This window comes from Runella sp. CRIBMP (assembly GCF_009905605.1).
GTDB lineage: Bacteria > Bacteroidota > Bacteroidia > Cytophagales > Spirosomataceae > Runella.
This window is the reverse complement of sequence record NZ_JAAAKZ010000006.1, coordinates 172,536-253,325: the sequence shown is the minus strand read 5'-3', so window position 1 is coordinate 253,325 and position 80,790 is coordinate 172,536. Positions and strand designations below refer to the sequence as shown.

General features: G+C 45.0%; 74 protein-coding genes, 1 tRNA gene and 1 other RNA gene (1 of these 76 cut by a window edge). 33 read left to right on the top strand and 43 right to left on the bottom strand.

Annotation, left to right across the window (positions count from 1 at the left end):
- Positions 1-257 precede the first annotated feature (257 nt).
- The 3 genes from GVN20_RS17620 (at position 258) to GVN20_RS17610 (ending at position 2,132) form a co-directional block, all read left to right on the top strand.
- Positions 258-629 (top strand): hypothetical protein, encoded by a 372-nt coding sequence (locus GVN20_RS17620; RefSeq protein ID WP_166559591.1) that lies wholly within the window; start codon positions 258-260, stop codon positions 627-629.
- A gap of 783 nt (positions 630-1,412) precedes the next feature.
- On the top strand, positions 1,413-1,745 hold the full coding sequence (locus GVN20_RS17615; protein WP_166559590.1) for a hypothetical protein: 333 nt from the start codon (positions 1,413-1,415) through the stop codon (positions 1,743-1,745).
- A 9-nt stretch (positions 1,746-1,754) separates the two neighbouring features.
- Positions 1,755-2,132 carry a VOC family protein gene (locus GVN20_RS17610; RefSeq protein WP_166559589.1) on the top strand — a complete coding sequence of 126 codons (378 nt, stop codon included), beginning with the start codon at positions 1,755-1,757 and terminating at the stop codon, positions 2,130-2,132.
- Positions 2,133-2,553: 421 nt separating this feature from the next.
- On the opposite strand, the gene GVN20_RS17605 is transcribed toward GVN20_RS17610, so the two are convergent.
- The 5 genes from GVN20_RS17605 to GVN20_RS17585 form a co-directional block, all read right to left on the bottom strand.
- Positions 2,554-3,006 carry a hypothetical protein gene (locus GVN20_RS17605; RefSeq protein ID WP_166559588.1) on the bottom strand — a complete coding sequence of 151 codons (453 nt, stop codon included), beginning with the start codon at positions 3,004-3,006 and terminating at the stop codon, positions 2,554-2,556.
- Between the two features lie 131 nt (positions 3,007-3,137).
- A tRNA-Arg gene (locus GVN20_RS17600) sits at positions 3,138-3,211 on the bottom strand.
- A 156-nt stretch (positions 3,212-3,367) separates the two neighbouring features.
- Positions 3,368-4,129 (bottom strand): MBL fold metallo-hydrolase, encoded by a 762-nt coding sequence (locus tag GVN20_RS17595; protein ID WP_166559587.1) that lies wholly within the window; start codon positions 4,127-4,129, stop codon positions 3,368-3,370.
- An 80-nt stretch (positions 4,130-4,209) separates the two neighbouring features.
- Positions 4,210-4,587, bottom strand: a complete 378-nt coding sequence (locus GVN20_RS17590; protein ID WP_013931087.1) for a response regulator — start codon at positions 4,585-4,587, stop codon at positions 4,210-4,212.
- A gap of 202 nt (positions 4,588-4,789) precedes the next feature.
- Positions 4,790-8,056, bottom strand: coding sequence for a carboxypeptidase regulatory-like domain-containing protein (locus GVN20_RS17585; RefSeq protein ID WP_229599100.1), 3,267 nt, complete (start codon positions 8,054-8,056; stop codon positions 4,790-4,792).
- A 434-nt stretch (positions 8,057-8,490) separates the two neighbouring features.
- On the opposite strand from GVN20_RS17585, the gene rsmI reads away from it, so the two are divergent.
- From rsmI to GVN20_RS17570, 3 genes are read left to right on the top strand one after another with little or no spacing between them, the layout of a single operon-like run.
- Positions 8,491-9,165 (top strand): 16S rRNA (cytidine(1402)-2'-O)-methyltransferase, encoded by a 675-nt coding sequence (gene rsmI, locus GVN20_RS17580; RefSeq protein ID WP_166559585.1) that lies wholly within the window; start codon positions 8,491-8,493, stop codon positions 9,163-9,165.
- The gene (locus GVN20_RS17575) at positions 9,131-10,483 is read left to right on the top strand and encodes a DUF4105 domain-containing protein (protein ID WP_166559584.1); all 1,353 of its coding nucleotides are present in this window, start codon (positions 9,131-9,133) and stop codon (positions 10,481-10,483) included. Before rsmI ends, GVN20_RS17575 begins: the two co-directional genes overlap by 35 nt.
- 29 nt (positions 10,484-10,512) lie before the next feature.
- Positions 10,513-11,361, top strand: coding sequence for an inositol monophosphatase family protein (locus GVN20_RS17570; protein ID WP_166559583.1), 849 nt, complete (start codon positions 10,513-10,515; stop codon positions 11,359-11,361).
- Positions 11,362-11,593: 232 nt separating this feature from the next.
- On the opposite strand, the gene katG is transcribed toward GVN20_RS17570, so the two are convergent.
- Complete coding sequence (gene katG / locus GVN20_RS17565; RefSeq protein ID WP_166559582.1) at positions 11,594-13,828, bottom strand: catalase/peroxidase HPI; 2,235 nt, start codon at positions 13,826-13,828, stop codon at positions 11,594-11,596.
- Between the two features lie 557 nt (positions 13,829-14,385).
- On the opposite strand from katG, the gene GVN20_RS17560 reads away from it, so the two are divergent.
- The 4 genes from GVN20_RS17560 to GVN20_RS17545 all read left to right on the top strand — a co-directional run bounded on the left by GVN20_RS17560 (position 14,386) and on the right by GVN20_RS17545 (position 17,467).
- Positions 14,386-14,838 (top strand): hydrogenase, encoded by a 453-nt coding sequence (locus tag GVN20_RS17560; RefSeq protein ID WP_166559581.1) that lies wholly within the window; start codon positions 14,386-14,388, stop codon positions 14,836-14,838.
- 210 nt (positions 14,839-15,048) lie between these two features.
- Positions 15,049-15,945, top strand: a complete 897-nt coding sequence (locus tag GVN20_RS17555) for an NmrA family NAD(P)-binding protein (protein ID WP_166559580.1) — start codon at positions 15,049-15,051, stop codon at positions 15,943-15,945.
- Positions 15,946-16,019: 74 nt separating this feature from the next.
- Entirely contained in the window at positions 16,020-16,748 is a 729-nt protein-coding gene (locus GVN20_RS17550; protein WP_166559579.1) for a carbon-nitrogen hydrolase family protein, read from the top strand.
- 74 nt (positions 16,749-16,822) lie between these two features.
- The gene (locus tag GVN20_RS17545; protein ID WP_166559578.1) at positions 16,823-17,467 is read left to right on the top strand and encodes an SDR family oxidoreductase; all 645 of its coding nucleotides are present in this window, start codon (positions 16,823-16,825) and stop codon (positions 17,465-17,467) included.
- A gap of 480 nt (positions 17,468-17,947) precedes the next feature.
- Here the strand turns inward: GVN20_RS17545 and GVN20_RS17540 are convergent, their stop codons facing one another.
- Positions 17,948-18,496, bottom strand: coding sequence for a GNAT family N-acetyltransferase (locus GVN20_RS17540; protein WP_229599099.1), 549 nt, complete (start codon positions 18,494-18,496; stop codon positions 17,948-17,950).
- A 77-nt stretch (positions 18,497-18,573) separates the two neighbouring features.
- Here GVN20_RS17540 and GVN20_RS17535 point away from each other — a divergent pair, with 77 nt between their 5' ends.
- The gene (locus tag GVN20_RS17535; RefSeq protein ID WP_166559577.1) at positions 18,574-19,224 is read left to right on the top strand and encodes a VOC family protein; all 651 of its coding nucleotides are present in this window, start codon (positions 18,574-18,576) and stop codon (positions 19,222-19,224) included.
- Between the two features lie 102 nt (positions 19,225-19,326).
- Complete coding sequence (locus GVN20_RS17530; RefSeq protein ID WP_166559576.1) at positions 19,327-19,977, top strand: Crp/Fnr family transcriptional regulator; 651 nt, start codon at positions 19,327-19,329, stop codon at positions 19,975-19,977.
- Between the two features lie 130 nt (positions 19,978-20,107).
- Here the strand turns inward: GVN20_RS17530 and GVN20_RS17525 are convergent, their stop codons facing one another.
- From GVN20_RS17525 to tsaB, 4 genes are all read right to left on the bottom strand, one after another.
- A complete protein-coding gene (locus GVN20_RS17525; RefSeq protein WP_166559575.1) occupies positions 20,108-21,166 on the bottom strand; it encodes a methyltransferase in 1,059 nt (352 codons plus the stop codon).
- Between the two features lie 195 nt (positions 21,167-21,361).
- Positions 21,362-21,735: a transfer-messenger RNA gene (gene ssrA / locus GVN20_RS17520) on the bottom strand.
- Positions 21,736-21,868: 133 nt separating this feature from the next.
- Positions 21,869-22,972, bottom strand: coding sequence for a PQQ-binding-like beta-propeller repeat protein (locus GVN20_RS17515; protein WP_166559574.1), 1,104 nt, complete (start codon positions 22,970-22,972; stop codon positions 21,869-21,871).
- 77 nt (positions 22,973-23,049) lie between these two features.
- Entirely contained in the window at positions 23,050-23,745 is a 696-nt protein-coding gene (tsaB, locus tag GVN20_RS17510) for a tRNA (adenosine(37)-N6)-threonylcarbamoyltransferase complex dimerization subunit type 1 TsaB (protein WP_310586828.1), read from the bottom strand.
- 142 nt (positions 23,746-23,887) lie between these two features.
- On the opposite strand from tsaB, the gene murC reads away from it, so the two are divergent.
- From murC to GVN20_RS17495, 3 genes are all read left to right on the top strand, one after another.
- On the top strand, positions 23,888-25,252 hold the full coding sequence (gene murC / locus GVN20_RS17505; protein WP_166559572.1) for a UDP-N-acetylmuramate--L-alanine ligase: 1,365 nt from the start codon (positions 23,888-23,890) through the stop codon (positions 25,250-25,252).
- Positions 25,253-25,352: 100 nt separating this feature from the next.
- On the top strand, positions 25,353-26,393 hold the full coding sequence (locus tag GVN20_RS17500; protein WP_166559571.1) for a hypothetical protein: 1,041 nt from the start codon (positions 25,353-25,355) through the stop codon (positions 26,391-26,393).
- Between the two features lie 99 nt (positions 26,394-26,492).
- Positions 26,493-27,350 carry a TIGR01459 family HAD-type hydrolase gene (locus tag GVN20_RS17495; protein WP_166559570.1) on the top strand — a complete coding sequence of 286 codons (858 nt, stop codon included), beginning with the start codon at positions 26,493-26,495 and terminating at the stop codon, positions 27,348-27,350.
- A gap of 22 nt (positions 27,351-27,372) precedes the next feature.
- On the opposite strand, the gene GVN20_RS17490 is transcribed toward GVN20_RS17495, so the two are convergent.
- Complete coding sequence (locus tag GVN20_RS17490; RefSeq protein WP_166559569.1) at positions 27,373-29,115, bottom strand: sialate O-acetylesterase; 1,743 nt, start codon at positions 29,113-29,115, stop codon at positions 27,373-27,375.
- A gap of 582 nt (positions 29,116-29,697) precedes the next feature.
- Here GVN20_RS17490 and GVN20_RS17485 point away from each other — a divergent pair.
- Together GVN20_RS17485 and pgmB are read left to right on the top strand one after the other, a co-directional pair.
- Positions 29,698-30,576 carry a PIG-L family deacetylase gene (locus tag GVN20_RS17485; RefSeq protein WP_166559568.1) on the top strand — a complete coding sequence of 293 codons (879 nt, stop codon included), beginning with the start codon at positions 29,698-29,700 and terminating at the stop codon, positions 30,574-30,576.
- Between the two features lie 90 nt (positions 30,577-30,666).
- Positions 30,667-31,329: a beta-phosphoglucomutase gene (gene pgmB / locus GVN20_RS17480; protein WP_166559567.1), complete on the top strand. Its 663-nt coding sequence runs from the start codon at positions 30,667-30,669 to the stop codon at positions 31,327-31,329.
- A gap of 198 nt (positions 31,330-31,527) precedes the next feature.
- On the opposite strand, the gene GVN20_RS17475 is transcribed toward pgmB, so the two are convergent.
- A complete protein-coding gene (locus GVN20_RS17475) occupies positions 31,528-33,123 on the bottom strand; it encodes a peptide chain release factor 3 (protein ID WP_166559566.1) in 1,596 nt (531 codons plus the stop codon).
- Between the two features lie 51 nt (positions 33,124-33,174).
- Entirely contained in the window at positions 33,175-34,881 is a 1,707-nt protein-coding gene (locus tag GVN20_RS17470) for a hypothetical protein (protein ID WP_166559565.1), read from the bottom strand.
- A 56-nt stretch (positions 34,882-34,937) separates the two neighbouring features.
- On the opposite strand from GVN20_RS17470, the gene GVN20_RS17465 reads away from it, so the two are divergent.
- Both GVN20_RS17465 and GVN20_RS17460 read left to right on the top strand, forming a co-directional pair.
- On the top strand, positions 34,938-35,438 hold the full coding sequence (locus GVN20_RS17465) for a histidine phosphatase family protein (protein ID WP_166559564.1): 501 nt from the start codon (positions 34,938-34,940) through the stop codon (positions 35,436-35,438).
- Between the two features lie 37 nt (positions 35,439-35,475).
- A complete protein-coding gene (locus GVN20_RS17460; RefSeq protein ID WP_166559563.1) occupies positions 35,476-35,658 on the top strand; it encodes a hypothetical protein in 183 nt (60 codons plus the stop codon).
- Here the strand turns inward: GVN20_RS17460 and GVN20_RS17455 are convergent.
- Positions 35,655-36,827: an aminotransferase class V-fold PLP-dependent enzyme gene (locus GVN20_RS17455; RefSeq protein ID WP_166559562.1), complete on the bottom strand. Its 1,173-nt coding sequence runs from the start codon at positions 36,825-36,827 to the stop codon at positions 35,655-35,657. The two genes, GVN20_RS17460 and GVN20_RS17455, sit on opposite strands and share 4 nt — an antisense overlap.
- A gap of 164 nt (positions 36,828-36,991) precedes the next feature.
- Between GVN20_RS17455 and GVN20_RS17450 the strand changes: the two genes are divergently transcribed.
- Positions 36,992-37,531 carry a hypothetical protein gene (locus GVN20_RS17450; RefSeq protein WP_166559561.1) on the top strand — a complete coding sequence of 180 codons (540 nt, stop codon included), beginning with the start codon at positions 36,992-36,994 and terminating at the stop codon, positions 37,529-37,531.
- Between the two features lie 93 nt (positions 37,532-37,624).
- On the opposite strand, the gene xerD is transcribed toward GVN20_RS17450, so the two are convergent.
- Entirely contained in the window at positions 37,625-38,518 is an 894-nt protein-coding gene (xerD, locus tag GVN20_RS17445; RefSeq protein WP_166559605.1) for a site-specific tyrosine recombinase XerD, read from the bottom strand.
- A 479-nt stretch (positions 38,519-38,997) separates the two neighbouring features.
- Between xerD and GVN20_RS17440 the strand changes: the two genes are divergently transcribed.
- Entirely contained in the window at positions 38,998-39,798 is an 801-nt protein-coding gene (locus tag GVN20_RS17440) for a hypothetical protein (protein ID WP_166559560.1), read from the top strand.
- Positions 39,799-39,962: 164 nt separating this feature from the next.
- A complete protein-coding gene (locus GVN20_RS17435; RefSeq protein WP_166559559.1) occupies positions 39,963-40,268 on the top strand; it encodes a hypothetical protein in 306 nt (101 codons plus the stop codon).
- A 45-nt stretch (positions 40,269-40,313) separates the two neighbouring features.
- Here GVN20_RS17435 and eat read toward each other — a convergent pair whose 3' ends face one another.
- Positions 40,314-41,639 (bottom strand): ethanolamine permease, encoded by a 1,326-nt coding sequence (gene eat / locus GVN20_RS17430; RefSeq protein WP_166559558.1) that lies wholly within the window; start codon positions 41,637-41,639, stop codon positions 40,314-40,316.
- A 92-nt stretch (positions 41,640-41,731) separates the two neighbouring features.
- On the bottom strand, positions 41,732-42,691 hold the full coding sequence (locus GVN20_RS17425) for a VWA domain-containing protein (protein WP_166559557.1): 960 nt from the start codon (positions 42,689-42,691) through the stop codon (positions 41,732-41,734).
- 84 nt (positions 42,692-42,775) lie between these two features.
- Here GVN20_RS17425 and GVN20_RS17420 point away from each other — a divergent pair, with 84 nt between their 5' ends.
- Positions 42,776-43,738 carry an L-threonylcarbamoyladenylate synthase gene (locus GVN20_RS17420; protein ID WP_166559556.1) on the top strand — a complete coding sequence of 321 codons (963 nt, stop codon included), beginning with the start codon at positions 42,776-42,778 and terminating at the stop codon, positions 43,736-43,738.
- Positions 43,739-43,785: 47 nt separating this feature from the next.
- Positions 43,786-44,586 carry a sterol desaturase family protein gene (locus GVN20_RS17415; protein ID WP_166559555.1) on the top strand — a complete coding sequence of 267 codons (801 nt, stop codon included), beginning with the start codon at positions 43,786-43,788 and terminating at the stop codon, positions 44,584-44,586.
- A gap of 60 nt (positions 44,587-44,646) precedes the next feature.
- On the opposite strand, the gene glpK is transcribed toward GVN20_RS17415, so the two are convergent.
- Entirely contained in the window at positions 44,647-46,146 is a 1,500-nt protein-coding gene (gene glpK, locus GVN20_RS17410) for a glycerol kinase GlpK (RefSeq protein ID WP_166559554.1), read from the bottom strand.
- A gap of 17 nt (positions 46,147-46,163) precedes the next feature.
- Positions 46,164-47,498: a glycosyltransferase family 39 protein gene (locus tag GVN20_RS17405; protein WP_166559553.1), complete on the bottom strand. Its 1,335-nt coding sequence runs from the start codon at positions 47,496-47,498 to the stop codon at positions 46,164-46,166.
- Positions 47,499-47,662: 164 nt separating this feature from the next.
- Here GVN20_RS17405 and GVN20_RS17400 point away from each other — a divergent pair, with 164 nt between their 5' ends.
- The gene (locus GVN20_RS17400; RefSeq protein WP_166559552.1) at positions 47,663-49,144 is read left to right on the top strand and encodes an arginine decarboxylase; all 1,482 of its coding nucleotides are present in this window, start codon (positions 47,663-47,665) and stop codon (positions 49,142-49,144) included.
- 201 nt (positions 49,145-49,345) lie between these two features.
- On the opposite strand, the gene GVN20_RS17395 is transcribed toward GVN20_RS17400, so the two are convergent.
- A complete protein-coding gene (locus tag GVN20_RS17395) occupies positions 49,346-49,864 on the bottom strand; it encodes an HAD-IIIA family hydrolase (protein ID WP_166559551.1) in 519 nt (172 codons plus the stop codon).
- Between the two features lie 239 nt (positions 49,865-50,103).
- Here GVN20_RS17395 and GVN20_RS17390 point away from each other — a divergent pair, with 239 nt between their 5' ends.
- Positions 50,104-50,568, top strand: a complete 465-nt coding sequence (locus GVN20_RS17390; RefSeq protein ID WP_114066308.1) for an Lrp/AsnC family transcriptional regulator — start codon at positions 50,104-50,106, stop codon at positions 50,566-50,568.
- Between the two features lie 137 nt (positions 50,569-50,705).
- Positions 50,706-51,485, top strand: coding sequence for a hypothetical protein (locus tag GVN20_RS17385; RefSeq protein WP_166559550.1), 780 nt, complete (start codon positions 50,706-50,708; stop codon positions 51,483-51,485).
- A gap of 52 nt (positions 51,486-51,537) precedes the next feature.
- Here GVN20_RS17385 and GVN20_RS17380 read toward each other — a convergent pair whose 3' ends face one another.
- From GVN20_RS17380 to nadA, 8 genes are all read right to left on the bottom strand, one after another.
- Positions 51,538-54,165, bottom strand: coding sequence for a valine--tRNA ligase (locus GVN20_RS17380; RefSeq protein WP_166559549.1), 2,628 nt, complete (start codon positions 54,163-54,165; stop codon positions 51,538-51,540).
- 404 nt (positions 54,166-54,569) lie between these two features.
- Positions 54,570-55,655 (bottom strand): complex I subunit 1 family protein, encoded by a 1,086-nt coding sequence (locus tag GVN20_RS17375; protein WP_166559548.1) that lies wholly within the window; start codon positions 55,653-55,655, stop codon positions 54,570-54,572.
- A gap of 129 nt (positions 55,656-55,784) precedes the next feature.
- Positions 55,785-56,621 (bottom strand): 1,4-dihydroxy-2-naphthoyl-CoA synthase, encoded by an 837-nt coding sequence (locus GVN20_RS17370; protein WP_166559547.1) that lies wholly within the window; start codon positions 56,619-56,621, stop codon positions 55,785-55,787.
- Between the two features lie 21 nt (positions 56,622-56,642).
- On the bottom strand, positions 56,643-56,861 hold the full coding sequence (locus tag GVN20_RS29710; protein ID WP_229599098.1) for a hypothetical protein: 219 nt from the start codon (positions 56,859-56,861) through the stop codon (positions 56,643-56,645).
- Positions 56,828-57,160 (bottom strand): hypothetical protein, encoded by a 333-nt coding sequence (locus GVN20_RS29705; RefSeq protein WP_229599097.1) that lies wholly within the window; start codon positions 57,158-57,160, stop codon positions 56,828-56,830. The genes GVN20_RS29710 and GVN20_RS29705 overlap by 34 nt, the downstream gene beginning before the upstream one ends.
- Positions 57,161-57,171: 11 nt before the next feature.
- Positions 57,172-57,381 carry a membrane protein insertion efficiency factor YidD gene (gene yidD, locus GVN20_RS17360; protein WP_114066314.1) on the bottom strand — a complete coding sequence of 70 codons (210 nt, stop codon included), beginning with the start codon at positions 57,379-57,381 and terminating at the stop codon, positions 57,172-57,174.
- A gap of 65 nt (positions 57,382-57,446) precedes the next feature.
- Positions 57,447-58,343, bottom strand: coding sequence for a sugar phosphate nucleotidyltransferase (locus tag GVN20_RS17355; protein WP_166559546.1), 897 nt, complete (start codon positions 58,341-58,343; stop codon positions 57,447-57,449).
- A gap of 261 nt (positions 58,344-58,604) precedes the next feature.
- The gene (nadA, locus tag GVN20_RS17350; RefSeq protein WP_166559545.1) at positions 58,605-59,603 is read right to left on the bottom strand and encodes a quinolinate synthase NadA; all 999 of its coding nucleotides are present in this window, start codon (positions 59,601-59,603) and stop codon (positions 58,605-58,607) included.
- A 131-nt stretch (positions 59,604-59,734) separates the two neighbouring features.
- Between nadA and GVN20_RS17345 the strand changes: the two genes are divergently transcribed.
- Positions 59,735-60,166 (top strand): hypothetical protein, encoded by a 432-nt coding sequence (locus GVN20_RS17345; RefSeq protein ID WP_166559544.1) that lies wholly within the window; start codon positions 59,735-59,737, stop codon positions 60,164-60,166.
- Positions 60,167-60,235: 69 nt separating this feature from the next.
- Here the strand turns inward: GVN20_RS17345 and GVN20_RS17340 are convergent, their stop codons facing one another.
- The 5 genes from GVN20_RS17340 to GVN20_RS17320 all read right to left on the bottom strand — a co-directional run bounded on the left by GVN20_RS17340 (position 60,236) and on the right by GVN20_RS17320 (position 65,955).
- Entirely contained in the window at positions 60,236-61,141 is a 906-nt protein-coding gene (locus GVN20_RS17340) for a prohibitin family protein (protein ID WP_166559543.1), read from the bottom strand.
- A 122-nt stretch (positions 61,142-61,263) separates the two neighbouring features.
- Positions 61,264-62,577 (bottom strand): NAD(P)/FAD-dependent oxidoreductase, encoded by a 1,314-nt coding sequence (locus GVN20_RS17335; RefSeq protein ID WP_166559542.1) that lies wholly within the window; start codon positions 62,575-62,577, stop codon positions 61,264-61,266.
- A gap of 86 nt (positions 62,578-62,663) precedes the next feature.
- On the bottom strand, positions 62,664-63,797 hold the full coding sequence (locus tag GVN20_RS17330; protein WP_409033840.1) for a 5-(carboxyamino)imidazole ribonucleotide synthase: 1,134 nt from the start codon (positions 63,795-63,797) through the stop codon (positions 62,664-62,666).
- Between the two features lie 182 nt (positions 63,798-63,979).
- Positions 63,980-64,210, bottom strand: a complete 231-nt coding sequence (locus GVN20_RS17325; protein ID WP_166559541.1) for a hypothetical protein — start codon at positions 64,208-64,210, stop codon at positions 63,980-63,982.
- An 86-nt stretch (positions 64,211-64,296) separates the two neighbouring features.
- On the bottom strand, positions 64,297-65,955 hold the full coding sequence (locus GVN20_RS17320; RefSeq protein ID WP_166559540.1) for an SBBP repeat-containing protein: 1,659 nt from the start codon (positions 65,953-65,955) through the stop codon (positions 64,297-64,299).
- A 210-nt stretch (positions 65,956-66,165) separates the two neighbouring features.
- Between GVN20_RS17320 and GVN20_RS29590 the strand changes: the two genes are divergently transcribed.
- Entirely contained in the window at positions 66,166-66,726 is a 561-nt protein-coding gene (locus GVN20_RS29590; protein ID WP_206023299.1) for a collagen-like protein, read from the top strand.
- Between the two features lie 21 nt (positions 66,727-66,747).
- Here the strand turns inward: GVN20_RS29590 and GVN20_RS17310 are convergent, their stop codons facing one another.
- The 5 genes from GVN20_RS17310 to GVN20_RS17290 all read right to left on the bottom strand — a co-directional run bounded on the left by GVN20_RS17310 (position 66,748) and on the right by GVN20_RS17290 (position 72,465).
- On the bottom strand, positions 66,748-67,992 hold the full coding sequence (locus GVN20_RS17310; protein WP_166559539.1) for a hypothetical protein: 1,245 nt from the start codon (positions 67,990-67,992) through the stop codon (positions 66,748-66,750).
- A gap of 37 nt (positions 67,993-68,029) precedes the next feature.
- Positions 68,030-68,686 carry a hypothetical protein gene (locus tag GVN20_RS17305; RefSeq protein WP_166559538.1) on the bottom strand — a complete coding sequence of 219 codons (657 nt, stop codon included), beginning with the start codon at positions 68,684-68,686 and terminating at the stop codon, positions 68,030-68,032.
- Between the two features lie 14 nt (positions 68,687-68,700).
- The gene (locus GVN20_RS17300) at positions 68,701-69,750 is read right to left on the bottom strand and encodes a C1 family peptidase (protein ID WP_166559537.1); all 1,050 of its coding nucleotides are present in this window, start codon (positions 69,748-69,750) and stop codon (positions 68,701-68,703) included.
- A gap of 224 nt (positions 69,751-69,974) precedes the next feature.
- Complete coding sequence (locus tag GVN20_RS17295) at positions 69,975-70,619, bottom strand: response regulator transcription factor (protein WP_166559536.1); 645 nt, start codon at positions 70,617-70,619, stop codon at positions 69,975-69,977.
- Between the two features lie 55 nt (positions 70,620-70,674).
- Positions 70,675-72,465, bottom strand: a complete 1,791-nt coding sequence (locus GVN20_RS17290) for a 7TM diverse intracellular signaling domain-containing protein (protein WP_166559535.1) — start codon at positions 72,463-72,465, stop codon at positions 70,675-70,677.
- A 140-nt stretch (positions 72,466-72,605) separates the two neighbouring features.
- On the opposite strand from GVN20_RS17290, the gene GVN20_RS17285 reads away from it, so the two are divergent.
- On the top strand, positions 72,606-73,370 hold the full coding sequence (locus GVN20_RS17285; protein ID WP_166559534.1) for an alpha/beta fold hydrolase: 765 nt from the start codon (positions 72,606-72,608) through the stop codon (positions 73,368-73,370).
- Entirely contained in the window at positions 73,367-74,065 is a 699-nt protein-coding gene (locus GVN20_RS17280) for an SAM-dependent methyltransferase (protein WP_166559533.1), read from the top strand. Before GVN20_RS17285 ends, GVN20_RS17280 begins: the two co-directional genes overlap by 4 nt.
- Positions 74,066-74,127: 62 nt before the next feature.
- Here the strand turns inward: GVN20_RS17280 and rho are convergent, their stop codons facing one another.
- Positions 74,128-75,948: a transcription termination factor Rho gene (gene rho / locus GVN20_RS17275; RefSeq protein ID WP_166559532.1), complete on the bottom strand. Its 1,821-nt coding sequence runs from the start codon at positions 75,946-75,948 to the stop codon at positions 74,128-74,130.
- A 433-nt stretch (positions 75,949-76,381) separates the two neighbouring features.
- Between rho and yidC the strand changes: the two genes are divergently transcribed.
- Complete coding sequence (yidC, locus tag GVN20_RS17270; protein WP_166559531.1) at positions 76,382-78,262, top strand: membrane protein insertase YidC; 1,881 nt, start codon at positions 76,382-76,384, stop codon at positions 78,260-78,262.
- A gap of 80 nt (positions 78,263-78,342) precedes the next feature.
- Here the strand turns inward: yidC and GVN20_RS17265 are convergent, their stop codons facing one another.
- Both GVN20_RS17265 and hisS read right to left on the bottom strand, forming a co-directional pair.
- Positions 78,343-78,930 (bottom strand): Uma2 family endonuclease, encoded by a 588-nt coding sequence (locus tag GVN20_RS17265; RefSeq protein WP_166559530.1) that lies wholly within the window; start codon positions 78,928-78,930, stop codon positions 78,343-78,345.
- Positions 78,931-78,942: 12 nt separating this feature from the next.
- Positions 78,943-80,304, bottom strand: a complete 1,362-nt coding sequence (gene hisS, locus GVN20_RS17260; protein ID WP_166559529.1) for a histidine--tRNA ligase — start codon at positions 80,302-80,304, stop codon at positions 78,943-78,945.
- A 192-nt stretch (positions 80,305-80,496) separates the two neighbouring features.
- Between hisS and GVN20_RS17255 the strand changes: the two genes are divergently transcribed.
- Positions 80,497-80,646: a hypothetical protein gene (locus GVN20_RS17255; RefSeq protein WP_013929369.1), complete on the top strand. Its 150-nt coding sequence runs from the start codon at positions 80,497-80,499 to the stop codon at positions 80,644-80,646.
- Here GVN20_RS17255 and GVN20_RS17250 read toward each other — a convergent pair.
- Positions 80,643-80,790, bottom strand: partial view of a hypothetical protein gene (locus GVN20_RS17250; RefSeq protein ID WP_206023298.1) — the 3' portion only. 161 nt of this gene lie beyond the right edge of the window; 148 of the gene's 309 nt are visible here — the last part of the coding sequence; its start codon lies beyond the right edge, outside the window; it ends in the stop codon at positions 80,643-80,645. The two genes, GVN20_RS17255 and GVN20_RS17250, sit on opposite strands and share 4 nt — an antisense overlap.

The following is an 80,790-nucleotide window of genomic DNA, read 5'->3' as shown; positions in this document are numbered from 1 at the left end:
ATTTTTATCGCTCTGAACTTATCCACACTTGGACTACTTTGCCATCATTCGGTGGCTCCCTTCTGCATCATTTTACATTTATAGCTATTTTCTGGAATTCACGTAGAAAAGTAGAATTTTTGTCTTTATTGAGCATAAAAACAGCGAAGGCACTTCAATGTTAAATATAAGGGCGGTTATCCTACGTTTTGAAGCTATATACTCAATTTTATTGCGTATATACAGATGTTAGCGGTCAATTTAGAAAAAGACAGCAAATGGACATATCAATATTTCTTGCTAGATTTTGGGGAGGCTTATTTATTCTTCTTGGTTTGTCATCTATTCTGGCAAACTTTTTGGGGCGAGTCATACAATACACGGCAGACCGGACAATAACAATTTCTACTGGATACATAACTCTGCTATTGGGGCTAGCAACAGTTTCTGCTCATAACTTATGGCTAAAAGACTGGAGAGTTACAATAACAATATTGGGCTGGATGACTTTATTGAAAGGGATTGAAAAGGTTGTGCGGCCTGGGCGTGTGAATGAAATTGCACAAAAGTTCGAGCGGCTTCAAAAATTTTGGGGATTTATTATTCTATTGATTGGTGTTTGGTTTCTTTGGAATAGCTACAGCCAATAAGTTTGAAAACCATATAAAATTTGCATTGACTATAAAACGAACACTAATAGTTTATAATAAAGAAAGAAAGAAAGAAAGAAACAATAAACTACTGCTAATACTGGTTTTGCGTTAGTGGGCGGACAGTGTAAATAGAAACATCTGAGCAATTAACAAACGTTGGTGAAGGCAGACAGTTTACGGTTTAAAAAGCTTAACAACGCAAGGCTCGAAACCGTCAGTCTATGATAAAACTAGTTATGAAGTGAAAGTCTAAATTTTTAATAGTTAATTATCAGTATTTTATAAATCATAAATTGTGATAAAATTGAGTTTTTTCACAGACTGGCGTAAGTGATTAAAGTATATGTTCAGTTTTCAGCAAACGAAAATGGGGTTATTAATAGTGTTAAAGTTATGAAAGGTTATGACACAAATTTTGACAAAGAAGTAATTAGAGTAGTTAAATCAATTCCCGAAAAGGACGTATTTTATAGACACGAAAAGCTTGAAAGAAGAAATTAAAATCTGCCAATAATTTTTAGCAACGACAATAGAAGAAAGTATAATAAATGAGCGACAGAGACGATGGACGAAGAAGCCCAGCCCATAACAGCACCTACCCAAAAGGAGGGGTTTGGTTTTCCAAAGTCAGTTTAGTGGTTAATCAACCATTAGTTTTTCAAATCAAGTTTTGTGGTAAAAGCCCCGCCCTTTGGGTAGCTGCAAAGCGTTAGCGGGCATGCTATAACAAAAACTCATTAGTATAAATAAAATTTGTATTAGAATTAAATATCAAAAAATATGAGTACAACAGAATCTCTATGGTTTGAGGTAGCTATTGTAAGTATTATTTATGCTTTAGGAAACATACTTATGGGACATTTCGAGGAACAAACATCAAAGACTCTTAGAGTTGGAAAATACCTATTGACACTTCTATTGGTTTGTTGTATTTCTATTTACTTCGGCAGAACAGCATCAATGATACTTTTATCACTTTTTATCGTTCCTCTTATATATGTTCACGGGTATTATTTGCCAAAGAAAAAAGGCATCAATGGTTGGACAGGAGAACCGAAAAGCAAATACTATGAATTTCGCAAGTGGGACAAAGACATATTCTCAAAAAAATGAATTATATAAATGAATCTAAACCAAATAACAATACCGTCAATAGACTTAACAAAAGCTATCGCCTTTTATAAATTAATGGGACTTAATCTCATTGTAGAATCACTCCCACATTATGCGAGATTTCAATGTATTGAAGGTAATTCAACTTTTTCAATTCATTTTGCTGAAGAACTTCCCAAAGGCAATGGAGTTTGGGTATATTTTGAATGCGAAAATCTTGACAAGTATGTTGATGAACTCATAAGAAAAGGAATTGTATTTGACGAGATGCCTAATGACAAAAGTTGGTTATGGAGAGAAGCTAGATTGAAAGACCCCGACCATAATCAGCTAATTTTATATTATGCAGGTGAAAACAGGCTAAACCCACCTTGGAGATTGAAATGATAACCGAAAAAAAAACCGAAGAAGCAGAAGCAACCGCGCTTCATTGCAGGAAATTGAAAACACCCTTGTAAAACTGACGGCCATGTATGTCAAAGCATACAACCACGCTGCCGACACCTGTAATTTACTGGAGTTGGATGATTCCCATGCCGCGTTGTTGGATGATAGCTCACGAAGGATGATAAAATCAATGTTAAGGCAACTATCAGTTACTTACCCCTGAATTGTCCAAAATATGAGACGTCAACCGAAACACATTTCTGTTATCATTCAAAGAATATTACAGGAAATTGTTAACAGATGATTTTGAAACTGTTAACAACTTTTAAACAAAAAACCCCTCAAAATTCGCAATTTGAGGGGTTTTTTGTTGTTTTCGTGGACGCAAACAGTATTTGTATGTAAAATAACAATAAGTGTGTTACTTTTTTACTACAGTGAAAGCTTTCACTGTTTCTTTCACCGGATCTAAAAGACCGAACTTTAAACCAACTTGGTCTCCTTCTACTACCTCGTATAATAGATAGCAATTTTTAGTGTTTGGGATTGAAACACAACCTAAAAGCATAGGAGGAGGTGGCACCTCTCCAAAATCACATGAACATTTATCCCTATTACTGGCTTTGTAGCTTACTGCTCTATGCGAAATTTCTTTGATGGTATTTGCAAAAGTAGTGGCCGTAATTTTAAGACCTTGGCTTTTGTCATTTTCTAACATCCATTCACCTATCAGTAATTTTTTTAACTCAGCGACTGATACTTTCTTTTGGTCAAAAGATAATTCATCACCTGGGGGCGGTGGCCCTTGAGCAAAACCAGGCTGAAAAATAAATAGGCTAAAAAGGGAAACCAAGAGGAGAAAAGAAATTTTCATGAGGTTTAATTTAGATACTTTTGTTTATTTTATTTTTATAGTGTTGCTAACCTATTCAAGGTACCTGTTCATAACATTTAAAGCAAAAAACCCGCAAATCAGCGTGATTTGCGGGTTTTTGGGATTTTTTGTGGACGCGTAGGGATTCGAACCCCAAACCTCCTGATCCGTAGTCAGGTGCTCTATCCAATTGAGCTACGCATCCGATTCTTTATATTTTCCGTTGTTTTGGGACTGCAAAGGTAGCTGTTTAAATTTCAATTCCAAACGAAAAATGTGTAAAAGTTTCAAATAATTTGCTTCTATACTGAAAATCAATCGGTTTCGGATTGAAAAAATTTGCACTTTTATTTTTGCTTTGCTACAATCTCAATTTTAAGCCATCGTATCCCAGTCGCACCGTGGGCGGCAGCTCCTTTTCTACGTCGCCGTGTTTGCCCATTTTATGACTGACGTGCGTAAAATAGGTCATTTTGGGTTGCAGCCTTTCCACCATGCCCAATGCCTGCTCAAGTGAATAGTGAGAAATATGTTGATCTCGCTGTAAGGCTCCCAGCACCAGCACGTCCAATCCTTTCAATTTGTGTTGTTCAGACTCCGCAATATGATTTACGTCGGTCACGTACGCGAAGTTGTTTACCCGAAAGCCAAAAACGGGGAGTTTATGGTGTAGCACGTCAATAGGGGTAAAAGTGACGCCTTTGACCTCAAAAGGGTTATTGCTAATTTCGTGTAGTTGGAGGCGGGGAATGCCCGGGTAACGGTGTTCAGCAAAAACGTACTCAAATTCGCGGTGAATTTGCTCCAGTACTTCCGCCCGTCCATATACGGGCATATCACGCTGCTGAAGGAAATTAAACGCACGGACGTCGTCCAGCCCTGCGGTGTGGTCTTTGTGCTGATGCGTGAAGAGTACGGCATCCAATTGACTGATACCTTCCCTCAACATCTGTTGACGAAAGTCCGGGCCAGTATCAACGACAAAGTGATGGCCGCTTACTGCCAAGTGTATCGAAACCCGCAGCCGTTTGTCGCGGTAGTCCAATGAGCGACATACATCGCAACTACAGCCAATCAGCGGTACGCCCGAAGAAGTTCCGGTACCTAGGAGTGTGACAATCATTTTTAAGAAGTGAGGAGCGAGAAGTCAGGAGCGAGTGATGATTTTTATTCATTCTCGCTTCTCACTTCTCGCTTCTGCTATTACTCTTCCGTTAATTCATTTACAATCTCCACGAGGCGGTCAAAGTTGAGTGGTTTTACCAACACATCGTTGAAGCCTGCGGCCTTAAATTCTTCTTCTGAGTAGTTTTTGGCATTGCCCGTGATTGCCACAACCGGCAAGTTTGATTTTTTCTTATCGCCGAGCGCTCGGATGGCTTTTACGCACTCCATGCCATCCATGATGGGCATGTTGATATCGAGCAAAACGATGTCAAAATCTTCTTTGTCTACAATTTGCATTACTTGCTCACCGTTTTTGACGGCTGTAATTTCATAATTTTGAAATTCCAAAATCTTACGGGCTAAGTTTTGGATTACGGAACTATCCTCAGCGATGAGAACGCGCTTTTGCGACATAATGTATTAAGTTTTGGTGGTTTACTGTTTTCCTTGCAAAAGAACAAAGAAAAGCGACACTAAGAAACAGAAAAATTAGAAACAGAAAAACTGAAAAATTCAAAAGGGAGCTTTTTTTTTATTATCCGACGAATTTGGCTCTTTTTCACAAAAAATCCCACGTTTTAGGCGTGGGATTTTTTGATGATAAAAACGGCGATTGCTAGTTGAAAATGTAGCGAATCCCGAACTGACCTTGCCATACGTTGTTTACGTTGATGCTCTTCACAAAAGCATCACGCAACAAGATAGTTTCGCCATTTACAGATTGCGTAGCCATACGATAGGTTGGAACGCCCGTTGCACTGATAGACGCCATTGTCAATGGGTTGGTGGTAGTAGTTGTTTCAGCTACACCCCAGGCATTGTTAATGAGGTTACCTACGTTTAGCACGTCAAAACGCAGGCGGATGATGTTTTTCTTTCCTTTTGCGCCCACCGACACATAAAAATCTTGCTCAACGGTAAAGTCAAAACGAGTCAACCAAGGTACAGTGGCACCGTTACGTTCTGCATATTGACCGCGACGTGATTTCAAATAAGGGTCGTTTTCGATGTAAGCATCAAACGCTGCCGCCTGTTGGTCGGGCGTGAAGGTCTTTCCACCCGCAGTCAAAGTAGCGAAAGTCAAATCGCTTCCTTTGTTAGGTACAAATATAAGGTCGTTGTTCTGACCGTCGCCGTTGATGTCACTTCCTGAAGTATATGAGATTTTGAATCCGCTGTTGGAAACCATACCCAACGTAAACATGGTAGAACCACCCAATTTACCGCCGTAATTCAAACGGTAGTTGAGGTATCCTACAAAACGGTGACGCAAGTCGTTGTCAGACCATGATGGAGTCAAGAAGTTTTGACCCGCAACCGTTGGGATGTTGGCCAATACCGTACTCGCTACTGATTGAATATCTTTCGCTAACGAGTAAGTATAGCCTAACATACCGCTCAAGCCTTTGGTAGCTGTTTTTTCTAATTTAGCCGTGAAAGAGTACGAATAACCTTCTTTCGTGTTGGTCAGGATAAACGCGTTGGTGTTTGCGGAGTTGATAAAACGAGCAGGGTTTACGGCGGCTCCTGACAATCCTGAACCAGGGAAACGACCGCGCGTATCTGGACCGCTCAAAGTTCGGTTGGGACCGTTTAAGTTACCATCAATGTAGCGAAGTGCCTGAATATTCTTGTTGTAGATACCTTCTAATGTTCCGATTAATCCCCAAGGCAATTTTTGGTCAATTGCCAAGTTAGACTTCCAAATGACTGGGTTTTTCAAACCGTCTACCGAGGCGTTGATTACGTACGCAGGCAGTTTAGTGATGTCAGTTGTAGCAGGCTTATAACGAGTAGGATCCAACGTAAACGGATAAGCAGTAGTGTTGGTAAAGTTTAATACTGCGGTGTTTACCCCGTTGTTACCCAATTGGTTTGAGACCAATACTTGCGGAATGCGTGACACGAAAATACCCGTTCCACCTCTGATTTGGGTCGTTCTGTCACCTTTCACATCCAAGTTAAAGCCGATACGTGGCGACACCAAAAGTTTGTTACTTGGAAAAGTACCTGTGCTTACTTTCAAGTCTTTCCCGTTTTCATCTTTGTACGTCAAACCCGCAACGACTGGGTTGTTGAAGTCCTTGGCTAAATCATCATTGTAATCAAACAGGTCAAAACGAACACCACCAGTAACTTTGAATTTGTCATTTACCTGAAACTCATCCTGTACATAAGCTGTGTAGGTGGATTGCTTCAAGGTCTGCAAAGGCTCAGCTCCGTTTGGCAACAACGAATAGCGGTAGTTAAAACGTGCAACTTGTACAGGAGAAGTAGTCAAGTTTGGATCAGCTTTATAGGCCAACGCGGCAGTTTTAAAGTCCGCAATAGAATTAAACACCCATACCCCGTTTGAAGAAGGGAAGAATACGTTGTTTGAAGTAAAGTGCTCATAGGCTAAACCTAGCGTCAAGGTATGTTTCCCTGCAAAGTAGCTCAAGTTATTGGTAAAGTTCAACGTTGAGTAGTTCAGCTTGTTATTGGGTGTAAAAGGGTCAAAACCCGTAGAAGTATAGGTACTTCCGTCTTTCAAAATGTCAATCGTTGGGAAGATTTCGTTCTTGTACTGACGATCTTCATTTTGTTTGTTATACGTAGCGATGAAGTTATTGGCAAATTTACCGCCAAAGTTTGAGTTCAGTTCAGCAACCAAAGAACGAGTATTATCAGCAATCAGATAACCCGTGTTTTCGGGCGAAAGCGCCAACGAAGAGTTCGTACGGTTACCGTTTCCTGCGGTGTTGCTACTGTTACTGTTGCTGATGATGGCCCCCGACTGTGAATTGTGGTGCGAGTAGCGCAACGTCAACTTGTGGTTGTTATTAATGTTGTAATCAAGACGAACCAATCCTTTGGTACTTTTAACTTCGTTGTTAAAGTTGTCGATAGCCCCTGATTCATAATTGAAGTTGGTCTTCATGAAATTGGCGAGATCGGTCAAATCATCGTAAGTAACGCGAGATACGTTACCCGCCGCACCCGCACGAGCCGCCACCCAAGTGGTAGCTGGTGTAGAGCTAGTGAAGTTTTCGAAGTTGGCGAAAATGAACAATTTATCTTTAATGATTGGCGCACCCACGCGGAAACCAAACGTTTTCTCGTTGATGTTCACCGTTGGCAAATCTCTTCCGTCCGCTTTTTTGCCGACTAAGTTGCTGCCTCTTGTAAGAAAGTAGGCCGAACCCGTTACTTCGTTTGTTCCTGAGCGAGTAACGGCGTTGATACCTGCACCCGCAAAACCTGACTGACGTACGTCAAAAGGTGCAATGTTGATTTGTACCTGCTCAATCGCATCCAATGATACGGCAGTAGTTCCAGTACGTCCACCTGCCTGAGCTGAAGAACCCAATCCAAAACCATTGTTAAACACTGCACCGTCGATGGTGAAGTTGTTAAGGCGGCTATCCTGACCCGCAAATGAGCGACCGTTGCTGTAAGCATTGTATTTGGTAATATCATCAATGGTACGACCGATGGTTGGCAAGCTGTTTACGGCGTTGAGGCCCAATGTTGTAGCCGCACCCGTACGTCCTGAAGAGAAAATATCCGAACGACCGCTGGTTACCACAATTTCCTGAATCTCTTTGCCATCTTCAACCAACGAGAAGTTTGCATCAGCAGAAGCACCTAAGTTTGCAACAATGTCTTCTTTAGATTGTTCTTTAAAGCCAACAAAAGTAACCGTAACTTTGTAGGGTCCACCTACCCGCACGGAGGGTAATACATAACGTCCTTTTTCATTGGTAACGGTTCCGTATTTTGTTCCAGAAGGTAAGTGAGTAGCTACGATGGTAGCGCCCGGAAGCTCTGCTCCTTTATCATCTTTTACAATACCCCGAATTGAAGAAGCCGTAACTTGGGCTTGTGCTGCTGGTAAAACCATAAAAAGAGAAGCAACGACTGCGAAAAGTGCAATTATTACCCTCTTCCTTTGTAAATGTTTAACATTCATAAATTTGGGAATTTTGGTTAGAATTGTGTTTGGTAAAATCAGTTGGTTGATGTCAAAAATCGCTGCAAAGAAACAAGAAAATTATGGGACAAACAAAAGCACTTTGGAAAGAAAATAGTACGTTAGCGGACCTAAATGCCTGATTTATTGGAATAATACATTTTTTTATCGTTTTTTTTCCAAATCCTTTGTTTAAATAATTGTTAACAACATTTTTGCCCCTATTTTGACCTTAAAATGGCTTTTTTGTCACAAAAAAGCAAAACATAAAGCCAAGTGTAAACCAATAAAACATATTTGTTAACACCTTGAAATCGTACAAATTGCCCTAATTCAATAAATGACGTCATAAATTAACATATACAGTGAATCCAAAACTTTATCTGGTCCCTACGCCCATCGGCAACTTAGAAGATATAACTCTGCGCGCCATCAATATGTTGAAAAGTGTAGATGTTATTTTGGCCGAAGACACCCGAACGTCGGGGCATTTGCTCAAACATTTGGGCATCAGCAAACCTTTGCAGAGCTATCATATCCATAACGAGCACCAAACAGTGCAGCGAATTATTCAACGCATTCTGAAAGGTGAAAACATGGCGCTGATTTCGGATGCGGGTACGCCAGCGGTATCTGACCCTGGTTTTTTACTGGTACGTGAATGCCTCAAAAACGGCATCGACATCGAATGTCTGCCCGGGCCTACGGCTTTTGTACCCGCCTTGGTCAATTCAGGACTGCCCACCGACCGCTTTACTTTTGAAGGTTTTTTGCCTCACAAAAAAGGCCGCCAAACGCGCCTTACTGAACTAAAAGAAGAAGAGCGCACGATGATTTTTTACGAATCGCCACACCGCCTGCTCAAATCGCTCCAACAGTTTGTGGAGTACTTCGGAGCCGACCGGCAAGCCTCCGTTTCCCGAGAATTAACAAAACTTTATGAAGAAACCATCCGTGGAACTTTAACAGAAATTATTGCTTATTTTGCCGAAAAAACAATCAAAGGTGAAATCGTTATTATCGTTGCAGGAAAACCATAAAACCATAGGGGCAGGTCCGGAGCGGCAGCCGATTGCGTCTGCCCAAGGCCTTGGGTCTGCCCATTTTACCCGTATATCTGCCCATTATCGTATGTTTAACAACTGCATTATCTCTGTTCTTGGGCATGTTGCTGTCCGAACAATCTCCTGTCTGATTATATTTTTCTTAACACTTTCTGCGGTATACTCTCCCCTCTTTGCCCAATCCCTGAGCAGGGATGCCAAAGTAAGCCTCATCACGGTCTCGCCAGGAGAAGAATTATACAGCAGCTTTGGCCACAATGCGCTTTGGGTTTCTGACCCCATGCAGGGCATCGACAAAGTCTATAATTATGGCACTTTTGATTTTAGAACCGAGGGGTTTTATATCAAGTTTATGCGCGGCACCCTTCCGTATCAGTTGTCGGTTTCGCCGATGTACTACACGATGTACGGCGCACAAGCCGAAAATCGTAGCGTAACGGAGCAGGTATTGAATCTTTCGCAAAACCAAAAACAAAAACTGTACGATTACTTGGAGAACAATTACCTTCCCCAAAATCGACAGTACGCTTATAAATTCTTTTACGACAACTGTGCAACGCGCCTGCGGGATGCGCTAAAAGCGGCCTGCGGGGATAGTTTAGTTTTCAGCCGTAACACTATTGAAAAAGAGGGTATGTTAAAAAGCTTTCGGTGGTGGATGAACAAGTATTTAGGGGAAAAACCTTGGGCAAAATTTGGAATGAATCTCGCCATTGGTTTGCCTTCCGATAGAAAGGCACTCGTTCAAGAAGAAATGTACTTGCCTGATAATTTGAAACTGCACATGGAATTAGCCACCATTGGCGGACAAAAAGCCGTCTTAGAACATAAAGGCTTATTCACCAAGACGCAGAAAGAAACAAATACCAACGCATGGGAGATGCTTTACAGCCCAATAACAATCTTCGCTCTTTTGGGAATTTTAATCCTTCTTTTTACCAACCTACAACAAAAAAAAGCAAAAGTAAACTTCCTATTTGACAAGATTTTCTTTGGCCTTATCGGTTTCGCTGGTTGGATTTTGTTACTACTATGGATTGCTACTGACCACGGAGTAACCGCTTGGAACGTAAATTTGCTATGGGTATTTCCCTTTCATTTGCCACTTATCTTTTTCCTCAAGCATCCCGTAGGAAAAAAGTTTGTTACGATAAGTCTAATTTCTGCTATCCTTGCGGTTGTTTTTTCTGTCCTCGACAATTTTCTAGTGGGAGATTCCGCTATTCCTTCGGGCGCAAGCGTTTTTATTATAAGTCTCATTGCACGCCTCAACTTTCTCCGCAAACGCGTTTAAGCCATCCTAATTTATCAATTACAAATACCATGAATCTCGAACTTATTACCCACCAAACCATAGAAATTGTCCGCGAAGCGGGAGCATTTATCAAACACGAAGCCGCCAAGTTTGACCGCTCGTTGACCGAGTACAAAGCCGCCAACAACCTGGTGTCGTACGTAGACAAAGAAACAGAAAAGCTGTTGGTGACGGGCCTACGCCAAATCTTGCCCGAAGCAGGTTTTATCACCGAAGAAGGCACCGCTGGCGAAGAATCAAATCCCGACGAGCTGTATTGGATCATTGACCCACTCGACGGCACAGCCAATTTCATCCATAGTTTGCCCGTGTATTGCGTCAGTGTGGGATTGGTAAAGAATAAAATTCCTATTGCGGGCGTCATCTATCATTTAGGAACCGAGGAGCTATTCTACGGTTGGCAAGGCGGCGGTGCGTGGACGGTCAACTTACGGTATATGCTTGGCGGATTACCGTTGGACAACGCTTTTCTCCAGGGTGCAACTCGCCTGAAAGTTTCGGCAGCCACCACCCTCGGCGACAGCCTATTGGCAACGGGATTCCCGTATTATAAGTTTGAAAAACAGGACCGATACCTCAAAGTGCTAGAAACGCTCATGCAAAGTTGCCACGGACTACGGCGTATGGGTGCAGCGGCCATTGACTTAGCCTACGTAGCGGCGGGTCGTTTTGAGGCCTTTTATGAGTACAATCTCAACTCTTGGGACATGGCCGCTGGTGCGCTCCTTATATTGGAAGCAGGCGGTCAAATTACCGATTTTTCGGGCGGTCAAGAATGGCTCTTTGGTGGCGATGTCATTGCGGGTTGTGCGGCTCAAGCCGAGCTTTTAGAAGTAATTAAAAAACATTGGGCCTAACAAGGTCAGACTTTCCAAGTTTTCCGAACACTTGGGAAATATCAATCTCTCCAAATTTTCCGAGCAATTTTAAAATAACCGCAAGAAATACCGCATTTTACAGAGACAACTATCAATTGTTATCATAAAAGACAGTCTCATCATTTCTTTAGACTTATCGAAAATAAAAGAGGTGGCTCGTTGCCGAGCCACCTCTTGGTAGGTATATAACATGGCACTGAAATCAGGCCAATTAGAAACGGTCGAGGTTCATCACCTTGTTCCACGCTGCCACAAAGTCCTTTACGAACTTCTCTTGCCCATCTCCGCATCCGTACACTTCCGCCAAGGCACGAAGCTCCGAATTTGAACCGAAAATCAGGTCAACTCGGGTGCCCGTCCACTTGAGTTCGCCAGTTGAGCGGTCACGGCCTTCAAACACGTCTTGGTGAGGTGAAGCCGCTTTCCATGTCGTACGTAAATCAAGTAGATTAACGAAGAAATCGTTGGAAAGTGTCTCTGGGCGCTTGGTAAACACTCCATGTTTAGAAAAACCGTAGTTGGTATTCAAAACACGCATACCACCCACAAGAACGGTCATTTCGGGTGCGGTCAGAGTCAACAATTGTGCTTTGTCAATCAACATTTCTTCGGCTGAAACCGTGTATTTGGTCTTAGCGTAGTTGCGGAAACCGTCGGCTTCTGGCTCAAGAACGGCGAATGATTCCACATCGGTTTGCTCTTGAGAGGCATCAGTACGTCCAGGTGTGAAAGGAACGGTCACGTCATAACCGGCCTTCTTTGCTGCATGCTCAACACCCGCACATCCACCCAACACGATCAAGTCAGCAAGAGATACCTGCTTACCACCCGACTGCGTGCTGTTGAATTCCTGCTGAATGCCCTTAAGTTTATCAAGTACATTCGTCAAAAGACCTGGGTGATTAACGTCCCAATCTTTCTGTGGAGCAAGGGCAATACGGGCACCGTTTGCGCCACCACGTTTGTCGGAGCCACGGAAAGTAGAAGCCGACGCCCAAGCAGTTGATACCAATTGAGACACCGACAGGCCCGAAGCAATAATGCTTGCTTTCAAGGCAGTGATGTCCTGCTCGTCAATCAGTTCGTGCGTAACGGCAGGAACGGGGTCTTGCCAAATCAGCTCTTCTGAAGGTACTTCTGGGCCGAGATAACGAGCGATAGGGCCCATATCGCGGTGAGTCAATTTAAACCATGCGCGGGCAAATGCGTCGGCAAACTGATCGGGGTTCTCATGGAAACGTCTTGAAATCGGTTCGTAAATAGGATCTACTCGCAAAGCGATGTCGGTCGTAAACATCATAGGCGCATGACGCTGCGCGGGGTCGTGGGCATCAGGCACGCTACCGAGGCCCGCCCCATTTTTGGGTGTCCACTGCTGCGCTCCAGCTGGGCTTTTGGTAAGTTCCCATTCAAATCCAAACAAGTTGTCGAAATAGTTGTTGTCCCATTGCGTTGGATTGGTGGTCCATGCGCCTTCCAAACCGCTAGTGATGGTGTAGACACCATTGCCGCTGCCGAAAGAGTTTTTCCAACCAAGGCTTTGCTCTTCAATGCCTGCTCCTGCGGGCTCGCGACCCACGTATTTGCCTGGGTCGGCCGCACCGTGGGCTTTACCGAAGGTGTGTCCACCCGCAATCAGCGCCACCGTTTCTTCGTCATTCATTGCCATGCGGCCAAACGTTTCGCGAATATCACGGGCCGCCGCCAGCGCATCAGGGGTGCCGTTAGGGCCTTCTGGATTTACGTAGATGAGCCCCATCTGAACGGCTGCAAGCGGGTTTTCCAATTCACGGTCGCCAGTATAGCGTTTGTCGCCCAACCACTCGGTTTCTGAACCCCAATAAATATCTTCTTCTGGTTCCCAAATATCCTCACGACCGCCTCCAAAACCAAAGGTCTTGAAGCCCATCGACTCAAGGGCACAGTTGCCAGTGAGAATCATCAAATCAGCCCACGAAATCTTTCTGCCGTATTTTTGTTTGATTGGCCACAGCAACAAGCGCGCCTTATCAAGGTTTCCATTATCGGGCCAGCTGTTTAGAGGGGCAAAGCGAAGGGTACCTGAACCTGCGCCGCCTCGTCCGTCAGCAATACGGTAGGTGCCAGCACTGTGCCACGCCATCCGAATAAAAAATGGACCGTAGTGACCGTAGTCGGCGGGCCACCAGTCCTGAGAGGTTGTCATGAGCTCAAAGATATCTTTCTTCACCGCAGCTAGGTCAAGGCTCTTGAACTCTTCAGCGTAGTTAAACGACTCACCCATTGGATTAGAAAGGGCAGAGTTTTGACGGAGGATGTTCAATTTTAGTTGATTTGGCCACCAGTCACGGTTGCTAGTACCACCGCCAGCGCTTGGCTTTTTCTTGGCAGTTCCATTGTGAAACGGACACTTGGCTTCCCCGTTAACATCGTAAGCTGATGTGCCTGAAGCTGTATTATTTTCCATTTTTCTTAATTAATAAAATGTTTAGTAAGTTAATTTGCAGTGATTTTTGGTTGCTTATCAGGTTGTGTATGCAGGGAGAGAATTTACAGAATAATGACACATTTGTGCCGACATCTACACTTAATTCTACATTTAACTTTTGGCTGAGCGCAATCTTTCATTTTTAGTAATTTGTTTTCAAAATTACACTAGAATATCAAATAAGTCAAATTGATTATTTTTATGACTATATAGTTTTTATCTATAATGTTACTCTTTCAAAGAAGAGCATTGCCCATTCTTTGTCATTATACCGCTGCTTGTCAAGCACTTACTCACTTGTTGTAATCCGTTTAAAAACGAAACTAACCATGTAACTATACGTACCCCCCAAAACACTTCCCACGAGAACGGACGAAATCGGAACCAATACAATAAGAAAGTAGACAAAACCATGTTTTCCATTTCTCAGGCTTTTGTTAAGGCAATAAAAGCTGTATTTTTAGGATGTATAATAGACCGCTAAAAATCTATTTATACGAGTGATTACTGTTTTACCTAAACCTAAATTTAATAAAATGGAAAATGTAAAATCACCAAACAAGCACGCCAATAAGTTGCTTTTTTATGGCGTTCTTTTATTCTTTTTTGGATTAGCGGCTGGTTTGTTCGTTCCGCTGATGGCCAACCCCCGAATGGGGCTAAGCACTCACCTTGAAGGCGTGATGAACGGCATTTTTTTGATAGTATTGGGGTTGATTTGGAACCGGGTGGCCCTACCTGACAAATGGCTCAAGATCACTTTTGGACTCACGCTCTACGGCACGTTTTCCAATTTTGCCGCGGTATTGTTTGCCGCCATTACTGGGGCTGGAAGGATGATGCCAATCGCCCTGGGCAAAGAGGGAACACCCATCCAAGAAGCCATTATTTCATTTTTGCTGGTCTCGGTTTCGTTGGCCATGCTAGCGGTCTGCGCGATTGTATTAGTGGGACTTAACAAACATATCAATGCGCAACTGAGTCACTAGTATAATGAGCCAATATAGCAACCATCAAGAAGACATCTCAAAACAAAAAAAAGTACCTTAACAATTCCCCTAAAAGATAGAAATGATTTAAAAGTTGTCGATGGGTCAAAGACGTATTTGGTTTTTGGCCCGTTGACGGCCTCCGCTGTGGAACCAACCTTCAAAAAAGTTGTTACTTTAAGTACCTTAATTTCTCACAAAAAACAAAACATGAAAAACGCTATCTTAATCGCCGGCGGTACTGGTAATCTCGGCGGAAAAATTATTAATGCATTACTCGAAAGAGGCGCGGAAGTCCGTATGGTGGTTCGGTCGGACAGCGACGCTACAAAATGGGCCACTTTTGAACAACGCGGCGTACAGGTTATTCCAGTAGATATGTCGAGCGTCGAAGAACTTACCAAGGCTTGTACAGGCGTATCCTGCGTGGTTTCGGCCTTGCAAGGCCTCCACGATGTGATTGTTGACACTCAAGCCCGATTGCTCGAAGCTGCAGTAGCGGCAGGTGTACCCCGTTTTATCCCTTCCGACTACGCCACCGACTTTACCAAAATCCCCGTTGGGGCCAACCGCAATTTTGATTTAAGACGCGAATTCCATACCCATATTGACAAAGCTCCGATTGCCGCAACGACGATTTTCAACGGTTGTTTTGCGGAGTTGTTGGCCTACAACATTCCTCCTCTTGATGCCAACAACAAAACCATTGGCTACTGGGGTGACGACATTGACTGGCACGTAGACTACTCTACCATGGACGACACCGCGGCTTACACCGCCGCCGCCGCCCTAGACGCCTCCACACCTCGTTACCTCAGAATCGCTAGTTTCCAAATAAGCCCTAAAGAATTGGTAACGCTGGCGAGTGAACTCACAAAATCGACGTTTAGTCTTGCCCCGATGGGTAGCCTCGACGGGCTGGCCGCTTACATTAAGAGCGAACGCGAAGCACATCCTGATGGAGAAAATGCACTTTATCCCGACTGGCAAAATGCCCAATACATGCACGGAATGTTTAGCGTTCACCACGATGCTCTCGACAATAACCGCTACCCAGATGTGACCTTTACGAGTGCGGCGCAATTCCTGGGTGCCATTCTTCATTAACCACACAAATCACCTTGTGAAATGCTGGATTTAGGGCATTTCACAAGGTGATGCCTTTCAAAACGCCAAATGGTATGAGAATTTGTGCAGTTCAGACTAAACCCGTCAAAGGCGACATCCCAAGAAATATTGAGATTCACAAAAAGTTAATCGCATTGGCGGTGGCCAACAGTGCCGACATCATTATCTTTCCAGAGCTTTCTTTAACGGGTTACGAACCTGAGCTGGCCAATGCCTTGGCCGCACCTATCGACACACCACAACTAGATGATTTTCAGAGCATCAGCGACGCGGCACATTGCACAATTGGCCTAGGAATGCCCGTCAAAAACGATTTGGGCATCAGCATCAGCATGATTTTGTTTCGGCCCCATACCCCACGCGGGGCATACTCCAAAAAGTATTTACACCCCGACGAAGAGCCTTTTTTTATCAGTGGACAAAGTAGCGTTGGTCTGATTGGTGCTCAATCTAATATTGCGCTTGCCATCTGTTATGAACTATCAATTCCTGCACATTCGGAAACGGCCTTAAAAAACGGTGCCGAAATCTACCTAGCAAGCGTGGCTAAGTCGGCAGCAGGAGTTGAAAAGGCCGCACAAACGTTGTCTGATATTGCCAGAAACCAATCAATGACAGTGCTCATGTCCAACTGCATAGGGTATTGCGATAATTTTGAAAGCGGCGGAAAAACCTCCGTTTGGACCGAGAAAGGCGTATTGATGGGGCAACTCGACGATAAAAGTGAGGGAATTTTGCTATATGATACCCAAACCAAAGAAGCCATTGCGCATTATCTATAATGAGGGTTCTCAATACTTAAAGCGATACGCTCAATTTGATTTTTTGACGATAAAACATCAAACTAAAAAAACCAATGACCAAGACAATTTTAATCATCGGGATGGGGCAAGGGCTTAGCTTAGGCATTGCCGAAAAATTCGGTAAAGAGGGCTATAAAGTAGGAATGGTGAGTCGAAGCCCAGAAAAACTGGCAGGTTTTAAAAATCATTTGCAAAGTTTGGGCATCACCTCTGCTTTTTCGGCCGCCGATGTAGCCGACACCGACCAATTGAAAAAGGCCATCACTGATATAAAGTCTCAGTTGGGCAGTATTTCTATTCTGCAATACAATGCCGTAGACTATCGAATAAAGCCCCTGATGGAAGAAACCGTAGAAGATTTGACAAACGGGTTCAAAATCAGCGTAGCCAATGCCTTAGCCGCTACCCAATTTTTGTTGGCCGATTTGAAGGAAAACAAAGGCGCTGTACTGCTCACGGGCGGCGGCTTGTCTATTCATCCAAGCCCCGCAGTGGCTTCTATTTCTTTGGGAAAAGCGGGCATCAGAAACCTTGCCCTACAATTGCACCAAGCCTTAAAATCCGACAATGTTTTTGTGGGTACGGTGACCGTAAGCGGGGCAATCAGCCCCAGCAGCCCCACCCATTCGCCCGAGATTCTGGCGCAGAAGTTTTGGGACTTAAACACCGATAGAAGCAAAGTAGAAATTATACATTGATTCAGAAAGCTTCATTGAAAAAAAGCAACGCTCCCGTATTCTATACAGAGTTAGGGAGCGCTGCTTTTTAATATACCCATCATACAAATTACATATTAGAACTATCCCCCTTTATTCTTGTTTGACACAAAACCTCAGGGGAGATTACCAATTATTTTAAACATTTTTGACAACAATATTGGAATATACTAAATAAATATTGAATGCATCATAATGCACTATTTGTCATAAACAAGCCTCTAAAACGACCGTTCGATAATTAAGTTTGGTAATTTTAACATATTGGTATAATATTGCAGCCTTAATTAACAATTTTGATTTTAAATCATTTCCAGAGTATATTATATTTTAGGTAGGTCTGCTGAATACAGACCAATATCTTGAAAATAATCCTAAAGCATCAAACTTATAGACTTTATAAGTACAATTTTTTCATAACGTTGAGTATAATAATAAAAGCACAGTGACCTTCGCTGTGCTTTATTTTTTATTATCTATGCTCACTGCTATTGATCTTTGTAATTCCCACCGCCACAGTTTTTCGTTGGCGATGTCGTCTATTTCTCCTTTTTTCAGAAACCCATTTTTAGTCAAAATACGCGTTGAGGCATTATCCATTGCCAATGTATAGGCTTTAATCACTTTTACGGAAGGGGCAGCAAAGGCGTTCATTACCAATGCATTTGCCAATTCCATCCCTAGGCCTTGGTTGCGGTAGGACTTGATAATTTCGTAGCCTATTTCCACGATTCCGTCGGCATCGGGTTTTCCCTTGTACCCGCAGCTTCCAATCAATACATTGTCTTTTTTATGGATAGACACATACGTCCACCAGCCCTGTTCATTTTCATTTGCTTTGATTTTTTGAAGGGCATATTTGAAGGGCCGCGTACCAAATTCGGTCCATTTTTCAGGCACCGAAACTTTCAGGTATTTTTCCAAGGCCGAATTTCCCTCAATCGCTGTTTCGAGAAATAGTTTATCGCAGGGAATAACCAGTAAATGTTTGGTTTCTATTTTTTGACTCATTTGCCCTTAAAAATTTATCTTTAGCGTTCCAAAAGGTATAAATTCAACCCCGCATCCATTTTAAAATTGCCGCAGAAATGACCATCAAAGAATTGACCTTGCTGTCCGACAATCTTGCAGAAACCAAACAATTTTATGCCCGAATTTTGGGATTACCCATTGTCAGCGAAAATACATCTGCCCTTTCTTTTGCCGCCGGCGCAACCCTCCTTTGTTTTGAACAATCTACAAACCTACGGCCACACTATCATTTTGCATTTAATATACCCTATACGTCGGTGATGGATGCATTCAGTCAAATGAGCAAGAAAGTTGAAATTTTGCCAATTTCGGAAAACTCCAAACTTGCCGACTTTGTCAATTGGAATGCAAAATCTTTCTATTTCTACGATAACAACGGCAATATACTCGAATTCATTGGCCGCAATGACCTTCCCGACAGGGATAAAATGGATTCCCCCTTTATTTTATCAGTGAGCGAAATCGGCCTGCCCGTGGAGAATGTAAAGGACGAATGTGAAAAATTGATTAATCAGCATCATTTGGGATATTTTGACAAACAACCTCCAAGCGACACCTTCAGCGTGATAGGAGAAGATACTGGACTACTGATTATCGTTCCTGTTGGCCGGAATTGGTATCCCACCGAAAATCATCCCTCCGAAGCCTTTAAAATAAAGGTTGTTATTCTCAATGCCGAACGAGAAACACCCCTCTTGTACGAGTAATAGAATTTTTACTACTATACCTTTCTAAATAAAAAAATCTTCATTTCAGCAATTGAATTTCCTTCAAATGTGTTGTAAACTCAATACGACCGAAAAACAAACATGAAAATAGACAATCAGACCTTAAAAACACAATTCGGAAACATATTTGAGGCAGGTTTGCTGAACGAATTGGCCGAGATTGGCAACTATATGGAAGTAGACGAAGGATACGTGCTTATGCGGCCTGGCGGGTATATTCGTACCATTCCTATTATTTTGAAAGGTTCGGTTAAGATTTCGCGGTCTGACCCCGACGGCCGCGAAGCGTTGCTGTATTATCTCGGCGGACTGGATTCGTGTGCCATGTCATTGACTTGCTGCCTAAACCGTCGGCAAAGTGAAATTACAGCCATAACCGACGAAAAAACCCATCTCATCACCATTCCTGTCGAAAAAGTAGAAGATTGGATGAACAAATATCCTTCGTGGAAACAATATGTATTTGCCACCTACCAAAAACGCTTTGACGATTTGCTGGGAGCCATTGACCAGATTGCCTTTCACAAGCTCGACGAGCGCCTTATCAACTTGCTCAAACGCAAGTCGAAGCAGTGCGGATGCAGCGTGTTTAACATCACCCACGAAGAACTTGCCAACGAGTTAGCCACCTCACGCGAGGTCATTTCTCGCCTTCTCAAACAACTCGAAAATCTGGGGCGCGTCAAACTCTCACGGAACAAAATTGAGTTGTTGGATGCCGTAACTGTATAATTTTAGCCCCTAATATTCCGTATTAATAAAAAAGGCAACCCAAAAACGGCCCGTAAAACACGAGGTCATTTTTGGGTTTCAACATTATTAAAGAGCATTGAAACGAAACACCACTCATCTTTACGGCACCCTATTTATCTTTTTTTGCCCAAATAAGCCCATAATCCATTTGTGTTTCAAAGCTCTCAGTAGAAGGAGTCAACCCAGCTTCTTGTAGCCATCCTCGGTACTCTCGACGGCTATACGCCCGACCTTTGGTCACCCAAAACAACTGCGCCGAATAATCCGTAACGGCCAATGGCCCGTCCAGTTCGTCGTTAAGAAAAGCGTCATGAATCCACAGTTCGCCTTCGGGTCGAAGGGCCGCCGCAAAGCGATGCGCCAATCGCTGACAAGTATCAGTCGGCCAGTCGTGAAACAGACTCGCCGCCAGTACAATATCAGTCTGTGGCAATGCATCCGTCAGCATATCACCCGGTTGAAACCTAATGCGCTCCCGAACCCCAGCAGCCCCAGCACGGCCGCTTTGGCAAAACTCATCGAGCAATTCAGCCGCCACCTCTAACACCGCCGGGCGGTCAAACACCGTAGCCGTAGCCTGCGTATTGACCAACAGCCACTCATAGCTAAAGTACCCCGTTCCACCCGCAATATCCAACAAATGCCCGTTGTGTTTGGGGAGTTTTGTGGCTACAATTGGCGCTAAACACTCCGCACGGCCCGCCAGCGCCAACGTCAACGCCCGAGCCGTGGTTGGATCATCCATCGGCGAGGGGCCAGCCCCTTCTTTTACGTATGCCGTACCACCAGCCTGTGATTGGCACGGACCGTCATTTTGGAGCCGTTCGGCCATTTCTACCACTCCAGAGTCATTCTTTTCCAACCCCAAATACTCCGTCAATGTGTGCCTTGCGCCTTGGGTAAGGTGTTGTCCAAGAGCCGTTAACTGAAGTTTTCCAGCGGCATTGTACGCCCACATGTCCATGGCACATAATGCAGGAAACAGAACCATGGCTGGGCGTTCCTTTAACCCAAGTTGTGCCTGCAAGTCAGATGGGGCAAGCGGGCCCGCACTGAGTGCTTCAAACGCACGGAGGTGATGAACTGCGGCAATGAGCAGGCGCGAACTGTACATGGCCCGGGCGTGTCGGGTAATGGGGGCAAGATCAGGATACTTGGAAATTGGCATAAGTGAGTTAGGTATCAAACTTCAAAAGTCAGAAGTAGGGAGAAATTACCAGTTTATTGATACGCCATTTCACCAAAAAGCCGTGACAGAACTAAGAGCGAAACTTTTCTGGGAACTACAACATATAAATATGTTTGGTATCAATTAAACTATCAAAAACGGAAAAAGCCGCCAAATCTTTCGATTTGGCGGCTTTTGTGGAGCCGGTGGGAGTCGAACCCACGTCCAGAACAAGGAAACCGTACGCCTTCTACACGCTTAGATTTGATTGAATTTTCGAGTGCCGGCAAGGTTCAAATCAGACCTCATCCTGCACCTTAGGTGTTGTGTCTCGCCGGGTATCAACACCATCAACCCGACCAGCCTCACGTTTCGACGCTCCTTGACCCAACCCGCAAGGCGGAGGTTGGAGGAACGATGGCTAAAGCTTAATCACTCCGGATTAGGCAGCCATAGCGTAGCTATATTCGCCAGCTATTGTTTATGCGTGTTTTTAACAGGACTCGCGCACACGTCCCGACGTGCTTATACGTATTGCCTCAACTCGCTGTCAAAACCATGGCGGCCCCAATAAAAGTTGACGCCCTACAACCGATGACTGTTTTTAGAAAAGCGTTTACTAAAACAACCATTTGAAATCAGGTTCTGGTGAAACACCCGCATTAGCTAAAAAAGTTCGCCCGTTGTCAAAATATTATGAGGCTATTGTTGGAGTCCACTGACGCTCGCACTGTAAGTCCCCCCTTTTGCGTTGAGAATCACGGGCGAAGAATAAATGCTACCTCCCGTTTGAAACTCCCATTTTTTAGCGCCAGTCTGAATATCTACGGCGTAGAGTTTTCGATCCAAACTACCGATGTACACCAAACTATCGGAAGCCACAGGCGAGGATTGGATGCGATTGCCCGTCCAAAACTCCCATTTTTTCGCGCCCGTTTTGGCATCCAGAGCGTATAGTTTATAATCATTACTGCCCGTGTACACCACACCGTTGGATACCACTGGCGATGAAAGCACGGGACCGTCGGTCCTAAACTCCCACTGTTTTGTGCCCGTTTTAGCATCCAGCGCGTAGACTTTACGGTCAAAACTGCCCACGAATACCGTTCCAGCAGCCACCGTAGGTGAGGAAGTTACTTCACCGCCCGTCGAAAATTGCCATTTTTTCACCCCCGTCAGTGCATCTACCGCGTACAGATTATAATCATTACTGCCCATGTAAACTATCCCATCGGCTACGGCGGGCGAAGAATCGACCCCCGTTCCGGTGGCGAACTCCCACACTTTCTCCCCCGTTTTGGCATCCAATGCGTAGATATTTGTGTAGCCGCCCACGTACACTTTGCCGTTGACCACCGTACAAGAAGATACGCTCAGCCCCTCGGCCGTAAACTCCCATTTTTTTGCGCCAGTCACGCCGTTAAGTGCGTATAATTTACTGGTAAAATTGGCGGTATTGCCCATACCAGCGTATACAGTGCCATCGGCAAAAAAAGGTGCGGAAGAAATTCGCATTCCAGCGGCAAACTCCCACGCTTTGGCCCCCGTCTGAATATCTAAGGTATAGACTTTCTCGTCTGAGCTTCCAACAAACACTAGCCCATTGCCTAGCACTGGCGACGAATGCACGGCGTCAGCGGCCGTAAAATCCCACAGTTTCATTCCCGTTTTGGAATTGATGGCGTAGAGTTTGTTGTCACTGCTTCCCACAAAAATCGCGTCAATGCCTTTGGGCATCGGGTCTTTTGTTTTAGAACAACTTGCCAATAGCACAAGGCCAAGGAGAGAGAGAATACTGTTTTTCATGAACCAATTCATCTGTTTTTAGAATGCAATCAAAACTTTGTTAACAACGGCAAATCACTTTAGATAGTACTTTTAAGTTAAATCAAACGCGTTTTTTTAGGAACGGTGGTCATAAATTCTTTCAAATAATACGGCTCAAAGGTTTCGACATCCTCAAATTTACTTTTCTCAAACAATTCAACTGCCAATTGTCCCACCGTTTTGGCCGAAGGATGCACCTCTACGGGGAGAAAAAAGGCATTGCCGTGGGCTTCCATGACGGGCTGACATTTGGCGGCACCATCGCCAAAAAACACGATTTTTTGGCGACGTAATAGCTCCGCGAACGACTCTCCATCCATAATTTTGGCCTGCGTAGGCTCAATGTAATTCAAGTCATAGTCAAAAACCGCGCAGTATACTTCCATGCGGCGGGCGTCGAGCATGGGACAAAAAAGCGTTTCTTCGTCAAAAAAACCGCTGACCTGGAGCGTCATCGCTTCGAGGGTATTGACAGCCAAAAGGGGCTTTTCCAGCGCAAAACACAGTCCTTTGGCCGTAGAAACGGCAATCCGTAACCCTGTGTAAGAACCTGGCCCTTTGGCTACGGCAATGGCATCGACGTCGGACAACACAAAGCCCGCATGTTCGACGGCATTTTGAATAAGCGTAGTCAGCATCCCCGACGAGGATTTTTCGGCCAAAAGGTCATAACTCGTAAGCAACTGACCGTTTTGGTGTAACGCAACCGAGCAGCCGCGTGTGGAAGTATCAATACTTAATAAAAGTGGCACGTTTTTGTTGGTATTGTGTGAAAAGTTTGATAGTTTGAATGATTGGCTGTTAATTTGTTTGCAAATACAACTCATTTACTCAAACTTTCCAAGTTCATCAACAGAAACATGGTAAGTTTTTCAAACCCCTATTTATAGAGAAATGCAGGTTCATTTTATTGCCATCGGCGGAAGCGTGATGCACAATTTAGCGATTGCTTTACATCATAAAGGATACCAAGTGACTGGCTCGGACGACGAAATATACGACCCCGCCCTCACCCGACTCCAAAACTTGGGTTTACTTCCTGCCGAGATGGGCTGGTTTTCCGAAAAAATCCACGCGGGACTCGATGCTGTCATTGTAGGAATGCACGCCCGTAAAGATAATCCTGAACTAGCCCGCGCCACGGAATTAGGCCTGCCACTCTATTCATATCCTGAATATATATTCCAACAAAGTCTTCATAAACAGCGTGTTGTGATTGCTGGAAGCCACGGCAAAACCACCATCACGTCGATGATTCTGCACGTGCTTCGTTTCAACAATCGCGTCTTTGATTATTTGGTAGGTGCCCAACTGGAAGGTTTTGACACGATGGTGAAGCTAACCGACAACGCCCCCGTGATTGTTATTGAAGGCGACGAATACCCCGCCTCTCCTACCGACCCCAACCCCAAGTTTTTGCATTATCACCCTCACATAGCGCTCATCAGCGGCATTGCGTGGGACCATTATAACGTTTTCCCGACCTGGGAAGTGTATGTAGAACAGTTTGAAAAACTTGCCGACTCGCTGCCAAAATCGGGGGTTTTGATTTTTGACGAAACCGATGATATGCTCGACGTCATCGGCAAAAACGAACGGCTGGATGTCCGTCCGGTTTCGTACGAGGCTCACCCCCACAAAATCAACAATGGACAAACCTTCCTCACTACCAACGATTATGGCGACGTGCCTTTGTTGGTTTTTGGGGAGCATAACATGAAAAATATCAGTGGAGCATTGGCGGTGTGTGAAGAACTTGGCCTGACTCAGGCGCAATTTTACCGAGCCATTCAGAATTTTAAGGGTGCGGCCAATCGCATGGAAACGTTGGCTAAAAATGACAAATCGGCCGCTTTCAAAGATTTTGCCCACGCTCCTTCCAAAGTAGAAGCCACCGCCAAAGCCGCCAAAGCGCAGTTTCCGAAACGAACCTTAGTAGCCTGCGTCGAGTTGCACACGTTCAGCAGTTTAAATAAAAATTTCATCGGCCAATACGCCCACCGACTCGATGATGCCGACGTGGCCGTGGTCTATTATAACCCTCATACGCTGGCCCACAAACGCCTCGATGCCATTGAACCCTCAGAAGTGAAAGCGGCTTTTCAGCGCGATGATTTGCAGGTTTTTACGAATAACGAAGCATTGCAACAGTTTTTGCTCGAACAAAAGTGGGAACAATCCAACTTGTTGATGATGAGTTCGGGAACCTTCGGTGGATTGAATCTGAAAGAACTCGCGGGTAAAATTATCAAGAATTAAACGTTTGTTAAGGGGGGCTTCCCCCTTAACTTCCTCCCCTACCCCTTCTCCTAGCGAGGATTCCATCAAAACTAACGCTATCTTTGTAAAAATTTTTACAATGCGTTTTTTAGATTATCCTTCCATCATCAGATTTGCGTGGGCCGATTTTGATTCCAGTCGCCCCATCGACCACATTGAAGACATAAGTGCCCGTGTTTCTACCAATCACGTATTCAGGGTAACCCTAGAAGGCGGCGACCGTGTCATTGCCAAACTCTCGTATTTCGGTAAGTTTGAGCACTTTAAAGAAGACCATCGCCTGATTCATACCCTGGCCAACAACCTGTTGTATCCGTTTGAAACGGTGCTGGCGAAGTCGCTGGTCAAAAACAACCAAGTGTACGTATACCGTCACCAACAGGAGGATATCGACGTTTGGGTGGTATTTTATAACCCCATCCGGGTCGCTGAAAAGCTTCCCCGCCGGTTAGAAGAGCACCACATCAGAAAGCTCGGCTCAGAGATTGCGCGGTTTCATTTGGCTTGCTCACGCGTGAGCACCGTCATGCCCAAGTCTTCCAAAACCCTACGTTCGGATATTCAGGATTTGCTCGACCTGCTAGATACCGAAACGGGCAGCTACGAACACCGAATGAACATCGAAGCCCTTCGTGTTCAGTGCAATCGTTTTCTGGAAAACCGTAAAACGATTGTTGCGGGGGCAATCGAAACCATCCCTGTGTTTTTGGATTGGAACATCGGCAATTTTTCGGTTACCAACAACTTAGAACTGTTCTCACGTTGGGATTACGACTGGTTCCGCATTAGTTATCGGGTCATGGACTTTTATTTTTTCAGTCGCGTTTGTTCCGATGCAGGAGACCGTACTGTGTTTTCGTATTGGATTAATCCCCTAGCCGAAGAGCGTTTTGGCTGGTTTTTGGAAGAATATCACAAAGTATTTCCGCTCACCCGGCGCGAAGTTCTTTTCTTGCCAGAAGCCTACCGTTTTTTCATTTTAAACTACGTAATCAAATACGGGCGCTATTTTTTCCATCGTACCTACGCTACCAAACTCCAAAGCGAAGCCTACAGTACGTATTTCCCGTCGATTGATACGTTTTCGGTAGAGCCTATTTTGGAACGATTGAAATTATAATAAACTAATACATTGGTTAAGAACCACATATATCCACTAATTAAACCTAAAAATAACGGCGACTGAAACCTTTCGCTCGTTTACCTAACATTTCACTGCATGTTAAATCTGGATAATTTTAAAGAAATAGCCGACAATTATCAAGTCTTTTTCTTCGATGCTTTTGGGGTGTTGAAAAACGCCCATGGATTGATTCCCAACATTGTTGATACTTTTTCCTATATACGACAGCAGCAAAAACAGTTTTATATACTCACCAACGACGCCTCGCGGAGCCCGCAACAATTGGCCGAATCTTATTGGAGGCTGGGACTGCACGATGTCACCGCCGACAGCATCATTTCTTCGGGAATGTTAGCGCGTGAGTATTTACAACTAAAGGTAAAACAAGGAACTGCCGTATATTTGGGCACCGAAGATTCGGCCCATTATATTGAAACAGCCGACTTAAGAACGCTTTCTATCTCCGATGTAGATTTAGACAATACCGCTGATATTAATGCCCTAGTGCTGCTCGACGACGAAGGTTTTGACTGGAACAACGACCTCAATAAAGCGGTCAATCTGCTGCGGAGACGTACGATTCCTGTCATTGTTGCCAACACCGACAATACTTACCCTACCTCAAAAACCCACGTAGCCATCGCGATTGGCGGCGTGGCCGATATGCTTGAAAACATTGTTGGAAAACAATTCATCCGTTTCGGTAAACCCGACGCTCAATTGTTCATGTTTGCCTATGAGCGAGTGGTGGCTCAAAACCCCACCATCGGCAAAAAAGACATTGTCATGGTGGGTGATACCCTCCGGACCGATATTTCGGGGGGCAATAAATTTGGGCTAGACACGGTGTTGGTACTCACGGGAAACATCCCAGCCGAAGACGCCGAAATTCGAATTAGAAGTACGGGCATTATCCCGACCTACGTGTGCGAGTCGGCGGTAATTTCAGTTTAAAAAAAACGAAATTTCTTGGGCTTTAATTGCTACAACCCACTCCCGCAACCGCCGTGAATATACTACCCTTTTCGGCTAAAAAGCCTGGCTGAAGAGTTACGGAGTTTTTAGCATCGTACGTAATATTGGCTCCCGCCCGAATGGCGTTAACCCCAATCAATGTATTTGAGGCTTTTATGGTGAGCGTTTGCCCCGAAACATAGGGTGAAGATAAAGTAGCCGTGGCTGGACAGGTACTGACCTGAATATTGGCCGCCACCGACGCACAGCTCCCGATACTACAAGTAGCGCTGTACGTAGTTGTTTGCGTGGGTGTCTGCGAAATACTGTACCCCGATTGCCCAGTAGACCAACTTACCGACCCCATACACCCCTGCGCGTATAACGTAACTGGTTGCCCTGCTACGACTGGTGAGGCACTGACCGTCAAAGAAGGAGAGGTCGGCCCCCCTCCAGGAACTGTTACTGATTGGGATAAAATAATATTGCCAAAATTGTCCTTTAAATATACCCGATAGGTACCCGCCCCAGGCGTTATTATCTGAGCATTTGAGAAGGCAGTAGAAATATCGTTGTTGCCACTCACCCAAAAATACGTGTATGCTCCCGCAGGAGCCATAACGGAATAGGTGCCTCCCGAACATCCTAAGGTCAGCGAAGGCGGAGCCATTGCCGCGTAAGGTGTGGCATTGGCAAAGAAATTATTATCAAGGTAAGTATTCCAGCTAGTAGCCATTTCAGAAATCCCCTGTGTACCATTCGTTACATTTTGAAGGTGTACTCCATCGGGACGAGGAATTAGAATAACATCAGTTTCAGGGCCCGCAAAAATTTTGTCCGTGGGGTTAAGGGTCAAATTTTGGCCCGCAATTACTTCAGAATCTGTAAACGGAGCACTTCCGTACTCCCAATAAGACACCCTGGAAATTACCCAAGGCAAGAGCACCTTATTGGAGTGGCTTCGCGAGCGACTGATGACGTGATTTAGGCTATCCCGGTATTCGGCGGCGGAGGTATTATCATTGGGGTCTGCATTTCTATTTTTTACCAAATCCGATTCTCCCTGATGCCAAAGCACCGCCCTGATACCAAACAACGAAGCATAGAAATTAAGCGCCTTCCTCAAGTAGTGATATGGAAAATTCGGATTGTTTGCATATTGGATTCCAATGTGTGGATGGGCGGCGGGGAGTCCGTCGGCACTGCGGCTCCAATTGCCAATAGATGAGCCACTTGCTGCCGCATTAAAAAACAACACAGGTACGTTAAAACGGCTCAGTAATGCATCTCCCAACTCCCCCCAAGCCCAAGAGGTAATGCCGTTGGGCGCAATATGAACTGCCTGATCGGTGCTATTTAGCGTGGAAATCTGCGGAAATGGCGGATACACATTTTGACAAGTACCATCGGGACATGGCAACAACCAATCGACATATTTGATTCGGGCATTTGCATCAACGGAGGCTTTATGCCCATGATTTTCAATCCCTTGCACATTGGACTGGCCTGCAATAACGAATACCTCACCCACTCCCACCCGCGACAAAGTGGCGGTACTAACTACATTATTAAACAAAATAGAACGTACTTCCAACGTATACCATCCTCCTGTCACTCCATTTAATGTGCCTTTGTAAATACCCGCCGCAGGAGCTGTATCAATGCTTGTCCAACCAACACCTGTTCCACCCGCTACGGCAATCAACCGCGCCTCAACGCGCTCTACTCCACCAGTATAACTCCCTGCAATTGAAATGGTGGCCATGTTAGAGGTATTCCTTTGAAAAACAGCCCCGTCGAACGGAAAGGTGATTGTAAGTTGCCCCTTAACCGAAGAACTTGCCGTTATCACCAGTAAAAAAAGCAGTATTGTAATTTTATTAGTTGAGGGTTGATAAGTAAACATTTAGTATGGTGTAATTTTTGCAGGGTAAGCACTCTTTGCCAGTGGCATAAATAATTCAAATCGCTACTTTTCATTTTAAAAAAAAGCAGTTCTATTTTTGGGCATTGCACCCTTTCTAAAAGACACGCCAAATCTACCACCTTCAAAAAATGTCGATGGAAAAAAGACAAATCTGAGAGAAGATTAAAGGAGGATAAAGGCTATCTCAGTAAAGGTTAGCCGAGGATATAAATTTATACCATATAAGATTTTTGTTGATTAAATGGGTATATTTATTTAATAATCAATGGAATAGAAAATATCTTAAGAAGTCTAAATATAGTTATTCCGCCCTAAAAAGGCAGTTTTATTATATTAAATTTTGCAAATAATTATCAAACGGTTCTAAGCACATGCCCAATAGTCAGCCTTAAATTCATCTTTTATTTTTCCTCCGAAACCATGAAATCATTACTTGTAACCCTCCAATTATTGTGTGCATTTAGTGGCTTTGCCCAAGGCCCCAAAGTGCTTATCGTCACGGCTCACCCCGACGATGAAACCATGTTTCCCGTTACAGTTTTTAAAATTACGCGTGAGCTCAAAGGAAGTGCCGACCTTGGCCTGATTACGGATGCTTCGGGTGGGTTTAACGGAATGTTGGCTTCGATGTATTATGGCATGAACATGCTCGATTCGGTAGTGGGCCGCAAGAACTTACCCCTTATACGTAAGAAAGAAATGATGGCCGCGGGCGAAATACTCGGAATCGGCAATTACTTCTTTTTTGACCAAATCGACGATTATTACAATCGCAACGAAAAACCGTATCTGCAAGGCAAAAACTGGGACATCAGCTACATAGAGCGCCGATTGGACGGGATTCTAGCCAAAGGACAATACGACTACATCTTTTGCATGGTCCCCCATGAAGGTCAACACGCCCATCATAAAGCCGCCTCGCTGAGCGCTTTACGGGCAGTGCAGCGCTACAAAGGCCCCAAACCGCCCATTGTGTTGGGCGGCCAGTCGGCCAACAAGGGGTATACGTTTACATTTTCTTCGCTGGACGGCTACCCAGAATCTACCATCAGCCCTGCCGCGCCCGTTTTTGAATTCGACCGTTCTTTTGGATTTGGGGAAGACAATAAGCATAGTTACATGATTGTAGCAGACTGGGTGAAGGCGTCGCACAAGTCCCAGAGCGGCGACATGAACCAATCCATGCACCGCGGAGAATTGGAAACATTCTGGTATTTTGCCCTTAATGGTGACCAAAGAATTGCGGAAGTAAAACAGCTATTTGAGACCCTCAAAAAAAGTGGATTTCCGACCAAATAGTCACTCTCTTAAATTTACTACGTACTAAATGCGAAGAAGTAAGGCCTTTCGGCGTATTTTTGCGCCTCACCAAACCTATGATACTCAGACATGGCCCAGCCAAAAGCATTTTTATTTGACCTCGACGGGGTCATTGTAGATACCGCCCACTTTCACTACCAAGCATGGCGACGATTGGCCAATGAAAAATTAGGGTTCGACATCTCGGAAGAATTTAACGAAAGCCTCAAAGGAGTGAGTCGTACCGAGTCGCTGGACCGTATTCTCGCCCACGGAAATGTGACGCTCTCTCCCGCTGAAAAAGAGAATTTGGCCACGCTCAAAAACGACTGGTATGTGGAGTTAATCAATAAGATGACCCCCGATGATATTTTGCCAGGTATTAACGCATTTCTAGAAAAAACACGTTTAGCAGGAATAAAAATCGGATTGGGTTCGGTGAGCAAAAACGCCAAACCGATTCTAGAACGTATCGGCATTCTCAGCGCTTTTGATGCCATCATCGACGGCACAAAAATAACCAAAGGCAAGCCCGACCCCGAAGTTTTTTTGAAAGGAGCGGAAGAATTAGGCGCCTCTCCCGACGAATGCGTCGTATTTGAAGACGCCGTAGCAGGTATCGAAGCAGGCAGAAGAGCTGGCATGAAAACCGTTGGAATAGGTCAACCAGATATTTTGACCGAAGCCGATGTAGTTTTAGCCAATCTAAACAATATGACAATTGAGGACTTACGAAAAGCCTTGCATTTTTAGGGGCAAAGGGGTTTTCTACCCACAAAAAAACACAGGATTTTTTTTGGAATAAATTGTTTTCTATCTATATTTGCACAACTAATAATGGTGTGGATATAGTCGGAAAGCTGTTCGAGGATTTCGAGCAGCTTTTTTTATTTTATCGCCCTCGGCTAAATGTCTCAAAATGATAAAAAGCGGGCAATTACCCGCTCTTCACTAATCTGCCATTACTTTAAATTCTGAAGTTGTGTGGAACTGAATATCGGGGTTGTTGTCCCGATTCATGCGCAACATCCATTCGGAGTCGGCCAGAAAAACGGGGTTGTCATCTTTATCGTACCCGATTTGTGTTCCTTTCAAACGAATAAATTCTTGAAGTTTTTTGGGGTCTTCGCTAGTTACCCAACAGGCCCTTGTCGTATTCATCTGCACCCAACGACATTTAGCGCCGTACTCATGCTCCAATCGGTACTGAATTACTTCAAATTGCAGTTCGCCTACCGTACCCACTACTTTCCGATTTCCAGGCTGTACCGTAAACAACTGCGCCACTCCTTCGTCGGTCAATTGCTGTACTCCTTTTTCCAATTGCTTGGATTTCATCGGGTCAAGATTAATTAACTCCTTGAAGATTTCGGGCGAGAAACTCGGAATACCCGCATATTGCAACTCCTCCCCTTCGGTGAGGGTATCGCCGATTTTGAAAGTACCCGTATCGTACAAACCAATTACATCTCCCGGAAATCCTTGATCAACCACCTCTTTTGCCGAAGCCATAAAACTATAGGGATTGGAAAAACGGACATTTTTCTCGAGGCGGGTATTTTTATAAAACTTACCCCGCTCAAAAATACCCGAACAAACCCGCAAAAACGCAATTCTGTCGCGGTGACGTGGGTCGATATTGGCGTGTATTTTGAAAATAAAACCCGTAAAATTCTTCTCATCGGGCTTTACGACGCGCACATTCGTTTGACGGGCAATAGGCAACGGCGAAATCTGGCAAAAAGCTTCCAACAATTCACGTACGCCAAAATTATTTACCGCACTCCCAAAAAACACAGGAGCCACTTTGCCCGACAGGTAATCTTCACGGTCGAATTGGTCGTATACCCCATCAATAAGTTCGACGTCTTCCCGCAATTGAGCGGCATCGCGCGCGCCTACTTTTGCATCCAATTCGTCAGAATCCAACTCCAGCAGCGCCACATCATCTTCTACTTTAGTTTTATTCACTTTGAAAAAATACATCTGTTTTTCCAGCAAGTGATAAACCCCTTTAAAAGTAGCACCGCCGTTGACGGGCCATGTCAACGGACGCACTTTCAGGTTTAGTTTTTGCTCCAACTCATCAAGCAAATCAAACGGATTTTGCCCTTCACGGTCCATTTTATTGATAAACACAATCACTGGGGTATCCCGCATACGGCATACTTCCATCAGCCGTTCGGTCTGTTCCTCCACGCCTTTTACACAGTCAATCACCAAGATAACCGAGTCTACCGCCGTAAGGGTACGGTAAGTATCTTCGGCAAAATCTTTGTGACCAGGGGTATCTAAGATATTGATAAGTAAGTTATTATACTCAAATGTCATCACCGATGTAGCCACCGAGATACCACGTTGTTTCTCGATTTCCATGAAGTCAGACGTAGCGGTCTTCTTGATTTTGTTTGACTTAACCGCGCCCGCCGTTTGAATGGCTCCTCCAAAAAGCAGGAGCTTTTCGGTCAAGGTCGTTTTTCCCGCATCGGGGTGACTGATAATGGCAAATGTGCGCCTTTTGGCTATTTCCTGTTGGATCGTACTCATTGTAATATTATTGGATATCGGACTTCCGAAAAAGGTTGCAAAGTTAACAGCTTATTTCTGAAAATCCTGAATTATAAGGCGTTGAGAAGTATAAACAAGGCGAGGTTTTTGGGGTTCGCTGAAGAGAAATCCCACTTGGTAGTTTCCTTCAGGGATATTATCTTGGTAAATCCAAGCTTCAAACCCTTCTTTAAAGTAGTTTCCTGTGCGTAAAAAAGACCTTCGTTCTCGGTTTGGCCGCTGTTTTACAGCCGTCACGTAGGTTGTAGAATCATTTTTAAGCACCATAAATAACGCATTTTGGGGTTTGTCTTGACTGACTGTCAATTGTTCATTCCTTACTTTATTGATGAGAATTCCGCCGTAGGCGGGTAAAGTATCAATGTCAACGCTTAAAGACACATTGGGCATGGTCAATGTATCGGCGCTGATTACGTTTACTTCATTCAGCACGGTGGTTGGAATCACGTAGATTCCTTTTTTTACTGCTTCATCAAAATATTGCTTGACCACCGTGTTTGTCATAGTCTCCAGCTTCCCCGTTACCCGACGATGTTGATGAAGCGAGAAAGCATCGGATAGGAGCGAATTTCGAAAATTAATTACATCAGGTGCGGCAAACATGTAAGTACTTACGGCAAAAAAGGCACCTACAACTGTCATTCCCCCCGTAAGTATTTTTTGACCTCTTTGGGATAAAATCAACAAAAACGTTACATAAAGTGCCACTACCGACATCACAGAATAAATCATGTAGCGCGCGGGGGTTTCGAGGGTATCTACGGCCCGCGCCGTTGCTACGCCCAACCCCGTAACGAGTAGCCAAGCTAGTAAGGCCAAAAGCGATAAATTGGCAGGTGTATCGGTAAAAACGGATAAAATCTTGCCTTTCGAAGCGTTATTCACTAATTTTTTGACGTATTCTACCGCCAACCAAAGCGCTAAGCCTATCAATGAAAGCGTAATTCCAACGCCCAAAACCGCCACTTCAGGCAGACGACCACGAAAGTAGGAAGCGCAGGAGCCAAAAAACGACACAATGGTTAAAGCGGAGTTTCTAAGGCTTTTTTCTTGACCTAAAGACCCAAACCCGAAGGGATAATACCAATAAAACAAAATAGTAGTTAAGATGCAGGCGGCCAACCAAAAAGTAGCTTTTTTGTACTGTGTTTGAAGCAGCGGAATGACCAATCCGACGTACATTCCAAAAAGGCCATTTCCGTTGGTATAGGTCAATAAATATCCTCCAATAATGGCCCCCGTAAACGCCCAATTGTTTTTTTTCGACAATAAAAAATAGGTCAATAATCCAATGGCAAATGAAGCAGTATATTGCCACAGTGCCGCCGCCCAAAAGATGTTCTCATGATACGCTGGCGTAAACAAAAACAGGGCCACTGGCAATGCATACCAAAATGGCAAACGGTTGATCGATAGTATCTTCCAAAAATACGCAAACAGGCCAATGACCAAGCCGCTTCCCGCCAAAATTAGCGTCCGATAGTTGGCTTCTCCCGTCAGTAAATAATCCAGCCAAAACACCAATTTGGCCGTAATCACACCGTGTCCGTTGTGTTTGTACTCCAATTCTTGCATAAAATGCAGGGCATTGGGAGCATTGATAAACTTAATGATGTATTCTAAATACGCATAATCATCAAAATAAGGGACATTTACCGCATTTTGGCCCACAAAACGATAAAATAAGAAGGCAATAATAAGTACTGTGAAAGCAGCAAAGACATTTAAAATTTTCATGCGTACGACACTTGGCGAGCCCGCAAAGATAGCTTATTTTTGCAAAAATGACTTCTATGAAACGTTATCTGTACATAGTCCGCCACGCCAAAGCGGAAGATAGTTCTTCATTCTTCGGGGATTTCGACCGCGAGCTTACTTCATCGGGCACCATTGACGCTGCCCGCATGGGGAAGTTTCTGGCCGACAAAGGCCTAAAACCCGACTTGTTGGTGAGCAGTTCGGCGGCTAGGGCATTTCAGACGGCCCGCATCATGGCCGAACAGCTGCATTACGAATATGAAGCCATCAAAACCACCCGCGACCTATACGACAACGGCCCTAAAGCCTACCTTGCTGCCGTCAATACCGCTCCAGAAAAATGTCGACACCTGATGGTGTTTGGCCATAACCCCGACATCACTTACTTTGCCGAATACCTTACCAATTATGACATCGGCTCCATGTCAAAAGGCTCGGTTGTCACCGTAGAATTTACCAATTTAGATTGGGAAGAAATTTCTTCCAGAACAGGAAAATTCATCAGCTACGACGCGCCAAAACACTTAAAACAATAGAACGCCTGTTTTCACTTTTGCCTTTGGCCACTCCCCAATGAACCGAAATCGTAAGATATTTATTATCGTCAGCGTAGTTTTTGTAGCCATTGTGGCTTTCTTTGCCATCGACATGGCAAGACGCACCACGGCACCGTGGAACAAGAAAAAACAGATTATCCGGGCGTTTGACGTAGCCGCGCCCAGTGACTCCATTGCGGTAGATACCACTCGTCGCTAGGTCAATACATTGGTCAACGCTTCTACCAAGGCATTCATGTCGGCGGCGGTATTGTACAAATGCGGCGACACCCTAATGCCCTGCCCACGCGCCGCTACAATTACTTTTCGTGCTTCCAATGCCTGCTGTACTTTCATAACATCCGTCGAAGCGGGTAGCCTGATTCCGACCAAATGATGCGCCCGCTCCGCTTCAGGCTCAAACCGCACGCCAAGGCTGGCTAGCTTTTGGACGGGTTGCTGCCAAAGTGATTGGCAATGCGCCTGTATCGATTCACAGCCCCAAGCTAATTTTTCGCGCAGTGCCACTTCCAGCATTGGCATTTGAATAAAATGTGAATGCTCTCCTACGTTGTACCGATACGCTTTGGGGCGGTAGTTTTCTTGGTATTCCGTGAGTTTATAAAACAAATTGCTCTCTTGGCGGGCCATCCAAGACTCTTCGAGGGGAATTCCTCCGTCAAAAAATTCGCCGAAATACGCCAGCCCCATTCCATAAGGCCCCATCAGCCATTTATAAGCGGCGCAGACTAGCATATCGGGTTTTACTTTCTGAACATCAAAATCAAGGGCACTCACCGACTGCGTACCGTCAATAGCAACGAGGGCATTGACCGCCCTTGCACGCTCGGCAATTTTTTCGATTTCGAACTTAATCCCGTATTGCCAATGCACGTGCGGCATTACCACCAAGGCCGTATCGTCATTGATGGCCTCCAGAATACGTGCATTCCACTCTTGCCCCACGGCTTCGGAATCTGGCATCGGCACGGTCACAATCGTTAAAGACAACTCTTTACAAACCCGCGACCAAGCGTACACATCGCTGGGGAACTCATCGCCCAACAATAGAATATGTTGACCAGCCCGCAGCCCCGGCTTACGGAATAGGTTGCGTGCCACCACCGCCATTGCATACGAAACCGACGGAATAATCGCAATGCGCTCTTTATCTTGGCTGTTTATCAGTTGGTCAAATAATTCCCGAACAACCCATGCTCGCTCAAAAAAATCATCAGGGCGGATTTGGTGAATCGACGGGCTGAACTGTTGAATGGCATCAATCCCCGCTTGTTCAACGGCTTTTGAAAAAGGGCCAAGAGTGGCACAATTGATGAAATGTATGCCTTCAGGGAGAGAAAAAAGAGATGAAGTGTTATTTTTCAACATGTCGTTTATGAATGTAATACACCTAAATATTAAGGCAAAAAGCCAAATATTGAGCCTAAAAATCAGCCTTTTACAACTATTTTATGTTTTTATTATAAAATAAATAAATTATGGCACAAAGTTTGATAACATGACTACTATAACTCATAAGTATATTTAAACGCATGGATATTATACTAGGCATTGGTTCACGAGTTCGTGATGCCGAATTTGGAGAAGGGGTAGTAATTAATGTAAAATCCAACGGTTATACCATTACATTCCTGCAGCACGGAGCCAAAGTTATTAAAATAAATGCACCGCTGGAAATAATCGAGGCCGTTGAATTAGACACCGATTTAGTGAGCCTGTTTGATGTTGAGCAAACATTAAACAAAGTACTCCAAAAGTGGATGGACGCCACCGAAACTGTGCCACTCGGCGACAAATGGAAGGGCGGAAAAATTATTTTAAAACCTGGGCGACACGACTTGGCGTCCAAAGAAATGACAATTGATAGCTTTTTTCACAAAATTGTAATGATTCGGGACCGCCTCAGGGTGCTCGAACAACGCGTGAATGCCAGCAATCTAAACGACGAAGAAAAAGTAAATATACAGCAGTATATCACCAAAATATACGGTTCTATGACATCCTTCAATCTGCTCTTCAAACATTCTGAGCACTATTTTGTAGGGGAAAAAACCACCAGTGATACTGCATAGAAGAATCTGAATCACGCTGCTTCAGCGATGATTTGAATATGGGGTAAAATAAAGGCGAAGATCGCGAGGGTCACTGACCTTCGCGACTTTTTTTTAGGCCCTTGGGTGGTATTTAGTGACCACTTCTCGCAGGTATTCACGGTCTAGGTGCGTATAAATCTCGGTCGTTGTAATGGATTCGTGCCCCAACATCTCCTGCACCGCCCGCAAATCCGCCCCGCCTTCAATCAGGTGCGTGGCAAAAGAATGACGAAAGGTGTGCGGGCTTACGGTTTTCTTTAGCCCTACCTCCTCCACTAAATTCTTGATAATCAGGAATATCATAACGCGCGTCAATTGCTTTCCGCGACGGTTTAAAAACACATAATCCTCATGGCCTTTTTGCACTTCCACCAAACTACGGATGTGCTCAATATACAATAAAGTATACTTGATGGCATCACTGCCAATGGGCACGAGTCGCGTTTTGCTTCCTTTGCCAATCACCCGCATAAAACCTGCATCAAAGTAACAATTGGTAATCTGTAAATTGACCAGTTCGGAAACCCGTAACCCTGAGCTGTACAAAACCTCCAACATGGCACGGTTGCGGGCTCCTTCGGCCGTAGAAACGTCGTTGGCCTCTAGAATCTGAATAATTTCGGGATAGGTAAGTACATCAGGAAGGCTACGAGACAAATGCGGCGACTCAATCAACTGGGTGGGGTCGACCTTTAATACATTTTCTAGCACCAAATAATTGAAAAATGCCTTGATACCCGAAAGCATCCGTGCCTGAGAATAGGCCACTAATCCCAAATCGTGCAGATACCCCAAGAAGCCCAGAATATCCAATTCTGTCATTTCTGTCAGGTCTTTACCTCCCAACAAATCCATGTATTCCGACAATTTGGTAGCGTCCCGGACGTATGCTTCCACTGAGTTATCGGCCAAGCCCCGTTCGAGCATCAGGTAGTCCTTAAAATGTTTGAGGTAAGAATCCCACATGTTAGATTGCAGCACAAGTCTTGGGCGTTAGATATAAAGTCTCCGTTAAAACCCTCGAATTTACTATCTATTGGGTTTAAAAAATGCCCTTAGTTAAAAAACAAAAAGCTGCCCGAAATTTCGAACAGCTTTCCGACGTTATCCACACCATTTCTATAAATTCAATTCAGTTTGAGCTGGAATTGAATTATGTTGCAATAATACTTAAATATCCATTAATCAAATATTAAAATTTTATTAAAAAAACAACAATATTCTAGCCTTTTTAAACTCTTTAAAGTAATACTATAACTATTTCAAGTTTACTTTTTTGAAAGCGAAAATTTTCCTGATTTCTATCATAAATCTATCCCATTCAGACCTACATTTCGGCATTTCATCTCACTTAATAATCAACTCATCGTTTTTTCACTTAGCCCCCTTATGTCAATTTAAGACATTTGATTCCAAATTATACAGCCACTTATTACCCATTAAAAATGGAAACATCTCAATACACCTACTTAAGAGCCCTAAGAGGGCTTTTGTTTTTTTGGATATTATTTTGTATGCACGGCTGCAATCGGCCGAACCTATTCGAAGAACCGCTGCCAGTCCAGAAACTCCCCAAACTAAACAATGTTGTTGCCTTCAATCGAAAGCACGAATTTTTTTATGATTCAAAAGATTTCGTCAATCGAATCAACATTATCAATAATTATCAAAGCGAAGACGAGTTTAGCACTTACTACACACTAACGTACAATTCTAGCGGCAGACTAGTGAAAGTCTTGGGGCAGGAAGAATCTGGCACCGTTAGAGAAACTAACTATTTTTACGACAAAACTTCGCTCGTCAAAACCGAGGAGTATTCCAATAAAATTCTCACAAGAACGACTGCGTTTACATTTAATCCCGACGGACAACTCGTAGAAAAAACCCGAAAAGTTGCCCAGCCCAACGACCAAGAACCCGAAACACTGAAGTATGTCTACGTTTATGACGCTCAAGGCAACCTAACTCAGGAAACCAGTTATAGCCCGGGGAAAACACCCGAAGATTGGACGGTTTATCAAACCGTGCTGTATCGTAAATACGACGATAAGCCCTACGTCGAACAGATGATGAAATACCCGCTTCTCCCACATGTAATCATGCATCGCAACAACCCCCAAGAAATTATTGTAAAAGGGGGCTGGTACTCCTACCTCATTACCAATGCCTATGAATACAACGACAAGGGTTGGCCAATCAAAAGGGTAATCGGTGGGACCGAAAAACTGCTTTTTAGCTATTATTGATTTCTGTTGGGGATTGATTTAAGTCATTTTAGAACCAAATGATAGCAATTCATGCCAAATGGTATTGACGAAATCCTTTTATATCTTGAACTTCACTTCGCAATTCGGCCAACCGCCGAAATTACAACAGCCAACACATTTCATTTATTGATTATTTTACAGCTATGAACATCAAAACAGTATCCATTGCCCTTCTGGTAGGTGCCCTCAGCCTGACGAGCACCCATGCCAAGAAAACCTCTCAACACACCTACTTTTGGGTAATTGAAAACGGAACGGAGACACAGCCGTTTAGCATTGTCCGCATTTATCGCGACGACAATCAACTTGTGTATGAAAAGCAACTTTCGAACGTAGAACTTGATATAAAAAAAGCAGGAACCCGGCGGAAACTCAACAAGATCCTGCGTGCCTATACCTCATGGGCCAAGCGGGTAAGTGAGTTGACATCCAAAGAGATTCCTGCTTAACGAAAGTTGGAAAAACCGAAAGTAACTGTCTCCTCAGCGAGGCGGTTACTTTTGGGTTTCGGTCTCTTCATTTCGATTAAATACTTTGTAAAGCACAAACGCCACCACCAGCGCTCCAATGTAATAACCCGTAAGCAACGGGTTGGAAACTGCCACCGCCACCAATGCTACTCCCGCGAGAATCAGGGCACAAAGCGGAACAAAAGGGTAAGCAGGCGACAAAAAAGGACGCTTTAGAGCAGGCTCTTTACGACGAAGCTGGATGACAGAAATAGAACCAAAGCAATACAAGGTCAGCGCCCCGAGCACCGACAAAATGATGATTTCGGCGGCGGTATTTGAAAACAATATCAAAATCCCCACTAACATATTGACCACCAAGGCATTGGTAGGAGTTTTAAATTTAGCATGAACTTTTCCGAGTACGCCCGGAAAATGCCTGATACGTCCCATTTCAAAAGTAGCTCTTCCAGCCGCCATCAACAATCCATGGAAAGAGGCTACCAGACCAAAAAGGCCAAAAACAATGACCGCAAAATACAGCGGATTGGCCTCCCCCACGAGACGCGCCAAAGCCAATGGCAACGGTGAATCAGACGTTGTACCGTCTGGTTTGTAGACAATGGCTTCCCCCCCCCCTACGCCAACGGAGCAAACAAACGTAAAGGCGCACAGCACCACCAACGTAAGCATGGCCGAACCAAAACCGCGAATGAGATCCCGCTGAGGGTTTCGGCTTTCTTCGGCGGCGTTGGCTAGGCCTTCAATGCCCAGAAAAAACCAGATAGAAAAAGGCAGAGCCGCCCAAACGCCCGCCCATCCATTGGGTAGCGCGTTGGCCGTAAGATTTTGAATTGAAATTTGGTTGTAGGTTGCCCCCGCAAACAAGATTAATCCCGCCACGGCCAAAAAAGTAATCAGCAACTCAAACGTAGCTGCCAACTGAACTCCCACGACATTCAGTAACGTAAAGAGCATATACGCACCCAACGCCGCGTAGGTTGGGGGCAATTCAGGAAAGAACAAATTAATGTGAGCCCCGATACCCACCGAAATCGCGGGCGGCGCCAATACAAATTCAAACACTTGGGCAATACCCGCCATAAACCCCCAATCCCGTCCTAAAGCCCGCGTGGCGTAATCAAACACACCGCCCGCTTTAGGTATAGCACACGATAGTTCGGCGTATCCTAACGTAAAACAAACGTACATAATGACCGACAATACCGTGGCTATGGCCATTCCTAAGGTACCCCCTTTCTCTAGTCCAAAGTTCCACCCGAAATACATTCCAGAAATAACGTAACCTACACCTAACCCCCAAAGTAAAGTAGGGGTAAGTGAACGATGCAAATTTTCATTTTGGGACATAAGAAATCTGTTAAGAGCGTAGAGTGGGTTATATAATAAGAGTGTGTAATGTTGTATAACGTGGATACTTAAAAAATGCCAAAAAGTTACGGTTAGACCTGAAAAGTGGTGACGGTGACCAATACGTCAAACGCAATCAACACCAATGCTGCTAGTAAAAAATACCTGTATTTATTACTGACTACGGCCACCTTCCGACTATCTATTAATCGACTTTCCACCGAATTTATCGCATTTACTACTTCTGGAATAGCATTAGATTGGTTGTTTATCTCAAAATACTTCCCGCCGGTGGTAGTGGCTAAGTCTCGCAGGTAAGCCGCGTTTAATTTGGTCGTCACTACCTGCCCGTTTTCATCTTTTATCCAATCCCCCTTTTGACGAATATGCCCCCCTGCGTTTGTGCCGACTCCTACGATAAACAGATTAAATCCAAACTGCCTAACGGAAGCCAAAGTTTTGCGCTCACAGTTTCCAAAATCTTCCCCGTCGGTCATCAACAAAATGATTTTTGACGTATTTGCCGATGGATTCTGGAGCAATTTCTGAATGCACAATTCCAGCGCACTGCAAATATCAGTACCAGTATTACTCACCTGCAACGTACTCAGCGATTGAGTAAATAACTCAAACGCATTGAGGTCAAACGTAAGGGGAACTTGCAAAAAAGCATCCGAAGAAAACACAATTAATCCAAAACGATTTTCAACCAACGAAGCACTGAGCCGTTGCAACTCAAACTTCACTTTTTCCAGTCGTGAGGGCTGAATATCGGTAGCGTCCATGGATTTAGAAACATCAACCAATACCATCACATCTTTTCCTTCCGCAATAATATCGCGTTCGGGCTCCCCGAAAAAAGGTCCCAACAACGCCACAATCAGCAATGCAAAATACGTAGTGCGCAGAAAAAATTTAATCACAACAGCCCGGGCCGTTGCCCCTAACGCCCTCGCAACCAAAAAAGTACGGCCAATGTAAAGTACATAGAGTACGAGAAACGTACCCATAAAAATGTATTCAACCGCGGTGAGTTCGTAGTTAAAATTCATAAAAAGGGTGAAATAATGGCCAAATTAACAAAAAAACCGTTGCAGAAGGAGGGTTAACGCTACACTATAGACTAATTTTGCAGCATGGCAACCATTGGAACCGATATTCTATCCGTTAAAAAACTCCTCAGCGCAGGAGAAGTAGTGGGCATTCCGACCGAAACAGTATATGGTTTGGCGGGCAACGCCTTCAACGACGATGCTGTTTTGAAGATTTTCAACGTGAAGAATCGCCCGCAATTTGACCCCCTTATTGTTCATACTGATTCCATTGCTCATGCCTCCACCTTTGTCCGTTCTTTTCCCCAAAAAGCAAAGCAACTGGCCGAGGCTTTTTGGCCGGGCCCGCTTACGTTGCTTTTACCCAAATCTGACACCGTTTCTGATTTGGTAACGTCTGGCCTCTCCACCGTTGCCGTCCGCATTCCCAACCACCCACTGACGCTGGAGTTGCTTGCCTCCCTTGATTTTCCGTTGGCCGCTCCAAGTGCCAATCCCTTTGGGTACATTAGCCCTACGTCGGCGCTGCACGTTGAAAACCAACTAGGAAAGAAAATCCCTTACATCCTCGACGGCGGTGAGAGCACGGTAGGCATTGAATCCACCATTGTAGGGTTTGAAGGAGAAGATGCCGTAGTGTATCGTCTGGGCGGGATTGCCGTAGAAGCCATTGAGGGCATAATCGGCCCTGTGCAAACCGTATCGCATTCTACTTCCAACCCCAAAGCGCCAGGGATGTTAAAAAGCCACTATTCTCCTAGAAAACCATTGGTTATCAATCATTTACCTGAAATATTACAACAATATTCACCCAACAAAATCGGAAGTCTGACATTTAATCATTTGGTGGATTCAATTCCCGCTGAAAACCAACGCGTTCTGTCTCCCGCCGCTGATTACCCCGAAGCTGCCAAACATCTTTTTGCGTACATGCGCCAGCTAGACAGCCTCCCAATTGAAGTGATATACGCGGAATTGCTCCCCGAAAAAGACTTGGGGCGTGCCATCAATGACCGCATTCGTCGGGCGGCGGTGAGGGAGGTATAAATCTTATTTGTATGAAACATAAACAGGCCAAAAGCAGTTAAAAACGCATGGATACCATTGATTTTACCCAACCATGGACTTTTGCCCAAACTGCTTTGTACTTTTTTTTGGGGATTTTCGGACGTTATGTACTCATTGCGGCCCTATTTCATTACCTTTTTAAAGTAAAATACGAGGCTTATTTTCAACCCCGCGAAGTAAACCAACGCCCCCGACGTCAAGGACAACATTGGCGAGAAATCGGTTTTTCGTTCATCACCGCTCTAATTTTTGCTTTTGTTGGTACCGGAATGGTGGTGGCTTGGCAAAAAGGGTACACCCAAATTTACACCGACTTCCATGAGAATTCCACCCTTTGGTTTATTGTCAGCATTCTGATTATTCTCTTTTGCCACGAAACCTACTATTATTGGCTTCACCGCTGGATGCACCACCCCAAAGTGTACAAATGGGTTCATAAAGCACACCACGACAGCATTACCACATCGGCCTGGACTTCATTTTCATTCCACCCGATAGAAAGCATTTTACAGGCGATTGTCCTGCCAGTATTGCTGTTTATTATTCCGCTTCATTACGTTGCGATTGGTATCATTTTATTGATTATGACCACCACCAGCGTTATCAATCATTTGAATACCGAACTCTATCCGCGCGATTTTCACCGTCATTGGTTTGGCAAATGGTGGATTGGCGCCACACATCACAGCCTACACCATTCTCAGTTTAAATACAATTACGGGCTATATTTTACCTTTTGGGACAAGTGGATTGGCACCGAAAGCCCAGATTTCAAGAAGTTGTTTGAGAAAAAAACGAGAAAGGAAGGGGAAAGTGTTAAAGTATAAGGGTGAAATATTGACTATTTTACCCTTATACTTTACACTTTCATTACACTCAGCACTTTTTCAATCTTCCCAGCCAAAAGAACGCTCTACGGCTTTGTGCCAACCTTTATATAATTTATCCCGTTGCGCATTTTCCATTTTAGGATTCCAAGTATGAGCTATTCCCCAATTCTGACGTAAATCGTCGAAGTTTTCCCAATAGCCTACCGCCAAACCAGCCGCATAAGCCGCCCCCAAAGCCGTGGTTTCGGTCACTGCTGGGCAAACGACGGGTACATTGAGCATATCGGCTTGAAACTGCATGAGGGTTTCGTTAGCCACCATCCCACCATCTACCCGCAATGATTTAAGCTCAATATCAGCGTCTTTCTCCATGGCGTTCATCACGTCGAGGGTTTGATAGGCCGTTGCTTCCAGTACCGCCCGTGCAATGTGGGCCTTGGTCACATAGCGCGTCAAGCCCGCAATTACTCCTCGAGCGTCGGCCTTCCAATAAGGCGCATATAATCCCGAAAATGCCGGCACAAAATACGCCCCACCATTATCTTCGACCGATTTTGCCAGTGTTTCTACGTCACTACTTTTTTCAATCATTCCCAAGTTATCACGTAGCCATTGAACCAACGCTCCCGCAATGGCAACGCTTCCTTCCAAAGCATAATTAACGGGTTGATTTCCAAATTTATACGCCACCGTCGTAAGCAATCCTTGCGTGGAAACTTTTAGTTCAGTGCCTGTATTGAGCAGCATAAAACAGCCCGTTCCGTAGGTGTTTTTGGCCTGCCCCGGCTCGAAGCAGGTTTGCCCAACCAATGCTGCGTGTTGGTCGCCTAAATCTCCCGCAATCGGCACATTGGGCAATACATCAAGTACCACGTTTCCGTACACTTCACTGCTGCTTTTGATGACCGGAAGCATCGCACTTGGAATGCCAAATGCAGCCAACATATCTGAATCCCAAGCCAACGTATGGAGGTTCATCAACTGCGTTCGGCTGGCATTGGTCACGTCGGTTACGTGCGTGCCGCCGTGTGGCCCACCCGTCAAATTCCAAATCAGGAAGGTATCCATGGTACCAAAGAGCGCCTCTCCTTTTTCGGCATCTTCGCGCAGGCCGGGTACATTATCCAACAACCATTTCAGTTTTAACCCACTGAAGTACGTGGCCAAAGGCAAGCCCGTTTGGGCACGAAAGCGGTCCTGTCCGCCATCTTGGGCAAAATGATTTACTAGGTCGCCCGTACGGGTATCCTGCCAAACTAGGGCATTGTAATAAGGTTTTCCAGTTTTTCGATTCCAAACGGCAGTAGTTTCGCGTTGGTTTGTAATCCCGACAGCGGCAATTTCGGTAGCCGAAATCGACCCATTGATGCGGGCCCCTGCAATTACTTCAAGCGTATTTTTCCAGATTTCTTCGGGGTTATGTTCCACCCAACCCGGCTGAGGATAAATTTGTTGGTGTTCTTTTTGACCCACTGAAATAATGTTTCCCTGTCGGTCAAAAATAATACAACGGGTACTCGTGGTACCCTGATCAATGGCAGCTACGTATTTAGACATTATTGGTGAAAGGTTTATTAAGCAATAAACTTAAACAAACTTTCAATACCGAAATAAATACTGTATAAAAATGCCAAACCTATCATACTAAACAATCCGATTCTGTACAAAAAGGCACTTCGCGTTTGCAAATAAGAAAGCCCCAAATAAAACATGGCCAATATACTGAAGAAGGATTGCAAAAACAGACGCCCCTGAAAACAAGACCACGCATCGTACCTAAAACCCGCCGTCAATACCAGGGCTACACTCACCACCAGAAGGCCAAGCCACGTACTTTTTTCGATATTTTCACGAAATTCTGTGACCGTCAACGAAGGTATTTTTGTTAAAAAAAGAACGGTTTGACGAATTAATAACCCCAAACCCAACAAAATAATCAACGTGGGAATCATCGCCACCAAGTAAATCAAACTGCCGATGTACCGAAAACGCGTTTTTACCCCCAAATTAAAATCATTTTCGAGGTCCGCGAATTTATACCAAAAGGTACTGTAGAAAAGAATGGGATAGACATGCAATAACTTTTCATCGCCATGATAAATGACTGGCGATTTCATCAAACGTACCAAATGAAATCCGTAGTAGCTTTTCGGACCAGTGTACATTTTTTGGTCACTCAACGGAAAAATATCCATGTTATGAACCACGGGTTTTCCTTCATAGTACCAATTTTCCGCAAATTTATACCCTCCTATTATACCAGTAATGAACCCCAAAATCATCAGCCGTAGCACTATCGTTTGCCATTTGATTTTAAAGTGCCAAAGCGTAAGGGCAATAGCCCCAAAAATGATGGGAACAAACGCCAAAAAAGTGCCTTTGGTTAAAAGCCCGATACCAAGGGCCAATGCCAACCAACGTTCGGTTTTGGGAGAGGGAGATTGAAAAAAGCGAGATAACAACCAAAAACACCACGTCCCGACCATAAACGCCAAACTGTCGTTGGTGACATATAAAGAAAAGGTAATGTAGGAATGCAGGAAAATGGCCAGTAAAAAACTTACATTGCGGGTCAAAACATGGCTAAAGTAATGTTTTGCCAACAAATACAGTACGTACAAATTCAAACACGACAAGATAACCGACAATAATTGAGTAACTTTCAAACTTGAGAGCGTATCAAAAGCAAAGAACGGCTGCGCCAACAAATAGTAAAGCGGCGGGTGCATAGCACAAAAAATCTCGCGGGTAAGCGGGAGCCGATGCTGAGTAGCAATAAAATTGATGACTTCGCCGTGTGCATCGGCGCCGTAAGCAGAAATAAAAAAATAGAGAAATACTCTCAACGCAATGCCAAACCAAAGCAAGAAGGTAAGCGCTCGTTCACGTTCAAAAAAAGAAATCAACATCCGAGAAATTATAAATTACACAAACTACCCTCTGTATCGGTCAACAAAAGTAAAGAATAATGGGAGGTTTTTTGCACTTTTTTCTTGCAAAAGCCGTTATTTTGGCAGACTTTCGCAGACTTTTTTTGTTTCACCAAACACACTTTTTATGCTTCTAAGGCAAAATGAAAAGTTCTTACACAAACCTAATTGAGCAGACGTTTGAATTCCCCACGCTGGAGTTTAACGTCCAAAACGACGAGCTGTCGTTTAACAATGTACCCCTTATGGACATTATACGCCAGTATGGTACACCGCTAAAAATCACTTATTTACCCAAAATCGGCGAGCATATCGGCAACGCCAAACAGTTTTTCAAAAACGCTTTTAAACGTTTCAATTACAAGGGTTCCTACACTTATTGTTATTGCACCAAGTCTTCTCATTTTAGTTTTGTTTTAGAAGAAGCGCTGAAGCACAACATCCACATCGAAACCTCGTCGGCGTTTGATATTCCCATTATTCGGAATCTCTACAAGGAGGGAAAAATTGCCAAAAGTACCTACATTATTTGCAACGGCTATAAACTACCAGGGTACCAAAAAGCCATCACGGAGCTTATCAATGAAGGCTTCAATGTAATGCCTGTATTGGATAACCTGCGCGAGATTGAATACTATGAACAAAATGTAACGGCCGAGTCGGTCAATTTTGGTATCCGAATCGCTACCGACGAAGAGCCTAATTTTGCCTTTTATACGTCACGTCTGGGAGTGCGCTACAGCGACATTAATGACCTTTATAAGGACAAAATACAGCAAAATCCGAAGTTTAAGCTTAAAATGCTTCACTTTTTTATCAATACAGGCATGAAAGATACCGCCTACTATTGGAGCGAACTGACGCGTTTTATGTTTAAATACTGCGAACTGAAAAAGATTTGCCCTGATTTGGACTCAATTGACATCGGCGGCGGGCTTCCCATTCAGACTTCGTTGCAGTTCAACTACGATTATCAGCAAATGATTGATGAAATCGTGGAAAACATCCAATGGATTTGTAACAAAAACAACGTTCCAGTACCGCATCTTTTTACGGAGTTTGGTAGCTACACCGTGGGCGAAAGCGGCGCGGTTATTTATCAAATCATCGACCAAAAACTCCAAAATGACAAGGAGATGTGGTACATGATTGACGGTTCGTTTATCACCCATTTGCCTGATTCATGGGGAATGAACCAAAAATACATCATGTTGGCGGTCAATAACTGGGACAATCCCTACCAAAAAGTAAACATTGGTGGTTTGACCTGCGACTCGCAAGATTTTTATAATACAGAAGCGCACAGCGCCGATTTATACCTTCCCGTTTTTGGACTTGATACCGAAGTACAGTACGTTGGGTTTTTCCACACAGGGGCGTATCAAGAGTCATTGGGAGGATACGGCGGTATTCAGCACTGTCTTATACCAGCGCCTCAGCATGTGCTCGTAGATCGCGACGAAAATGGCAACATTGTAACCAAACTCTTTGCTGGTCAACAAGATAGCGATAGCATGATGACAATTTTGGGATATACCAAAAATAACTCTGCGGCCAATGAACTTGAAGAGCAAAAAGCTACCGCGCTTGATTTGGAAGCTCAAACAGAATTAGCGCACAGTTAACAATAAAATCGGCACGATTTTCGTAATAAACACTTGATAGACACGCAGGCAACCCTCGGGTTGCCTGCGCAAATAATCAATCCATCATATGAAAAAGTTACTTACTCTTGCTTTACTAATGGTCGTACTTGCCGCTACAAGCTGCAACCGCAAAGGATACTGCCCCGCTTATGATAGCTCGGCAAAAACCGTCAAGAAAGCCTAATTAGCTTCAATAACCAATTGAGTGACATCTAAGAAATTAGATGCATAACTATCCCCAGCCGATTTCTCAGGTGCGGAGGTAAGGTGTATTGTGCGTACTCCGACGCGTTTTCCTGCCTGCATATCGCGGGAGCGGTCACCCACCATCCAAGAAGACATCACATCAATGTCGTATTTGGCAATTGCTTTTTCAAGCATAAGTGATTCGGGCTTGCGCATCAACGAACGGCTATCATAATCAGGATGATGTGAGCAGAAATATAAATCATCCAATAAATATCCACATTGCTCTTGGAAATACTGATGGCATTTCCATACCTCCTCTTTTGAGTACAGCCCTTTGGCAATACCCGCCTGATTGGTCACCACAATCAATAAATATCCCGCATCTTTCATTTTCTTTAGCCCTTCAACCACTCCTTCTGGGATAATCATTTCTTCTACTTGATACAGATATCCTTCCGTATCTTGATTCAGAACACCGTCACGGTCTAGAAATACACACTTTTTCTTCATTAGTCTAATCAATTCTGTCAAATTCAAATATAAAAATATTGGATGATTTTTTTGTAATTATTCGTGTTATTTTAATAAAAAAGTTTGTTTTTACGTTTTTGATTATTTTTCAAAAGTTATTTTTTCTTTGGTTTTATTGAATAAAATTAGCATTTTATTGTAAAATAATTCCACAAAGTCCTTACATTTGCAGTATATTATTTGTTTACGGCCTTTTTTATAAAAATTAAGCATTTCACATGAAATTAGACCAAATAGACCGCAAGGTTTTGGACATTTTGCAAGCTAACGCAAAAATTACCAATGCACAACTTTCGAAAGAAATTGGTCTTTCTCCGGCTCCTACCCTGGAACGGGTAAAGAAACTTGAACAGCATGGTATTATTCAAAGTTATCACGCACAGTTAGATCGCGAAAAAGTAGGGTTGGGCGTCACAACTTTTATCCAAGTATCTTTGACTGGTCACAAAAAAGATGTTACAGATTCGTTTGCCCGAAGAATAAACGAAATTCCCGAAATCATAGAGTGCCACCATATTACGGGTTCAGGAGACTTTTTATTGAAAGTGATTTCGAAAGACATCGCGTCTTACCAGAAATTATTATTGGAGTGCATCAATGAAATTGAGGAAGTAGCCAATACCCAAACCATGGTGATTCTTTCAACTTTCAAGGAAAGCAAGGTTTTACCAATCCCTTATTAATTTCCACTAAATTTTGTTGAAAAGAGGCGTGGCTTACGGTCACGCCTCTTTTCAATTTGAGTTTAGACCGCCGTTCGTCACATTTTGGTTGAGATTCAACAAAAGCCCCGCTATTTTGTTCCTCAAAAAACAATCCGATGACGTTCAAAGATTTCAATGTGCTTCTTATTCGCCTTTTTTTGGGCTACTTATTCACGTCTTCGGGATTATGTAAGCTCACCGAAGGGCATTTTGGTCAACTGATTGGCCCGCCCCTTCTCATTCAGCAACTTACCCCCCACGGTTTGCGTACATTTGGTTTTTTCATTGCTATTTCGCAAGTGATGGCGGGGGCTTTGGTCTTATCGCAACGCTACTCCGTACTGGGCCTGATTATGCTCATTCCCATGAATTTAGGCATATTGCTGGTGACCATTTCACAAAATTGGGCAGGTACGCCATACGTAGATGCGGTCTTTACGACGTTGAATATTTTCGCGCTTTTGTACGAATGGAATACGTTGAAATTCTTGCTTTTTCCTGAACAAACTTCCATTGAACTGCCGCTTCGAGTAAACCAACTTTTTCCAGGTACCAAATTTCCTCTCGTAATTATCGGTATTTTCGGAATTTCGTGCGTGTTGAGCAGATACCAAATCCTCGCAACCAGCGGGTTGGCTACCGTAGCGTATGCGTTGACTTTTTATAACGTTTTCAAAAGTCAGCGGTTTCCATTCTTTTATCGTTCCGTAATCATTCTGGCTCTTGTTTCCATTTTAGCAGTTACATGGATCGGCCTGTTGCACAAAACTATGCCATTCAACCCCTTCTTTCTTATTTCGATACCTATTATTGGAACTGCCTTGGCCTATTTTTCAACCTTGGCATGGATACTATTTTTTAAGAAGAATCTGCTTAAAGCCACAGAAGGCATATAAAACCACATTCGTTAGTTGGTCTCATATGCCTTGTCTGTGAGAAGAATAAATACTAAGCTTTCAGGCGCGTCAACGATTCCTGAATCGCGACAATTTTAGCTTCGGCATCGGCGAGTTTTTGGCGTTCTTTTTCGACCACATCCGCTTTGGCGTTTTGGACGAAACGTTCGTTAGACAGCTTTGCTTCTACCGATTTTTTGAAGCCTAAGCTGTATTCCAATTCCTTTTGGAGGTTTTCGATTTCGGCAGCTACGTCAAGTTCTCCCGCGAGATTCACAAAAAACTCATCGGCTTTCACCAAAAACGACATCCCATCAGCTTGGTCGGTCGCGTAGTTGATTTCTGAAATGTTGGCCAGTTTTACCAACAACCCTTCAAAAGGCTGGTATAGACCTTGATTTTCGGTCTTTATTGTCAAAGGCAATGCCGTTTTAGGGCTTATATTCTTGGTACTCCGCAGGTTACGGATGTTGGTCACAATCTCAAAGAAAATCTCAACGTTAGCCAAAAGCGCCGTATCAATTGCTCCAATCGTTGGGTATTCAGCCACACAAAGACTTTCTTTCTCCCCTCTTGGACGAATATCCTGCCAAATTTCTTCGGTGATAAACGGCATGAAAGGATGTGTCAGCGCCATGATGCGCTCAAAAAAGTCAATGGTTGCCTCGAAAGTATCTTTGTCAATGGGTTGGCCGTATTCGGGTTTAATCATCTCCAAATACTGCGAGCAGAAATCATCCCAAATCAATTTGTATACCGCATTTAGAGCGTCAGAAATACGGTATTTTGAGAATAGGTCAAGGACTTCCGTGACTGTTTGGTTGAGTTTTGACTCAAACCAATTGACCGCCAACTGTGCACTGAAAACTGGAGACTGTGGGCTGTACACTTCCCATCCTTTAACCAGACGAAATGCGTTCCAAATCTTATTACAGAAGTTGCGCCCCTGCTCACAGAGCTTTTCGTCAAACAGTAAATCATTGCCTGCGGGCGAGCTGAACAGCATTCCCGTGCGTACCCCGTCGGCACCATATTGTTCAATCAATGCCAACGGTTCAGGAGAATTCCCCAACGATTTTGACATTTTACGTCCTTTAGGGTCACGCACAATTCCCGTCAAGTAGACATTCCGGAAAGGCAATTCGCCTCTAAACTCATAACCCGCAATAATCATCCGCATGACCCAGAAAAACAGAATCTCAGGCGCTGTAACGAGGTCATTGGTAGGATAATAATAGTTGATGTCCTCGTTGTTAGTATCTTTGATACCGTCAAAAACCGAAATAGGCCAGAGCCACGAGCTAAACCACGTATCCACCACGTCGGGGTCTTGGGTCAGGTCGGCTTCGGTCAGGGCAAACAACTGCATTTCGTGCTGGGCTTTGCGAAGGGCTTCTCGTTTGTTTTTGGCCACAATCACGGTGCCGTCCGACAAATAATAGGCAGGAATCTGCTGCCCCCACCACAACTGCCGGCTGATGTTCCAATCGCGAATATTTTCAATCCAGATTCGATAGGTATTTTTAAACTTAGGCGGATGCAGCTGAATATTGTCATTCATCACGTTTTCGAGCGCGGGTTGACACAGCTCCTTCATCCGGACAAACCACTGCAACGACAAGCGTGGCTCAATGACGGCGTTTGTGCGCTCAGAGTGACCGACGTTGCTCTTGTAGTCTTCTATTTTCTCCAAGTTCCCCGACTCTTCAAGCAGTTTGATGATTTTTTTACGGGCTACAAAACGGTCTTCACCCACCAAAATCAGCGCTTTCTCGTTGAGTTTTCCTTCCTCGGTCAAAATATCGATGATTTCGAGCTTGTGTTTTACGCCCAAATCATAGTCATTTTGGTCGTGCGCAGGCGTCACTTTCAAGGCTCCCGTTCCAAAATCCATCGTCACGTATTCATCCGTGATAATCGGAATCTCGCGGTTAATGAGCGGAATAAGCGCTTTTTTACCGTGTAAATGCTTAAAACGCTCGTCGTCAGGGTGCACACAAATGGCGGAGTCGGCCATGATGGTTTCGGGGCGAACGGTTGCAATGATAATGTCCTCATTCTCTCCCACGATGGGATACCGCAGGTAGCACAGTTTCGTCATTACCTCTTTGGTGATGACTTCCTCATCGGAGACGGTGGTTTTGGCCTGTGGGTCCCAATTGACCATGCGATGACCACGATAAATGTAGCCTTTGTTGTACAGGTCAATAAAAGTGTCAATCACGGCATCATAAAGCGACGGCTCCATGGTAAACCGCGTGCGGTCCCAATCGCAAGAGGCGCCCAATTTGCGCAATTGCTTCAAGATAATGCCGCCGTATTTATCGGTCCATTCCCAAGCATATTTATAGAATTCTTCGCGGGTCAGGTCACTTTTCTGAATGCCTTGTTCTTTGAGCATCGCCACCACTTTGGCTTCGGTCGCAATCGAAGCGTGGTCGGTGCCCGGCACCCAACATGCCTCTTTGCCTTCCATGCGTGCCTTGCGGACGAGTACATCCTGAATGGTATTGTTGAGCATGTGGCCCATGTGCAACACCCCCGTCACATTGGGCGGCGGAATGACGATGGTGTAAGGCTCTTTGTCAGGATTCGGCTTGGAATTGAAATAGCGGTTTTCAATCCAATAACTGTACCATTTGTCTTCAATTTCACGCGGATTGTAGGTCTTCGAAATCATGTTTTAGTTGTATTGACTTTGGATGTCGGGTGGTATATACTAGGTAAAATATCCGTTATTACGGTCAAAAAATGTGTGCAAAGATAGGGAATTCTCTGTGAACCCGGTCACACAATGGCCTGGAATGCGGAGGAATAGACTTTCATTGTTTCTGAGTTGTTTGATAATTTGCATTAAAAAAAAAGCCCGACTCAGACGAGTCGGGCGATATATTTTTAGGGGTTAATAGCTACCTAAAATACGACGCTCCCGACTCGGACACAGCCCACCACACGAACGTTCGTGACTTTGACGGCAGGTATGTTGCTCAGCGTGAGGTACATCGTAATTTTGTTTATTTGCAAAAATAGGAAAAAGAGGATTGAATTATTTTATTTTGGGCTGAAAATATTCTTAAAAAAAATTTATACCATCAACAAACGCCAAATCCCGCAGAAAAGAAACAGAATCAATGCCACGGGAGTAAGCACTTTCCAACACAAAAACATGAGCTGGTCTACGCGCAAACGCGGGAACGTCCAACGAACCCACATCTGAATCAGAATGGCAAAACCTGCTTTAAAAATCAGCCAAAAAGCGCCCGTTACGTTGCCCCAAATGGTGCCAGGAGCGCCGCTTGTCCAGTCGGCAAGGCGCAGCGGGCCAATGTTGGGCAATGGAGTATTCCAACTTCCTAAAAACAAAATGGCCCCCAACAACGACACCAACAGCATCATGGCGTATTCTGACAAAAACAGCAGCGCCCACCGCATTCCCGAATACTCCGTGTGGAATCCTCCCACGAGTTCTGACTCTCCTTCGGGGATGTCAAAAGGGGCGCGGTTACATTCGGCCAATGTAGTGATAAAGAACACAATGTAGGCGACAATCAAAAAGGGACTTCTGACGATATTCCAACTAAAAAAACCGCCAACCCGCGTAATATCAACGCCCATTGATTTTAACCCAAACAGGTACGTTATCTCGTCAGAATAAATCCCTTGTTGATAACTTATGGTCTGCAAATCAAGGGTTTGGGCCGTCATCACTACGCACAGTATGACCAACCCCAGCGGGATTTCATACGAAATGATTTGAGCCACGGAACGAACCGCCCCAAAAAGGGCAAATTTGTTGTTGGAACCCCAGCCCGCCATCAAGATTCCAATTACATCCACGGAGATAATCGTCATCAAATAAAATATCCCGACCGAAGTGGTAGAACCCTGTAAATCAGGACTTAATGGAAGCACCGCATAACCCGCAAAAATAGCCGTAAAAATCACCAACGGGGCCAACAGAAACAGCTTTCGGTCGGCAGTGGCGGGAACGATGTCTTCTTTTTGCAGAAGTTTGAGCAAATCAGCGATGAGTTGCAGCAAGCCCCATTTCCCTACTTCCATCGGTCCCATACGGTCCTGAATAAAAGCGGAGACTTTACGTTCCAAATATACCCCCACCACCACGGAGGAAAGGGCCATTATCAAGAAGATCGGTAGCGTTACGGGCATGGGTACTCGCGAAAAATTTGCCCAAAACTACGCAAAAATCCCAAAAACTGGCAATTTGTCAATCTTTCAGACAAAGCCCATTGCACTTTTAGCATGTCTTTGGTATGTAGTGCCTTCGGCGAAGTTTTATTACGAGAATCGCTCAAACTTATCCCAGTTGGGTTTGCGTTTTTCGAGGAACGCATCACGCCCCTCTTGCGCCTCTTCGGTCATGTATCCCAAACGAGTGGCTTCTCCTGCAAACAATTGCTGCCCGACCAAGCCATCGTCGACGAGGTTGAAAGCAAATTTCAACATCCGAATCGCCATTGGGCTCTTTCCAAGAATTTCCTGCGCCCATTGAAAGGCCGTATCTTCCAGCTCTTCGTGCGGAACCACGGCGTTGACCATACCCATTTCGAAGGCTTCTTGGGCCGAATAACTACGTCCTAAAAAGAAAATTTCACGGGCACGTTTCTGGCCAATCATCCGCGCCAAATAGGCCGAACCGTATCCTGCGTCATAACTAGCAACGTCGGCATCGGTTTGTTTAAAAATTGCGTGTTCTTTGCTGGCTAACGTCAGGTCGCAGACAACGTGCAAGCTATGTCCACCACCTACCGCCCAACCTGGCACGACCGCAATCACGGGTTTGGTCATAAAACGGATTTGGCGTTGTACTTCCAAAATATTGAGGCGGTCGCGGCCATCTTCGGCGCGATAGCCACCTTTTTGACGGGCTTTTTGGTCTCCTCCTGAACAAAATGCCCAAATGCCATCTTTAGGCGATGGTCCCTCACCCGACAGCAACACCACCCCTATTTTGGGGTCGTGGGTAGCATCACCAAAGGCATCGAGGAGTTCGAAGGTAGTTTTGGGACGGAAGGCGTTGCGCACTTCAGGGCGATTAAACGCAATGCGAGCTACTCCGTCGCATTTTTTGTAAGTAATATCCGTATATTCTTTGGCCGTAATCCAGTTTAGCATAGCGATGGTTTTTTCTACAAATTATCGGTTTAAAAAATAGTTTCTAAATAAGTGCATCTTTGGGATTTCTACCGCTACGTATTTCTCAAAAATCACATCGCCCACCTGCGAGCGCAACGCGGAGATACCCACATCAATCCGGCTCAGCCCCTGCTCGGTCAGCAAAATATTATCAAAGGCCAACCCACCAATATCCGAAGGGCCTTTTAGGTCTCGGTGTACAAAGCCCGCTTGATGCAAAGCGCGGAGTTCATCCTCAAACACATCAAGCCATAGTTCGCGCATTTCCACTTCGTAGGTGCGGTAGTCCATGGGAGGAGGCGTTCCATCACCAACATTTCAGCTTGTAAGTCTTCGTTATAATCCAAACGGATAAACTTGACTATCAAATCATTCACTGTATTAGCAAACTTCATTTTTTCGGCTTCCGAGCCAATGTCCGAGCGGGTATCACCCGTAAACAGCTTGGCCACTTCCGTATCTGAAAGCACAATCACGGTGTTATTGGCACCCGACGAAAGTTTACGGGGGTATTTCATGGTTATCATTTTTATGGCACCGGATCATACCCATGCCCACCCCACGGGTGGCAACTTGCAATGCGCTTGAGTCCCAACCACCCACCTTTGAGCGCACCGTGTTTTTGAACGGCCTGAATCATGTAGTGCGAGCAAGTCGGGGTATAGCGGCACGAATTGGGCAGATACGGCGAAAGCGCCACCTGATAAGCCCGTACAATGAAGATGAGGATGGTTTTCATAGTTGGATTAAGTCCCTCTCCGATGCGGAGAGGGATTTAGGGCGGTCAGCCGCGCGGTGAGGATTTTACCACAATTGACTCGGATACTTCCCCTCCTCATGCAGCTTTTTCAATGCCGCCTGCACGGTGGGTTTATCTTCTGGATAGGTAACACCAAACCATTCAGAAGCATTAGGAATCACTTTAAGCTTACCTAAACCACTCTTAATCAAATGAGTAGCTACTACCGGAATATAAAACTCCGCTTTAGGTGCATTATAGTTATTGCGGGCATAATCAGAGAAAAGCGTCTGGGTAATGGGGAAAACAGACGGCTTAAAACCCCAAAAATTCATCGAAACGGGCGTTTCAGGACCAAGTTCGGTAAGCTCGCCGCTTTCTTCAAAATAGATTTTTCCTTCCTGCGGGAAGATTTTTGTGCGCTCAGTCACCACGTCCAAATAACCTTCATCATTGACTTCACACACCCCTCGCGAAACGGTGCCGTTTTCCGAAAGTGTCTTTTTTACTTGGTACGCAATTAGCGTATGCTCGCTGTCGTCTGCGCTGGTATTGAGGAAATCCGCCACGAGTTGAAAGGCTTCAAGGCCGTAAAAATCGTCGGCATTGATGATGGCAAAAGGCGTTTGGGTCTGTTCCCAGCCGCACAACATGGCGTGGCCTGTGCCCCAAGGTTTGGCGCGTTCGATTTCCCCTAATTCCACGGGCACGTAGCTTTGGAAACCCTGAATGGCGTAATCGTAGTCAATTTTCCCTTTGAGTTTGGGACCAAATACTTCTTCAAAATCAGCACGAAGTTCTTCACGAATAATAAAGACAACTTTGCCAAAACCAGCCCGAATGGCGTCGTAGAGAGAATAATCAATGATGGTTTCGCCGTTGGGGCCAAATTGGTCGAGTTGTTTTATTCCGCCGTAGCGGCTGCCCATGCCTGCGGCAAGTATTAAGAGGGTGGGTTTCATTTAAATGTGTAAATGTGAGAGTGAATGAGCCTAAGGCTTAATGCCATTTTTTTTACTTTGAATCTTTTTTAAGAGTTGTTTTGCAGGAATGGTTTTCATTCCCCCTTTAGCATCAGCAATTACATAAGCGAAATATAGCTTTTAAATGTTATCGACATTTACAAATTCCCAACTGTGAAGCATCTCAGGCAAAATTGTTGATACCGCAGTCGTCTTCGCTGCCCCGTTTGGCCCAGCAATGATGTATAAATCAGACATCCGCTACAGATTCTTGCTCATCTCCAGCATTCGATTGACTGATTCGTAGGCTTTCAGACGTACATCTTCTGGAACGGTGATTTCGGGTTGCTCGTACAGGAGCGCATTGTACAGTTTTTCGACCGTGTTCATTTTCATGTACGGACATTCACTGCACGCGCAAGTGTTGTTTTCGGTGGCGGGGGCGGGAATGATTTTCTTGCCCGTTCCTGCCGCTGCTTGTTTCATTTTGTGCAAAATTCCCGCTTCCGTGGCTACGATAAATTCATCGTGCGGTGTTTCAGCCACAAATTTCAGGATTGCGGTGGTTGAGCCTACAAAATCGGCCTGAAGCAAGATGTTGTCTTTGCATTCAGGGTGCGCTACGAGCAGGGCACTGGGATATTTTTCGCGCAGGGCTTTTAATTTGGCTTCCGAAATATCAACATGAACGATACAGGCACCGTCCCACAGCACCATATCACGGCCCGTTTTTTTGGATACATAACGACCTAAATTGGCGTCGGGGGCAAAGATAATTTTTTGGTCTTTGGGCAATTGCTCCACAATCTTGACGGCATTGGACGAGGTCACGATGATGTCTGATAATGCCTTGATTTCAGCCGAGCAGTTGATATAGGAAAGAACCAAATGATCGGGGTATTGCGCTTTGAAAGCCGCGAATTTATCAGCTGGGGCCGAGTCGGCCAACGAACAGCCCGCGTTCAGGTCAGGAATCACAACTTTTTTTTCAGGGCTGAGGATTTTGGCCGTTTCACCCATGAAATGAACGCCGCAAAAAACAATCATATCGGCAGGAGTAGCGGCGGCCTGCTGTGAAAGCCCGAGGCTATCGCCGATGTAGTCGGCCAAATCCTGAATGGCACCATCTACATAATAATGCGCCAAGATAACGGCATTTTTTTCTTTACGAAGCCGATTAATTTCCGCCACTAAATCTACTTCTGGCGCAACTGCTTCGCGCACGTATCCATATTTTTGTACTTGTTCAAGGATTTCCATTTTCGTCTGATATTTGGCCCAAACTTACGCAATTTGTTTTTTGATTTTAAGCAGATTTTTGGGTTTTTGGGTTGTTAGTCATAAGTTAATGACTACTTTGCTGATTATTTAACAAAACCACACCTCTAAAAATGCCTTGGGCAAAATATATTTCAGTTGTATTGGCAAGCATGGTCAAATTTGTAGCAGGCCCATTGGCAGGCCTGGCACTCAGCCTAAGTTGGTGGGAAACGGCCATTTGCACCGTTGTGGGCATGATGCTCAGCGTAGTTATATTTGTGTTTTTGGGCAGCGCCATTCAGCTATTAATGGCCCGCTATCGAAAGACCCAACCTCGCCTTTTCAGCAAGCGTTCACGGCTAGCCGTTAGGGTCTGGAAAAAATCGGGAATGACAGGCATTGCCTTGCTTACGCCTCTGCTTTTTACGCCCATCGGCGGCACGTTGATTGCAGTGTCGTTCAAAGTACCCCGTATGACTATCATTGCTCAGATGCTACTTTGGGGCACAATTTGGGGCGTTATTATGTCGTTTGGCCTTTATCAGTTTCGAAGTCTCGTCTAGCAATCGTATACCTGTCCGACGGTTCAAAACCGTCAGACAGGTACATACCGCATATTTTAGGACTTAGTATTATTTCTCACCCAATATCACGGGCACGTTGCCTTTCCCACCCATGATAATGACCTTGGCATTGGGCGACGCCGCCAATTCTTTTTGGGCCTTGATTTGCTCGTACTGCAACTGACGGTCGGTCAAACTTTCGGAGATAATGCGCTGATAATCGGAAATCCCCTGCGCCTCAACACGTTTACGTTCGGCTTCTTGCTTCTCTTTGCTCAACACAAACTGCATTTTCTGCGATTCCTGCTCGGCATTGATTTTGGACTCGATGGTTTTTTTGACCGATTCGGGCAGGTTGATATTCCGAATCAAGACGTTTTCCAGAAAAATTCCTCGGTTTTTAAATTCCTGTTCAATTTGCTTAGAAATACGCGCCTGAAACTCATCACGCTTGGTGGAATACAACGCCACTGCGTCATAATTAACGGCATTGTCGCGGATGCGCGTGCGGGTAATGGGACGAACGATTTTCTCAACGTAAGTAGGGCCAATCTCGCGGTAAATTTTAGGCGCCTCAGAGGGAATAACGCGGTAGAGAATCGTTAAATCTATTTCGACCTGAAGTCCGTCTGCCGTCAGAATACGGATAGCGTCATCGCCTGTTTTATCTCCCTCATCATGAACGGCCGACATGGTATAGTTTTGCGTCTTTGTATCCAACAATGTAACATCCACGAGCGGGTTTACAAAGTTTAATCCACTGCTCAAGACAGTATTACTTACCTTTCCAAACAAAGATTGAATCCCCACCGAACCCGCATCAACCTGCTTGATACATGACGTAAGAACCCCGAAAATAGCCAAGACAACACCCGCCACCTTGACAGGGCGGGAAAATTTGGCAAACGCCAACGATGGAGTATTGATCGCAAAGCCTGCTATGACCAAAATTACTCCGATAACAATCAGAAACATAATAGTTTGGGTTTAAAATTTATGCCACAAACGTACACGTTTTCTGGTCTGATTGTACACTATATTGAGGATAGGCTTTAGCGGGCCGGAGCTGGTAAAAAAGCAGGAAGAAAGGCAACTGTCTAAACAGTTTCTTTTACCACATCAGGTTCTTTCTCCTTTAAAATTTTAGGTTTAATAATCAACCGAAGGGATTGGTCGTAGGTAGCGTAATTCCAAAGCCAGTTGATAAAAATCAAAAGACGGTTTTTAACGCCAACAATCGAGATAAGGTGCACAAACATCCAAGTCAACCACGCAAAAAATCCCTGAAACTTCCAGAAAGGCAGGTCTACCACGGCAAGATTGCGGCCCACGGTCGCCATCGACCCTAGATCTTTGTAAACAAACGGTTTCATTTCCTGTCCCTTCAGCATCCGTACCAGATTTTTGGCGAGCAATTCGCCCTGCTGCATGGCCGGCTGCGCCAATTGGGGGTGCCCATTGGGATATTTTTCTTCGGTCATTAAGGCCAAGTCGCCCAACGCAAATATGTTTTTTGTGCCTTCAACCTGACTAAACTGGTTCACTTTTACCCGACCTCCCCGTACAATAGAAGCCACCGGAATACCCTCAATAGCGTTGGCCTTAACGCCCGCCGCCCAAATTAGGTTGTTGGTACGGATGCGGTCGCCCGTGTTGGTGGTGGCGTATTTTCCGTCAAAATCAATGATTCTAACGCCCAGACGCAGATTGACGCCCAAATCGGTCAAATACTGCTTGGCTTTTTTAGACGCTTGGTCCGACATCACTTCCAGTACTTCGGGCGATGATTCGTACAGGTAAATCTGCATCGAATCGAAGTTTAATTCGGGATAATCTTTCGGCAAAATATGCCGTTTCATTTCGGCCAATGTACCCGCCACTTCCACGCCCGTTGGCCCGCCACCCACAATCACCACGTTCATCAGGCCGTGACGTTCTTCAATGGTCTCCACACTGAGGGCATCCTCAAAATTTTGTAACATTCGGTTACGCAGCGCCAACGCCTCCGACACCGACTTCATGGGCATGGCATTTTCGATCATGTTTTTCATGCCAAAAAAGTTGGTATCTGCGCCCGTTGCCAATACCAAAAAGTCATATTCAACGGGTCCGAGTTTTGTTTCAATGACGTTGGATTCAGTATCAATTTTCACCACTTCCGTGACCCTGATATGAACGTTATGTTTCGATTGAAATACTTTACGCAGCGGGAAAGAAATAGAACTCGGCTCCAATCCCGCCATGGCTACTTGATAAAATAGCGGCTGAAATTGGTGGTAGTTGTTTTTATCTATCAATACAATCTGTAAATCAGAACGTTTTGAAAGCTCACGCGCCAGCACAAGCCCACCAAACCCCGCGCCTACAATGACGACGCGCTTGAGTTCAGTTTTTGGGAGATTAGGTGTCATTTTTAAATTGGCAGTTTATAGTCGGTATGTCGCGGCAAATGTGCCGAAATCTACATTTTAAACACATCCAATCCAACGTTGGTTCGTTATTTGGTTATCACTTTCAATGCCCCTCTCACCCATTCGGCTTTTTCTTTCAGCTTTGTCAAATCACTGTCCGTCACCGTGATGTGGCCCATTTTACGAAATGGCTTGGTAATTTTTTTGCCGTATAAAAAAGGAAATACACCGTGGGTAGCCAACAACGCCTCCATTCCTTCGTAATACGCGGGGCCAGTGTGACCTTCTTCGCCCAATAAATTGACCATAGCGGCAGGCGTGTATGCGGTAGTATCGCCCAACGGAAAGTCTAAAATAGCCCGCCAATGCTGCTCAAACTGCGACGTAAAATTGGCCCGAATAGTGTGGTGACCACTATTGTGTGGGCGCGGAGCCACTTCATTGATGAGCACTTGCCCGTCTTTGGTCAAAAACATCTCCACCGCCAAAAGTCCCACGATTCCGATGGCCTGTGCCGTTTTTTTTGCCAATTCTTGAGCTTGCTGTTCTATTTCAGGTGAAATATCGGCGGGTGCAAAAAGGTATTCGACCAGATTGGCTTCGGGATGAAACACCATTTCGACGGTGGGAAAAGTGGCTACTTCACTGCGCTCATTCCGGGCCACGATTACGGCCAATTCTTTGTCAAAATCAACGGCTTTTTCCAGTAGCCCTGGCGCATCAAACGCCTTGTCAAAATCAGCGGTCGATGCGATTCGCTGAACCCCTTTACCGTCGTAACCATCTTTCCCTAGTTTATGAAACGCGGGCAGGAAATCAGCATAATTGCGCACATCGGCTCGATTTTCAGTTAGCACAAAATCGGCCGTAGGCAGGCCATGTTCACGATAAAATTGCTTCTGTAAGCGTTTATCCTGAATCAATCGAATGACGTGCGGCTGCGGAAACACCTTTTTTCCTTCTCGTTCGAGCGCTTCCAAGGCTTCCACGTTTACTTTTTCAATTTCAATGGTCAGCACCTCCACGTCCTGCCCAAATTGATACACTGCGTCATAGTCTTGCAACGAGCCTTCGACAAACTCGGGCGCAATAGCCGCGCAGGGCGCATCGGCGGCATCTAAAATCTTGACGTTTAAATTCCAGTCTATCGCGGCTTGCAGCAGCATCAGGCCCAATTGCCCTCCACCTAAAACGCCTACTTTTTCTTTAATATCAAACACGTTAAGGATATGTAAAATTTAAAATAAAAAAATGCAAAACATCAACATAATCACCTATTAATCAAACGATTGCAATCAAATTTTAGAATTAACTCTTCGCAACGACAATTCGAATTTCACTTTCATATTTAGCCTTTTACATTAATTATTTTTCGGTTTATAATAGCCTGACAACGGCTCAATCAATCATCTAACTCATCGGGGTCGTTTACCTCAAACCACTCATAAATAGCTTCCTCGGCCATTTTCAGCGCGGCATCTAGGTCTTTTACTTTTTTAGGAGATTCAAAAACCGTCCCTGTTTCATCAATACAGCGTACTGTTGCTTCGGCTCCCTCCAATTTTCCAAACTCCACTTTTCCGTACGTTTCGGCCCAACGGTAGAGGTACGGGTAGGCTTTCATTAAACTCATTTTAGCTGATTTTTGGTTTGGGCGCAAAGATAAACAGATATGAACTGAAGAGAACAATTTTCGACAAAATCTGAACACTTCTACTGCTAAAAAAAAGCCCAAAAACCGCCCAATACGTTATTACTACCCGTGTTGAATGTTCCAAGTCCCAAAGGGGCTAAGCCTCGGTAAGTCCCCACTACATATAGATTACTGTTTGGGCCTAGTGCAATCCCGTAGCCATGATCATAGCTAGCGCCGCCCCCACGTTGCAGCCACTGCACCGTACCAGCGGAGTTATACTTGGCCGTAAACATATCCGTACTTTCTGGATCAGCCCCTGCTGCCACTAGCTCATTACTTCCCGTGGCAGTAGGCGTATTAAAATTAATCGTCCGTTTAAACTCTCCCGTTACGTAGATGTTTCCACTTCCATCCACTACAATCCCATACCCAGTATCATTTATTGCTCCTCCTGCTCGTCGGAGCAATTGTACGGCCCCTGATGAATTAAACTTCGCAACAAGTATATCTTGGTTCCCTGCACTTATCAACTCGTTGCTGCCAGAAGCCGAAGGGGTATTAAAATTGGCAGTTGTAGAAAACCCTCCCGTTACATAAACATTACCCGCTGCATCTAGGGCTACATCGGTACCCAAATCAAAACTTGACCCACCGCCCCGCCGAATCCACTGAACCGTACCACTCGTATTATATTTGACCAAAAATAAATCAGTTACACCACCAGACGCTGACACCAATTCAAGACTACCCGAAGCCGAGGGGGTATTAAAATTGGCAGTTGTTGCAAAATTTCCTGTTACGTAAACCACTCCCGTTGGATCTACAGCGATACCAGATCCAACTTCATTACTCGCGGTTCCTCCTCCCCGACGAATCCACTGAAGAGTACCAGAAGTATTGTACTTGGCCACAAGAATATCCCTATCCCCCGATCCGGCTGATATGAGTTGGTTGGTTCCAAAAGTGGAAGGCGTATTGAAATTGGCCGTACCCGTAAAATATCCCGTAATATACACGTTACCGTTTCCATCTACGGCAATATCATTTCCTTGGTCAGACCCCGTTCCTCCCCCCCTCCTAAGCCACTGAAGTGTACCCGCAGAATTGTATTTGGCGATGAAGATATCCAAATCCCCAGCTGATACCAACTCATTGCTTCCCGACGCCGAGGGAGTATTAAAATTCACAGTTGTCTGAAAACCACCGGTAATGTATACATTCCCGCTAGCATCAATGGTAAGGTGATTATCAAAATCATCAAAAGGCCCTCCCCCACGCCTCAGCCATTGCAACGTACCAGATGAATTGAATTTAGCGACAAATAGGTCATATCCTCCCGCCGATACTAGCGTAAATCCACCCGCGGAAAATGTACCTTTAAATCGGCCGGAGATGTATACATTGCCCGCTACGTCTACGGCGACGGAATAATTTTCTAATTGCTTCGTATTTATGGTTTCATAAATACCTGCTTCTCCGCGAGCGGTATCGGTGGCGCGGAGAATCAACCAATCGGTGCCGTTGTACATGCGCATTACGCCAAACGTAATATCATAGGCCAAATCGCCACCCTGCGGTGAAGGCAATGCCATAATCGCTTCATAACTAATACGCGGCACCGCTCCCGCTGGCGAGGGGCTGATACCGTTTGGCAAAATGGTTACATTTTGAGCTTGGACTTCCCGCACGCCAACGCCCAGTAGCATTAGCAGAATTGACAAAATAAGAATGTTCTTTTTCATTAGATTTATCTATAGTTTAGGATAAAATGGTTCTTCATTCATGGCAAACAGGATTGTATTATTTATGACAGGGTTTCTAAATATCTTTCAGAAATACTCGTTAATCTTGCAAAAATGATTTCATTGTATTTTCATATCCTCCACAAGACCTTCAGGATATGAATCACCCCAAAACACGGCTCCCTGAAGGTGGGAGTACTCTCTAACATTATGAAGACTCTAAGTTATTTATCACTTGCCGCCGTACTTTTTGTCTCGGCTTGCGCGGGGCCACAAGGTGATCCAGGGCCCGTTGGCCCACAAGGCCCCGTCGGACCTAAAGGCGACCCAGGAACGACAGGCGGAACGGCCTTCTATTCAACCAATTGGGTGGCGGTTTCCAAACAATCATTCATTACCAATTACAACAAAACAGAGCGTTATACCACCATTGGATTGCAAGGGGGCGCTATTCAGACGTACTTGACCCAAAAGACGATGGATGGCGGCATGGTGTTTCTTTATAACCGCACCGCTGCCAATAAAGCGTTTGTAAACGCAGTGCCGTGGGATACATATTTCAACGATGCCCACGTAACGTACTCCTTTGCCATGGAGCCTGGGCTCATTTCCGCTTTTATTTCTTTTTCCAAGGATGTTGACGTAAATCAATTCTTTGTCGACGAAGAGTTTCGGGCGGTTATTGTTCCGCCAGCCACGGGCGCGCGCCTAGGGCACGTCAATTGGAAAGATTATAATGAAGTGAAAAAAGTCCTTAACCTGAAGGATTAATAGCCAACAAGCCAGCCCGCGTTAGCGACAACTCGGGCTGGCTTGTACAAAGTATTTTTTTTTGTTCAACAACACACTCGTTCCGTTGGGGGCCGTGGCCACCGTAAACCGAGCAGTATTTCCGTTGCGGTAATTAAAAACCAAGATTACCTGATTTCCTTCCGCCCCCACACGCCACGTACCCGAGCCGCCCCCTTGAGTCACGGCCGAGAAATCGCCACCAAAGCCTCCCGAACTGCTCGCCGACGTATCTCCCCCCGAAATAAAAGTGCCATTGGAGCATAAATCAAAAGTTTGTTTTTCGGAATAACCACTTGCCGTATAGAAATACAATAACTGCTTACCATTGAGCCGATTGCGCCATTGATCGGCGGCGGGAGAGGTTTGCGGTTTGCTGAAAGTGGCACTCGCTGCCATAGACTTGAGCGTTTGCGGTAGCTCGGTTGTGTGCTCTGTGCGCGGTGCAATGGTCGTGAAAGTGACCCCACCCCCGTAGGGCGACAACAAGGAGAGGATTGTCAACACGGCCGGTGTACCTTGCATGGTTCCTTCGTAGGTTGCGAGCACACCGTTGGAGCCATAACGCTCTTTTCGGACTTTCAAATAGGTATTGGAAGCGGCATCATTTTGATCATAAATATCATTTAGAATGGCCTGAATCGTCGGATACGCATGAGGAGAAACGGACAAAACCGTCTGCTGCCCCGAGCGCAAGAAAGAGTAACCACCGTTTTCTTGACCCTGCAAATTCCAGCCCGCAGGACTATTAAAACTGTATCCTGAAGCACTCGTGTACATTTTACCAGAAGCTCTTGCGGCTGTTGGCGTGGTAGCCTGAGGCTGAGCGGGTTGTACCGCCGCTGTCGCAGGTTTTGTACTGGGAGTATTGGAGAAAGATGGCGTCATCGAAGTCCGTTTCATCGGAATGGTCACTCCCTGCGTGGTGATAAAATATTCCCCCAATAATTTTCCAAGTGAAAATTCAATGTCTTGTCCGTTGTCAGAATAGGTTCCAGATACCCCCGCCACTACGCGATTGGCTACACAGTTATAGCGTTTTCCCTCGGCGGTAAACACGCCTTCATAGCGATTGTTGCGCTGTGTAATGTTGAGTAAAATATCGGCCTGTTCGGCCTTAAAAGTGCCTACATACGGGTCAGGATTTTGTGCAAGAGTCATTAATTGAATAAATCCCACACCGATTAACGTAAACACCCAAAAGGATACTTTGGCGGGAAAACGTTTTATGAACGCGTTTCTATTCATCGGGTAAAAGTTATGGTTTTGTTTTTAAATATATACCTCATTGCACATTGATTCGAACGTGGTCAGAAGAAATTTTTTCGCCGTTTCGCAAGGTCACCGTCACGCGCAAGTATTTATGGGCATTTTGGGCAATCATCCTCATTCCATTGGCTTTGAATCGAAACGAATAAGGTGGTTTGCGTTTATTATCAGGCCAATCCAGCCGACCAATCGGCTTTTCACCCGGCAGCCCCGGACGATTTTCGACGATTTCGACGGGGATTTTGAGCATTTCCTGACGCAGTTTTTTGGTGGCCGCCAATTGCGGACGATTAAAATCAGCATCGTCCACCAACTGTGGCTTGGCGATAGTTACCGTCGGGGAGGTATAGAGGCCCAACCACCCTAAATAAGCATCAGGAGGACAGTTGTCGGGGGTGGAAGATGCCCTCAGACAATTGGGCGACATTCGTGCCGCTTCCACATAAATATACTGCACTTGGTCCCTAAGAAAGCGAGCATCATTGCTTTTCAGGACTACTTCCACCGTCAGTGGGTCGTTTTCGCTGATGGTTTCCACGCGGGCTCTACTCAGGCAACGGTTAAGATTATTGGTAAGGCAAATGCTTACTTTTTCAAAGGCAACATCCGATTGAGCGTTGAGGGTAGTTTGCCCAAAAGTGAGCAAAAACATCCCGAGAATGATTCTTTTCATGCTGCGGGCTGAGGTTAATTATTGGTCCACGTTTTTTTTCCGCTTACCCAAACAGAATTAAATCCGATGCCATTGTGGCGGTATTTTACCCACGCGTAGCCGTCATTTCCCCAACCCGTACCCCACGAGTTACGGACCAACCACGCCCCTTTATTGTTGTCCCAACCCACAATGACCACGGCATGATTTACGTCTTCGGCCTTGAAATCTTGCGGGGCAATTTCGTCAAATACCTCGTCTTCGTTACCGCCATAACTACAAAATGCATCCGTTGCCACAATACCACAGGTCACCGCGCCATAGCGCAGGATGGCCCTTTTGATGGCCGTGGCATCGTCCATGTTAAAGGGATTGGCATCCAACCACGACCACGCCAAAAGTTTGTGTTTTCGTCGCGGTACGTTGTCGCGGCAACGGTTGTTGTCGCGGGCGTCGTATTCATAACGGGTTTCGTACAACACCCCAAACAACTGCATATAGGTCATTGCTCCTTCGGAGAAAAAACCTGAACAACCATCAAATGCAGGCGTAGCGCAATCAACTAGCTGTTGCTCAGCCAAATTGGTACTATAATTATATTTTTTACGAAAACTTATTTCGGCCGCTCCACAGGCTGCAAAAGCCCAACAGCTACCACAACTTTCTTGATTTCGGATGGCGGGAAGGTTGGGGGTTCTAAACACTGGTGGCGGTGGTGCCGACGAAAAAGTGGTTACATTACCACCTTCCCCCGATTCGCTCAACGATTTATTGGCGGCCTCTATTTGCTTTTGCATTTTATCGGCCGTTAGGGTCTTATCCACTTTGTAACCCGTAATTTTGGTCAAATCGGCCCCCAAAACAGAAGTCACTCGGGGTGTAAACGAAAACTTTTTGGTCTGGGCCTGCGACTTCAACTGGTTTAGCTTGTTTTTCTGCAAAGGCGAAGCGTTTTGCGTCAGCAACTGTAGATTCACTTTCTTCACGGGAGTTTCAGGCTCTTGCTCTTCTTCTTCTTGGGCATAACCAAACAAAACGCCTCCCATACAAAGCAACAGAGCGGGCAACAAGACATTGAATTTCATAAGCAGCTTGGATTTAGAGTATTCATTAAACGATTTTGAATGACTCAAAAGTAGTGCTTTCCCGAAGCCCTGTAAACTACTAAATCAAGTAGGCAAAAGACGGAATTGGCGCAGACCTAAACAACAAAGGGCAGACGTAAGCGGTACACCGCCACGGACCTGCCCTTACATTTAAATTTATTATTCTGCTGTTTTTCGGTTAAGAGATAATAATAAGCCTACCCTTACAAACTGGTCAATTGCTGACGAAGTGCTTTAGAAATGGCCTCGGTGGCCGAGTTGACGTGCAGTTTACGGTAAATATTTTTGAGGTGGAAATTGACCGTAGAAATGCTTATTTTGCATTCATCCGCAATCAATTTATAGCTTAGTCCCCTCACCAAACACCCCAGCACTTTTTGTTCCGTCGGGCTGAGTTCATGGTATTCTTCCTTGGGAGAAGCGGCATTTTGCCCCTGAAACATCGCCAATACTTTGCGGGCTATCACCGGTGACATGGGCGCTCCGCCCTGCGCTACCTCAATGATAGCATCTAAATAACGTTCGGGAGTAGCATCCTTTAAAATATATCCCGAAGCGCCTGCACAAATCGCCGCAAAAATACGTGCATTGTCCTCAAAAACGGTCTGCATTAAAATTTGAATCTCTGGAAAACTAGCCTTGATTGTACGCACGGCCTCAATCCCCGATATGCCGGGCATCTGAATATCCATCAGCACCACGTCGGGTCGGTCGCGTTTCATGACTTTCAGGGCCTCGTTTGCATTAGCGTAGGCCCCCGTCATCAACAGCCCTTCACTGTTTTCGATGGTTTCGGTTAAGAGTTCTCGAATTTCTTTTATATCCTCAAATAGCGCAACACGTATCATATTGGGTGGGTTTATCATCGGTAAATTTGAGAAGAAAACGTATGCCTGTCAACTGTTAATTTAAGTAGGCCGACGCCCGAAAAGTCAATTCTATGCACGTGCCTGATTGGGGCGATGATTGCAGTGCCAAATTGGCTTTGAGCGCTTCTGCCCGTTTTTGAAAGTTTTTAAGTCCATTGCCTTCGGTAGCCTGCGTAACATTAAATCCATGTCCATTATCGCTGATTAACAATTTTAAAACCCCGTTTTTTTTCTCGAAATGCACCTTTGCGTGCGTAGCCCCTGAATGTTTGGCAATGTTGTTGACCGCCTCCTTAAAAAACAAAAACAAATTGCGCCGCTGGTCTATAGGAAACTGTTCATTGCGAAGATTATCATCAATCAAAAGTTCAAATTCAATCTGTCGGGCTCCGAACGTATCCTGCGCAAATGTCACCATCCGGTCCACCCACTCTTCGGAAGCATCGTTGTACGGATTAATTTCCCAAACTGCCTCCCTGACCAAACGCATTGCTTCGCGTGAACGCTCACTGATTCGCCCAAACATTTCCGCCAACTCGGGATCTCGCTTTTGGGCTTTTCGCCGATTAAGTTCCGAAATCATAGTTAAACTGCTCAAAGACGCCCCCAAATCATCGTGCAGATTGATTGAAATCTCATCTCTCATCTGTTGTTGACGAAGTTTTTCAAGCTGCATCGACCGTAGCCGATACCCCAACGCCAGTGAAAACAAAACGATTTCAAACATAGATCCCGCCATAAGGTAATAATCTTGGTTGTCGGCGGAAATCCAACCAAGATTTTTCATCCCTACCACCAACACCGCCACTGACAGCGTACCTGAAGCCAGCAAATACAATTGAGCCATTTTTGAACCCGCCCACGCCAAGCCGATAGCGCTGTAACACTGAATGCCAACCATTACGGCAGCGGCGGTAATAAAAACCACGTTGATGTACGAATTATACCAAAACAGGCAAGCCGTAAAACCCACCGCAAAGACATAAGCGGCGGTTTTCATGAACAGTTTTAACCAAGGAAAGCGTTTGTACGGGTCCAAAAAAGCAAGCGAAAAGAACGTCAGAAATACGCCCGAGATACCCAAAAAAAAGATGTGGGAACGGTCATTAAACACGGAGTTACTCCAAATATATTGATAGCCAAAACCGTACAAACAAAATTGAAATGCACCAAAAAACAACACATAAAGACAATAATGGCCATAAATTGAATCGCGGGTTACGAACCATAAAAAGAAATTATACAGCGTAATGAGCAAAATAAACCCGAAATAAATCCCCCAAATAAGGTTTTTGCCCGCCAAATGAGCGTACAGTTGATGTTCTTCCCAAAACGTCAGCGGTAATTTTAAATCTTCGGTCGAAACCGCCCGCAAATACAGGGTGTACGATTGATTAGACGCCAAAGGGAGATTGAAAATGGGGCTTCGGTCGGGGATAGAATAAGCGTCAAAAGGTAAAGCATCTCCTAACTTTTGGGTGTATACCATTTTTTGGTCATGAATCACGTACAATGTCACATCGTTCAAGCGGGGGTTGTCAATTTCTAAATACCACCGATTTTCTCCCGTTTTCAGTACATTTATTTTCACCCAAACGACCGAAGTCGTATACCCACTGTTCGGGATGGTCGACATGGCTCTTATAAAGGGTATTTTTTGAATGGTTTGAAGGTTAAAAACCCCTTCCGAATCCTCCAAAACGCCGCACTTCAATCCTACTGAAACCGATTCTTTTGAGGGCCTTAGCTCAATACGTTCTTGAGCTAAGGTGGATATACTAATGAGCCAAATCAAAAAAAGTAAGCAAGCATTTCTGGTATTCATTTGTACTAATCAAAAAGTAACTTTTCAATACTTTCCAAAAGTTACTAATTTTGTTCATATACCAATCAAATACGTTGGTTTTAGCCAATATCCCCTTTTACTGGGATTTTAGCCATCATCACAACGATTTCACACAATCCATGCAACTTTTCTTTCGTCAAGTCGGGACAGGACGTCCCATGGTTATCTTGCACGGCCTCTTCGGCTCGTGCGACAACTGGCTCACCATCAGCAAAGTAATTGCCGACCAAGGCTTTTCGGTATACGCCGTCGACCAGCGCAACCACGGGCGTTCTCCACACGCCCCTACGCATACATACCCCGAGTTGGCCGATGATTTACACGAATTTATTCAACAACAAGGACTGGAAAAGCCCATTTTGGTCGGACATTCGATGGGTGGCAAAACCGTTATGCAGTACGCCATGCAGTATCCAGAGGCATTCAGTCAACTGGTGGTCGTCGATATTGCCCCACGTTCGTACCCAGTGCATCACGCCGAAATCATCGCAGGTTTAAAAGCCATTCCTCTAGCTTCGTTGCAAAGTCGTAACGAGGCCGATGCAATTTTGAGTCAGTACGAGTCGATTCCGTCGGTACGGCAGTTCTTACTCAAAAATCTCTACCGTAACGACGATGGCGTTTTTGCGTGGCGACTCAACTTGCCCGTCATTGAAGCAAACATCGAAATCATCGGGCAAGACCTCATCAACCCGCGCATTGTGACCGAACCCACGCTCTTTATGCGCGGCGAAAAATCTGGTTACGTTCGAGATAAAGATCTTCCCACCATTCAGCATCTTTTTCCTAACTCCACCGTTGACACCATCGAAGGCGCGAGCCATTGGGTGCAGGCCGAAAAGCCCGAAGCGTTTGTGCAATCTTTGGTTAACTTTTTACAATGAAATTATTTCTGATTCCCACGCCCCTCGCCGACGATACCTCTGCCGATGTACTCTCTGCCCAAGTTTCCGAAAGCGTCAAAAATCTTGATGTGTTTTTTGCCGAAAACCTACGTACCGCCCGGCGTTTTATTAGCGGCCTTAAATTGGGGAAAGTCATTGATACCCTGACCTTTTACGACCTCAACAAAGAAACCCCCGAAGCCGAAACATTGGCGCAGCTCAAAGCTTTGTTGAAAGAAGGAAAAAACGCCGGTGTATTATCAGAAGCGGGCTGCCCGGGCGTGGCTGACCCCGGCGCAACCGCCGTGAAGATAGCCCATCAACTCAACATCGAAGTAGTGCCGCTGGTGGGTCCGTCGTCCCTTTTATTGGCCCTCATGGCCTCGGGATTGAACGGTCAATCGTTTGTGTTTCACGGCTATTTACCCATTGAACGCGCCCAACGGATAAAAACGATTAAGTATTTGGAAAAAGAAGCCATGTCGCGCAAACAAACCCAGTTGTTTATCGAAACACCTTACCGAAACAATCAGGTAATGGAAGATTTACTGATTCATTGTGAACCTACCACCCGCCTCTGTGTAGCCTGTAACCTGACGGCTTCCGACGGATTTGTCAAAACGCTTTTCGTCAAAGACTGGAAAAATAAAACCTACGATTTGCACCGAAAACCTACCGTGTTTTTGATTGGCTAAAAACACGCCGAGCCGCAACGTGTTGCGGCTCGGCTGTTAAAGGAAAAATTCACTTGAATAGCTTATCGGTTCATTGAAACCAGAAACTCTTCGTTGCTGCGAGTACCTTTCATGCGGTCGAGCAAGAAGTCCATGGCTTCGTTGGGGTTCATGTCAGACAAGTGCTTACGCAGAATCCACATACGTTGTAGGGTTTCTTTGTCAAGCAACAGATCTTCCCGGCGCGTTCCTGAAGCCATCACGTCAACGGCTGGATAAATACGTTTGTTGGCCAAACGTCGGTCAAGTTGAAGTTCCATGTTACCCGTTCCTTTGAATTCTTCAAAGATTACTTCGTCCATTTTTGAACCCGTATCAATCAAGGCCGTGGCAATGATGGTCAGCGAGCCGCCGTGCTCCACGTTACGAGCAGCTCCAAAAAAACGTTTGGGTTTGTGCAGGGCATTGGCATCCACCCCCCCCGAAAGGATCTTACCCGACGCAGGTGTGACGGTATTGTAGGCCCGGGCCAGACGCGTAATCGAATCCAGCAGAATAACCACATCGTGACCGCATTCTACCATGCGTTTGGCTTTTTCGAGCACCATACCCGATACTTTTACGTGGCGGTCGGCCTGCTCATCAAAAGTAGAGGAAATCACTTCAGCCCGCACACTGCGCTGCATATCGGTTACTTCCTCAGGACGCTCGTCGATGAGGAGAATAATCAAATAAATTTCGGGGTGATTGCGCGTAATGGCGTTGGCAATTTCTTTCAACAACACCGTTTTACCCGTTTTAGGCTGCGCCACGATCATGCCGCGCTGTCCTTTACCGATCGGCGCAAACAAGTCCAATACCCGCGCTGAATAGTTGTCGGCTTTGCCGCTCAACTTAATATGTTCTTCGGGAAATAAAGGCGTTAAATATTCAAACGGAATACGGTCACGAATTTCTTCGGTGGTTTTTCCATTGACGGTTTCGACGCGGAGCAAGGCAAAATATTTTTCACCTTCTTTGGGAGGTCGAACCGAGCCACGAATACTGTCGCCTGTCTTCAAACCAAAAAGTTTGATTTGTGACGGTGATACATAAATGTCATCGGGGCTGGCGAGGTAGTTATAATCGGCTGAGCGTAGAAATCCGTAGCCGCCATCCGACATAATTTCGAGCACCCCTTCGTTGACAATCAGTCCATCAAATTCTTTTACGTAGTTATTATACTGACGTTTGATTTTGTTGTGGACATCATCGCCCCGGTATTCACGGGGGCGTTCTTCGGGTTTGGGTGGGCCTACCTCCGCCACTGGCTCTACTTCGAGATTTTCCGTAATAAAGGAAGTATCCAGGAATTCTTCTTCGGGCAAATCAATTTTGAGATCGCCGAAATCTTCTCCTTCCTCCATCAACGAAGCGGGCACCATTTCTTCTGAAATGGCGACAGGTTCTTGAACAACAGCCACTTCCGCAGGGGCATTGAAAAAGGAAAGTTCGGGCTCTTCTTCTTTTTCTTTTTGTATTCGTTGGCGCTTTGAACGTTTATCTGAGTTGTCTGACACAAATGAATGAGATTGCGGACGTTTGTGGGCAATAGGCATCTGCTTTACTGGCTCTTCTGCTTTTTTCACCACTTTTTCCTCAAGGACGGGAGCCGAAGGAATAGGCAGCTCTTCCTGTTTAGGAACAGAAGGTGCAGGAGCAGGGGCAGGCGTACTGCTAGCCGGTTTACGAGCGCGCTTGGGCGGGACGACAGCTTCGGAAGCTGCTGATGCCGTTTGCTGTTCGAAAATTCGGTTAATGAGGTCTTTTTTAGAATACTTGTTTTGGTCTTTGATACCGAGTTGTTCGGCAAGTACCCGTAGCTCGGACAGGAGCTTGAGGTTAAGATCGTCAATGCTGAGCATAAAATAGAGGAGAGTAAAGAGAATCTTTACGCAAGAAAATCGTTGACTATTAAGTGTTTAACAATTAGAGAGCAAACCAGGAAAATATCTGAATGTAAGCTGAAACTGAACAAGAGAGGCGGTATTTGGATGAACCGGTATCAGATTGTAACCGCAGTACTGCCAGAAAGTTTCGCAATGATAACTCTTTAACGTGATTGTGTCAAGAAAATTTTCAGCTATTATTAATTTTTTAAGTGGATAAGTTAAATTTTCGGTAAAATATTACCGCTTATCCTTCCTTCAAGTGCTATTTCTTGAAAACTCACTAACTTTGCAGCCGTTTTAAAAAAAGATAGTTAAACGTTAAAGTTTAACGGGTAATCAGAAAAAAGCAACAAACTGATTTACCGCTAACGGACAACGTGTAACATATAACGTCAAAACCAAACAAATGGAGAGAAATCAAATCATTGGATTAGCGCTGATTATGACGATGCTGATTGGGTACCAGCTCTTGGCCCCAAGCCCTGAACCTACCAAGCCTAATCCTGCGGAGCAAGCCAAAAACGCACCGAGACCCGCGGCCACGGCTCCGGCCCAAAAGAAATTGGATTCCATCACGGCCCAAGCGGTGTATGGTGATTTTGCTAGTGCGGCGCAAGGAACGGCCCGCGACATTGTCGTAGAAAACGACGATGTGCGTGTTACATTCAGCACCAAGGGCGGAAATGTCAAAGAGGTATTGCTCAAGAAATACAAAACGTATACGCTGCAACCATTGTACCTCATTGATGAACAAAGCAGTGCTTTCAGCCTTGAACTCCCTACCAATAAAGGAACGGTTAACCTTTCGGAGTTGTACTTCACCACCGATGCACAAAGCCAAACCATCAGCGCAGGCAAATCCGCAAAAGTATCGTTTCGCCTGCCAATGGGCAACAACCAGTATGTGGAGCAAACCTACACCATACAAGGTAACGGTTACCTGATTGATTATGATGTGCAATTGGTCGGACTAGACGGGCTTGTCAAAAATGAGCCTACGCGCCTAGTGTGGCAGGACAAACTCAAGCAACTCGACAACGACATGACCGAAAACCGCAAGGTAGTCACCACAAATTACTACTCAGACGGTTCTCTCTCCGACATCGGTCGCGGTCAAAGCGAAAATGTGGAAGAAAAAATCGAACAACCCGTTTCGTGGTTTTCGCACAAAAACAAGTACTTCTTAACGGCATTTATTACCAAAGGTACCCCACTAAGCAACGTAACTCTAAAATCACTGGTGGATGTTACGGATACAACCTACATCAAAACCATGCAAAGTGAGGGTTCGCTCGCCACGGCCGATTTGAAAGCTGGCAAAGGCAACTTCCAGTTGTTCTTCGGACCTAACGATTATCAGGTAGTAAAAGAAGTAAAAGCCGCCCCTGATTTTGGCGACAACGTAGACCTAGGCTATGCTATCCTAAAGCCCCTCAACAAGTTCTTCTTTGTTCCGATGTTCAATTTTCTGGAGAAATTCTTCAGCAATTACGGAATTTTAATCATTGTTCTGGTACTGATTGTCAAGCTCGTGATGACGCCACTCGTGTATAAATCGTACGTGAGTATGGCTAAGATGCGGATGCTCGCGCCTGAATTGGCCGTGATACGCGAAAAAGTGGGCGACGATGCCGCCAAAATGCAACAGGAGCAAATGAAACTCTATCAGCAAGTGGGCGTCAGTCCGTTGAGCGGTTGTATTCCAGTATTGGCAACGATGCCGATTTTGATGTCGCTGTTCTTTTTGTTTCCTAACTTGATTGAACTTCGTCAGGAGGCTTTCTTGTGGGCAAGCGACCTTTCTACCTATGATGCACCCATTAAGTTGCCTTTCTCGATTCCGTTCTACGGTGCGCACGTGAGTATTTTCACCCTGGCCATGACGATTTCACAATTAGTGTACGCATGGTATAACAACCAAATCACGCCTACGCAAGTACAGCAGCCCGGGATGCCCGACATGCGCATGTTGACGTACTTTATGCCCGTCATGTTTATGTTCATCATGAACTCTTTCCCGGCAGGTTTGAGCTTTTATTATTTGGTTTCCAACGTCGTGACCATTCTTCAACAGCAGATTATTCGTCGCTTTGTAAACGATGATAAAATCCGGGCGATTCTGGAAGAAAACCGCAAGAAGATTGCGTCGGGTGTGAAAAAGAAATCGAAGTTCTCCGATATTTTGGAGCGCTCGATGAAAGCCGCCGAAGAAGCTAAAAAACAAGCGGATGATGCCAAGAAACAAACCGAGGCAAAACGCCAACAGATTAAGAAGAAAAATCCCTAAGAACTGAGGAGTAGGAATACAAATAAAGGCTGCGGAGTACATCTCCGCAGCCTTTATTATGTTGAGAAAAACGTTATTTTTTAATCCAAAGGCAAATCATCTGTATTCAGATAGACATCTTCCATGGGCAGAGTAACGTCAACGGATTCAAGATAAATACTTCCCTGTATATCAATGGCTTCTGACGCCAGAAACCATATCCCCGCTTCGTTTTTACGGTATACTTCAGCGTGGATTTTTTTAGAATCCACCAAAACATACTCTTTCAAACTCTCCAACTGCCGATACAATAAAAATTTATCTCCCCGATCGTAGCCTTCGGTACTCTTGGAAAGTACTTCCACGATAACGACGGGATTCATGACCGTATCTTTATAAAGGTCTGAAAATTGGGGCTTACCACAGACAATAACAATATCAGGGTAACTGTAAAGCCCATCGGTATGGCGCGTCAAAATACGCTGGTTGCTCGACATCGTACGGCACCCCTTTCTGCGAAGTGCTATATTCAGATTGGCCGAAAGATTACCTGACACCACATTGTGCCTCGTGGTCGCCCCCGCCATGGCAAAAATCTCGCCGCGATAATACTCGCTTTTGTACGCAGCGTTGCGTTCTATTTCCAGGTATTGTTCTGGCGTATAATACGTTTGGGTTTGCGCACTCATGCCTGCTGTGTTTTATACAAAGTTACCCAATATCTCCGCCAAAGTCAATTTCTGTTGCTCGCCCGAATGCATGTTTTTAAGAGATAATACTCCCGTTTGAATTTCTTCTGAGCCGATGATTAACACGTACGGAATGCGTTTACGGTCGGCGTAGTCAAATTGTTTTTTGAGTTTTGAGGCATCAGGATACAGCTCGGCGTTGACGCCTGCTTCGCGCAATTGGCGCAATACCCCCAATCCGTAGGCTTCGGCGTCGGCGTCAAAGTTCGTAATCATCACTTGAGTAGTGATAGATTGATTTTCAGGAAAAAGCTTCAATTCTTCCATCACATCATAAATTCGGTCTACACCAAACGAAATCCCTACGCCCGAAAGGCCCGGCATTCCGAACGTCCCCGTCAGGTTATCGTAGCGGCCGCCACCTGAGATACTTCCCATCTGCACGCCATTGGCCTTTACTTCAAAAATAGCCCCCGTATAGTAGCTTAAACCACGCGCCAGTGTCACGTCAAGTTGAAGTTGAGGAGACGGCAAGCCGAAGTTCTTGACTTTGGTCCAAACCTCTTCCAGCTCTGCCACCCCTTTGGAGCCGATTTCGGAGCCAGCCAGCCATTGACGGAGATTGTCGAAGATAGCGGTTTGATTATTGGCTAATTCATAAATAGGTTGCAATTTCTCAATAGCCTCGGCTGAAAAGCCACGCTCTAAGAGTTCCTGCTCCACTTTTTCTTTGCCGATTTTATCCAATTTATCAATCGCCACGCACATCGGTCCTTCCTGTCCTGGCGCACCGATGATTTCGGCGATACCGCTTAAAATCTTACGATTGTTGATTTTTACGGTAAAATCCAACACTCCCAATCCACGCAATACTTCATGAATCATCAGCACAATCTCGGCTTCGCACAGCAGAGAATCTGTCCCAACGACGTCGGCATCACACTGATAAAATTCCCGATAACGTCCCCGCTGTGGGCGGTCGGCCCGCCATACGGGTTGGATTTGGTAGCGCTTAAAGGGCATCACCAAATCGCTGCGGTTCATCACCACAAACCGGGCAAAAGGCACCGTCAAATCATAACGCAATCCTTTTTCGGAGACTTTGAGGGTAAGTTTTTTGTAGCCTTCCTGCCATTGGGTCTCGGTGAGGCCTTCGGCAAAATTGCCCGAATTAAGGATTTTAAAGAGGAGTTGGTCTCCTTCATCGCCGTATTTCCCCATCAACACCGAAAGATTTTCAATGGCAGGCGTCTCGATAGGCTGAAACCCATAACGTTGAAAAATAAGGCGAATGGTATCAAAGATATAGTTACGCTTGGCCATCTGCGCGGGCCCAAAATCGCGCGTTCCACGGGCCAGAGAAGGTTTACTCATTATGTTCGTGGTTGGTGATTAGCAGTTCGTGGTTGTTGAGTAATAGTCACTATTCACAAGCCACTCCGTACTATTAAACCGCAAAAGTAGCATCCTCTTTGAAAAAAATAGGCGCATGGTTTATTTTTTTCGGAAAGAAGTCCGTATTTTTGCGGCTCAATTTTAGAATCAACATTAAAAGATAATACTACAATGGGCGTGACCAAACTTTTGCGCAAAGCAAAGCGCAACGTAATGATTCCACAAAACAAAGAGGCTCTTATTAAGCACCGCACGTGGAAACCAGAAATTAAGAAAATTGACATTGAGGCAATCAAGGCAGAGTTTGCCGCCAAAGCCTAACCAATTTTGCCGCCTTGAGCGGCATTTTTCTTTTTAAGGGCAGTTTCAAACTCCTTTTGCATTTTTTTCAATTTCCGACGAACTTCCTGACGGTATTGGTATTGTACGCGAAAAATAATGGCTTGACCAAACAGTGAAATACCC

Excerpts from the sequence above, each read along its gene's own strand:
- GVN20_RS17620 (WP_166559591.1), top strand. The coding sequence starts at position 258 with ATGGACATATCAATATTTCTTGCTAGATTTTGGGGAGGCTTATTTATT.
- GVN20_RS17615 (WP_166559590.1), top strand. The coding sequence starts at position 1,413 with ATGAGTACAACAGAATCTCTATGGTTTGAGGTAGCTATTGTAAGTATT.
- GVN20_RS17610 (WP_166559589.1), top strand. The coding sequence starts at position 1,755 with ATGAATCTAAACCAAATAACAATACCGTCAATAGACTTAACAAAAGCT.
- GVN20_RS17605 (WP_166559588.1), bottom strand. The coding sequence starts at position 3,006 with ATGAAAATTTCTTTTCTCCTCTTGGTTTCCCTTTTTAGCCTATTTATT.
- GVN20_RS17595 (WP_166559587.1), bottom strand. The coding sequence starts at position 4,129 with ATGATTGTCACACTCCTAGGTACCGGAACTTCTTCGGGCGTACCGCTG.
- GVN20_RS17590 (WP_013931087.1), bottom strand. The coding sequence starts at position 4,587 with ATGTCGCAAAAGCGCGTTCTCATCGCTGAGGATAGTTCCGTAATCCAA.
- GVN20_RS17585 (WP_229599100.1), bottom strand. The coding sequence starts at position 8,056 with ATGGTTTTACCAGCAGCACAAGCCCAAGTTACGGCTTCTTCAATTCGG.
- GVN20_RS17570 (WP_166559583.1), top strand. The coding sequence starts at position 10,513 with ATGAATCTCGAACTTATTACCCACCAAACCATAGAAATTGTCCGCGAA.
- katG (WP_166559582.1), bottom strand. The coding sequence starts at position 13,828 with ATGGAAAATAATACAGCTTCAGGCACATCAGCTTACGATGTTAACGGG.
- GVN20_RS17560 (WP_166559581.1), top strand. The coding sequence starts at position 14,386 with ATGGAAAATGTAAAATCACCAAACAAGCACGCCAATAAGTTGCTTTTT.
- GVN20_RS17555 (WP_166559580.1), top strand. The coding sequence starts at position 15,049 with ATGAAAAACGCTATCTTAATCGCCGGCGGTACTGGTAATCTCGGCGGA.
- GVN20_RS17550 (WP_166559579.1), top strand. The coding sequence starts at position 16,020 with ATGAGAATTTGTGCAGTTCAGACTAAACCCGTCAAAGGCGACATCCCA.
- GVN20_RS17545 (WP_166559578.1), top strand. The coding sequence starts at position 16,823 with ATGACCAAGACAATTTTAATCATCGGGATGGGGCAAGGGCTTAGCTTA.
- GVN20_RS17540 (WP_229599099.1), bottom strand. The coding sequence starts at position 18,496 with ATGAGTCAAAAAATAGAAACCAAACATTTACTGGTTATTCCCTGCGAT.
- GVN20_RS17535 (WP_166559577.1), top strand. The coding sequence starts at position 18,574 with ATGACCATCAAAGAATTGACCTTGCTGTCCGACAATCTTGCAGAAACC.
- GVN20_RS17530 (WP_166559576.1), top strand. The coding sequence starts at position 19,327 with ATGAAAATAGACAATCAGACCTTAAAAACACAATTCGGAAACATATTT.
- GVN20_RS17525 (WP_166559575.1), bottom strand. The coding sequence starts at position 21,166 with ATGCCAATTTCCAAGTATCCTGATCTTGCCCCCATTACCCGACACGCC.
- GVN20_RS17515 (WP_166559574.1), bottom strand. The coding sequence starts at position 22,972 with ATGAAAAACAGTATTCTCTCTCTCCTTGGCCTTGTGCTATTGGCAAGT.
- murC (WP_166559572.1), top strand. The coding sequence starts at position 23,888 with ATGCAGGTTCATTTTATTGCCATCGGCGGAAGCGTGATGCACAATTTA.
- GVN20_RS17500 (WP_166559571.1), top strand. The coding sequence starts at position 25,353 with ATGCGTTTTTTAGATTATCCTTCCATCATCAGATTTGCGTGGGCCGAT.
- GVN20_RS17495 (WP_166559570.1), top strand. The coding sequence starts at position 26,493 with ATGTTAAATCTGGATAATTTTAAAGAAATAGCCGACAATTATCAAGTC.
- GVN20_RS17490 (WP_166559569.1), bottom strand. The coding sequence starts at position 29,115 with ATGGCCACCATTTCAATTGCAGGGAGTTATACTGGTGGAGTAGAGCGC.
- GVN20_RS17485 (WP_166559568.1), top strand. The coding sequence starts at position 29,698 with ATGAAATCATTACTTGTAACCCTCCAATTATTGTGTGCATTTAGTGGC.
- pgmB (WP_166559567.1), top strand. The coding sequence starts at position 30,667 with ATGGCCCAGCCAAAAGCATTTTTATTTGACCTCGACGGGGTCATTGTA.
- GVN20_RS17475 (WP_166559566.1), bottom strand. The coding sequence starts at position 33,123 with ATGAGTACGATCCAACAGGAAATAGCCAAAAGGCGCACATTTGCCATT.
- GVN20_RS17470 (WP_166559565.1), bottom strand. The coding sequence starts at position 34,881 with ATGAAAATTTTAAATGTCTTTGCTGCTTTCACAGTACTTATTATTGCC.
- GVN20_RS17465 (WP_166559564.1), top strand. The coding sequence starts at position 34,938 with ATGAAACGTTATCTGTACATAGTCCGCCACGCCAAAGCGGAAGATAGT.
- GVN20_RS17460 (WP_166559563.1), top strand. The coding sequence starts at position 35,476 with ATGAACCGAAATCGTAAGATATTTATTATCGTCAGCGTAGTTTTTGTA.
- GVN20_RS17455 (WP_166559562.1), bottom strand. The coding sequence starts at position 36,827 with ATGTTGAAAAATAACACTTCATCTCTTTTTTCTCTCCCTGAAGGCATA.
- GVN20_RS17450 (WP_166559561.1), top strand. The coding sequence starts at position 36,992 with ATGGATATTATACTAGGCATTGGTTCACGAGTTCGTGATGCCGAATTT.
- xerD (WP_166559605.1), bottom strand. The coding sequence starts at position 38,518 with ATGTGGGATTCTTACCTCAAACATTTTAAGGACTACCTGATGCTCGAA.
- GVN20_RS17440 (WP_166559560.1), top strand. The coding sequence starts at position 38,998 with ATGGAAACATCTCAATACACCTACTTAAGAGCCCTAAGAGGGCTTTTG.
- GVN20_RS17435 (WP_166559559.1), top strand. The coding sequence starts at position 39,963 with ATGAACATCAAAACAGTATCCATTGCCCTTCTGGTAGGTGCCCTCAGC.
- eat (WP_166559558.1), bottom strand. The coding sequence starts at position 41,639 with ATGTCCCAAAATGAAAATTTGCATCGTTCACTTACCCCTACTTTACTT.
- GVN20_RS17425 (WP_166559557.1), bottom strand. The coding sequence starts at position 42,691 with ATGAATTTTAACTACGAACTCACCGCGGTTGAATACATTTTTATGGGT.
- GVN20_RS17420 (WP_166559556.1), top strand. The coding sequence starts at position 42,776 with ATGGCAACCATTGGAACCGATATTCTATCCGTTAAAAAACTCCTCAGC.
- GVN20_RS17415 (WP_166559555.1), top strand. The coding sequence starts at position 43,786 with ATGGATACCATTGATTTTACCCAACCATGGACTTTTGCCCAAACTGCT.
- glpK (WP_166559554.1), bottom strand. The coding sequence starts at position 46,146 with ATGTCTAAATACGTAGCTGCCATTGATCAGGGTACCACGAGTACCCGT.
- GVN20_RS17405 (WP_166559553.1), bottom strand. The coding sequence starts at position 47,498 with ATGTTGATTTCTTTTTTTGAACGTGAACGAGCGCTTACCTTCTTGCTT.
- GVN20_RS17400 (WP_166559552.1), top strand. The coding sequence starts at position 47,663 with ATGAAAAGTTCTTACACAAACCTAATTGAGCAGACGTTTGAATTCCCC.
- GVN20_RS17395 (WP_166559551.1), bottom strand. The coding sequence starts at position 49,864 with ATGAAGAAAAAGTGTGTATTTCTAGACCGTGACGGTGTTCTGAATCAA.
- GVN20_RS17390 (WP_114066308.1), top strand. The coding sequence starts at position 50,104 with ATGAAATTAGACCAAATAGACCGCAAGGTTTTGGACATTTTGCAAGCT.
- GVN20_RS17385 (WP_166559550.1), top strand. The coding sequence starts at position 50,706 with ATGACGTTCAAAGATTTCAATGTGCTTCTTATTCGCCTTTTTTTGGGC.
- GVN20_RS17380 (WP_166559549.1), bottom strand. The coding sequence starts at position 54,165 with ATGATTTCGAAGACCTACAATCCGCGTGAAATTGAAGACAAATGGTAC.
- GVN20_RS17375 (WP_166559548.1), bottom strand. The coding sequence starts at position 55,655 with ATGCCCGTAACGCTACCGATCTTCTTGATAATGGCCCTTTCCTCCGTG.
- GVN20_RS17370 (WP_166559547.1), bottom strand. The coding sequence starts at position 56,621 with ATGCTAAACTGGATTACGGCCAAAGAATATACGGATATTACTTACAAA.
- GVN20_RS29705 (WP_229599097.1), bottom strand. The coding sequence starts at position 57,160 with ATGAAATACCCCCGTAAACTTTCGTCGGGTGCCAATAACACCGTGATT.
- yidD (WP_114066314.1), bottom strand. The coding sequence starts at position 57,381 with ATGAAAACCATCCTCATCTTCATTGTACGGGCTTATCAGGTGGCGCTT.
- GVN20_RS17355 (WP_166559546.1), bottom strand. The coding sequence starts at position 58,343 with ATGAAACCCACCCTCTTAATACTTGCCGCAGGCATGGGCAGCCGCTAC.
- nadA (WP_166559545.1), bottom strand. The coding sequence starts at position 59,603 with ATGGAAATCCTTGAACAAGTACAAAAATATGGATACGTGCGCGAAGCA.
- GVN20_RS17345 (WP_166559544.1), top strand. The coding sequence starts at position 59,735 with ATGCCTTGGGCAAAATATATTTCAGTTGTATTGGCAAGCATGGTCAAA.
- GVN20_RS17340 (WP_166559543.1), bottom strand. The coding sequence starts at position 61,141 with ATGTTTCTGATTGTTATCGGAGTAATTTTGGTCATAGCAGGCTTTGCG.
- GVN20_RS17335 (WP_166559542.1), bottom strand. The coding sequence starts at position 62,577 with ATGACACCTAATCTCCCAAAAACTGAACTCAAGCGCGTCGTCATTGTA.
- GVN20_RS17325 (WP_166559541.1), bottom strand. The coding sequence starts at position 64,210 with ATGAGTTTAATGAAAGCCTACCCGTACCTCTACCGTTGGGCCGAAACG.
- GVN20_RS17320 (WP_166559540.1), bottom strand. The coding sequence starts at position 65,955 with ATGAAAAAGAACATTCTTATTTTGTCAATTCTGCTAATGCTACTGGGC.
- GVN20_RS29590 (WP_206023299.1), top strand. The coding sequence starts at position 66,166 with ATGAAGACTCTAAGTTATTTATCACTTGCCGCCGTACTTTTTGTCTCG.
- GVN20_RS17310 (WP_166559539.1), bottom strand. The coding sequence starts at position 67,992 with ATGAATAGAAACGCGTTCATAAAACGTTTTCCCGCCAAAGTATCCTTT.
- GVN20_RS17305 (WP_166559538.1), bottom strand. The coding sequence starts at position 68,686 with ATGAAAAGAATCATTCTCGGGATGTTTTTGCTCACTTTTGGGCAAACT.
- GVN20_RS17300 (WP_166559537.1), bottom strand. The coding sequence starts at position 69,750 with ATGAAATTCAATGTCTTGTTGCCCGCTCTGTTGCTTTGTATGGGAGGC.
- GVN20_RS17295 (WP_166559536.1), bottom strand. The coding sequence starts at position 70,619 with ATGATACGTGTTGCGCTATTTGAGGATATAAAAGAAATTCGAGAACTC.
- GVN20_RS17290 (WP_166559535.1), bottom strand. The coding sequence starts at position 72,465 with ATGAATACCAGAAATGCTTGCTTACTTTTTTTGATTTGGCTCATTAGT.
- GVN20_RS17285 (WP_166559534.1), top strand. The coding sequence starts at position 72,606 with ATGCAACTTTTCTTTCGTCAAGTCGGGACAGGACGTCCCATGGTTATC.
- GVN20_RS17280 (WP_166559533.1), top strand. The coding sequence starts at position 73,367 with ATGAAATTATTTCTGATTCCCACGCCCCTCGCCGACGATACCTCTGCC.
- rho (WP_166559532.1), bottom strand. The coding sequence starts at position 75,948 with ATGCTCAGCATTGACGATCTTAACCTCAAGCTCCTGTCCGAGCTACGG.
- yidC (WP_166559531.1), top strand. The coding sequence starts at position 76,382 with ATGGAGAGAAATCAAATCATTGGATTAGCGCTGATTATGACGATGCTG.
- GVN20_RS17265 (WP_166559530.1), bottom strand. The coding sequence starts at position 78,930 with ATGAGTGCGCAAACCCAAACGTATTATACGCCAGAACAATACCTGGAA.
- hisS (WP_166559529.1), bottom strand. The coding sequence starts at position 80,304 with ATGAGTAAACCTTCTCTGGCCCGTGGAACGCGCGATTTTGGGCCCGCG.
- GVN20_RS17255 (WP_013929369.1), top strand. The coding sequence starts at position 80,497 with ATGGGCGTGACCAAACTTTTGCGCAAAGCAAAGCGCAACGTAATGATT.